Here is a 110630-nt window from a genome sequence, read left to right as displayed (position 1 = left end):
TGGTCACTACCATGAGCGTCTGACCCTGGAAAAGGTCGACGAGCTTCTGGACGGGCTGGAGTAAGGGCATGGCACATCACCACGAATCCAAGGGTCCGGTCGGCCCCGCGCCGCTGCCGCACCAGGTGGTCTACACCACCCTGCATTACGACACCCCGTGGTCGTACGAAAGCTATCTGAAGACCGGTGGCTACGCTGCCCTGCGCAAGATCCTCGAAGAGAAGATCCCGCCGGAGCAGGTCATCGAGATGGTCAAGGCCTCGGGCCTGCGCGGCCGCGGCGGCGCCGGTTTCCCGACGGGCCTGAAGTGGTCCTTCATGCCCAAGGGCAACGTGCAGAAGTACATCCTCTGCAACTCGGATGAATCCGAGCCGGGCACCTGCAAGGATCGCGACATCCTGCGCTACAACCCGCATTCGGTGGTCGAAGGCATGGCGATTGCCTGCTACGCCACCGGTTCGACCGTGGGCTACAACTACCTGCGCGGTGAATTCCACCACGAGCCGTTCGAGCACTTCGAGCAGGCCCTGGCCGATGCCTATGCAAACGGCTGGCTGGGCAAGAACGTGCTGGGCTCGGGCGTGGATATCGACATCTACGGCGCCCTGGGTGCCGGCGCCTACATCTGCGGCGAAGAAACCGCGCTGATGGAATCGCTGGAAGGCAAGAAGGGCCAGCCGCGCTACAAGCCGCCGTTCCCGGCCAATTTCGGCCTGTATGGCAAGCCGTCGACGATCAACAACACCGAAACCTACGGTTCGGTGCCGGCGATCATCCGCAATGGTCCGGAATGGTTCAAGGGCCTGAGCCTGACCGCCAATGGCGGCCCGAAGTGCTTCTCGGTGTCCGGCTGCGTGCAGAAGGGCGGCAACTTCGAAGTGCCGCTCGGTACCACCTTCGACGACCTGCTGGAAATGGCCGGCGGCCTCAAGCCGGGTCGCAAGCTCAAGGGCGCGATCCCGGGCGGCGTGTCCATGCCGGTGCTGACCGCGGCCGAGCTGAAGGGCCTGCCGATGGACTACGACACCATCCGTGCGCTGGGCTCCGGCCTGGGCTCCGGTGCGGTCGTGGTGCTGGATGACAGCGTCTGCTGCGTCAAGTTCGCCTGCCGCATCAGCCAGTTCTTCCACAAGGAATCCTGTGGCCAGTGCACCCCGTGCCGCGAAGGTACCGGCTGGATGCACCGCGTGCTGGAGCGCATCGTCGCCGGCAAGGCCACGATGGAAGACCTGCACCAGTTGAAGACCGTGGCCGGCCAGATCGAAGGCCATACCATCTGTGCGTTCGGCGAAGCGGCGGCATGGCCCATCCAGGGCTTCCTGCGCCAGTTCTGGGACGAATTCGAGTACTACATCGTCAACGGTCATTCGATGGTTGACGGCAAGAAGGTGGAGGCAGCCGCTGCATGAGCGCGCAACCCATAAATCCCAGCGTGCCACCGGACCACGTCACCATCGAGATCGATGGCAAGTCGCTGGTCGTGCCCAAGGGTTCGATGATCATCCAGGCCGCCGACAAGGCGGGCATTTCGATTCCGCGCTTCTGCTACCACGAGAAGCTGCCGATCGCTGCCAACTGCCGCATGTGCCTGGTGGATGTGGAAAAGTCGCCGAAGCCGGCACCGGCCTGCGCCACGCCGGTGATGGAAGGCATGAAGGTCGCCACCCGCAGTGAAAAGGCGCTGAAGTTCCAGCGCTCGGTGATGGAGTTCCTGCTGATCAACCACCCGCTGGATTGCCCGATCTGCGATCAGGGCGGCGAGTGCGAACTGCAGGACGTGTCGCTGGGCTACGGCCGTTCGGTCAGCCGCTTCAACGAGCGCAAGCGCGTGGTGGCCGACGAGGACATGGGCCCGCTGGTCGCCACCGAGATGACCCGCTGCATCCAGTGCACCCGCTGCGTCCGCTTCACCGCCGACGTTGCCGGTACCTATGAACTGGGTGGCATGTACCGCGGTGAAAACCTGCAGATCGGCACCTACGACGGCAAGCCGCTGACCACCGAGCTTTCGGGCAACGTGGTCGACGTGTGCCCGGTCGGCGCGCTGACCAACAAGGTGTTCCAGTTCCGTGCCCGTCCTTGGGAACTGACCGCGCGCGAATCGCTGGGCTACCACGACGCGATGGGCTCGAACCTGTTCCTGCACGTGCGTCGCGGCGAAGTGCTGCGTACCGTGCCGCGCGACAACGAGGCGGTCAACGAGTGCTGGCTGTCCGATCGTGACCGTTATTCGCACCAGGGCCTGTACAGCGAAGACCGTGCGGTCAAGCCGCTGCGCAAGGTCAATGGCGAGTGGAAGGAAGTGAGCTGGGCTGAAGGCCTGGCCGCGGCCGCCGAGATCCTCAAGGCCAACCAGGGCGACAACCTGGGCGTGCTGGTGCATCCGTCGACGTCGAACGAAGAGGGCGCACTGCTGGCCCGCCTGGCCACCGGCCTTGGTTCGGCCAACATCGACCACCGCATCAACAACCGCGACTTCTCCGACGCCGCCACTGCCGACGTGTTCGGCCTGCCGCTGGCCGAGATCGAAGGCGCGGACCGCATCGTCGTGCTGGGCAGCAACATCCGCCACGAGCTGCCGTTGCTGCACGCCCGCCTGCGCAAGGCGCAGACCCAGAACGGCGCGAAGATCCACGTGGTCAACCCGGTCGACTTCGACTTCGCGTTCAGCGTTGCCGGCAAGCAGATCGTGGCGCCGTCGAAGTTCGCCGATGCGCTGGCCAACGCCGAGCTGCGTTCGGCGGTGCAGGGTGGTACCAATACCGTGCTGATCGTCGGTGGCATCGCCGAGAACCATCCGCAGGCTGCCGCGATCCGCGCCGCTGCGCGTGATTTCGCCGCCGCCACCGGTGCCAAGCTGTGCCGTATCCCGCAGGGCGCCAACGCGATCGGCCTGAGCCGCGCCGGCGTGCTGCCGGCCGGCAAGGACGTGGCCGCGATGCTGGCCGATCCGCGCAAGGCCTACGTGGTCTACGGTCTGGAACCGGGCCTGGACTTCGCCGATGCTCCGGCCGCGCGCAAGGCGCTGGTCGGCGCACAGGTGGTGGCCTTCAGCCAGTTCGCCTGCGCCTCGACCCGCGACGTTGCCGACGTGATCCTGCCGATCGGTGCGCTGCCGGAAATCGATGCCACCCTGACCAACCTCGATGGTCGCGAGCAGTCGGCGCGTGCCGGCGGCAAGCTGCCGGGCGAGGCCCGCGAGGGCTGGCGCGTGCTGCGTGCACTTGGCGGTGAGCTGGCCGTGGCCGGTTTCGAGTTCATCGACCTGGCCGGCCTGCGCGCCAGCCTGGCACCGGTGAACGTGCAGGTGTCCGCTTCGGCACAGCCGGTGCAGGCGGGCGAGGGCATGGAAGTGGCCTCGACCGCTGCGATCTACCGCACCGATGCGGTGGTCCGTCGCGCCCCGGCGCTGCAGTCGCATCCGCTCAACAACGCCCCGCGCATCGTGCTCAACGCTGACGATGCCGCCCGCCTGCAGCTGCAGGAAGGGCAGATGGCCAAGGTCGGCACCGATGCCGGCAAGGCCACCCTGCCGGTGGTGGTCGACGCCCGCGTCGCTGCGGGTTCGGTCTGGATTGAATCGGGCCACGGCGCAACCGCGCCGCTGGGTGCCGCTCGTGTTTCGGTGGTGGCTGCATGAACGAATTGCTGATTAACGCGGTCGATCCGCTGCACCAGTGGCTGCTTGGCCTGGGTGACATCGGCGCGCTGATCTGGATCATCCTGAAGATCCTCGTGATCACCGTCCCGGTGATCGTCTCGGTGGCCTTCTACGTGGTCTGGGAACGCAAGCTGATCGGCTGGATGCACGTCCGCCACGGCCCGATGTATGTGGGCATGGGCATCTTCCAGGCCTTCGCCGACGTCTTCAAGCTGCTGTTCAAGGAAGTCCTGCAGCCCAGCAGCGCCAACAAGGCGATCTTCCTGCTGGCGCCGCTGATCACCCTGGCCCCGGCCTTTGCGGCGTGGTCGGTGGTGCCGTTCGACAACCAGCTGGTGCTGTCCAACGCCAACGCAGGTCTGCTGTACCTGCTGGCGATGACCTCGCTGGGCATCTACGGTGTGATCCTGGCCGGTTGGGCCTCCAACTCGAAGTACGCGTTCCTTGGTGCCATGCGCGCCTCGGCACAGATGATCAGCTACGAAATCGCGATGGGCTTTGCCCTGGTCGGCGTGATGATCGCTTCGGGCAGCCTCAACCTCAGCAACATCGTGGCGGCCCAGGCCGGCAGCTCCGGCTTCTTCGACTGGTTCCTGATCCCGCTGTTCCCGCTGTTCATCGTGTACTGGGTGTCCGGCGTCGCCGAAACCAACCGCGCGCCGTTCGACGTGGTGGAAGGCGAGTCGGAAATCGTCGCCGGCCACATGGTCGAGTACTCCGGCGGTGCGTTCGCACTGTTCTTCCTGGCCGAATACGCGAACATGATCCTGATCAGCTTCCTGATCTCGATCTTCTTCCTCGGCGGCTGGCTGAGCCCGATCCAGGGCTGGGTCAACCCGGGCGAGATCTCGCCGTTCATCGACTGGATCTGGAAGGGCGGCTGGCCGTGGCTGTTCGTCAAGGTCTTCTTCTTCGCCAGCGCCTACATCTGGTTCCGAGCAAGCTTCCCGCGCTTCCGCTATGACCAGATCATGCGCCTGGGCTGGAAGGTCTTCATCCCGCTGACCATTTTCTGGATCGCGGTTACCGCCGTCATGGTGTTCTTCGGCGTGATTCAAAAGGGCGTCTAAGTGATGAACAGGATTACCCATTACTTCAAGAGCCTGCTGCTGCTCGAACTGCTGGCCGGTCTCTGGCTGACGCTGAAGTACAGCTTCAAGCCGAAGTACACGATGATGTACCCGATGGAGAAGTTCCCGCAGTCGCCGCGCTTCCGTGGCCTGCACGCCCTGCGCCGTTATCCCAACGGTGAAGAGCGCTGCATCGCCTGCAAGCTGTGCGAAGCGGTGTGCCCGGCATTGGCCATCACCATCGATTCGGCCAAGCGCGAGGACGGCACCCGCCGTACCACCCGCTACGACATCGATCTGTTCAAGTGCATCTTCTGCGGCTTCTGTGAGGAAAGCTGCCCGGTGGACTCGATCGTCGAGACCCACATCCTCGAGTACCACTTCGAGAATCGTGGCGAAAACATCGTTACCAAGCCGCAGCTGCTGGCCCTGGGCGACCGTCTCGAATCCGAGATCGCCGAGCGTCGTGCCGCCGATGCCGCTTACCGCTGAGGTCGAGAGATGGATTGGGTAAATATCGCTTTCTGGGTCTTCGCCATCGCGGCAACGGTTTCGGCCGGTGCGGTGATCAGCGTGCGCAACCCCGTGCACGCCGTCCTGTGCCTGGTGCTGACCTTCTTCTCCATCGCCTGCGTGTGGCTGCTGGTCGGCGCCGAGTTCCTCGGCGTGGCACTGGTGCTGGTTTACGTTGGTGCGGTGATGGTGTTGTTCCTGTTCGTGGTGATGATGCTCGACATCGATCCGGACAAGCTGCGTGAAGGCTGGGTGCGCTACCTGCCGGTCGGCCTGATCGTGGCCGTGGCGATGCTGGTGCAGATGCTGATCCTGATCGGCGTGAAGGGCAGGACGGTCAACCCGTTCCCGGCCGACAACGCCGCCGCGCTCGCCGCCGACAGTTCCAACGTCACCTGGCTGGCACGCAGCCTGTTCACCGAGTACCTGCTGCCGTTCGAGTTCGCCGCCGTCATCCTGACCGTGGCCGTGGTCGCCGCGGTGATGCTGACCCTGCGCCGTCGTGAAGGCCTGAAGACGCAGAACCCGTCGCAGCAGACCATGGTCAAGGCGCACGACCGCCTGCGCGTGGTCAAGATGGACGCCGAGCAGCCGCAGATCCACAGCAACACCAAGCCGGTCGCGGGCGACGAGGAGACCAAGGCATGATCTCGATCACTCTGGGCCACATCCTGGCGCTGGGCGCGGTGCTGTTCTGCATCAGCCTCGCCGGCATCTTCCTCAACCGAAAGAACATCATCGTCCTGCTGATGTCCATTGAGTTGATGCTGCTGTCGGTCAACATCAATTTCGTCGGGTTCTCGCGGGAACTGGGGGACACGGCCGGCCAGCTGTTCGTGTTCTTCATCCTGACCGTGGCTGCTGCCGAGGCCGCCATCGGCCTGGCGATCCTGGTGACCCTGTTCCGTACACGCCGAACGATCAATGTCGGCGAAGTCGATTCGTTGAAGGGCTGATCCACAGATGGAAATCACTCTCTCCAAGAGTCTGTTGATCGCAGTGGTGCTTGCACCGCTGTTCGGCAGCATCATCGCCGGCCTGTTCGGTCGCCAGGTCAAGCGCTTCGGTGCGCAGACCATCACGATCCTCGGTGTCGCGGTTGCCTGCGGCCTGTCGATGCACACGCTCTACCAGCTGTTGTGGGGCGGGGCGCAGCCGTTCAACCAGAACCTGTACACGTTCTTCGAAGTCGGCCAGTACTCGGCCCACGTCGGTTTCATGGTCGACAAGCTGACCGCGATGATGATGGTGGTGGTGACCTTCGTGTCGCTGCTGGTCCACATCTACACGATCGGCTACATGCAGGACGATCCGGGCTACCAGCGGTTCTTCAGCTACATCTCGCTGTTCACCTTCTCGATGCTCACCCTGGTGATGAGCAACAACTTCCTGCAGCTTTTCTTCGGCTGGGAAGCAGTGGGCCTGGTGTCGTACCTGCTGATCGGCTTCTGGTTCAAGCGGCCGACCGCGATCTTCGCCAACATGAAGGCGTTCCTGGTCAACCGCGTCGGTGACTTCGGCTTCCTGCTGGGCATCGCCGGCGTGCTGTGGGTGTTCGGTACCCTGGACTACTCGCAGGTGTTCTCGCAGGCTGGCATGCTCGCCGACCCGCGCGCACAGCTGCAGATCTGGGACGGCACCATGTTCGGCATGCAGCTGCTGAACGAGCCGGTGATCTGGTCGATCGCCACCGTCATCTGCATCGGCCTGTTCATCGGTGCCATGGGCAAGTCGGCCCAGGTTCCGCTGCACGTCTGGCTGCCTGATTCGATGGAAGGCCCGACCCCGATCTCGGCACTGATCCACGCCGCGACGATGGTGACCGCCGGTATCTTCATGGTCACCCGCATGTCGCCGTTGTTCGAGCTGTCGCAGACCGCGTTGAACTTCATCCTGTTCATCGGTGCCACCACCGCGTTCTTCACCGGCCTGATCGGCATCGTGCAGAACGACATCAAGCGCGTCGTCGCGTACTCCACGCTGTCCCAGCTGGGTTACATGACCGTGGCGCTGGGTGTGTCGGCATACTCTGCTGCCGTGTTCCACCTGATGACCCACGCCTTCTTCAAGGCGCTGCTGTTCCTGGGTGCCGGCTCGGTCATCATCGCGATGCACCACGAGCAGGACATGCGCAAGATGGGCGGCCTGCGCAAGTACATGCCGATCACCTTCATCACCATGTGGATCGGTACCCTGGCGCTGGTCGGTACGCCGTTCTTCTCCGGCTTCTACTCGAAGGACACCATCATCGAGGCGGCCGAGATCCATGCTCACATGCAGAACAGCTGGGTGGCCACCTATGGCTACTGGGCGGTGCTGGGTGGCGTGCTGGTGACCAGTTTCTACAGCTTCCGCCTGCTGTTCCTGACCTTCCACGGCAAGGAACGCTTCCGCGACGCGCACGATGACCATGGTCATGGACATGACGATCACCATGCTGCCGACGCCCACCACGCTGATGCGCATGACGACCACGGTCATGGCCACGGTCCGCATGAGCCGCATGAAACCCCGTGGGTGGTGACGCTGCCGCTGATCCTGCTGGCCATCCCGTCCATCGCCATCGGTTTCTTCAGCATCGGTCCGATGCTGCATGGCACCGACTGGGCCGGTCACCACGCCCATGCGGCGATCAAGGGCCAGGTCAACACGTTCTTCACCGGCATCGTCGATTTCTACGATCCGGCCAAGAACACCGTGGCCTTCCTGGGCGAAGAGTTCCATGGTCCGGTGGCGTTCGCGCTGCACGGCATGATGCTGCCGCCGTTCTGGCTGACCCTGGCAGGTTTCCTGCTGGCCGCGTTGTTCTACCTGTGGAAGCCGGACCTGTCGGGCAAGGCACGCAAGACCTTCGCCCCGGTGGTGTCCGTGCTGGAAAACAAGTACGGCTTCGACAAGCTGTGGATCGATGGCTTTGCCGGTGGCAGCGTCAAGCTGGGCAAGGTCTCGCGCTGGATCGACAGCAACATCGTCGACGGCGTGGTCAATCTCTCGGCACGTGTTGTGGACGTCGCAGCCAGCGTGCTGCGCCGTACCCAATCCGGTTTCCTCTATCACTACGCCTTCGCGATGATCATCGGCCTGATTGCCCTCCTGGGCGTGCTGATGCATTACCTGCGTTGATGACCTGTACGGAATAAGAAGACGTGTCGAACTGGCCTCTACTCAGTGTCCTCATCTGGCTGCCGATCCTCGGCGGTGCCCTGATCCTTGCGATCCGTGATGCGCAGACCGCCCGTTGGGCGTCGCTGGGCGTCGCGGTGCTGACCTTCGTTGCGAGTCTCTCGCTGCTGGGCGGCTACAACCCGGGCATCGACGCGCTGCAGTTCGTCGAGACCCACGCCTGGATCCCGACCTACAACATCGGCTACAACCTGGGCGTGGACGGCATCGCCGTAGCGCTGATCCTGCTGACCACGCTGGTCAGCGTGCTCGCCCTGATCGGTGCCTGGAGCGCGATCGACAAGCGCGTGAACCAGTACGTGGCTGCCTTCCTGATCCTGGAAGGTGTCACCGTCGGTATCTTCTCGGCCACGGACGCGATGCTGTTCTACGTGTTCTTCGAGGCGATGCTGATCCCGATGTTCCTGATCATCGGTGTCTGGGGCGGCCCGCGCCGCATCTACGCCGCGCTGAAGTTCTTCCTGTACACCTTCCTCGGCTCGGTGCTGATGCTGGTGGCGCTGATCTACCTGTACATGAAGGGCGGCAGCTTCCAGCTGGCCGACCTTTATGCACTGCAGCTGTCGGGCAAGGAACAGACCTGGATCTTCTTCGCGTTCCTGATCGCTTTCGCTGTCAAGGTGCCGATGTTCCCGGTGCACACCTGGCTGCCGGACGCGCACGTGGAAGCGCCGACCGCCGGTTCGGTGATCCTGGCCGCCATCGCACTGAAGATCGGTGGCTACGGCTTCCTGCGCTTCAACCTGCCGATCGTCCCCGATGCGTCGCAGGAATGGGCATGGCTGGTCATTGCACTGTCGCTGATCGCGGTGATCTACGTCGGCCTGGTCGCCCTGGTGCAGGACGACATGAAGAAGCTGATCGCCTATTCGTCGATCGCGCACATGGGCTTCGTCACCCTGGGCACCTTCATCGCCTTGTGGCTGGTGCGTGAAGCCGGCAACGTCGATGCGGCACGCCTGGGCCTGCAGGGCGCCATGGTGCAGATGATCTCGCACGGCTTCGTGTCCGGCGCCATGTTCTCCTGCGTCGGCGTGTTGTACGACCGCATGCACAGCCGCCGCATCGCCGATTACGGCGGCGTGGTCAACGTGATGCCCTGGTTCGCCACCTTTGCCATGCTGTTCTTCATGGCCAATGCGGGCCTGCCGGGCACCAGCGGTTTCGTCGGTGAATTCATGGTCATCCTGTCGGCGTTCCAGCGGAACCCGTGGATCGCCCTGGGCGCAGCCACCACCCTGATCATCGGTGCGGCCTATACCCTGTGGCTGTACAAGCGCATCTTCTTCGGTGAGGTGGCCAACAGCCACGTCGCCGAACTGAAGGACATCAACGGCCGCGAATGGCTGGTGCTGGGCGTGTTCGCCATTGGCGTACTGGCCCTGGGCGTCTACCCCAAGCCGCTGACCGACCTGATGGAGCCCTCGATCGCAAAGCTGGCGATGCAGATCGCATCCAGCAAGTTGCTGTAATTCCAGGATTTGATGATGACCACCTCGCCGCTGCTGCCACTGACCGCCGCTGACCTGCCACCGCTCGCTCCCGAGCTGGTGCTGATCGGCAGCGCCTTCGCCCTGATGATCCTCGACCTGTTCGTCAGCGAGCGGAACAAGATCGTCACCCACCTGTTCTCGGTCGCCGCACTGGCCGTGGTGCTGTTCATGCTGGCTACCGGCGTGGGCGGGCAGGGGGAGGTCTTCCATGGCATGTTCGTGCGCGATACCGCCGCGGACGTGATGAAGACCGGGATCGTGCTGCTCAGCGGCCTGACCCTGATTTACGGCTGGGGCTACCTGCGCGAGCGCAAGTTGTTCCAGGGTGAGATTCCTGTGCTGATCCTGTTCGGCACCGCCGGCATGATGATCCTGGTGTCCGCCGGCAGCCTGCTGATGGTGTACCTGGGCCTGGAACTGCTGGCCCTGTGCTCCTACGCGCTGGTCGCCAGCAACCGTGAAAGCGGCCTGGCCTCGGAAGCGGCGATGAAATATATCGTCCTCGGCTCGCTGGCTTCTGGCCTGCTGCTGTACGGCATGTCGCTGATCTACGGCGCCACCGGCAGCCTGCACCTGGATGCCATCCAGGCCGCCATCCCGCACTCGGAAGAGCGCGTGCTGCTGATCACCGGCGCGGTATTCATGATTGCCGGTGTTGCCTTCAAGCTGGGTGCCGCACCGTTCCATATGTGGCTGCCCGACGTGTACCAGGGTGCTCCGGCTCCGATCGCGCTGTTCATCAGCTCGGCACCGAAGCTGGCCGCCTTCGGCATGGCCTACCGCCTGCTGGAAATGGGCGTGGGCCCGCTGTCCACCGAACTGCAGCTGCTGATCGCCGGTCTGGCCGCGGTCTCGTTGGTGATCGGCAACCTGATGGCCATTGCGCAGAGCAACCTCAAGCGCATGCTGGCGTTCTCCACGGTCTCGCATATCGGCTTCCTGCTGATGGGCATCGCCGGCGGCGGTTCGCAGGGCTATGCGGCCGCGCTGTTCTACGCCCTGGCCTACGCGATCATGTCGACCGCGGCCTTCGGCGCGATCATCGCGCTGTCGCGCGCCGGTTTCGAGGCCGAGAACATCGAGGACTTCAAGGGCCTGAACGCCCGCAACCCGTGGATGGCCGGCCTGGTGCTGTGCATCATGGCGTCGCTGGCAGGCATCCCGCCGTTCCTCGGTTTCTGGACCAAGCTGGCCGTGCTCGGCGCAGCCATCAACGGCGGCCTGCTGTGGCTGGCGATCCTGGGCGTGCTGTGCGCCGTGGTCGGTTGCTTCTACTACCTGCGCGTCATCAAGGTCATGTACTTCGATGAGCCGGTGGGCGAGGCCATGCCGCGCAGCAAGGACCGCGTGCTGGGTGTCGTGCTGGGCGTGAACGCACTGGCACTGCTGGCGCTTGGCCTGGCCTGGAACCCGATCATGGTCTGGTGCCAGCAGGCATTTGCGCATCTTGCATAAAAGTTGACACAAAGCTGCGCGATTCGTGTAATATACGCAGCTTGAGTTGTCACTGCAGCGGTTCAGCCAGAACATCGTTGCGGAGCGTCCCCTCTCCAGAGTGGGGCAGCAGTTCAAACACTTCCGGTGCGGGGTGGAGCAGTCTGGCAGCTCGTCGGGCTCATAACCCGAAGGTCGCAGGTTCAAATCCTGCCCCCGCTACCAACACATCGAATCGGCGCCAACCCGTTCGATGAATGAGGAAAAGCTTGCAGGTTTTGAAGTTATCCCTCATAATTCCGCTTCTGATGCGGGGTGGAGCAGTCTGGCAGCTCGTCGGGCTCATAACCCGAAGGTCGCAGGTTCAAATCCTGCCCCCGCTACCAAGTAAAGAATGCGCCTTCGAAGCTCTGCTTCGAGGGCGTTTTTCTTTGCGGCTTCCGCCGATCCGCCGGGCCATGCCTGGCGAGCGCAGCGAAGGGTTTCAGGACGGCCGCAGCCTTGCACCAGAGCGGTGCAGGGGCTATCATCAGCGGCCTAGAAGTACCCCTGACGGCGGCGCTCCCCATCGGAGAACCACCCGGAAGGAGGGCCGCAACACGCTTGTTCAGCGCGTTGCAACCGGAATCCAGTCACCGGAGTCTTTCCGGAAAAGGGGCCCAGCGGGCCCTTCGTCGTTTTCGGGGCGTCATGTTTCCATGCTGGCCAAGGCCGGCACCCAACCAAGAGATCAAGGCAGGCTGTGAGCGACAAGGCAACCGACATCGCGAATCTGCTCGCCCCGACCGTTGTGTCGCTGGGCCTGGAGCTGCTGGGCGTTGAGTATCTGCCGGCCCCCGGCGGTGCGACCCTTCGCCTTTACATCGACGTGCCGCTGGCGGAACAGCCGGAGCGCATCATCAATGTGGACGACTGTGAGCGGGTAAGCCGCGAAGTGTCCGCACAGATGGACGTCGAAGACCCGATCAGCGGCAATTACACGCTGGAAGTGTCTTCGCCGGGCGTGGATCGCCCGCTGTTCAACCTGGAGCAGTTCGGTCGTCACCTCGGCGAATCGGCCAAGGTCACCCTGAAGCTGCCGCAGGAAAACCGCCGTCGCCTGCAGGGTCGCATCGAAGCGATCGACGAGGCGCAGGGCAGCATCACCTTCATCGTCGACAACGCCGCACTGGTGGTGTCGGCCGACAACATCGACAAGGCGCGGATCATGCCTGACTGGGTGGCGCTGGGGCTGGCCCCGAGCAAGCCGACCGGTCCGGCGCCGAAGCGTCCGAAGCCGAACAAGAATTCTTCTTCCAACGAGCCGGCGGCAAAGAAGCCGCGCGCGGAGTGAGCCAATGAGCAAGGAACTGTTGCTGGTAGTGGACGCGGTCGCCAACGAGAAGGGCGTGCCGCGTGAAGTGATCTTCGATGCCATCGAGGCCGCCCTGGCCTCGGCAGCGAAGAAGCGCTATCCCGACGAGGAAGTGCTGACCCGCGTGGTCATCGACCACAAGGACGGCAACTACGAAACCTACCGCCGCTGGGAAGTGGTGGCCGATGACGTAGTGATGGAATCGCCGGATCGCCAGATCCGCCTGATGGACGCCATCGACGAAGCCGAAGGCGTGGACGTCGGCGATTACATCGAAGAGCAGATCGAGAACCCCGACTTCGGTCGCATCGCCGCCCAGGCCGCCAAGCAGGTGATCGTGCAGCGCGTGCGCGAAGCCGAGCGCCAGCAGGTTGTCGATGCGTGGGCCGACCGTGTGGGCGAGCTGATCACTGGTGTGGTCAAGCGCGCCGAGCGCGGCAACATCTATGTCGACCTTGGCGGCAACGCCGAAGGTTTCATTCCGAAGGACAAGGGCATTCCGCGTGATGTCCTGCGTGCCGGCGACCGCGTCCGCGGTTACCTGGCCGAAGTGCGTTCGGAGCCGCGTGGCCCGCAGCTGTTCATCAGCCGCGCCGCGCCGGAATTCATGATCGAGCTGTTCAAGCTGGAAGTGCCGGAAGTTGGCCAGGGCCTGGTGGAAATCAAGGCCTGTGCCCGCGATCCGGGCGACCGCGCCAAGATCGCCGTACTCGCCCACGATGCCCGCACCGATCCGATCGGCGCCTGCATCGGCATGCGTGGTTCGCGCGTGCAGGCCGTGTCCAACGAGCTCAATGGCGAGCGCGTGGACATCGTCCTGTGGAACGAGAACCCGGCCAACTTCGTCATCAACGCGATGGCACCGGCCGAGGTGCAGTCGATCATCGTCGATGAAGACAAGCATTCGATGGACCTGGCCGTTGCTGAAGACCGTCTGGCCCAGGCAATCGGCAAGGGCGGCCAGAACGTGCGCCTGGCCAGCCGCCTGACCGGTTGGCAGCTGAACGTGATGACCCAGGACCAGGTGACCGCCAAGTCGGAGGCCGAGCAGGCTTCTGCCCGCCAGCTGTTCATGGACAAGCTGGAAGTGGACGAGGAAATCGCTGGCATCCTGGTCAGCGAAGGCTTCGGCACGGTCGAGGAAATCGCATATGTACCGGTCGGCGAACTGCTGGCCGTGGAAGGTTTCGACGAAGACATCGTCGAAGAGCTGCGCGCACGTGCCCGCGATGCGCTGCTCAATGAGGCCCTGGCAGTCGAGGAAGGCCTGGAGGACGGCCAGCCGGCGCAGGACCTGCTGTCCCTGAAGGGCATGGACGAAGCCACCGCATATGCGTTGGCCGGCCACGGCGTGCGTACCAGCGAGGACTTGTCCGACCTGGCCGCCGACGAGGTCATGGACTTCGGCATCGAAGGGCTGGACCAGGAGCGCGCCGCGGCGCTGATCCTGGCCGCGCGTGCCGAGGAAATCGCCCGACTGGAACGCGGCGAATGAGCCGGCAATGAACAGGGCCCTGAGCCGATCAGGGCGTAGAATCCGCGCCACCTCCAGATGCGGGGGGGCGCCCACAAGATCATAGGATCCGAATGTCGCAGCAAACCACCATCCGCAAGCTTGCTGAACTGGTCAATACACCGGTCGAAAAACTGCTGGAACAGCTGGCTGGTGCCGGCATGAAGTTCAGCGGTCCCGACCAGGTCGTGACCAGCTCCGAGAAAGTGAAGCTCCTGGGCTTCCTACGTCGCTCGCATGGCAAGCCCGAGCAGGCCCCGGAAGAGACTGATCAGTCTGCCAAGAAGATCACGCTCAACCGTCGCAAGCAGCAGGAAGTGACGGTCAATTCCGGTCGCAGCAAGACAACCGTGAACGTGGAAGTGCGCCAGAAGCGCACCTACGTCAAGGCCGATGGTGGTCGCGCGATGACCCCGGACGAAGAGCGTGCCGACATCCTGCGCAAGCTGGAAGAGTCGCGCGCACGCAACCTCGCCGAGCAGCAGGCACTGGCCGAGAAGGACCGCCTGCGTGACGAGGAAATCGTCCGCAAGCGCGAGGAAGAGGTCGCTGCCAAGGAGCGTGCCGAGGCTGAGAAGAAGGCGGCCGAGGAAGCTGCGGTCGCCGCCAAGGCTGCCGAGGCGTTGGCTGCCAGCCAGCCGAAGGTGCGCGCACCGATCGACGAAACCGCGCCGCGCCCGCCGCGCGCTCCGGCTGCAGCCCCGGCTGCTCCGCGTAGTGCGCCGCCGCGCAGCGACGACCGCAACAATCGCAACGCGCCGCGCAACGAGCGTGGCCCGGGTGATCGCTTTGCCGGTCAGATGCACTTGTCCGCCGCCGATCGTGCGCGCCGTGGCAACAGCAACAACAGCAACAACCGTGGTCGCCCGGGCAGCCGTCCGACGTCCGGCCGTCGCGACATGTCGCGCGGCGGTGGCAACTCCGGCCCGCACGCCTTCGAACGTCCGACCGCACCGGTCGTGCGTGAAGTGGCGATCGGCGACACCATCACCGTGGCCGACCTGGCGCAGAAGCTCGCGCTGAAGGGCGGCGAGGTGGTGAAGGCGCTGTTCAAGATGGGCGTGATGGCCACCATCACCCAGTCCATCGATCACGACACCGCCGCACTGGTCACCGAAGAACTGGGTCACAAGGCGATCCGCGCCAGCGACAACGACGCCGAAGACGCGCTGTTGGCATCGGCGGGTGAGAACAAGGGCGAGGCCGTACAGCGTCCGCCGGTGGTCACCATCATGGGCCACGTCGACCACGGCAAGACCTCGCTGCTGGATTACATCCGTCGCACCAAGGTCGCCACCGGCGAAGCCGGCGGCATCACCCAGCACATCGGTGCGTACCACGTTGAAACGCCGAAGGGCGTCATCAGCTTCCTGGATACCCCGGGCCACGCCGCGTTCACCTCGATGCGTGCCCGCGGTGCCAAGCTGACCGATATCGTGGTGCTGGTCGTGGCTGCCGATGACGGCGTCATGCCGCAGACCAAGGAAGCGATCCAGCACGCCCGTTCGGCGGGTGTGCCGCTGATCGTGGCGATCAACAAGATCGACAAGTCCGGTGCCGACCCGATGCGGGTCAAGAACGAGCTGCTCTCCGAGCAGGTCGTGGCCGAAGACTTCGGTGGCGACACCCAGATGGTGGAGATCTCGGCCAAGACCGGCCTGGGCATCGACGATCTGCTGGAAGCTGTTTCGGTCCAGGCTGAACTGCTGGAACTGAAGGCGGTCGACGAGGGTCGTGCCAACGGCGTGGTCATCGAATCCTCGCTGGACAAGGGGCGTGGCCCGATCGCCACGGTGCTGGTGCAGCAGGGCCGCCTGAAGAAGGGCGATTACCTGGTGTGCGGTATCCAGTACGGCCGCGTGCGTGCGCTGTTCGACGAAACCGGCAAGCAGCCGGAGTTCGCTGGACCGTCCATTCCGGTGCAGGTCCTGGGCCTGTCCGGCGTGCCGGAAGCCGGTGACGACTTCGTCGTCGTCGACGACGAGCGTCTGGCCAAGGACGTTGCCCAGCAGCGTGAGACCAAGCGCCGCGAGTCGCGCCTGGTCGCCACCGCTGGCAGCCGCATGGAAGACATCATGGCGACCTTGGGCAAGGGCGAGGGCCAGCAGGTCCTCAACCTGGTCATCAAGGCCGACGTGCAGGGTTCGGTGCAGGCGTTGAGCCAGGCGCTGGTGGCGCTGTCCAATGACGACATCCGCATCAACGTGATCCACTCCGGCGTGGGCGGCATCACCGAGTCGGACGCCAATTCGGCCGCCGCTTCGAAGGCCACCGTCATCGGCTTCAACGTGCGTGCGGATGCTTCGGCCCGTCGCATCATCGAATCCAACGGCGTGGACCTGCGTTACTTCTCGATCATCTATGACGTGATCGATCAGGTGAAGCAGGTGGCCTCCGGTCTGCTGGGCGTGGAGATCCGCGAAGAGATCATCGGTATCGCCGAGGTCCGCGACGTCTTCCGCAGCTCCAAGCTGGGTGCCGTCGCCGGCAGCATGGTCATCGAGGGCGTGGTCAAGCGCAACAAGCCGATCCGCGTCCTGCGCGACAGCGTGGTGATCTTCGAAGGCGAGCTGGAATCGCTGCGCCGCTTCAAGGAAAACGTCGAGGAAGTCCGTAACGGTACCGAATGCGGTATCGCGGTGAAGGCCTACAACGACGTCAAGCCGGGTGATCAGATCGAGTGCTTCGAGCGTATCGAAGTGCCGCGCACCCTGTAATGCTGTGCGGTGGCCCGACCAACGGTCGGGCCCTACCATGTACATGTAGCGCCCGACCGTTGGTCGGGCGACAACTCAATCAAGAGTCCCTCGTGCCCAAGACTTTCCATCGAACCGACCGTGTCTCCGCCCAGCTGCGCCGTGAACTCGGCACCCTGGTGCACAACGCCGTGCGTGAGCACGGGTTGCCCTCGGTGAGCGTGTCCGACGTGGAAATCACCCGCGACATGGCCCACGCCAAGGTGTTCGTCACCGCGCTGATGCCGGAACGTTCGGTTGAAGCCGTGAAGGGCCTGAAGGAACTGGCCTGGGGCCTGCGCATGGAACTGGCGCGCGCGATGAAGCTGCGGCACGTGCCGGAGCTGCATTTCCACTACGACGACTCGGTCGATCGTGGCGAGCGCATCGACAACCTGCTGCGCGACCTGCCCGATACCGTGGCAGCCGAAAAGCGTCGCGAAGGCGACGAAGAATAAGGTAGCGCCGGGCCATGCCCGGCGTCTTTCCATTCCGGCAACGCGAAGCCCATGCGGGCCGCGCTGCGGCAGCCGAGCATGGCTCGGCTCTACCAAATCCTGTCATGACCCGAATTCAGTTCCGCCGCCTGGATGGCATCCTGCTGCTCGACAAGCCGACCGGCATGAGCTCCAACGCCGCGCTGCAGGTCGCCCGTCGCCTGTTCCGTGCGGAGAAGGGCGGCCACACCGGCAGCCTTGATCCGCTGGCCACCGGCCTGTTGCCGCTGTGCTTCGGCGAGGCCACCAAGATCGCCGGCCTGCTGCTGGGCTCGGCCAAGGCCTACGACGCCGAGATCGTGCTGGGCCTGACCACCGATACCGACGACGCCGAGGGCCAGGTGCTGCTCGAGCGGCCGGTGCCCGTGATCAGCGCCGAGGCCCTGCAGGCGGCGATCGCGCCGCTGCTTGGCGACATCCTGCAGCGTGCGCCGATCTATTCCGCGCTCAAGCAGGGCGGGGAGCCGCTGTACGTGAAGGCCCGCCGTGGCGACGTCATCGAGGCGCCCGAGCGCCAGGTCAAGGTCCACGCCATCGAGATTCTGGAGCAGCAACCCGAGCGGCTGCGGCTGCGGGTCACCTGCGGCTCGGGCACCTATATCCGCAGTCTGGCCCGTGACCTTGGTGAAACGCTGGGCTGTGGCGCACACATCAGCGCCCTGCGGCGCCTGTGGGTGGAACCGTTTCACGAACCGGCGATGGTCACTCTGGAGCAGCTGAGGGCCCTGGTGGAAGCCCAGGACGAGGCCGCCATGGACGCGCTGCTGCTGCCGCTGGCGGCGGGTCTGTCCGAGTACCCCCGGGTCGACCTGGACGCCGAGCAGGTCCAGCGCTTCTGCGTAGGCCAGCGCCAGCGCGACCCCTCTTGGCCGCGCGGCCTGGTGGCCGTGTTTGGTCCCGGATCGGCGGTGCAGGGCCTGGGCCAGGTCGATGATGGCGGTCTGCTGGCCCCGCAGCGCCGCTTCAACCTCTGAACGAAGAAGCCCGGTTCAGCCCCGGACCTTGTTCCAAAGCCCCCTGGCCGTTACAATTTCGCGGCCGTTTTACGGCAGCCTGCCGAAGGCGGGTTTCATCCATTTGTTGGTTCACGGCGAGCCAGGCGGTGCGCGAAAGCGCGTTCCTGCCGGCCACGCATCACAGAGAAAAAAAGACATGTCGATCGACACCCAGAAGGTCATTGAAGACAACAAGCGCAGCTCGGCTGATACCGGCTCCCCGGAAGTCCAGGTTGCACTGCTGACCGCCCGCATCGAACTGCTGACCGGCCACTTCAAGACCCACAAGAAGGATCACCACAGCCGCCGTGGTCTGCTGCAGATGGTCAACCGCCGCCGCAGCCTGCTCGACTACCTGAAGAAGAAGGACGTCGAGCGTTACAAGGCCCTGATCGAGAAGCTTGGCCTGCGTCGCTAAGCAACGAATCCCCCGCGGCGCAGCGATGCGCCGCGGTTTTGTTTTGTAGCACCGCAATACCTTTTTCAGATCGGAACGACCGATCATCCGTTGGCGGCAAGGGTCGCCCTCGGTCCATTCGCAGACAGCATCCCCAAGGACACCCTCCGTGGCAAAAATCACCAAAACCTTCCAGTACGGCAAGCACACCGTCACGCTTGAGACCGGCGAAATCGCCCGCCAGGCCGGTGGCGCCGTCATCGTCAAGTTCGACGACACCGTGCTGCTGGTCTCCGCCGTTGCCGCCAAGAGCGCGCGTGAGGGCCAGGACTTCTTCCCCCTGACCTGTGACTACCAGGAGAAGTTCTACGCCGGTGGCCGTATCCCGGGTGGCTTCTTCAAGCGCGAAGGCCGCGCGACCGAGAAGGAAACCCTGATCTCGCGTCTGATCGATCGTCCGATCCGTCCGCTGTTCCCGGAAGACTACAAGAACGAAGTCCAGATCATCGCCACCGTGATGTCGCTGAACCCGGACATCGACGGTGACATCCCGGCCCTGATCGGTGCCTCGGCCGCGCTGTCGCTGGCCGGCACCCCGTTCAAGGGTCCGATCGCCGCCGCCAAGGTGGGTTACAAGAACGGTGAGTACATCCTCAACCCGACCGTGACCGAACTGAAGGATTCGGAGCTGGAGCTGGTCGTTGCCGGTACCGCCAACGCTGTGCTGATGGTGGAATCCGAAGCCGCGCTGCTGTCCGAAGACGTGATGCTGGGCGCCGTGACCTTCGGTCACCGCGAAATGCAGAAGGTCATCAACGCGATCAACGAGCTGACCGTGGAAGCCGGCACCAAGCCGTCGACCTGGGTCGCCCCGGCCAAGAACGACGTGCTGATCAGCGCCCTGCAGGAAGCCATCGGCCCGCGTCTGGGCGAAGCCTTCCAGGTGCGTGACAAGCTGCAGCGCCGCGACGCCATCTCGGCGATCAAGAAGGACGTGGTCGAGTCGCTGGCCGGCCGCGTGGCCGCTGAAGGCTGGAACCCGGCCGAGCTGTCGAAGGAATTCGGCGAGCTGGAATACAGCACCATGCGCAACTCGGTGCTGGACACCAAGGTCCGCATCGACGGCCGTGCGCTGGACACCGTCCGCCCGATCGCAGTGAAGACCGGCATCCTGCCGCGTACCCACGGCTCCTCGCTGTTCACCCGCGGTGAAACGCAGGCCATCGTGACCATCACCCTGGGCACCGCCCGTGATGGCCAGGTCATCGATGCCGTCTCCGGTGAGTACAAAGAGAACTTCCTGTTCCATTACAACTTCCCCCCCTACTCGGTGGGTGAAACCGGCCGCATGATGGGCCCGAAGCGTCGCGAGATCGGCCACGGCCGTCTGGCCAAGCGCGGCGTGCTGGCAGTGATGCCGTCGCTGGAATCCTTCCCGTACACCATCCGCGTCGTCTCGGAAATCACCGAGTCGAACGGTTCCTCGTCGATGGCGTCGGTCTGCGGCTCGTCGCTGGCCCTGATGGACGCCGGCGTGCCGGTGAAGGCACCGGTTGCCGGTATCGCCATGGGCTTGGTCAAGGAAGGCGATCGCTTCGTCGTCCTGTCCGACATCCTGGGTGACGAAGATCACCTGGGCGACATGGACTTCAAGGTTGCCGGTACCGCTGAGGGCATCTCCGCCCTGCAGATGGACATCAAGATCGAAGGCATCACCGAAGAGATCATGAAGCAGGCTCTGCAGCAGGCCAAGGCTGGCCGTCTGCACATCCTGGGCGAAATGGCCCACGGCCTGACCGCCCCGCGTGAGGAGCTGTCGGACTACGCGCCGCGCCTGCTGACCATCAAGATCCACCCGGACAAGATCCGCGAAGTGATCGGCAAGGGTGGTTCGACCATCCAGGCCATCACCAAGGAAACCGGCACCCAGATCGACATCCAGGATGACGGCACCATCGTCATCGCTTCGGTCAATGCCATCGCTGCCCAGGCCGCCAAGGCCCGCATCGAGCAGATCACCTCGGACGTCGAGCCGGGCCGCATCTACGAAGGCAAGGTCGCCAAGATCATGGACTTCGGTGCATTCGTCACCATCCTGCCGGGCAAGGACGGCCTGGTCCACGTGTCGCAGATCTCCAGCGACCGCGTCGAGAAGGTCGGCGACGTGCTGAAGGAAGGCGATGTGGTCAAGGTCAAGGTGCTGGAAGTCGACAAGCAGGGCCGTATCCGCCTGTCGATGAAGGCCGTCGAGGAAGGCGAAGGCGCCACCGCCGAGTAATCGACCGCAGGTCGATTACGGTAGGTGTCAACCTTGGTTGACACGCCAAAATGAAAAAGCGGGCTTCGGCCCGCTTTTTCTTTGCCTGCAACACCCGCCAGGCACGACGCTACGACGACTGTTCCTCTGCTTCGTCTTGTCCCAGCCACCAGACCTGGCCGGGCTCCGGGTCCGGAAGTGGATGCTCGCGTTGTTCAATCGCCTCCAGCACGCGCCCACTGCCTGCTGCTGTCCATACCGCCATCAGCTTCTCCACTGCAGCGCGGCCCTGCGCGGCGATGCCGAGGTTGCGTTCGCTCTCCCAGTGATCATCATCACGGGTTTCGCCATCGCTGTGGTCGTCATCATGCTGGTGCGGTGTGCCATAGCTGCAGCGCAGGCACAGGTGACGTACCGAATGGGTCCAGTCTTCGACCAGGCCGATGCCGGGCAACGTCATTGCGCGCAGCGCGGCAATGTCCTCCGGCCCTTCGCACTGCACGAACACGGCATGGGTCGCCATGTCCGACTGCTGCAGGCGCTGCATGGCATTGAACACCGGTACTTCGCGCTCGCCGTAGGTCCGGTGCCCGGTGGATGCGCCGTCATGCAGCACGATGTCGCCGAAGCGGAACCCACTCTCAGGCAGTGGTACGTTCTCCACCCGTGCACGTACCGGATCCAACCGGCGCATGTACACGGTCTCGCCGCTGGACCAGGGATTCAGACGAACGCAGGCAATGCCGAAATTGCCGTTGATCGGGCCTTCGCCCTCGGGGAGGGTGATGCCGCAGCGGCTCCATTGCCGGCGTGCCTCGGCCCAGTCGCCGGCGCCGGTGGCGGCAATTCCCGCATTCCACGCGGTCGCCTCATCGACTTCATCGCGCAGCTGCTCGGAGCGGAGGTTGTCCTGCAGCGACAACGCCCACTCGCGCAGGTACTTGTGTGCCAGCCCGCGCATGTAGTGCAGGTGGGGGATGTCGGGTGTCCATTCGACGAGCTGGCCGAACAGGATTGCTGCGTCAGCAAGGTCGCCCGCATCAAAGGCCGCATAGGCGCGGGCCTCCAGCGCCTGCAGCCTTTCGAGGGTTTCGTCGTCCAGCAGTTCGCCGTCTGCGTCGTGGTCTGCGGTCATGTCCGTGTGCCAGTGAAGATCCAGCGCCACCTTAGCTCAGGCGGGTCGTGTGTTGTCCTGCAGCGAAGTGCTTTCGACGTTGTGCAGCCACGACCGTGTCAGCTTCCAGCGGCACACCACTGTCCAGCGGACGACATGCACGGACATCCGCACCACGGGCCGATCTGTTTGCTAACGTGGCGGCGCCTTCGACCCGGGAGTTTCCATGTTCCGCCAGACCTTGGCTGTACTTGCAGTGCTGATCGCCGGCACGCTGCCCATTGCCGCGCAGGCGCAACCGGCGCAACCGCCGATCTTCGGTGCGTACTATCCCGGCGGTTCCGCCGAGCGCTATCCGGTATCGAGCATCCCGGCCGAACGACTCACCCATCTGTTCTATGCGTTTTCCACCATCGAGGACGGACGCTGTGCGATCGGTGCCGAGGCGCCAGCCAACTTCGCCGCGTTGGCCGAGCTCAAGCGCAGGCATCCGCATCTGCGCACGTTGATTTCGATCGGGGGCTGGGGCGCGGGCGGATTCTCCGACGCTGCGCTGACCGATGCCAGCCGCAGGCGCCTGGTTGATTCGTGCATGGCGTTGTTCTTCGAGCGTCATGCCGGCAGCTTCGATGGCGTGGACATCGACTGGGAGTTCCCGGTCAGCGGTGGCCCGAAGGAGCTGGAGCACCGCCCGCAGGACCGTGCCAACCTGACCAAGCTTGCGCAGGCCTTCCGGCTGGCGCTGGATGCCCGCGGCAGAAAGGCGGGGCAGCCGATGCTGCTGACCGCCGCGCTGGCCGCTGGCCGTCTGCAGACCGATGGGCCCTACGACCCCGCCGCCAGCTACGATCTGCCCGCGTTGGCCAAGGTGTTCGATTTCATCAACCTGATGAGCTACGACATGGGCACCGGCTTCTCGTCGGTGTCGACCTTCAATGCCCCCCTGCATGAAGTGCCAGCCGACCCGCTGGCGCCGGAGCTGCGGCGCTGGAACAACGTGGCCGGTGCCGTGCAGTACTACCGCGAGCATGGCGTGCCGGCGGGCAAGCTGGTGCTGGGCGTGCCGTTCTACGGGCGCGGCTTCAAGGTCACCGGCGAGTCGGCGGACGGCCTGTACCAGGCCTACAGCGCGCCGGCCGATGCCGGTGACTGGCGGGTGATCAAGGCGCGCTATCTCGACCAGCCGGGTTGGACGAAGCATTGGCAGCCGCAGGCGCAGAGCCCGTGGCTGTACAACCCGGCGCAGAAGATCTTCATCAGCTACGAGGATCCGCGCTCCATCGGCCTGCGTGCGCAGTTCGCGCGCGAGCAGGGCCTGGCCGGTGTCTTCATGTGGGAGCTGACCGGTGACGATGAGCAGGCCAGCCTGCTCAACGCCATGCTCGCTCCATGGCAGAAGGCCCGCGTCGGCGACTGACCGGTTCAACATTTCCGGTCGGGGGCCGGTCCGGCGGTGACGGGCAAACGCTGTGGCCCGAAACCGCACATCGGCGCCACGCACGCAGCGCTAAGCTGCGTGCATGATCATCATCGACCGCCTGGACCACTTGGTTCTTACCGTTGCCGACATCGACCGCAGCTGCGACTTCTACCAGCGCGTGCTGGGCATGGACGTCGTGCGCTTCGGCGCCGGCCGCGTCGCCCTGCAGTTCGGCCAGCAGAAGATCAACCTGCACCCGGCCAGCGCGCCGTTGCAGCCCCACGCGCTGCTGCCGACCCGTGGCAGCGCCGATCTGTGCCTGATCACCCAGCTGGGCGTACAGGCGGTGCTGGCCCACCTGCAGGCCCAGCAGGTAACGATTGAAGAAGGACCGGTGCCGCGTACCGGAGCGCTTGGGCCAATCGAGTCGGTGTACTTCCGTGATCCGGATGGGAATCTGATCGAAGTGGCCCGCTACGTGGAACCCATGTAAACCCGCGTGCTGCGAGCATGCTTGGTCAGTTCGCCCACACGCTGTTGGGGTCACCGTTGCGGGCCCGCCGCTGGCTCGCATACGCCAGACGGGCAAAGCCAAAGGCCATCGCCAGTGCCATCGCATCGATCCAGAACAACGGCCAGTGGCCGCGTGCGGCGGCCAACCACAGCCAGTCACCGTTGAGGGCGCCGTGCGCCACCGGCACCAGCGCGGTGCTGATCGCCGCAGCCCACAGCAGTTCGCGCGCTGCCTGTGCCGGGCGGCGCAGGGCTGCCCACAGCGCACACGCCGCCCAGGTCATGAAGCAGGCCCAGCGGATGCCGTGGTCGACCTGGGCAGGCGCTACCCGCTCCAGCACCAGCGCGGCCACGAAGGCCACCGAGATCGCCACGCACAGGCCGATGCAGACGCCCACCGTGGCCCGCGCCATGTTGACGGCCGCGCGCGACTGCTGCGGCTGACGGCGCTTGCGACGCGACTCGATCCACAGCAGGTTGCCCGAATAGAACAGGAAGGCGCCGCCGAGGCCCAGCAGGAAGTACAGCCAGACCACCACGCCGTTGCCGAATTCGCCGAAATGGAGGGCATAGGCGGCACTGAGCGTGGCGTGGTTGGCATCGCGTTGACCGGGCAGCTGGCTGGCCAGCACGCGGCCGCTTTCGACATCCAGCGCGACGGCGCCGAGCGGGCCAAGCGTGCCGCTGGCCTCGCCGGTGATTTCGATGGTCGCGTTGGCATCACCGCCATTGGCCAGTTTCAGGTAGGCCGGTTCGAAATTTGCCACACCCTGCGCGCGGGCCACTTCCAGCGCCCGTGCGTGCAGTTCGCGCAGGCTGCCCGGCGCGGCAGGGATGCCACTGGCTTCGCGCAGCGGCGCGGTATCCATCGCCGTCGGTACCGCCTGCAGCGCCTTGCCGTCGTAGATCAGGGGATCGAGTACCGCCATCTGCATGAACACCAGGCAGAGCAGGGCGCCGGTCACCGCGAACATCAGGTGGAACGGCAGGCTGAGCACGCCGATCACGTTGTGCGCGTCCTGCCACTGCTGCTTGAGATTGCGGCCCGGGCGCAGCGCGAACAGATCGCCCAGCAGCTTGGGCAGGTGGATCACCAGCCCGCTGAGCAGGGCCATGCCGTACAGCAGGCTGACGATGCCCATCACGTAGATCCCGGCCACCGGCAGGCCCAGGCTGTAATGCAGTTCGTTGACCAGTTCGGCCAGCCCGGTCTGCGGTGGCGTCGGACTGCCGCCGGTCTGTCCCGGCCATGCATAGCGCCAGCTGCCATCTTCGGCCTGCCAGTAGGCCAGCGGCTGGGGATGATCGGCGCCCGGGAAGGTCATGCCGACGTGGCGACGCGCTTCCGCATGCGTGGCCAGAACATCGTCGAGCAGGTACTGGGCGTCATCCAGGCCGGCCGGCAATGCGGTTGCCGCGCCAGGCGTCTGCCACAGCGGGAGGTCGTGGTGGAACAGGGTCAGTGCGCCGGCATAGAACGCCACGAACAGCCCGAAGCCGGCGACCAGGCCGACCCAGGTGTGCAGGGTGGTGAACGTGCGCAAGGTCTGTGAACTGAATTTCATGCGGTCGATCTCATTGCACTGCGCCGGCCAGGCGCAGCAGGCCGAGTACGGCGAAGCCAAGGGCCGCGCAACCGGCCAGGGTCAGCCAGGCGCGCAACGGGCTGCGGAAACTGAAGGCCCACAGCGCGGCCAGCATCCACAACGGGACGAACGCGATCAGGCTCGGCACCAGGGCTTTCTGCCAGGGCCCCGGCGGCAGCCATGCGACCAGGCCGGTCGCCGCAGCGGCAAGGAAGAAGCCGGCGAAGATGCCGGCCAGTGCGCGCGACCACATCAGCGCGGCTCCACATCGGGGCGGTGCCACGCGGCCAGTGCCGGCAGCAGCATGGCGGCCAGCATCCAGGTGCACAGCATCGCCACCAAGCCGGCGGCAAAGCCCAGTTCGGCCATCCACAGCCACAGCGCAGCGACTGCAGCGACCAGGCCGATCTGCCGGCCCAGGCGCCCGGCACGGCGCAGGCGTGGCCAGCGGCAGTGCGGGGAGGCGGCATAGAAGGCCAGCGCGGAGAACATCGCCGACAGCATGCCGAGGCTGCAGAAGCCCAGGGTCGACAGGCCAACGGTAATCATCGGGGGCTCCGGGCCCGGCATACGGCCGGTGAACGCGGGGCACGGGCGGGACCGGCAGGCGCCGGTCGGGGCGGGTGGCGCATTGCAGGATCCTGGGGGGAAGCGGGCAGGCCGGCACGGGGCGGGCTGCGCGGACATGGTAATCATTGCGTTTTCACGCCGCCAGCCAGCGCCATTCAGGCACCGCTTGGGCTTTGTCCGCCGCTGGTTTAAGATCACGGGCAACCACATCCTGGAACCAAGGTGGCCCGCGCACTGCGCCGGCCGAGCGTGCGACATGAGCACTACCACCGCCCACTGTTGACCTGCCCCGAAGGCCCTGCATTCCAGGCGCCCTCGCGGCGCTTTTTTATTGCCCGGACGACAGCCCGGGAGCGCTTTCCAGCCCGCCACGACGGGCCCCGCATGAAGCCATTGCAATGATCACGATTACCCTTCCCGACGGCAGCCGCCGCGAATTCGAAAACCCCGTCAGCGTCATGGACGTCGCCCAGTCGATCGGCGCCGGCCTGGCCAAGGCCACCATCGCCGGTTCGGTGGATGGCGTGCTGGTCGATGCCAGTGATGTCATCGACCACGATGCGTCCCTGCGCATCATCACCGCCAAGGACGAGGAGGGCGTGGAAATCATCCGCCACTCCAGCRCCCACCTGGTCGGCCACGCGGTCAAGCAGCTCTATCCGGACGTGAAGATGGTGATCGGCCCGGTGATCGCCGAGGGCTTCTATTACGACATCTACTCCGAGCGTCCGTTCACCCCCGAAGACATGGCGGCGATCGAAAAGCGCATGGGCGAGCTGATCGCGCAGGACTACGACGTCATCAAGAAAGTGACGCCGCGCGCGGAAGTCATCGAGATCTTCAAGGCCCGTGGCGAGGACTACAAGCTGCGCCTGATCGAAGACATGTCGCCTGACATCCAGGCGATGGGCATGTACTACCACCAGGAATACGTGGACATGTGCCGCGGCCCGCACGTGCCCAACACGCGCTTCCTGAAGGCCTTCAAGCTGACCCGCATTTCCGGCGCCTATTGGCGCGGCGACGCGCAGAACGAGCAGCTGCAGCGCGTCTACGGCACCGCCTGGGCCGACAAGAAGCAGCTCGATGCGTACATCAAGCGCATCGAAGAAGCGGAGATGCGCGACCACCGTCGCATCGGCAAGCAGCAGGACCTGTTCCACCTGCAGGAAGAGGCCCCGGGCCTGGTGTTCTGGCACCCGAAGGGCTGGGCGCTGTGGCAGGTGGTCGAGCAGTACATGCGCAAGGTGTACCGCAGCACCGGCTACGGCGAAGTGCGCTGCCCGCAGATCCTGGACGTGTCGCTGTGGCAGAAATCGGGCCACTGGGACAACTACCAGGACGCGATGTTCTTCACCGAGTCGGAGAAGCGTACTTACGCGCTGAAGCCGATGAACTGCCCGGGTCACGTGCAGGTGTTCAACCAGGGGCTGCACAGCTACCGCGATCTGCCGATCCGCTACGGTGAGTTTGGCGCCTGCCACCGCAACGAGCCCTCCGGCGCGCTGCACGGCATCCTGCGCGTACGTGGCTTCACCCAGGACGACGGTCACGTGTTCTGCACCGAAGACCAGGTCGAGGCGGAAGTGACCGCGTTCCACCAGCAGGCGCTGGCGGTGTACCAGCACTTCGGCTTCGAGGAGATCCAGGTCAAGATTGCGCTGCGCCCCGAATCGCGCCTGGGCGATGACGCCACCTGGGACAAGGCAGAGGGCGCGCTGCGCTCGGCGCTGTCCAGCTGCGGGGTGGAATGGCAGGAGCTGCCGGGCGAGGGCGCCTTCTACGGCCCGAAGATCGAGTACCACCTGAAGGACGCCATCGGCCGCACCTGGCAGCTGGGCACCATGCAGGTCGATTTCATGATGCCCGGCCGTCTGGGCGCTGAATACGTGGACGAAAACAGCCAGAAGAAGCATCCGGTGATGCTGCACCGGGCCATCGTCGGCTCGATGGAGCGTTTCTTGGGCATCCTGATCGAGCACCACGCCGGCCAGTTCCCGGCCTGGCTGGCGCCGACCCAGGTGGTGGTGGCCAATATCACCGATGCGCAGGCTGAATACGTCTCTGCGGTGACCAAAAGCCTTGCGGATCAAGGCTTCCGCGTCAGCGCCGATTTGCGTAACGAGAAGATCGGCTATAAGATTCGCGAGCACACGCTGCAGCGCGTGCCGTACCTGCTGGTCATTGGTGACCGCGAGAAGGAAAACGGCGCTGTGGCGGTGCGTACGCGTTCTGGCGAAGATCTCGGCAGCATGAGCCTTCAGGCCTTCACCGAGCGGCTCCAGGCCGAGGGCGCGTAAACAAAGGTCCGGCCCGTGCGCATTGGCGCCCGGGCCGGGTTCGACACCCTTGGGAGATCGCAATATCAGTACCCCTGACAACAAACAGAACCGCAAGAATCAGGAAATCCGTGTGCCGCGCGTCCGCGTGATCGGCAGTGACGGAGAAATGATCGGCGTGTTGACGCGAGACGAAGCGTTGTCCATGGCCGAAGATGAAGGTCTGGACCTGGTCGAGATCCAGCCGCAGGCAGACCCGCCGGTGTGCAAGATCATGGACTTCGGCAAGTTCAAGTTCGAAGCCCAGAAGAAGGCCAGCGAGGCCAAGAAGAAGACCAAGCAGGTCGAGATCAAGGAAGTGAAGTTCCGTCCGGTCACGGACGAGGGCGACTACCAGATCAAGCTGCGCAAGATGCGCGGTTTCCTTGAAGAAGGCGACAAGATCAAGGTCAACATCCGTTTCCGTGGCCGTGAAATGAGCCACCAGGAACTGGGTCGCGAGATGGCCAGCCGGATCGAGGGTGATCTGGGCGAGGACATCGTCATCGAATCCCGTCCGCGCCTGGAAGGGCGTCAGATGGTGATGATGATCGCGCCGAAGAAGAAGACCTGAGGCCTGACGGGCTGCCTCGCGGGGCGCCTGGCGGCTGAATGGATCAAGGTGAAGGGGCGCCGCTGGCGTCCTTTTGCTTTTCCGGGGCGGGCAGGGCCGGTCTCGGTGTGAAAACGGTGTGGGGGCTGGTTACAGGGCGGATTTGCCTGTATCATGCCCGGCTCGACCCACCCAGGACGGGTCGTACGCCGATCATGGCAGGACGGAAAGAGCGGCCCAGGCCGCCGCCAGATCAGTCAGAAACCAGGGTCATATCCCATCAAGGACATTGCAATGCCCAAGATCAAGACCAACCGGGCAGCGGCCAAGCGTTTCCGCAAGACCGCCTCGGGCAAGTACAAGTGCGGCCACGCCAACCGTAGCCACATCCTCACGAAGAAAGCGACCAAGCGTAAGCGTAACCTGCGTCAGACGAATCACGTCCGCGCAGAAGACGCAGGCCGTCTGGACCGCATGCTTCCCTACCTCTGAGGACTGATACATGGCACGAGTAAAGCGTGGCGTACAGGCGCGTCGCCGCCACAAGAAAATCCTTGATCTGGCGAAGGGCTACTACAATGCCCGTCGCAAGGTCTTCCGCGTCGCCAAGCAGGCGGTCATCAAGGCACAGCAGTACGCCTACATCGGCCGTAAGCAGAAGAAGCGCAACTTCCGTTCGCTGTGGATCACCCGCATCAACGCGGCTGCCCGCATCAACGGCCTGAGCTACAGCCGTTTCATGAACGGCCTGCTGAAGGCTGGCATCACCCTGGACCGCAAGGTTCTGGCTGACATCGCCGTGCACGACGCAGCTGGCTTTGCTGCACTGGCCGAAAAGGCCAAGGGCGCACTGGCGGCATAAGTCCTTCCCGATGCCGTTGCCGTTCACGGAGAACGGTGTCAGGTTGAGGCAATGCATGGGGAAGGGCGCAAGTCCTTCCCCATTCTTTTTTGTGCCGGGCGCAGCCGTGCAGATGGCGGGCGACCGGCAAGCGGTTGCGACGGCGCGGCCCTTCGCGCATCGCGATGGCAGACCGACTGGAGTTCCGGCTACCCATGAGCGACATCCAATCCCTCACTTCCCAGGCGCTGGCCGACGTGGCCGCCGCGCAGAGCCCGGACGCGCTGGAACAGCTGCGCGTGGCCCTGCTTGGCAAGAGCGGCAGCATCACCTCGCAGCTCAAGCAGCTCGGTGCGCTGCCGGCCGACGAACGCAAGGCGGCCGGTGAGGCCATCAACCAGGCCCGCGACGCGCTGAGCAGCGCGCTGGGCGAACGCAAGGCGGTGCTGGAAGATGCTGCGCTCGATGCGCGCCTGGCTGCCGAGGCGATCGACATCACGCTGCCGGGCCGCAGTGGCGAACGCGCCGGCCTGCACCCGATCACCCGTACCCTCGAGCGCATCACCGGCATCTTCGGCCGGCTGGGCTACGAGTTGTCCGAAGGGCCGGAGATCGAGGACGACTGGCACAACTTCGAGGCGCTGAACTTCCCGCCGCACCATCCGGCGCGCGCCATGCATGACACCTTCTACTTCGGTGACGGCCGGCTGCTGCGCACGCATACCTCCGGTGTGCAGGTGCGCTACATGGGCGAACACCAGCCGCCGCTGCGCATGATCGCCGCCGGCAAGGTCTACCGCAGCGACAGCGACCAGACCCATTCGCCGATGTTCCACCAGGTCGAAGGCCTGCTGGTGGATGAGCACTCCACGTTCGCCGATCTGAAGGGCACGCTGTCCGAGTTCGTGCGTGCGTTCTTCGAGCGYGATTTCGAGATGCGTTTCCGCCCCAGCTACTTCCCGTTCGTCGAACCCGGCGCGGAAGTGGACATCGCCTGGCAGCAACCCGATGGCAGCACCCGCTGGCTGGAAGTGCTCGGCTGCGGCATGGTCCACCCGAACGTGCTGCGCAACGTTGGCATCGATCCGGAGCGCTACACCGGTTTTGCCTTCGGCCTGGGCGTGGAGCGTTTTGCGATGCTGCGCTACGGCGTCAACGACCTGCGCGCGTTCTTCGAGAACGACGTGCGCTTCCTGAAGCAGTTCGCGTAAGCCACAACCAGTAGAGCCGGGCCATGCCCGGCTGCACTTGAATCCGAAGCCCAGGCGCATGCGCCGGGCCCACCAGGGTGACCCCATGAAATTCTCCGAAAACTGGCTGCGCAGCCACGTCCCGACCACTGCCTCGCGCGATGAGCTCAGCGCGGTGCTGACCGCCATCGGCCTGGAGGTGGAAGACGTGACCGCGCTTGGCGATGGCCTGCAGCACGTGGTCGTCGCGCGTATCGTCGAAGCCGAGCGCCATCCCGAAGCCGACCGCCTGCAGGTGTGCAAGGTTGATGCGGGGCAGGCTGAGCTGCTGCAGATCGTCTGTGGTGCGCCGAATGCTCGCCCAGGCCTGGTCGCGCCGCTGGCGATGGTCGGTGCGCAGATCGGTGAGTTGAAGATCAAGCCGGCCAAGCTGCGCGGCGTCGAATCCAACGGCATGCTCTGCTCGGCCAAGGAGCTGGGCCTGGACAACGATGCCTCCGGTCTGCTGGAACTGCCGGACGACGCGCCGGTCGGCCAGTCTCTGGTGGAGTACCTCGGCCTGCCGGACGCCAGCATCGAGATCAAGCTGACTCCCAACCGCGCCGACTGCTTCAGCATCCGCGGCATCGCTTATGACGTTGCTGCAGCGACGCGCAGCGAAGTACTGGATTTCATCGCAGAGCCGATCGCCGCCCGTGGCAGCCGTGAGCTGGCGATCCAGCTCGACGCCGGTGCCGAAGCGCCGCGCTATCTTGGTCGTGTCATCGAAGGTGTCAACGCCGCGGCGAAGACCCCGTTGTGGATGGCCGAGCGCCTGCGCCGCAGTGGTGTGCGCCCGGTATCGCTGCTGGTCGATATCACCCAGTACGTGATGCTTGAGCTGGGCCAGCCGATGCACGCCTACGATCTCGGCACCCTGCAGGGCACGATCGGTGTGCGTCGTTCGCGCGCCGATGAAAGCCTGAAGCTGCTGGATGGCCGTGACGCTGCGCTGGACGACAGCTTCCTGGTGGTTACCGATGCTGACCGCGCGGTCGGCCTGGCCGGCCTGATGGGCGGCTTCGATACGCGCGTCACCGATGCCACCACCGCTGTATTCCTGGAAGCGGCGCACTTCGCGCCGGCCGCGATCATGGGCCGCGGCCGCAAGCTGGGCCTGCACACCGATGCGGGCCACCGCTTCGAGCGTGGCGTCGACCCGGCGCTGCCGCGTACTGCCATCGAATACGCCACCCGCCTGGTGCTGGACCTGGCCGGCGGTGCCCCGGCGCCGGTGACCGAGGCGGTACATGCGGCCGACCTGCCGCAGCCGGCCACGATCCTGCTGCGCCGCGCACGCATCACCCGCGTGCTGGGCATCACCATCGAAGACGCCGAAGTCGAGCGCATCCTGCGCGCGCTGGGCATGCAGGTGGTGGACGCTGACGAAGGCTGGCAGGTCACCGCGCCGAGCCGCCGCTTCGACATCGCCATCGAAGAAGACCTGATCGAGGAGCTGGCCCGGATCCACGGTTACGAGCAGATCCCGACCACGCTGCCGGGTGGTGCTTCGCGTGTGGCGATGCCGACCGAGACCCAGCTGGACACGCTCAGCGTTCGCCGCCAGCTGGTTGCCCGCGACCTGCAGGAAACCGTCAATTTCGCCTTCGTCGACGACGCACTGCTGAGCCAGTGGCAGCTGCGCGACAACCTGGTGCCGCTGGCCAACCCGCTGTCGGCCGAGCTGGCGGTGATGCGCCCGTCGCTGCTGCCGGGCCTGGTCGCCACGCTGGGCCGCAACGCCGCCCGCCAGCTCGGCCGGGTGCGCCTGTTCGAGATCGGCCGGGTGTTCGCCCGGCAGGCCGGAGATGGCCAGCCGGCGCCGCTGGAAACCTCGCGCGTGGCTGCTGCGGTCTGCGGTGAAGCGCAGGCGGTGCAGTGGGGCCTGCCGACCCGCAAGGTCGATTTCCATGACCTGAAGGGCGACCTGGAATCGCTGGCTGCGGCCAGTGGCGCGGTCCTGGAGTTCCGCCCGTCCGCCCGCGGCTACGGTCATCCGGTGCGTTCGGCCGAGGTGTTCCGCGACGGCGTGGCGATCGGCTGGATCGGCCAGATCCACCCGCGCCTGGCCAAGGCGATGGACATCGACGTGGACGTGTACGCCTTCGAGCTGGATCTTGAGGCCCTGTCGGCCCGTGCGCTGCCGCGCGCCGGTGAACTGTCGCGCTACCCGGCAGTGCGCCGCGACCTGGCCTTCCTGGTGCCTGAACAGGTGGCCTGGAGTGACCTGGCTGCGACCATCCGCCAGGCTGCCGGTCCGCTGCTGCGCGAGCTGAACCTGTTCGATCGCTATGTCGGCCAGGGCGTCGAGCCGGGATTCAAGAGTCTCGCTATGGGCTTGATTTTGCAGGACAAGTCGCGCACTCTGACGGACCGCGACGTGGAAGCGGTAGTGGCCGAGGCGGTCACTGCCATCGAGCGTGAACACCACGCCCGGATCCGCGGCTGAGCGGGCAGCACTCGGGGGTAGCAGGCAATGGCATTGACCAAGGCGGAGATGGCGGAAAAGCTGTTCGACGAAGTCGGTCTGAACAAGCGGGAAGCCAAGGAATTCGTCGACGCGTTCTTCGATGTGCTGCGTGAAGCATTGGAACAGGGACGTCAGGTGAAGCTGTCGGGCTTTGGCAATTTCGACCTGCGGCGCAAGAACCAGCGCCCGGGTCGCAACCCCAAGACCGGCGAGGAAATTCCGATTTCCGCCCGTACGGTGGTTACCTTCCGTCCGGGCCAGAAGCTCAAGGAGAGGGTGGAAGCTTATGCTGGATCCGGGCAGTAACCGCGAACTTCCGCCGATTCCGGCCAAGCGCTACTTCACCATTGGTGAAGTCAGCGAACTGTGCGACGTCAAGCCGCACGTGCTGCGCTACTGGGAAACCGAGTTTCCCAGCCTCGAGCCGGCCAAGCGCCGTGGCAACCGTCGTTACTACCAGCGCCACGACGTGCTGATGGTGCGGCAGATCCGCAGCCTGCTGTACGAACAGGGCTACACCATCGGTGGCGCGCGCCTGCGCCTGGATGGTCCGGATGCGCGCGAGGAATCGGCCTTGAGCAACCAGATCATCAAGCAGGTGCGGATGGAACTGGAAGAAGTGCTGCAACTGCTGCGTCGCTGACCCATTTCCGCCGTAATCCGCTATACTTCACGGCCCGCCGCACTGGCGGGCACATCGCAGCATCAGTCGGGGCGTAGCGCAGCCTGGTAGCGCATCTGCCTGGGGGGCAGAGGGTCGTCGGTTCGAATCCGGCCGTCCCGACCACTGTGATGTAACAGACAAGCCTGCGCAGCGATGCGTGGGCTTTTTTGTTGCGGCGTTGTATCCTGCGCGCACTCGTACTACCGCGGCTGCTGAACCCGGTACTCACGAGAACACGATCATGGAAACGCAAAGGAACCGCGCCTGGAGGCGCTCGCAGTCGCGCCACCACGGTGGCGACCACACGGCAGCACCGTCGATCTTCAAGCCGGAAAAGAACTGGAAGCTGATGTATACGCGCGGCGACAAGCTGCTGCGGGCGCGCCAGCTGGGTTTCACCTATCCAGTCCTCAGCCCGCGGCAACTGCTGGACCAGGAATGTTGAACCTGTTGTTTGTCTGCAGTCGCAACCAGCTGCGCAGCCCCACCGCTGAAGCGATGTGGCAGCGCCGGCCAGGTATCAGTGCGCGCTCGGCAGGCACCAGCCCGCATGCGCGCCGGCCCATCAGCCCAGCGGATATCCGCTGGGCTGATGTCATCTTCGTGATGGAGCCCAAGCACCAGCATCGGCTGCAGGCGAATTTTGCCCGCCTGCTTCAACACACGCCGCTGCACTGCCTGGATATCCCCGACGACTATCGCTGCATGGATCCGGCGCTGATGGCGCTGCTTGAAGCGAWGGTCGCGCCTTACCTCACATCGTCAGTGGCGAAGCGGTAGATCAACTCCGGATCGCCTTCGTCGAGGCCGTGCACGATGCCGCACTGATGGAAACCAGCGGCTGCCAGCAGCCGCTGCATGTTGGCGTTGGATTGATTGGTGGAGGTGAAAAGCCTGGCGCCTGCGCTGCACGACGTAGCATGCAGAAGCATCGCGCTGCCGACGCCGTGTCCGCGCAGTGGCGCGGCGACCATCAGCATCTCGATGAAGGCTTCACCGAAGAAGTGCCGGTGCTGGACCCGGTAGCCGGCCAGCGTGTCGTCGAGTTCGGCGACGTGCATGTGGCCGTCCGCCAGCCACTGGCCGATCTGCACGGCACGCCGTGGGTCGCCGGCCGCAACACTGTCCAGGGCGATCAGTGCCGAAAGATCCGTGCACACGGCCGCGCGTATCCGAACTGCTGGAGCCCGCACGTTCATCGCCGACGGCTGCGCAGCAAACCGCTGCCGCTGACCAGGCAGGCCAGAAGCGTGAGCAGCGACAGCGGCAGGTGGAATTCATCGCGACCGGCCGCAGCGAAGCCTGCATGGATGAGGGCTGTGCCGATACCCAGCGCACCGCATAGCAGTGCGTAGCGGCGCGCAGAGCCCAGGCCGAGCACGACCTGACGGTAACCGTGCAGCAGTAGGCCGATGGCAAGCAGATTGAACAGCAGGAATCCCTGGATGCCGCCGGGCACCTGGAACATCCGCCACTCCTGCCAGAACGCGGCATCGATCTGATGCAGCAGCAAGGACATCATCGTTGCCAAGTACCAGCGTTCCATGCGGTGTTTCCTGCTGCGGGAGCTTCATTCTAGCGATGATGGGCCCGCAGCCATCGCACTCAGTAGACGCGGAATTCGGCGCGGCAGCCGTCGCTGACCCATACACCGCGTCGGTCCCAGCCCCAGTTGCGGTCCTCGGTGCAGGTGGTGACCGATTTCTGCTTGACCAGCCGCACGTCATGACGGACGCGGATGCGGCACTGTTTCTCCTTGTTCTCGTAGGATTCGCAGACCAGGCGCTCGCCATCCCGATCACGGTCACGCCCACGCCCGGGCCAGCGGCCACGCCCGCGCTCTTCGGCGACGAATTCGGCGCGGCAGCCGTCGGTAACCCACAGCATGCCGCGGCGCTGTCCCCAGTTGTCATCTTCCACGCATCGCGTCACTGACAGCTGCCGGGCCAGTCGCGCGCGTCCTTCGAACGGGCATTGTTGGGTCTTGTTGAAGTGTGATTCGCAGGTCGTGCGCGGTGACGATTCGCTGTCGTAATCCTGGGCCGAGACGGTGGTTGCGGCCAGCAGCAGGGCAAGCGCAGAACCGCCCAGGGGCAGCAGCAGACGAAGGCTCATTGAAACCTCGGATTGGGAATGGGACGCAAGAATGGCGCACGTGCGGCGCTCTGCGACGACCGGGGTCTGCGCTGGCTCAGGACGGATTTATAAGTGTCCGGCGGCGCATGCAGGGCGTTACATCCCGTATCATCCCGGGCACATCCGATTGCATCGGTTTACAGTTTTTTACACGTTCCAGCGCTTTCGGACGCGGCTTTCGGGCCTCGCCCGTGGCTGCTGGCACGGGTGCGGACAAGGATGTGCGGACCACGACGACCACAGGGGGTTGCGTTGATCAGCAGTATCGTCATTCATCGGTCGGCCGGCACGGGCGCGGTCGAAGTGCAGGTCCTGGACACGACGTTCAAGGGCAAGCGTGTTTTTGTTGCCTGGGGCCTGCGTGGCCTGGAATTGACCCGCGAAGCCGAGCCGGAAGATACGGTTGCGGCTCGCCATGCCTTACGGCTGGTTTCCCGCCAGGCCGATGGGCCGCGCAGCAGCGAGATTTTCATCGCCAGCCAATCGGGCGTGGCGATCAGCGTCTACCGGATGCTGACCGAAGCACGCAGCGGCGACGCCGTGTTCTTCCTGTGCGATTCGCCACCGGTGGTGGAATGGTTGGTCACTTCGTTGGAAGTGCAGCCCGAATCGCCTGCGTGACCGGATGCCTGACGTGTAGTCGAGCCTGCTCGACTGCACCCCGCCGTGGGTTACGCCAACGCTGCGTCCACTGCCGCGCGCGCATGCAGGGTCGTGGTGTCGAACAGCGGCACCGGGCTGTCTTCGGCGCGTACCAGCAGCATGATCTCGGTACAGCCGAGGATGATCGCCTGGGCACCGCGGGCAACCAGGCGTTCAATCACTTCGACGTACATCTGCCGTGATCGCTCGTTGACCACCCCGGCGATCAACTCCTCGTAGATGATCGCGTGTACATCGCGGCGGTCATCGGCCTCCGGAACCAGTACGTCCAGGCCGAAGCGCTCGCCCAGGCGGCCACGGTAGAAGTCTTCCTCCATGGTGAAGGCGGTGCCGAGCAGGCCGATGCGCTGCAGACCGGCCTGCACGATCGCCGTGGCGGTCGGGTCGGCGATATGCAGCAAGGGCAGCGGGCAGGCCGCTTCGATCTCAGCAACGAGCTTGTGCATGGTGTTGGTGCAGATCAGCAGCAGTTCGGCGCCACCGGCCTGCAGCCGCTGTGCGGCATCGACCATTTCGTTGCCCAGGGCATCCCAGTCGCCGTCGTGCTGCAGCTGCTTGATGCGGGCGAAATCCACCGACCACATCAGCAACTGCGCCGAATGCGCGCCGCCCAACCGCGCGCGTACCTCTTCGTTGATGAGGCGGTAGTACTGCGCCGAACTCTCCCAGCTCATGCCACCGATCAGGCCAAGCGTCTTCATGCGTGTCTCCGTGCCGGGGAAGGGCCATTGCAGCACATCAGAGGCCGGGATGCTGCGTGCCGGCTTGGCCCGGCGCACGCAATCGTTGGTTGGCCCGTCGCAACCGCTGCCGACGCGCCTGATCGGCGCGATAATGGGCCAAGACAGGCAGAGGGCAGGGCGATGGGCGAATGCTGTGGCTGCGGCAAGACGCTGGATGTGGCGGCCATGCAGGCGCGCCACCGGCGCGTGCTGTGGATCGTCCTGCTGATCAACCTGGCGACCTTCCTGATGATGGTCGGCGCGTCCTGGTACAGCCATTCGTCCTCGTTGCTCTCCGGTGCGCTGGACAACCTGGGCGATGCGGCGACCTATCTGCTGAGCCTGCTGGTGGTGGGGGCCGGCGTGGCGGCCAAGGCGCGGGTTGCCTTGTTCAAGGGCGTGCTGATCCTGGCAGCGGCGGTGGCAGTTGCGGTGCAGATCGGATGGCGGCTGGCGCATCCGCAGGTTCCGCTGTTCGAAAGCATGGGCCTGGCTGCGCTGCTGAACCTGGCCGCGAATGGCTTCTGCCTGTGGCTGCTGACGCCGTATCGCAATGACGACGTGAACCTGGCATCGGCCTGGGAATGCGCGCGCAACGATATCTTCGAGGGCGTTTCGGTGGTGCTGGCGGCGGGGCTGGTGGCGCTGTTCGGTGCCGGTTGGCCGGACCTGCTGGTCGCGGTCGCGCTGTTGGTCGTGTTCCTGCGCTCGGCGCTGCGGGTGCTGCGCATCGCGATGGCCGAACTGCGTGCGTCGCGCGTTGCCAGCGGCTGAGCCGCAGCCGCTGTATCCGTCGAATCGACCCGGGACTGTGCATGGTGGTAACAGCCGCTGCGCACTATCCTTGCAGGGATTATTCCGGTGGACGAAGTGATGGCCCTGCATACCTGGTGGTGGTTCCTGGCGACAGTCTTCGTGCTATGTGGCACGCCGGGGCCGAACATGCTGCACATCCTGGGGCGCAGCGTCGGCCTGGGCTTTCGTCGCAGCGTGCCGGCCATGGCCGGTTGCCTGCTGGCGATGCTGCTGGTGCTTGCGGCGTCCGCAGCCGGCCTGAGCGCGGTGCTGCGATCATCGCCGATGCTGTTCGATGTGCTGCGTTACCTGGGTGTGGCCTATCTGGCCTGGCTGGGCATCAAGGCGTGGCGGGACAGCTACCGGCAGGCGCCGGTGGCGACAGACGTCGATGCAGCAGCGCTGGCGCCGGTGCACGGTGCCTGGGCAGTGTTCCGTGGTGGCCTGCTGGTGGGGTTGAGCAATCCCAAGCTGCTGCTGTTCGCCGCCGCGTTCCTGCCGCAGTTCGTCGACCCCGCGCGTGGCCAGGCCGTGCAGTACACGGTGCTGGTGGCGACCTTCGCCACCTGCGAACTGTTCTGGTACGTGATGTATGCCGCAGGCGGACATGGGCTGCGCCGTTGGCTGGCAAAGCCATTTGCGCAACGCTGGTTCGAACGCCTGGTCGGCAGCGTGTTCCTCGCTTTCGCAGTGGCGCTGCTGCGCTTCCGGCCGCGCTGAGCGGGTTCGTTTCACGCCGCGCCTGCGACCTGTTCACGCGTGTGGCATCGCGGCGTACCTAACCTGATCCCACCTTCAGTATTCCCGCCAGGGAGAGGATCGACATGATCAAGTGGGCCATCATTTTCGCCATCATCGGCCTGATCGCCGGTGCGCTGGGTTTCGGCGGCATCGCCGGCGCTGCCGTGGGCATCGCGAAGTTCCTGTTCTGGGCCGGCATCATCATTGCCGTTGTGCTGTTCGTGCTTGGCATGACCGTCGCCAAGAAGGTCGCCTAGCCCGGGTGTTCGTGCAGCAGCGCGTTCAATGCGCGCTGCTGTGCGAGAACAGGTTGATGACCAGCACGCCGGCACAGATCAGGCCGATACCGATCAGCGCCGGAGCGTCCAGGCGCTGCTTGAACACCAGCAGGCCGATCAGCGAAATCAGCACGATGCCGACGCCGGACCAGATCGCATAGGCAATGCCGGTGGGAATCGACTTCATCGTCAGCGACAGCAGGTAGAAGCACACGCCGTAACCGGCGAGCGCGCCCAGCGTGGGACCGAGCCGGGTCATGCCTTCGGATGCCTTGAGCAGGGACGTGGCGATCACCTCCAGCACGATCGCACCGGCCAGGTAGACATACGGGTTCATCAAATTCCTCCTCATGCCGGTTCGCACAGCTTCAGTGCCTCAAGGGCCATGGCCTGGGCATTCTGGCGCTCGTTTTCGTCCAGCGGCCGCCCATAGGCGGTGGCCCAGTAACCATCGGCAACGCAACGCGCGGCGTACAGGCGCGGATCGCTGGCTTCATCCGGGAACTCGGCGAGCATGCCGCGCAGCCACGTGCGCCAGTAGACCAGAAGCGCCGGCTCCAGCATGTTGCCCATGGTGAGCCCGATGTCGTTGATCTGCTCCTGCTGCAGCAGATGCTCGAAATTCACCTGCACATAGGCACGGCTGAAGCCGCCATGGCGGCGCGGGGACTGTCGCAGCACCGCACGCACTCTGTCCTCGAAGTCGGCGATGAGCGAGGTCAGCGTCGCCTCGATCAGGTCCTGCTTGCTGCTGAAGTGATGGAACAGCGCGCCCTTGCTGACACCGGCGGCATCGGCGACATCCTGCACGGTGAGGGCCGCCAGCCCATTCTGGCCAAGGGTATGGGCGGTCGCGTGCAGCAGTGCCTGGCGCACGCTGTCGGGCGCCTTGCGGCGGGAGCGGGGAGGGGATTCTGTCATGGGGGGAACGAAACCGACTGGACGGTATGATTGTAGCGCGGGGGCGATGCGCCCGGCGCGCACGATCAGGTCTTGAGCTCACTGCAGATAGAACGCGATGCCGGTGCCGAGCTGCAGGTCGGGGCTGTTTCCATTGAGGCCCAGGTCGAACGAGGCGTCCAGCTGCACGTTCGGCCGCAGCATCCAGGTCAGCCCTGCGCCGGCAATGGCCTCGTCGGGTTGCTGGTTGGCGTGGGTGAAACCGGCTTCGAGATAGGTGCCAAGCCGCTCGGTCACGCTCAACGAGAGGCTGGGCGACCAGGTGGTGCTGCGCTGGCCGGCGCCACGCTGATGACTGCCATACAGCGCGCCGCTCCAGCGGTCGTTGAAGCTGTGCTCGACGCTGGCGGCCAGCGCGTACTGGCGGCCGTCGCTGAAGGCTGCATCGCCACGCGCGATCACCCCGCTGGCCAGCAGCGCCCACGCCGTGCGCTCGGTACTGCCGGGACCTGCCCATTTCAGTCCGACGGTGCTGTCGCCGGCGCCGCGCTGCTGCGTGCGCGGCAGGTCGGGGCCACGTTCTCGCTGACGCTGCCATGGCGTGGACGCCAACTGCAGTTCCCAGCCCGGAGCCAGTCCGGTGCGCAGCAGCAGGTCGCTGGACAGCGTCGTCGTGCGCAGGCCGTCGCGATCACGCTCACGTTGATAGCTGGGCAGGCCCAGTTCGACGGCAAGGTCGCCACGCGGCACCGTGTCGGTGCCGAAGCCGATGCCGGGACGATCGAAGCTGGGAGGTTCCGCGCCCAGCACCGGGGTACTGGCCAACGACAGGGCGATCAACAGGGTGTGGCGCATGCGGGTTCCGTCTCGCAGGGGGTCTTCAGCATGCCCGGCGATACCGTGCGCGCGGCGTGAGCCGCACCGCTCAGTCGATGATGCGGGCGAAACGCGCCTGCGGGCCGTGCTCGCCGGGCACCTGCTCAATGAACATCGCATAGGGCCGTACCCACAGACCGCCCTCGCCATACAGAGCGCGGTAGAGAACCATCGGCTGCAGCGTCTCACTGCTGCGGACGATGTCGATCACTTCGTACTCGCCACCTTTGAAGTGGCGGTAGCGGCCAGGTGCCAGCGCGGGCAGCGGGGTCAGGTCGGTCATTGGTGGGCCCGTTACCTGCGTGCCGGCGACGCCGGGGTGGCGCAGTAGGCATCGATGGCTTCGGCGGTGTTGGCCAGGCCCTGCGCCTGTGCCAGTTCCCACGGGCGCTCGCAGCGCTGGCTGCGTTCGCACCACTGATAGCCGGCCGAACCGATGCAACCGTGCGCATCGCGATCGCCACCGACCACGGGTGTGGCGGCGTCATGGGTGACTGGTTTTTCCGGGCTGGCACACGCGGCCAGAGCCAGCAGCGGGATCAGCATCAGGACTTTCATGGGCGCGGCTCCGTGCCGTAAACCGACAGTCTGTTCGGTCCCGGCAGCAGCGGCAAGCATCGCTGGCCGATCCTCAACTCAGCGATGCGCGGACCAGTTCCTCGATCAATACCACGTAGCTGGCGGCGAAATAGAACTTCAGCAGCGTCGAACGCTGCAGTGGAAGCGAGGTGCGCATGTGGAAGGGGCCCCTGTTGATGACGATAGTGTGAAGCGCAGCTGACTTCGTGACAAGGGTCACGGAACGGGTTTCCTAAATGGCCTCAGGGATGTGATGGGGGGCGCTTTCTGAGGCGATGGTGGGGAGTTTTCGGATAAATCCGATAGGTCTTCTCCGGGGCGCTGGCTAGGCTGGTCGGGCATCGGAGATCGGCCTTGCGCCGGTCCCCGATTTCCCAGAACCGCAGGAGCCCATCATGGTCATCACTGTCCAATGCAACGCCCAGCGCTGGTCCGTGCTGGATCCGCAGACACGCTCCACCCAAATGTTCAGTAGCGGCGCGGCTGCCTTCGATGCCGCTGCCTCGCGGGCCAGCGAGCACCACCGCCGTACCGGCCAGCACAGCACCGTGCGCGTGGAAGCACTGGGCACCGCGGTGGACGCGCTGCACTTCGGCCTCTGAGCCGCCGCAGCCGCAGTCAGTTGCGGTTGGGTTGGTTGAATGGGGGAAAAACCGCCGTCGCAGCTCCCTCTGTGCGCCACGCCCGGAATCCCCGATGCTTGCCTCCACCGTATTCACCTGGAGACGAGGGATGGGCAAGGGACTCACTTGGCGCACCGTGGCGTGCACCCTGTTGCCGATGATGGCTGCCGCTGGCGGCGTGCAGGCGCAGAACTATGGCTACGATGATCGCTACGATGATCGTGGCGGGAATGGCATCGTGCGCTGCGAATCGATCAAGAACCGCAGCAACGAGTGCCGGCTGGAAGGGCGCGCGCGCATGATCCGTCAGCTGTCCGGCTCCCCCTGTGTGGAAGGTGAGACCTGGGGTCAGTCCCGTTACGGTGTCTGGGTTACCCAAGGCTGCCGTGCCGAATTCGTCGGGGAATACCGGCGACCGGGCGGTGGCGGCGGTGGTTGGGGCGGCGGTGGTGGCAACGGCTGGGGCGGAAGCCAGTGGGGCGGCGGCGGCCAGGTGATTGCCTGCCATTCCAATGATCGGCGCCAGCAGTACTGCGATGCGCAGGTTCGTCGCGGCGTGCGTCTGGTGCGGCAGGAATCGCGCAGTGCCTGCATTGAAGGCGAGAGCTGGGGCTGGGACCGCCGTGGCATCTGGGTCAGCAACGGCTGCAGGGCCCAGTTCCAGGTGAACTGAGCGGCCGCCGCAATCGGCTCAAGATCAGAGAAATCTGATAGCGATCACACTTCTTTCCTCGTATTGTCGACCCCCGGGACGCCTGGAGCGTCCCGGTTCGCACTGGCCATCCGTCGCGCCTGGTGCGGTCATTCTCTCGTCGTCGATACGCTGTTCAAGGAGTGAGCAACGCATGTTGATCCGACTGCAATGTGAGCAGCGCCAATGGCGCGTGCTGCACCCGGACAAGCCGGAGCCGATCGAGTTCCGCGATGGCGTCCGTGCCTTCGATTTCGCCGAAACCCTGGCCCGCCTGCATTTCACCGATACCGGCCAGCGCGCCTCGGTGCGGGTGGAGTCCAGCGGTGCATTTGTCGAGGCGATCAGCTACGGCTGAGCGCGCCGTTCGCCCGCAGGGACTGCGGCATCCACGCATGGCGTGGATCTACTTTTACCCTGGTAGATCCACGCCATGCGTGGATGAGGAACCTAGGGAGCCACGCATGGCCTGGCCCCACCAGACCCCTGCAACGCTCTCAGCCCGCCGCGCTCAACGGCGGGTTGCCGGCGGCCAGCTGCGGCCAGCGCTTGAGCAGGGCCGCACGGATGCCGGCCGCATCGATGCCGGCCTCGGCCAGCAGGTCCTCGCGGCTGGCGTGATGCTGGAAGGCATCGGGCAGGCCCAGGTGCAGGATCGGACGCAGCACGTTCTCGGCATTGAGCAGTTCGGCCACGGCCGAGCCGGCGCCGCCCGCCACCACGTTGTCTTCGACCGTCACCAGTGCGTCGTGCTGGTTGGCCATGGCCAGTACCAGTTCGCGATCCAGTGGCTTGATGAAACGCATGTTGACCACGCTCAAACCCAGGTCGCGGCCCACCTGTTCGGCGGCGGCGACGGTGCTGCCGAAGGCGAGCAGGGCGACGCGGCTGCCCTGCAGGCGCAGCTCGCCCTTGCCGATCGGCAGGGTCGACAGATCGCTGCCGGCATCCACGCCGGTACCGCTGCCGCGCGGGTAGCGCACCGCAGCCGGGCCGGGGTGCTGCAGACCGGTGCTGAGCATCTGCCGGCACTCGGCCTCGTTGGAGGGTGCCATCACCACCATGTTCGGCACGCAGCGCAGGAAGCTGAGGTCGAGGTTGCCGGCGTGGGTTGCACCATCCGGGCCGACGACGCCGGCGCGATCGATCGCGAACAGCACATCCAGGTCCTGGATGGCCACGTCATGCACCAACTGGTCGTACGCGCGCTGCAGGAAGGTGGAATAGATCGCCACTACCGGTTTGCCGCCCTGGGTGGCCATGCCTGCGGCGAGGGTCACCGCGTGCTGCTCTGCGATGGCTACGTCGAAGTAGCGCTGCGGATATTCCCTGCTGAAGCGCACCAGGCCCGAGCCTTCGCGCATTGCCGGAGTGATGCCATACAGACGCGGCTCGGCCGCGGCGGCGTCACACAGCCAGTCGCCAAACACATCGGTATAGGTTGGCTTCTTCGCGCCGGTCTTGGCCACCAGGCCCTTGTCCGGATCGAACGGGCCCACCGCGTGGTAACCGATCTGGTCGCCTTCGGCCGGCTCGTAACCCTTGCCCTTGGTGGTCATCACATGCAGCAGCTTCGGGCCCTTGGAGGCACGCAGCGTCTTCAGCGCGGACAGCAGCGCCGGCAGGTCATGGCCATCGATCGGGCCGGTGTAATGGAAGCCCATTTCCTCGAACATCGTGGACGGCACGAACATGCCCTTCCAGTGTTCTTCCCAGCGCTTCACGAAACGCGCGGGATTGTTCTTCTTGTCGCCGAGGATCTTCTTGCCGCCTTCGCGCAGCGCATTGAGCGTGCGGCTGCCGGTGGCGCGGCCGAGCATCTTGGTCAGCCCGCCCACTGCCTCGGAAATCGACATGTTGTTGTCGTTGAGGATCACCAGCAGGTTCGGTTCCGGTTCCATGCCGCCGGCGTGCATCAGCGCTTCGAAGGCCATGCCGGCGGTCATTGCACCGTCGCCGATCACGGCCACGACCTTGCGATCATCACCTTCGGTCTGGCGCGCGATGGCCATGCCCAGTGCCGCCGAGATCGAGGTCGAGGAGTGGCCGACGCCAAAGGTGTCGTATTCGCTCTCTTCGCGCTTCGGGAACGGCGCGACGCCGTCCTTCTGCTTGACGGTGTGGATCTCGTCGCGGCGACCGGTGAGGATCTTGTGCGGATAGGTCTGGTGGCCGACGTCCCAGACGAGCTGGTCGACCGGGGTCTGGTACAGGTAGTGCAGGGCCACGGTGAGCTCGATCACGCCCAGGCCGGCGGCGAAGTGGCCGCCGCTTTTGCCAACCGATTCGATCAGGTAGGCACGCAGTTCATCGGCAACCGCCGTCAGTTCGGATTCGTCGAACGTGCGCAGGTCATCCGGTGTCTGGATGCGCGCGAGGCGGGGATAGCGGGCAGAGTCGATCATCATGTTCGCACTTGTTCTGAACGCCCATTTTCGCCCTCAAACGGGGGTGGGGCAAGCAAACGCCGCCGTCCGTGACAGGACGGTGAGGGTTGCATTCCCGGGAGTTCAGGTGCAGAGCTTGGAACGCTTGGGCAGCTGGGCTCTCAGGAACGCCATCTGGTCGGCCAGGATGTTGCGGTTGGACAGGATCAGGTGCTCGATCCAGCTCGGCCGGTACGGCACCGCCAGCAGTGGCATGCCGGCCTGTTGCGGGGTGCGGTCGCTCTTGCGCGAATTGCAGTGGAAGCACGCGGTGACTACGTTTTCCCAGGTATCCAGGCCGCCTTTGGACAAGGGCATGACATGGTCGCGGGTCAGGGTCGGGCGTCCAAACTGCTGGCCGCAGTAAAGGCAGAGGTGGGCGTCGCGGGCGAACAGGGCCGGGTTGGTCAGGTTCGGTGTCGGGTCCAGCGCGCGTGAGCGGGCATGGCCGCGCGCGGCGATGATCGGGTGCAGGTCCATCCCGCTCTGCATGCCACTGCGACGATTTGTCCCACCGTGGATGTGCAGGCAGGGGTCGCCGAGTGTCCAGGCGACCGCGTCGCGGGCATAGAGGCAGGCTGCGTCCTGCCAGGTGATCCAATCCAGGACCCGCCCGTGACCATCCAGTGAGAGCAACCGGACCGTGCCGGGGCGATGCAGCGTCGTGGCGTTGGGCGATGCTTCGGCGCCCGGAGCAGAAAACGGAGCTCCGGCTTCGATCAGACCCAAGCGTGTAGTGTCTGTCTCCATCGGGAAAACAGCTTATACCTGAATGTTGACGATTTGTGTATCGCCCAGCGGGCGATACGCAAATCGTCAACATTCAGGTCCACGCATTCCTCCTATTCCCCGCGCCTTTGGCGCGCCCCCTTTAACAAAAGGGGGCTTTTCTCCAGATGGATTCCGGGGGTTTCTGGATCTACGTGTCGACCAAGGTCGACACCTACCAACAGCCGCGGGGAGTTGTCGAAGGCGGGGTGGGTCCGGTTGCGGGGGCGTGAGCGCCATGGATGGCGCGACCGAGGCTACAGGGACGTACTTGCGCCGTCCCCCGCAATTTGACCCACCCCGCCATCCCGCAGGAAACCAGCTGTTGCTGTTGCTCCAGCTGTTGCGGTTGCCGGCCAGCGGCCGGCACTACCGTGGGTGCCGGCCGCGGCCCGGCTCAGGCGCCGAAGCGTTCGTCGTCCATTGCCATCAGCGGTGCGGCACCCGCCTGGATGGCGGCGGCGTGGCTGAGGGTGCGCGGCAGAACGCGGGCGAAGTAGAAACGTGYGGTCTCGCGCTTGCCCTGGGCGAATGCTGCGCCGTGTGCGCTGGCATCGGCGGCGGCAACGCTGCGGGCCCACCAGTAGGCCAGCACCACATAACCCGAATAGAACAGGTAGTCGTAGCTGGCTGCGCCCAGTTCGTCCGGATTGGCGGCCGAACGCTGCAGCACGTCCATCGTCAGCTTGCCCCATTCGGCGGCCTTGGCGCGCAGCGGGCCGATGAACTCGGCCAAGCTCTCGTTGCCTTCATTCGCCTTGGCGAACGCCTCGATCTCGGCCAGCATCAGCTTCAGGCCAGCGCCCTGGCTGGACGCGGTTTTGCGGCCGATCAGGTCCAGCGCCTGGATGCCGGTGGTGCCTTCATACAAGGTGGTGATGCGGGCATCGCGGGCCAGCTGTTCCATGCCGTGTTCGCGGATGTAGCCGTGGCCGCCGAAGCACTGCAGGGCGTTGTAGGTGTTCTCGATGCCCCATTCGGTCTGGCAGGCCTTGGAGATCGGGGTCAGGAAGCTCACCAAGGTGTCAGCGCGCTCGCGTTCACCGGCATCGTCTGCATGGTGGGCGACGTCGATCAGGGTGGCGGCGTGCAGCGCCAGCAGGCGGCTGCCTTCCACCAGCGACTTGATGGTCAGCAGCATGCGACGCACGTCCGGATGCACCAGGATCGGGTCGGCCGGCTTGTCCGGGAACTTGGCGCCGCTGAGCGAACGCGACTGCAGGCGCTCGCGGCTGTACTTCAGCGCGTTCTGGTAGGCGCGCTCGGACAGGCCGATGCCCTGCAGGCCGACACCCAGGCGAGCAGTGTTCATCATGGTGAACATCGCCTGCAGGCCCTTGTGCGGCTGGCCGACCAGGTAGCCCTGCGCGCCATCGAAATTCATCACGCAGGTGACCGAGCCCTTGATGCCCATCTTGTGCTCGATCGAGCCGCAGCGCAGCGCGTTGCGCTCACCGACGTTGCCGTCGCGGTCGACCTTGAACTTCGGGGTGACGAACAGCGAGATGCCCTTGGCGCCTGGGGGAGCATCGGGCAGCTTGGCCAGCACCAGATGCACGATGTTGCCGGTCAGGTCGTGCTCGCCGGCGGTGATGAAGATCTTGGTGCCGGTGATCGAATAGCTGCCATCGGCGTTCGGCTCGGCCTTGGTCTTGAGCAGGCCCAGGTCGGTGCCGCAATGCGGCTCGGTCAGGCACATGGTGCCGGTCCAGCGGCCTTCGATCAGCGGCTTCAGGAAGGCCTCGTGCTGCCAGGCTTCGCCGTGCTGCTTCAGCGCTTCGATGGCGCCGTGCGACAGCAGCGGGAAGTTGCCCCAGGCCAGGTTGGCGGCGTTGATCATTTCATTGAGCGGCACGCCCAGCGTGTGCGGCAGGCCCTGGCCGCCCAGTTCCGGCGCCGCGGTCAGGCCGGTCCAGCCGCCGTCGACGAACTGGTCGTAGGCCTGCTTGAAGCCGGGTGGCGTGGTCACTTCGCCGCTGGCCTGGTCGAGCACGCAGCCGATCTCGTCGCCCACGCTGTTGAGCGGGGCCAGCACGCTGGCGCTGAAGCGGCCGGCTTCTTCCAGCACGGCATCGACGACATCGGCGGTGGCGTCGGTGAAGCCCAGGCGGGCGAACAGCGGTTCGACCTTCAGCACATCGTGCAGGCCGAAACGAAGGTCGGAAAGCGGGGCGGTGTAGCTGCTCATCGGTGCGTCTCGATTTGATCAGTAACAGGGGGAGCGGCGCGATGCGTCGCGGCGGAAAGCGGAGATCAGCGCAGCACGCCCGGCAGGCCCGGGGCCTGGTTGAGCGTGCTGCGGCTGCTGATATCGAAGGTGCGTTGCTTCTTTTCCTGCGGCGTGGCCGACACCGTGCCCTTCAGCCCATAGGCGAGGGTGCGGTTGCTGGCCAGTGCGTCGGCGATCACCAGGCGTGCGGCCGGGCTGGGCTTGAAGTTCACGTTGATGACATCGGCGGAGACGCCGCCGATGGAGATGCCCGGCTTGGCTGACAGGGGGCCTGCTTCGGTGTCGCCGATGGTCAAGACCAGTGCGACATCGTCGAAGCTCATCGGCATCGAACTGTAGTTCTGCAGGCGCAGGGCGACAGTCCAGTCGCCATTGGCCTGCACGGTCAGCTGCTGCAGGCTCGCGGCCGGTTCCGAAACACGCTTGACGATGCCATCGCCGCAAGCGACCAGGGCCAGGGTGCACAGGACGATCAAGACGGTACGGAAGCGGTGGAGCATGGGCGCAGGTCCTCTGAGGGCAGTGCGTGGGATAAGCATACTACGGCGTATGGTGGAATGGAGCGCCTGCGGCGACCCGCCACAGAGGGTAGCGCGTGAAGATGCACGCGAGGCGTGCGTGATGCCGGATTGCGAGCGTGGCGTGCGCCGGTTGGGCAGCGCCTCAATCGGCGGAGGTGTCGCGCAGGGGCGCCATCATGCGCAGCGGTGCGAGGTCGTAGCCCATCGCTTCGGCCTTTGCCTTGAGCCGGTCGAACAGGGTGCGGTCCATCTCCGGCAGGCGCGCGAGGATCCACAGATACTTGTGGCCGGGCTCACCGACCATCGCCCACTGGTAGTCCGGGTCCAGCGCGATCACCCAGTAGTCGGCCCAGACCAGGGGCACCCAGCTCAGCCAGTCGGGAACGAAGCGCACCTGCAGCTGGCCGGGCTGTCCCGCAACGGGCCGCGCCACGCCTTCGGCGACAACCCGCTCGCCATCCACCTTGCGGCAGGCATTGGTGACGCTGATGCGGCCATCGCGACGCAGCCCGTAGTTGGCGGTGATCTCGCCCACGCACTGCTTCTGGAACGACACCGGCAGATGGGCGATCTCGTGCCACTGGCCGGCATAGCGATCAATGTCCAGTTCGCTGACGGCGCGCACGGGCTCGGCAGCGAGTGCCGGTGCGGCGAAAAGCAGCAGGCAGGCGAGCAGGGCGGGGCGCAGGTGCATGGGGCGGCTCCGGGCAGGACTCTGGAGCGTAGGGTGCACGGCACGCGGAGGTGTGAATGTTTCGTCAACCCGCGTGCCCGCGTCCGCGCACAATCGATGCGGCGTGAGCCACGCCATGCGTGGACGGAAAAGTCGCAGACAAAAAAAAGACCTGCATTTCTGCAGGTCTTCGAACATGGTGGCCGAGGACGGAATCGAACCGCCGACACGGGGATTTTCAATCCCCTGCTCTACCAACTGAGCTACTCGGCCATGTAGAAAAAAAAGACCCGCATTTCTGCAGGTCTTCGAAAGTGGTGGCCGAGGACGGAATCGAACCGCCGACACGGGGATTTTCAATCCCCTGCTCTACCAACTGAGCTACTCGGCCACTTGTTTCGTTGCAGCGATGTCGCTGCTGAGGACGCGCATATTACGGACGTAGGACAGGTTCGGCAAGCGTTTTGGAAAAAAACCTTCACATTGGTGTCTGTGGCCGGCGGAAGGTCCTGCAAGTGATTGATCCTGCGTTGAGCCGGCTCGACCTGAATTGTCGGACGCGGAAAACAGCGGCCCGCCGCTGACGCCAAAGTTGACGGAGCAAGCGATGCAGGGGCGGAGTGGGGACGGCGCCGATGGAACGCTGTTTTCATGGCGCGCACGCGGGCAGGGCACGGCGTACTGTCGCGGTTCCCCTCCCCGAAGCTGCCCGCAGCAGAGCCATTGGACATGTCCGATTCAACCACCCGTATCGTGCTTGCCTCGCGTCCGCAAGGTGCGCCGGTCGCCACCAATTTCCGCCTCGAACAGGCGGCCCTGCCGGCGCTGGCACCCGGCCAGGTGCTGCTGCGCAACCGTTACCTGTCGCTGGATCCGTACATGCGCGGACGCATGGACGATGGCCCGTCATACGCCCCGCCCGTGGCCGTGGATGCGGTGATGGAAGGCCAGACCGTCGCCGAAGTACTGCAGTCGCAGGCGCCTGGCCTGGCGGTGGGCGACCTGGTGCTGGCCCCCGGTGGTTGGCAGACCCATGCCGTGGTGGCGGGCGATGCGATCAGCCGGCGGCTGGATCCGGCCGGGTTGCCGCTGAGCACGGCATTGGGCGTGTACGGCATGCCAGGGTTCACCGCGTACTCCAGCCTGATAGAAATCGGCAGGCTGCAACCCGGTGAGACCCTGGTGGTGGCTGCTGCCAGTGGACCGGTCGGGGCCACCGTGGCGCAGCTGGCCAAGCTGCAGGGCGCGCGCGTGGTCGCCATCGCCGGTGGTGAGACCAAGCGTGCGTACCTGGAGACATTGGGCGTGGACGTGGCGCTGGACCATCGCGCCTCCGATTTTGCAGCGCAACTGCGTGCTGCCGTACCGGATGGCATCGACGTGTATTTCGAGAACGTGGGGGGGCATGTGCTCGATGCGGTATTGCCGCTGCTCAATGATTTCGCGCGCATTCCGGTGTGCGGCACCATCGCCACCTACAACGCCCGCGGCGTCGCGCAGCCTGGACCGGATCGGCTGCCGGCGCTGTTCAGCCAGATCCTGCGCCAGCGACTGACCGTGCGTGGCTTCATCGTCCATGACTTCAAGCATCTATGGCCGGATTTCGAGCGCGACATGCCGCAGTGGCTGCGCGATGGGCGCATCCAGTACCGCGAAGACGTCGTGCAGGGTCTGCAGAATGCGCCGGAAGCCTTCTTTGGCCTGCTGCAGGGGCGCAACTTCGGCAAGCTGGTGGTGAAGCTGGATTGAGTGATCGCTTCATTGAGGGCACCGGAACGGGTCCGGTGCCCTCCATCCACGACGCGCGCCGTTCGTTGGCTTACGGGGCGAAACGAAGCTGATTGGCGTCGCGGATCTGGATCTGGGTCTGGTAGTAGTACTTTTCGCTCTGCCGGCCGTTCGAATCGATGAAGGCGATGCGTACCCGACGCGCGGTGCCGCGCACCAGCATGCGCCGGTTCTGCAGCTGTTCGAGCTTCATGCCGAACGCCTTCTCCAGTTCCGGGCGCAGCGCGGCATCGATGTTGAGCGTGATGTTGAGCGGGTGGCGGTAATCGCGCTCGCTGTTCAGGTAGATGCGCTCGCCTTCGGTACGGGTGGCCTGCACGGTCAGCACGAAAACGCCGGAGATGCCGCGCTCGGGGTCATCCTGCGCGGCACGCACCGCCTCGTAGGTGCCGATGTAGCCTGCTGGCGGCGCTGGTTGCCGGTCAAGGCGATGCGCGCAGCCAGTGGCGAGCAGCAGTGGGATCAACAGGGCAGACATCAGGGCAGGGCGATACATGGCGCATCCTTGTGCGAGGTGACCGCCGATTGTGACCACGCGCCGATGACGATCACAAGCATTGAAGGGGCGTGATGGCTGCACGCGCTGTTCGCAGGCAACCGACCGCCGCATCACGCAGGCGCGGCTAGCGTTGTCCGCGTCACGTCGGCCTGTTGCCGGCGCCTTGGGAGCAATTCATGACCGAACACGACAAGAAGACCTCGAACGCACACGAAGGCGTGCAGGAAAGTCGCCAGGACCGGCAGCAGGAGGAAGTGGCCAAGCAGCGCCCTGGTCAGCAGGACCAGAAGGTACGTGATGCGCATTCGCGTGCACCCGTGCGCAAGGACGGCGGGCAGGACCCGGCCTGAGCGGTTGGCCAAAACAAAAAGCCCCGGCAGTGCCGGGGCTTTTTGTTCTTCATATGGTGGAGCCAAGGAGGATCGAACTCCTGACCTCGTCATTGCGAACGACGCGCTCTCCCAGCTGAGCTATGGCCCCATGGGTGGTGTTGCATCCCGTGGGCAGCGGAGCTGACGCCACGTGACGACCCTAGCATAGCGCTGGCCGGTGCCGGCTGCAAAGGGGCGGGCCGGACACAGCGGCGCAGGTGATCCGCGCCGCTGCAGGCCGGGCTCAGGGCAGCAAGGCCGCCGCGCGCTGGATCGCGATGTCGGTCGCAGCCGACACGCCATGCAGGTGGATGCAGGCGTGGATCATCCCCGGCAGGCGCTCCAGCGTGCAGTCCACACCCGCTTCCCGCAGGTGCGCGGCGTATTGTTCAGCTTCATCGCGCAGCGGATCGAACTCACAGCTCAGCACCGTGGCTGCTGGCAGCCCGCGTAGATCTGGGGCGTGCAGGGGTGAAGCAAGCGCCTGTCGGCGGTCACCGTCGCCGAGGTAGGCCTGCCAGCAGCGCTGCATCAGTTCGGCGCTGAGGTAGTAACCGTCGGCGAACTCACGATAGGTGCTGCTGGCCATGGTGGCATCCAATGCCGGGTACAGCAGCAGCTGATGCGATGGCAGCGGCAGTCCCTGATCGCGCAGCAGCAGGCAGCACGCGGCGGCGAGATTGCCGCCAGCGCTGTCTCCACCGATGAGCAGGCGCGCGGGATCAAGACCCAGGTCTGCGGCATTGGCCTGCAGCCACAGCCAGGCGTCGGCGACGTCGTGCAGCGGCGTCGGGAACGGATGCTCCGGGGCCAGCCGATAACCGACGGCAGCGATGACATGGCCGCTGGCATTGGCCAGGGCTCGGCAGGGGCCGTCATAGACCGCCAGCGAGCACTGGAACCAGCCACCGCCGTGGGCGAACAACAGGGCGGGGCGGGGTTCGGCGCTGTTGGTAGCGGGCGTGTACAGGCGCACGACCAGCGCATGGCCGTCGCGCGCGCTGACGACGTGCTCCACGACATGCGATACCGCCTCGGTGGCGCCCTGCAATGTGGGCAGCGCCTGCTCGCTGAGTGCGCGCAGTTCCAGCAGATCGTCCGGCAGCGGGTGCGCCGCCACCGCATCGACGAACGACTGCAGCGCAGGTTCAAGCGGCATGACCAGCCTCCTGCAGGAACGGCAGCAGCTGGGCGAGGAACGCCTGCGGTGCTTCTTCCATGATGAAGTGGCCACAGCCCGGAACAACGCTGCCGCGCAGGTCATCGGCATGCGGCTGCAGGGTCAGCATCGGGGCGTTGCCGGTGGCGTGCTCGGCACCGATGGCCAGCACCGGCATCGTCAACCGGCGTTGTGCGCGGAGCTGGTTCTGGCGGATCGTTTCCGGAATCGCGCGGTACCAGGCAAACCCTGCACGCAACGCGCCGGGGCGGCTGTAGGCGGCAATGTAGGTTTCGCTGGCCACCGCATCGCGCCGGTACGACCAGCGGTCGAACATGAAGTCCAGGTAGGCGCGTTCGCGACCGGTGATGAGTGCCTCGGGCAGATCGGCCACCTGGTTGAACATGAAGTGCCACAGGAAGATGTTGTCGGCCGGTGCGGCGAAAATGCCCGGCTCAGGTGCCAGCCCGGGAATCACCGCTTCGGTCACGGCCAGACGCTGTACCGCCTGCGGCTGGTCGCTGGCCAATGCATAGGCGATCCACATGCCGATGTCATGGCCGACCACCTGGTAGCGCTCGTGGCCCAGGGCCTGCATGGTCTGATGCAGTACCGCGGCGGCACTGCCGGTGTCGTAACCGTGCGCGGGACGATCGGATTCGCCGATGCCGGGCGGGTCGACCGCGATCGCCTCGAAGCCGGCCTCGGCCAACGCATGCAGCACGTGGCGCCAGGCGTACCAGGTCTGCGGCCAGCCGGGAATCAACAGCACCGGTTGACCGCTGCCGGCGGAGACGCAATGCACGCGCTGGCCGTCGATGCGCAGGTAGTGGTGGCGCAGGGTGTCGTCGCCGGGGGTACCAGCGGTGGGGAAATTGGTCATGGGGATGTTCCTGTGGGGGCTCAGGCGATGCCGAGCATGTGCTGCATCTGGGCGGCGCTGATCGGCGCGCCGGCGAAGTCGTCGAAGATCTTGTCGGTGACCGGGATGATGTGGTCGCGGATGAAGGCGGCACCTTCGCGCGCGCCGGCTTCCTGGTCCTTCAGGCAGCACTCCCATTCCAGCGTTGCCCAGCCGGCGTAGTCGTACTGCGCCAGCTTGGAGAAGATCGACTTGAAATCGACCTGGCCATCGCCCAGCGAGCGGAAGCGGCCCGCGCGTTCGGTCCAGTCGGCGTAGCCACCGTAAATGCCCTGGCGGCCATTGGGACGGAACTCCGCGTCCTTGACATGGAACATGCGGATCAACGGATGGTAGATGTCCAGGAACTGCAGGTAATCCAGCTGCTGCAGCACGAAGTGGCTGGGATCGAACAGGATGCGGCAGCGCTCGTGCTGGCCCACACGCTCGAAGAAGCGTTCGAAGCTGGTGCCATCGTGCAGGTCTTCGCTGGGATGGATTTCGTAGCAGAGGTTGATGCCGTTGTCCTCGCAGGTATCGAGGATCGGCCGCCAGCGGCGCGCCAGCTCATCGAATGCGGCATCGATCAGGCCCGGCGGACGCTGCGGGAAGGGGAACAGGTAGGGCCAGGCGAACGAGCCGGAGAAGGTGCCCATGTCCTGCAGGCCGAGCCGGCGCGAGGCGCGGGCGGCCAGATGCAGCTGCTGCTGTGCCCATTCGCTGCGTGCCTGCGGGTTGCCGCGAAGTGCTTCCGGTGCGAAGCCATCGCACAGTTCATCGTAGGCCGGATGCACCGCCACCAGCTGGCCCAGGATGTGGGTGGTCAGCTCGCTGACCTGCAGGCCATGCTCGGCCAGGGTGCCACGCAGGTCATCGCAGTAGTCCTGGCTGTCCGCGGCGGTGGCCAGGTCGAACAGGCGCGCGTCCCATGCCGGAATCTGCAGGGCCTTGAAGCCATGGCCGGCGGCCCAGGCGGCGATGCCGGACAGGCTGTCGAACGGCGCCTGGTCGCCAGCGAACTGCGCCAGATGCAGGCTGGGTCCTTTGAGGGTTTGCATGTGTTGCTCCAATTGTTTGTCGGTCGACAAAGAATAGGCGCGTGCATCGGGATGGTCAACACCCGCGTTACACTGCGCGCCTCAGAACGGCAGGCAGGCAGATGGCAGGGCGACCGCGCGAATTCGACAGGGACCAGGCATTGCGCAAGGCGATGCTGCTGTTCTGGCAGCACGGCTATGAGGGCACCTCGATGTCGGCCCTGGTCGAGGCGCTTGGCATTGCCTCGGCGCGCATCTACGCCGCGTTCGGCAGCAAGGAGCAGCTGTTCCGCGAAGCGGTGGCGCTGTACGAGGAAGGCGAGGGCGGCTTCGCGCCGCGCGCGCTGGAGCAGGCGTCACTGCGCGATGCGATCGGCAGCATGCTGCGGGATGCAGTGTTGACCTACACCCGTCGCGGTCGTCCGCATGGCTGCCTGGTGGTGTCCTCGGCCAGCAGCGTGTCACCGGATGGCGAGGGCGTACGCGACTGGCTGGCCAGCCACCGCCGCCAGCGCACGGCGGCGATCATCGCGCGGCTGCAGCAGGCGCAGGCGGCTGGCGAGCTGGCGGCCGATCTATCCGTGCAGGCGCTGGGTGATCATTTCGCCACGGTGCTGCATGGCATCTCGGTGCAGGCGCGAGACGGCATCAGCCGCGAACGCCTGCTGGCGATGGTCGAGGTCGCGCTCGCGCCTCTACCGAAGGACGGCTGAGGCCGGACTGTGCCGAAAGCGGCTTGATGCCCCTGCTGCCTGCCGGCGCAACGAAATTGTAACAATTTGGAGGATAATGGCCGCTTGCGCAGTTTTCCTCCTATTTGCCGCCCGGCCAGCGCAGGCCGCACGGACGCCTCCTCAGAGCTTTCGATGCCTTCCCATTCCGATTCCCGCCGTTCGTCGGGCACGTCGTCCTCCTTCGTTTCCTTCCGTCGCCATCCGCTGGCCCTGGCCTGCGCAGGCCTGGCGCTGGCTGCCAGCTTCGGTGCTGTCGCGCAGGACAGTGCACCGACCCCGACCGGGCTGGACACCATCACCGTGACCGCCGAGCACCGCGAGCAGAACCTGCAGGAAGTGCCGGTGTCGGTAGGCGTGGTGCAGGGCGAGCGCATGCGCGACTTCACCGCCGGCGGCGACGACACCCTGCTGGCGTTGTCCGGCCGCGTGCCGAGCCTGTATGCGGAAACCACCACCGGCCGCATCTTCCCGCGCTTCTACATCCGCGGCCTGGGCAACATCGATTTCTACCTGGGTGCCTCGCAGCCGGTGTCGATCATCCAGGACGACGTCGTGCTGGAGCACGTGGTGCTGAAGTCCAACCCGGTCTATGACGTGGACCAGGTTGAAGTGCTGCGCGGTCCGCAGGGTTCGCTGTTCGGTCGCAACACCACCGCCGGCATCGTCAAGTTCGACACCCTCAAGCCGACCCAGGACTACAGCGGTCGCGTCAGCGCCAGCTATGCCTCCTACAACAGCGTGTCGATCGACGGTGGCTTCGGCGGCCCGATCAACGACATCGCTTCGTTCCGCGTGTCGGCGCTGTACCAGCACCGCGACGACTACGTCGACAACACCTACACCGGCCCCAGCGCCGACGGCACGGTCAGCCCGAAGAAGAACGCCATGGGCGGCTTCGACGACCGCAACGTGCGCGCGCAGCTGCTGCTGACCCCGAGCGACCAGTTCTCGATCCTCGCCTCGGCCCACGCCCGCGACTACGAAGGCACCTCGACCCTGTTCCTGCGCAACGCACTGACCAAGGGCTCGAACAAGACCGACGTGCCGCGTGACCAGGTCGCCTACGACGAGGCCGACAACAACCCGCAGGCGTACAAGACCTACGGCGGTTCGGTGAAGGCGCGTTATGACTTCGGCGCGATCGACTTCACCTCGATCACCGCTTACGAGACCACTTCCGGCTACAGCCGCGGTGACACCGACGGCGGCGCTGCGGTCAACTTCCCGGTCAATGGCGTGCCGAACGGCTACGGCCAGTCGATGGGCCAGATCCGTGACCTGGACCAGTGGACCCAGGAGTTCCGCCTGGCCAGCCATGACGACAGCGCCCTGCAGTGGCAGGCCGGTGCGTTCTACTTCAATGGCAGCGACACCACCGACTTCTACCAGCGCGCCTGGTTCCTGAAGGGCGCTGCGCGCAACCCGAACAACTGGGTGCGCCTGCGCAACAAGAACACCTCCTGGGCCGGTTTCGGCCAGCTGAGCTACGCCTTCACCGACAAGTTCACCGTCACCGCCGGCCTGCGCCAGACCCGCGATGAGAAGCACACCCGTCTGTTGAAGACCGCCGACACCGCCGCTGGCGCAGTCACCTACAAAGGCCGCACCGACGTCAAGATGACCGACACCACCCCGAGCTGGGATCTGAGCGCGATGTATCAGATCACCCCGGACGTGAGCGTCTATGCGAAGGTCGCCCGCGGCTTCCGTGGCCCGACCATCCAGGGCCGTTCGGCGGTGTTCAATGCCGACTTCACCACCGCCGATTCGGAGACGATCCTGTCCTGGGAAGCGGGCGTGAAGAGCAGCCTGTGGGACAACCGCCTGCGCCTGAACGCCACCGCGTTCACCTACACCGTCAACGACATCCAGCTCAACGGCAACGATTCGGACGGCAACGGCGTGCTGTTCAACGCCGACAAGGCCAAGGCCTACGGCTTCGAAGCGGACATGGAGCTGCGCCCGATCCAGAACCTGACCCTGAGCGCCGGCCTGAGCCTGCTGCACAGCGAGATCAAGGACAAGCGCGTCTACGCGCAGGTCTGCGGCCTGAACGGCCAAGTGGTGTGCACGGTGAACGATCCGACCATCAAGGTCGGTGCCAACACCTTCGCGCAGATCGATGGCAACCCGTTGCCGAACGCACCGAAGTACAACATCAACCTGGCAGCGCGTTACGACTTCCCGGTCAGCGACGCGGCCACGATGTTCGTGTCCACCGACTGGAACAAGCAGGGCTACACCAGCTTCGTGCTGTACGACAGCAAGGAATTCAACTCCAAGGGTGATTTCGAGGGTGGCCTGAAGATCGGCTACTCGGGCAACTACGGTGCCTACGAAGTGGCGCTGTTCGCGCGCAACATCACCAACGAGAAGAACCTCAAGGGCGTGATCGAGAACTACATGGCCGCGGTCTACAACGAACCGCGCACCGTGGGTGTTTCGCTGAACATGAACTGGTAAGCCGCATCGGCCGGTATCGCAAGCGATACCGGCACCCTTGCACTTTCCTGCAGACGCCCTGCCTGTGCAGGGCGTCTGTCGTTGGCCTGCCGCTGGTTCAGACCGGCTGCACGTCGTGCCGGTCCGGTACTGCATCCAGGCCGAAGGTCAGCTGCCAGCTGCGCAGGTCCACTTTGTCGCGGTCGCGGGCTTGCTGACGCGCCGCACGGCTGGCACCAAACAACTTGCCCTGCCCATCGATCAACGGGCGCATGCGCAGCACCTCCGCGTTGTCCGGCTCCGCATCGGCGGCCCGGTCAAGCCAGACCTTGGCCAGGAAGGCATTGGCAGGCACACCGTTGCCGAAGTGGAACACATCGGCCAGGAAACCGGCCGCCCATGCCTGGGTCGCGCTGTCGCCACGCCACCACAGCGGCCCCAGCAGGTCGAACACCGCTTCGCGCTTGTCGATGTCGTCCTCACCTTGGTACAGCAGCACCGCAAGGTTCTTGTGCGCCGGGCGCCATACCCGGTCATGCGGCTCAGCCTCGTCCACGCAGCGCCGATACAACACGCGCGACTGCTGCTGCAGCGCGGGGTCGGGCGTCTGCCTGAAGATCTCGCCCAGCTGCCAGGCGCGGTTGTAGATCACCACCAAGTCGCCGGCAGCAATCGCACGCTCGGTCCACAGCGCCTCCTGCACGGGGTCGGCGTAAGCGGGGAAGTCCTTGCCGGCCACACGCCCGCGGTACAGATCCACCAGCGATGCCATCGACCTCGGGTCGCCGGCGTGCGCGAGCTGCAGCAGCATCTGCAGACCGGCCGGCGCGGAAACCGAGCAGAACAGGTTGGCAGCCACCGTGGACAACTCCACGCCATCTTCGTCGGCCGTCGCCAGCGCTCCCTGCAGGTGCTGCGCGGCCAGGGCGCTGTCCGCGCTGAAGCCGAACAGGCCGGACTGACGACCGGCTGCCAACCACGCAAGGGCATGCGCGCTGTCGGTCCAGTCTTCGACACTGGCGAGCACCTGTGCGAACAGCGCGTCGGCGCCGTCGACGCGTGCAAAATGCGCACAGGCTTCCAGTGCGTTCATGCCCTCATCGACCACACAGCCGGGATCCAACGCGAACGCCTCTGCCAGGCAGTCACGGGCATGCGTCATCCGCATCGGGTCCCAGTTCACCTGGTTTTCCTGCGGTTCGTCGCGGCCGAGGTGGTAGTCCAGCATCGCCCGCCAGCACAGCACCTGTGCCCGCGTTGATGCATCCAGGTGCAGGTCGAGCAGGGCGCGATAGGCCTGCTCCTGTTCGGCGATGGCCTCGGCATCGTCGGCATCCGGGGCGAGCCACAGCCAGTCGCGCTCCTTGACCACACGCAGTCGATTACGCTGCGGAAGCATCAATCGTGCTGCTTCGGGACCGTCGATGAAGTCCTGAATCAGCGCGTGGCTGCCGCCCCAGCGCGGATACAGGTAGTACAGATAGATCTCGAGCACGTCGGCATCATCGGCACGGAACGACAGCGCCAGCTGCAGCCAGTAGTCGGCGGCATACTCGAATGCTTCTTCGCTGCGATGCGCCAGCACAGCGGGCAGGGCGGGAAGTTCATCCAAGGGGGCACCGTAGGGCGCAAGCAATGCGACCGCGGCGGCGAATGCTTCCGGGTCCTGGCGCTGCTGCGCGGTGTACAGATCGGCGCGTCCACCGCGTTGCAACTGCTGCAACCAGCGCGGCTCGCCCAGGTAGCAGGCCATCCGCAGCATCCGCCCCAGTACGAAGGCGGGACGTGGATGGCGTGCGATGGTATGCAGCCATGCGGCCAGAGCGTGGTCGCGTGCCAGCGCAGCACCGTCCCATTGCGCCTGGCGGATCTTCTCGATGGTGTCGGTGGAACGGATGCGGCCGGCAACGCGGTCCCACAGCGTGCCCAGTACGGCCCACGCATGCGGGCTGTGTGGCTGCCGTGCACACCACTGCCGCGCCCGTTCAAGGCGGGCAGGCAGGTCCTGCGCAGGCTCAAGCAGGGTGGCGAGCAGCCAGCCATATCCGAAGCGCGGGGTGCCACCGTCGAGCCACTGTTGCTCCATCGCCCCGAGCATGCGGTCGACATCATCGAATCGCTCCTGCTGCAACGCGTCGCGTGCTTCGCGGCGCAAGGCCATCGCTTCGTGGGGGGAATGCGGCATGGGCAACAGCGTCCTTGCAGATGATCGGACGCGCATTCTAGGCAATCCGGTGYATGCCTGTTATCGCCTGCAGTGGTGCGGCAGGACGACGCCCCGCAGGGGCAGGGCGTCGCGAGGAGTCTACCTGGCGGCAGGCGCGACAGCAGGGGCCAGTTCGGCGAACAGACCGCCGAGCACGCCCATGGTGGCTGTGTCGGCCCCCATGTCTTCGGCGGCGTTGGCAATGGCGATCACGCCACTGTTCTGTGCGGGGAACAGCACCACCCAGGCCAGCCAGTTGCCATCAGAGCCGCCGTGTACCAGCACCGGGCCCTGGCGGCCGGCGATCGCCGGCTGCACGCCCCAGTCCAGACCGGATGGGCTGCCCGGTTGCGCGCTCTGCATCAGTGTGTAGGACGCCGGCGTCAACAGCGTGCCCCTGCCGTGGCTGCCGGCGAGCTGGTCTATGGCGAACAGTGCCAGGTCCTGCAGGCGCATGTGCAGGTTGCCGGCGGCGGTGTAGATCGGCGGTACACCATCATCGGCTTTCTGCGGCGCGCGGGTGACGGGCTTGCCGCCGCGGTGGCCCAACGGCTGCCCTGCCGTGGTCGGCCCGAAGCCGGCGCCGGTCATCTGCAGCGGTTGGAACACCTCACGTTGGATCAGCGTTTCCACGTCCTTGCCGGTGGCGCGCTCGGCGATCACCGCTGCGATCAGGAAGCCGCTGTTGCTGTAGGCGAATTCCGTTCCCGGAGGGTGGACCGGCGCCTCTGACAGCGCGGCCTTGATGTAGGCCTCGCGTTGTACGGGCAGGGCACGCGTGTCGGTGAAGAACGCATCCAGTGCGGCGCCATCGGTGAGGTTCTCCGGCAGGCCGGCGCGGTGCGACAGCAGCTGCACCAGCGTGACGTTGCGGTAGGCCGGCTGCATCTGTGCCACCAGGTCGGGCAGCATCGTCAACAGTGGCGCATCCCACTTCAGCACGCCCTGTTCGACCAGACGCGCGATCATCGCCACGGTGATCGGTTTACCGGTCGAGCCGATCATCCAGGCATCGCCGCTGCTGGCAGCCACCTTTTCATCATTGCGGCGTACGCCGCTGACAGCCTGTTCGGCGATCCTGCCGTCGCGGATCACCAGCACTCCCATCGCTGGCGTCGCAGTGCCCTGCAATGCCTGTGCGATGCGTGCCTGCAGGTCATCGGCGGCGCTGGCACTGGTGGCGATGCACAGCAATGAAGCGCCCAGCCATCGGCGCAGGTGGCGCATGGCCCGGGAGGAGGGAGCTGCGGTCCGTTCGGAGATGATCGTGTGCATGGGAGTCCTTTGCGCAGCAGCGTGGGCAGGACCTGCGCCGACGGTATCGGCCCTGCGGGATGCGTCGTCCACCAGTGCCCTGAGCAGGCGAACGAGGTGACGTGCGATTCACTCTTGCATGCTGCCGATGCGGGCGTATGTGTCTGCAGTCATGTAGGTAAACGGCGCGGCGCGATCACGTTGGCGTGCGTACAGGATCGCGGCGGGCACTGCCCCATGCGGCGATAGGCGCTGGATGGGATTCGAGGGGAAGCAGCGCGAAGTGTCGCGCGTTGCAGGCACGCACCAGATCTCAAGGCGATACCGGTGTCGGCCGTCGCCGCGCTGCATGCGCGACGACGGCAGGGGCCTCAAGCAGCGGGCAACAGCGGTGCCAGCACCGGCTCCAGCTCCTGCTGGCGCCAGCCGGCCAGCGCAGCCGGCCACTGCTGATGCTCCAGATAGCTTTCCAGATGCTTGCGTGAGGCCAGTACGCCATCGGCCAGACCGAGCTCGCGGCTGCGTTCGGCTACTGCATCCTGCAGCTTCTTCAACAGCTGCTTGCTGGCATCGCTGGCCTGCATCGCCAACGGCGCATCGGCTTCGTCGGCCAGCGGCGTATCCAGCGCCTGCCACACCGCAGCGGCAAGCTTGCGCGGCGCCTTTGGGAACTGTTCGAAAAGCTTGCTCAATGCGGCCGCGTCGGTTGGCGGGGTGCGTGCCAGGGTGGCGGCCAGTTCGTTGTCCAGGATCCAGCTGCGCGGACGGTCGCTGGCGCGCGCCTGCACGTCGCGCCAACGCAGCAGGCGCAGCAGGCGGCGCTGCGCGGGCGCGTCCAGGAACTGCGCCGAGCGCATGCCCAGGTGGGGCCAGCGGTCTTCGTCATTTGCCACGCTGGCCAGCAGGCGCTCGCCATCGTCGTGCAGCCACTGCTGGCGCCCCAGCGTTTCCAGCTTGGCGGAGATGGCGTCGTGCATCGCGAACAGATGCTCGACGTCGTCGGCGGCGTACTTCAGCTGGGAGTCCGACAACGGCCTGCGCATCCAGTCAGAGCGGGTTTCGCCCTTTTCCAGGGCCACGCCGGTGATCTCCTGCACCAGCTTCTGGTAGCCCATGCCAGCACCGATGCCGGCCAGCGCGGCGCCGATCTGGGTGTCGAACAACGGACGCGGCAGCACGCCACAGGTCCACTTGAACGCCACCAGGTCTTCGCTGGCGCTGTGCATCACCTTGGTGATGGATTCATCGGCCAGCCACGGCGCCAAGGCCTCGGGCATGCCGGGAATCAACGGGTCGATCAGCAGGATGTCCTCGCCGACGGCCATCTGCACCAGCGCCAGCTGTGGCCAGAAGGTGCGTTCACGGATGAATTCGGTATCCAGGCCGATGCGGGTCGGCCGCTGCTGGCGGTATGTGTCCAGCTCGGCGGGGGTGGTGATCCAGGTTGCCACGTGTCAGGGCCTACTACTCGGGTTTGCTCAGGCAGGGGAGAATAGCCTAACGTCGGTCCGCATCCGTGCCGAAGGAGGCCCTGCTTGCGTTTTCTGCTGTCGCCCGCGCTGTTTACCGCCTTGGCCGTGAGCCTGGCCGGTTGCACGCCGTCGCCCCCTGCGCAGACCGCCGGTGCCACCGCAGCCCCGCCGGCCGATCCCGCACCAGAGGCCGGTCCGGCGCGTGGTACCGGGCGGGGCACGGTGACCATTGCCGGTGACGACGCGGCCGAGGACATCCAGCAGTGGACGCCGCCGCGGGTCGATCGCCAGGGACGTACGCTGGCACAGCTGCGCCGGGCTGCCGACCAGGCATTCGCGCGGGGGCATCTGTATGAAGACGGCGATGCGGCAGTGCCCCTGTGGCTGGCAGTGCAGGAGGAGGAACCCGATGATCGGCAGGCGCGCCTGGGCCTGCAACGCGCGAAACAGAAGCTGCAGCAGCAGGCCGATGCGTTGCTGCAGCGGCCATTGCAGCAGCGTGAAGCGCTGGCTGAAGCCGGGCGCCAGGCGCTGGTGCTGCTGACCCTGGCGCCGAAGGATGAGAAGGTGCGCGCGCTGCAGGGGCGGGTCGAGACTGCGCAGCGCGTGGTCGCCTACAACCGCGCGGGCGAAGACGATCTGCGTGCCGACCGGATAGGTGAAGCCGGTGATGGTGCGATTGGCAACTTCCGTGAGGCACTTGCGCTGGACCCGGCAAATCGTCGCGCGCGGGAGGGTCTGGCAGCTGCGGAAAGTGGGCTGATCCGGCGTGCCGAGGATGCCGCGCGCATCCGCGATTTCGCCAGTGCCGGCGCGTGGTTGGCAGAGGCCAGCAAGGTGCGGGACTCGTCACCGACGATCGCCGATGCGTTCGAGCGCATCGAGCAGATCCGTGCAGCGGCACTGGTACAACTGCGCGATGGCGGCCTGCATGATCTGACCACCCCGCAGGGGTTGAAGCCTGCGCGCGAGAAGCTGGCCGAAGCGCTGCGCATCGCTTTGCCGGGCGACGCGGTGGTGGCGCAGCTGCGCGAGCGCATCGAACTGGCCACCCATTACGGCAGCTTCCGGCCGGGGCAGGTGTTCAGCGATGCGCTGCGTGATGGCGGCCGTGGACCGCAGATGATCGTGGTTCCGCATGGCGGATTCCAGATGGGCGCCAGTGATACCGAGCCGGGCGCAACCGACGCAGAGCGGCCATCGCACTATGTGCGTTTCGAGCGTGGGTACGCGATGGCGATCACCGAGATCACCGTGGGTGATTTCGAGCGCTATGTGAAGGCGACCAATGCCCGCCCACGTGCGACCCGGCGTGGACATTCGGTGGTCTATGACGAGCGCAGCGGCAATTTCATCCGTCGCAGCGGCGTGGACTGGCGGTCCGACTATGACGGCGGGCGGGCACTGGGCAATTCGCCGGTGATGCACGTGAGCGTGCGTGATGCGGAGAACTACGCGAACTGGCTGTCCGAACAGACCGGCCGCAGCTACCGCCTGCCCAGCGAGGCCGAGTTCGAGTACGCGATGCGTGCCGGCAGCAGTGGCCGCTACCCGTGGGGCGATGCCGGGCTGCCACCGGAAGGCAGTGGCAATTACACCGGCAGCAAGGATGTTTCGCCTTCCGGCAGGCATTGGCACAACGCCTTCGTCGGCTATGGTGATGGGTGGTGGGGGCCTGCACCGGTCGCCAGTTTCCAGGCAAACGGCTTCGGGCTGCACGACATGGGCGGCAACCTGAGCGAGTGGGTGGCCGACTGCTGGCATGCCAGCTATCGGCGTGCTCCGGCCGATGGTGTGGCGTGGTTCAACCCGGGCTGCCGTGCACGGGTGATCCGTGGTGGCAACTGGGCCAATGCGCCGGAGCAGACCCGGGCGGCCTGGCGGCAATCGCAGGATTCGGATACCACCAACGCGCGCATCGGCTTCCGGCTGGTGCGAGGGATCTGACGGGCACGGCTGGATCGGCGCCGGTTTCACTCGCCGCAGGCAGCGCCGCACTAAGATTGCGCCGTACCCGCCGGCCGGCGGGGTCAGCCGGAAGACCAGCCGATGCGCAACGATCCTTTTTCCCGCTCGCCGCAGCAGCGGCGTGGCCTGTTCGGCAACATCCGCTGGTGGGTGCTGCTGCTGGCCGCCGGCTACGCGGCGTTCTACTGGTTCTCCAACCGTGCAGTCGACCCCTATACCGGCGAGAAGGTGCTGATCGACAGCAGCCTGGACGCCAGCCAGGAGAAGGCACTGGGCCTGCAGGCCTACCAGCAGATCCTGTCGCAGGAACGCCCTTTGGGCCCGAATGAACAAGTCTCGCGTGACGTCCGCGCGATTGCCGAGCGACTTATCGCCAAAGTGGATGTTGTCGAAACCGCGTTGGCGCAGGAACACGGGTTGCAGCCGGCACACTTCGCACGCGACTTCGAGTGGGAGGTGAACGTGATTCCGTCCGAGCAGGCCAATGCGTTCTGCCTGCCCGGTGGCAAAATGGCGGTCTACACGGGGCTGATCCCGGTGGCGCGCACCCGCGATGCGATGGCGGTGGTGATGGGCCATGAGATCGCCCATGCGCTGCTGCGCCATGGTGCACAGCGGATGGCCCAGCAGAAGCTGACCCAGATCGGCCAGGTGGCCGGCGCCGCCAGTGGCATGGATGCGCAGCAGCAGCAGATGATGATGTCGGCGATGGGCTACGGTTATCTGTTGCCGTATGCGCGCAGCCACGAGACGCAGGCTGACGAAGTGGGCCTGATGCTGGCGGCGGCGGCGTGTTTCGACCCGCGCGAGGCGGTGCCGTTGTGGCAGCGCATGGGCCAGGCCGGTGGTGGCCAGTCGCCGCCGGAGTTCGCCTCGACCCACCCCAATCCGGGCACCCGTATCCAGAACCTGCAGGCGTTGATGCCGAAGGCACTGGAGTATCGGCAGAAGTTCTGCGAGCAGGCCAGGTAAAGGGGAGTTCGGCAGGGCTGCGCCCTGCACCCGCAGAAGCGGTAGTGCCGGCCGCTGGCCGGCAACCTCAACAGCAAAAGCTGGCTTCCTGTGGGATGGCGGGTGGGTCCGGTTGCGGGGGACGCCGTGAACCCGTCCATGGGGGCTTGGCAGCCGCATCCATGCGGCTGACACCCCCGCAACCGGACCCACCCCGCCTTCGACAGATTTCGCGATCTGTCGGAACGGCATGGCCTGCCCTTGGTGGGTGTCGACCTTGGTCGTCACGGTAGATCCACGCCATGCGTGGATGCATTTCGATCAATTGTCGAAATATTCGATCCCGATGGAGATTCATCCACGCATGGCATGGATGTACCAACCGCCACCGGGAAACTCTCGAAGGCGGGGTGGGTCCGGTTGCGGGGGCGTGAGCGCCATGGATGGCGCGACCGAGCTTACATGGACGTACTTGCAGCGTCCCCCGCAACCGGGCCCACCCCGCCATCCCACAGGAAGCCAGCTTCTGCCGTTGCTTCGGCCGTTGCCATTGCTTCTGCGGGTGCAGGGCGCAGCCCTGCCGAACACCCCTTACTTGACCGCAGTCACCTGTACGTCGATCACGCCGTCGCCGACCCGGGCCTGCAGTGCGTCACCCGGTTGTACCTGCTCGATCCGGCGCACCAGCGCGCCATCGTCTGCACGGGTCACGATGCTGTAGCCACGCGCGACGGTCGCCAGCGGACTGACCGCTTCCAGCGAACGTGCAAGGCCGCGCAGGCGCAGCGCATCACGCTGCATCAGGCGCTGCAGCGCCGCTTGCGGGCGACCGCCCAACGCGGCAAGGCGACGTCGCAGCGCCTCCATCTGCTGCTGCGGATGATGGCCCCGCAACACTGCAGCGGCGTGGCGCAAACGGGCTGCGCGACGCTCCTGCTGCTGGTTGTGCGCCGCATGCAAGCGACGTCCGAGGTCCAGCTGACGACGGCGCAGCAGATCCAGTCGTGCCTGCGGACTCTGTGCGTTCAAGCGCAGCAGGGCGCGATCAGCGCGCTGCATGGCCTGCTGCATGGCGTGGCGTTGCAGCTGCACCATGCGAGCCGCGTTGCGGCGCAGGCGCAGGGCCAGGTCGCGCTGATCGGGTACCAGCAGTTCCGCGGCCACCGATGGCGTAGGCGCGCGCAGGTCAGCAGCGAAATCGCTGAGACTGAAGTCGGTTTCGTGACCCACCGCCGAGACCACCGGCGTGCCGCTGGCGGCGATTGYACGGGCCAGGGCTTCATCGTTGAACGCCCACAGGTCTTCCAGCGAGCCACCACCACGGGTCAGCAGGATCACGTTGTAGCGGCCGCTGGCATCGGCGGCCTGCAGCAGGCGGGTGATCTGCGCGGCAGCGGTTGCGCCCTGTACCAGCGTCGGCAGCAGATCCACTTCCAGCAACGGGAAGCGGCGGCCGAGCACGCTCAGCACATCGCGCACGGCGGCACCGGTGGGCGAGGTGATCACCGCCAGGCGCTGCACGTGGGCCGGCATCGACCGCTTGCGGGCCGGGTCGAACAGTCCCTCGGCTTCCAGTCGCGCCTTCAGTTCTTCGAACGCGCGACGCAGTGCGCCTTCGCCGGCTTCCTCCATGTGGTCCAGCACCATCTGGTACTCGCCACGGGCGTCGTACAGAGTCACCTTGCCGCGCACCAGCACGCGCATGCCCTCGCGCGGCACGAACTTCAGGTATTGCGCCTTCATCCTGAACATCGCAGCGCGCAACTGCGCACGCGCGTCCTTCAGGGTGAAATACAGATGGCCGGACGCCGGCCGCGCCACGCTGCCCAGTTCGGCTTCCACCCAGATCGCCGGGAAGCTGCCTTCCAGCAGGTCGCGCGCCAGGGTGTTGAGCTGGCTGGGGGTGAGGACGTCGTTGTTGCGTGGCTGCATGGTTACGGCGTGGGGCAGATGGAGCAGGGGGTTCAGGATCGCACGTCAGCGCTGGCCGTGCTGGGCCAGTGCCCATTGCACGTGTTCGCGGACTACGGGCGAAGCATCCTCGGCGCGCGTCTGCAGCGCCGACAGCGTCTCTGCCGTGGTTGGCGCATTGCCCAGCGCCACGGCGATGTTGCGCAGCCAGCGCTCATGGCCACTGCGGCGGATCGGGCTGCCTTCGGTACGGCGCAGGAATTCAGCTTCGTCCCATGCGAACAACTGGTCCAGGCGTGCGGTGTCCAGGTTGTTGCGGGCGCGGAAGTCAGCCTCGTCGGTGCGCTTGGCGAACTTGTTCCAGGGGCAGACCAGCTGGCAGTCGTCGCAGCCATAGATGCGGTTGCCGATCAGCGGTCGCATCTCCACTGGAATCGCACCGTCATGCTCGATGGTCAGGTAGGAGATGCAGCGGCGCGCATCCAGCCGCTGCGGGGCGGTGATGGCCTGGGTCGGGCAGACGTCGATGCAGCGGGTACAGGTGCCGCAGTGCGCGCTGGCCGGCGTGTCGATCGGCAGCGGCAGGTCGATGTAGATCTCGCCGATGAAGAACCACGAGCCGCCGTGGCGGTCGATCAGGCAGGTGTGCTTGCCGATCCAGCCCAGCCCCGCGTTGCGTGCCAGCGCGCGTTCCAGCACTGGCGCCGAATCGACGAAGACGCGGTAGCCCAGCGGCGCCACCTCATCGTTGATCTGCGTGGCCAGCTTCTGCAGGCGGTTGCGCATCAGCTTGTGGTAATCGCGGCCGAGCGCGTAGCGGGCGACGTAGGCGCGCCCCGGATCGGCCAGGGTCGCCCACGCTTCGGTGTCGTCCCTGTGGCTGTAGTCCATGCCTACCGAGATCACCCGCACGGTGCCGGGAAGCAGTTCTGCCGGGCGCGCGCGCAGGGTGCCGTGGCGTGCCATCCAGTCCATAGTGCCGTACAGGCCCTGGCCCAGCCAGTCGGCCAGGTGCGCCTCGTCCTCGCCCAGTTCGATGCCGGCGATACCGCAGCGCTGGAAGCCATGCGCGCGCGCCAGATCGCGGATGCGCTGTACGGCCAGGGCCGGATCGAGGGGGGCAGGGACGGGGGACATGTGCACCAGTATAAAATCCCCGCATGGCCAACCTCGCCGATCTGTTCGATTCCCGTGCCGCACGCACACTCGATGCCCAGGCCTCCGCGCTGGCGGGTGATGGTGGCTGGGGCCTGATGGCCCAGGCGGGCCAGGCGGCCTGGCAGAGCCTGCTGCAGCACTGGCCGCAGGCGCGGCGGATCGGCGTGGTGGTTGGCAGCGGCAACAATGGCGGCGATGGCTATGTGCTGGCCTGTCATGCGCTGCAGGCCGGGCGGCAGGTGCAGCTGATCGCGCTGCCGGGCAGCCCACCTTCCACGGCGTTGGCGCAGCGCGCCGCAGCGGATTTCAAGTCCGCAGGCGGCACCGTCACTGATTTCAACGGCGAACTGGCCCAGGCCGATATATGGGTCGATGCCCTGTTCGGCCTTGGCTTCTCCCGGGCACCAGAGGGTGCGGCACTGGCCTTGATCGAGGCGCTGAACGCGCAGCAGGCGCAGGTGTTGGCGTTGGACGTACCCAGCGGTGTCGACGCCGACCATGGCTGCGTGCCGGGCGCAGCCGTACGCGCGGCCCTGACAGTGCAGTTCATCGTCGCCCACCGCGGCCTGTACACCGGCGACGCACTGGAATACACCGGGCGCAGGCACCTGGCACCACTGACGCTGGCCGATGCGGCCTGGCAGGGTGTCGTCGCTGCTGCAGAATGCTGGACGCAGCCGCGCCTGCCGGATCTGCTGCCGCCGCGCCGTGCCAACAGCCACAAGGGTGAATCCGGCCATGTGCTGTGCGTGGGCGGCAACCATGGCAGCGGCGGTGCCATCGCGATGGCCGCCGAAGCCGCGCTGCGCGCTGGTGCAGGCCTGTTGAGCATCGGCACCCGCCGGGACCATGTCGGCCCGCTGCTGGCGAGGTTGCCTGAAGCGATGACGCACGCGCTGGAAGATGGCTCAGCGCTGCCCGCGTTGCTGGCAATGGCCAGAGTCGTGGCGATCGGTCCGGGCCTGGGCCAGGACGAATGGGCGCGCGCGCTGTATGCACGCGTCCTGCAGTCAGGCCTGCCGCTGGTGATCGACGCCGATGCGTTGAACCTGCTGGCGCAGGATGCACATGCGCTGCCCGATGCGATCCTGACCCCGCACCCCGGCGAAGCCGCGCGCCTGCTGGAAACCACCACGGCGGCAGTCCAGGCCGATCGCTATGCCAGCGCGCAGGCGCTGGCCGAGCGCTATCACGCAGTGGTGGTGCTGAAGGGGGCGGGCAGCATCGTCGCCGCGCCCGGCCACGCACCGCGACTGATTGCGGCCGGCAACCCGGGAATGGCGGTGGGTGGCATGGGTGACCTGTTGACCGGCATCATCGCCAGCCTGCGCGCGCAGGGCCTGCCTGCGTTCGATGCGGCGGCAGGCGGTGCGCTGCTGCATGCCCTGGCCGGCGATGTCGCCGCCGCCGACGGTGCCCGCGGCCTGCTTCCCACTGATCTGCTGGCGCCCCTGCGGCGGCTGGCCAACCCGGAACGTTCCCGATGACCGAATTCTTCCTTGCTGACAGCAACGCCACCGAACTGCTGGGGCAATGGCTGGCAGCCACCCGTCCGCCGCAGGCGCTGGTCGAGCTGCGCGGTGATCTTGGCGCCGGCAAATCGACCACGGCGCGCGCGCTGTTGCGGGCGCTGGGCGTGCAGGGGGCGATCCGCAGCCCCACCTATACCCTGGTCGAGCGCTATCCGTTGTCCAGTGGCGGCGAGGCTTGGCACATGGACCTGTATCGCATCGGCCAGGCCGGCGAGCTGGATTTCCTCGGGCTGGACGAGGGCAGTGCCGTGCTGTGGCTGGTCGAATGGCCAGAGCGCGGTGCCGGTGCGCTGCCGCCAACCGATCTGGTGGTCGCACTGGAGATCGAGGGTCAGGGGCGTCGCGTGCGTCTCACTGGCATCAGCGACACGGGACGTGAATGGCTGCAGCGGCTTCCCGAAGGTGGCGACTTGCAGGCCCTTTCTGTCGGCTGACGAGAACAAACACCGGCAGGTTACGGATTATTAAGGAAAAAGGTGTTGCATTCCGTTCAGTGCGGTGATTGAATCCTGAGTCATGCGCCCGGGGAATCGACTCATTACCATCTGTGCCGCCGTCGGACTTGGTCTGGCGAGCGTCAGTGCGTGGGCCGGTGAGGTCCGCCAAGTGCTGCTCAATACCGGTGCGACCGGAACCCGTGCGGAAATCGCGCTGGTCGGCAGTGGTGGCTACAAGACCCTGTCGCTGGCCGGCCCGAACCGGCTGGTGGTCGATTTCCCCGATTCCAGCGCGGTGCGCAACCTGAAGATGCCTTCGCCGCAGGGCGTGGTGACTGCGGTGCGGACCGGGCAGCCGGTGCCGGGCACTTTCCGTGTCGTATTCGACCTGGCCGAGACGGTCGCCCCCTTCCGCCCGCAGATGCAGCGCGAAGGCAATGAATCCAAGCTGGTGATCGAGTGGCCGGGCGATGGCCCGGCCGTGGCCGCCAGTCGCCCCGCAGTGACGCCTGCACCGACGCAGCCGCCAGCGGCATCTTCGGTGAGTCCGGCTGCGGTCCCGGGCCCGACCCCGGCACAAACCGCACAGTCCCGTGGTGATGCCGCGCGAGCCACTGCGCTGTTGACCGCGCAGGTCCAGCAGCAGGCCAGTGCCAGCGCTGCGGCACCCGCCGCGCCGACCCCGGCGCCGAGCACCACCCCGGTGCAGATGGCGGCAGCGGGCACCACCGCCAGCAGCACCCCGACGTCGTCGCCGGCAGCCATCCTGGCTGGTCAGGCCACCACTGCAGTTGTGGCCACCCAGCCGAAGCCGGTGCCGACACCTGTTGCGCCGACCGAGTCGCCGCGTCCGACCATGCCCAGCGATGCCTCGCGCATCCGCATGCAGCCGGGCATGCGTCACCTGGTGGTGGCGATCGATCCGGGCCACGGCGGTCAGGATCCGGGCGCCATCGGCCCGACCGGCAAGCGCGAGAAGGATGTCACCCTGGCGGTGGCGCGTGAACTGGCTCGCCAGGTCAACGCCACGCCTGGCCTGAAAGCCTTCCTCACCCGCGACAGCGATGTGTTCATCCCGCTGCCGATGCGTGCGCAGAAGGCGCGTGCGAACAAGGCCGACATCTTTATTTCGATCCATGCCGACGCAGCCGAGAACCGCTCGGCCACCGGTTCGTCGGTGTACGTGCTGTCGACCAAGGGCGCGTCTTCGCAGCGTGCGCGCTGGCTGGCGGACAAGGAAAACGCGGCCGATCTGGTCGGTGGCGTGCGCCTGCAGCAGACCGAAGGCACGCTGGCCAACGTCCTGCTGGACCTGGCCCAGAGCGGTTACATGAAATCCTCCGAGGACGCAGCCGGGCACGTGCTGGGCGGCCTGAAGCGGATCGGCAACAACCACAAGCCGAACATCGAGCGCGCCAACTTCGCGGTGCTGCGCACCTCGGACATGCCGGCGATGCTGGTGGAAACCGCGTTCATCTCCAACCCGGATGAAGAGCGCCGCCTGATCGACCCGGCCTACCAGCGCAAGGTCGCCGGCGCGGTGCTGGACGGCGTGCACACGTTCTTCAGCCGCCAACCGCCGCCGGGGACGTTGTACGCCGCACGCGCGCAGGCCGAGATCGACGCCGCAAGCACCGTGGCGGGCGGCAGCAAGTAAGGCGCTGGATCGCCCGCTTCCGCTAGAGCCAGGCCACGCCTGGTTGGCGCCGCGTACGGTGGATCTCGACTCTACCTGGCGCCGCTCCGCTATCATCGTGGCATGACGTCTGCCTGCCTTGCCTGCCCATGAACGCGCCCGATCCGCGTCCGATCCGGCCGTTGCCGGAAATCCTGATCAACCAGATTGCCGCCGGTGAAGTGGTCGAACGACCCGCATCGGTGGTCAAGGAACTGGTTGAGAACGCGATCGATGCCGGCGCCAGCCGCGTCGATATCGAGCTGGAAGAAGGCGGTGTGCGCCTGATCCGCATCCGCGACAACGGCAGCGGCATTGCCGCAGAGCAGTTGCCGCTGGCGGTTTCGCGGCACGCCACCAGCAAGATCGCCAACCTGGATGAACTGGAAGCGGTGGCCACGCTGGGTTTCCGTGGCGAAGCGCTGCCGTCGATCGCTTCGGTCAGCCGTTTCACCCTGTCCTCGCGCCGTGCCCATGATGAGCACGGTTCGGCACTGCAGATCGAAGGTGGGAAGATCGGCGAGGTGACCCCGCGCGCGCATGCGCCGGGCACCACGGTGGAAGTGCGCGAGTTGTTCTACAACGTGCCGGCGCGGCGCAAATTCCTGCGCGCCGAGCGCACCGAACTGGGGCATATCGAAGAGTGGCTGCGTTCGTTGGCGCTGGCCCGTCCCGATGTCGAGCTGCGTGTCTCGCACAACGGCAAGGCCTCGCGTCGCTACAAGCCGGGCGACCTGTATTCGGACGTGCGCCTGGCCGAGACCCTGGGCGAAGACTTCGCCAGCCAGGCCGTGCGCGTGGACCACAGCAGTGCCGGCCTGCGCCTGCATGGCTGGATCGCGCAGCCGCATTATTCGCGCGCCAGCACCGATCAGCAGTACCTGTACGTCAACGGACGTTCGGTACGTGACCGCAGTGTCGCCCATGCAGTGAAGATGGCCTACGGCGACGTGCTGTATCACGGCCGCCAGCCAGCGTATGTGCTGTTCCTGGAGCTGGACCCGACGCGCGTCGATGTGAACGTGCATCCGGCCAAGCATGAGGTGCGCTTCCGTGACTCGCGATTGGTGCATGACTTCGTCTACCGCACCTTGAAGGATGCGCTGGCAGACACCCGTGCCGGCATGAGCGCGCAGGAGATCGGTGCAGGCGCGGTGCCTCCGGCCGAGGGCGGCAGCGCATCTGCGATGCCGGGGGCCACGGCCTCCAGCTTCGGCTACGTGCGCGGTCCGGCACCCGGCGCGGGGCAGGGCGGAAGTGGTGGCTTTTCCGGTTGGCGACCCCAGCAGCCGCTGGGCCTGCAGGTGGCCGACGCACCCGCTGCCTATGCTGCGTTGTATGCATCGCCTGCGGGTGCCGAGCGCGGTGCGGCACTACCGCCGATGCCGATGGAGAACGGACTGCCGGTCACCAGTGCCGACGCCGGGGTGCCGCCGCTGGGCTACGCCGTTGCCCAGCTGCATGGCATCTACATCCTGGCCGAGAACGCTGAAGGCCTGATCGTGGTCGACATGCATGCGGCGCACGAACGCATCGGCTACGAGCGGTTGAAGAATGCGCACGATGGCATCGGCCTGCAGTCGCAGCCGTTGCTGGTGCCGATCACCCTGGCGGTGGGCGAGCGCGAAGCCGACACCGCTGAAGCGGAGGCCGATACGCTGGCCGCCCTCGGGTTCGAGATCACCCGCGCCGGACCGGGCGCGCTGCACGTGCGCAGCATCCCGGCGCTGCTGGCCCATGCCGAACCCGAAGGCCTGCTGCGCGATGTGTTGACCGACCTGCGCGAGCACGGCCAGAGCCGTCGCATCGCTACTGCGCGCGATGAGCTGCTGTCGACCATGGCCTGCCATGGTGCAGTGCGTGCCAACCGGCGCCTGACCGTGCCGGAAATGAACGCGCTGCTGCGCGACATGGAAATCACTGAAAGGTCCGGCCAGTGCAACCATGGCCGACCGACCTGGGCCCGTTTTTCGCTGGCGGAAATCGACCGCTGGTTCCTGCGCGGACGTTGAGGGGAGCACCGATGCGATTTTGGGGAATGGGCGGCCTGATGGCGGCCCTGTTGCTGGCGGCCTGCAGCCCGGCATCGACGCCGGCGCCAGCCGTCGTTGAGGATCCGGCATTCGCCGCGCAGCAACAGCAATGGCGGGTACTGCGTTACCAGGACCTGACCCGGGCCGATGGGTGGACCGCATTGGTCGGCCTGCACTGGTTGCAGAACCGATCGCACTTTGTCGGCAGTGGCGCCACCAGCGGCATCCGCCTGGCGGTGGGGCCGGCCAGGCTGGGGCTGCTGCGCCGTGAAGGTGACCAGTGGTGGTTCACGCCGGAGTCCGGCACGGATGTCACCCTCGACGGACAGCCTGTGCGCGGGCGTGTCCGCATGGATACCGACAAGGATCCGCAGCCGACCCTGCTGGCCTTCGATGGTGGCAAAGGCCAGCTCAGCCTGATCCGTCGCGGCCCGCGCGATGCGCTGCGGGTCAAGCATGCCGATGCACCCGCGCGCCGCGATTTCGCCGGCCTGCAGTACTGGCCCGGTGGCCCGCAATGGCAGGTGCAGGCGCGCTTCATCGCCCATCCACCAGGCAAGACCCTGCCGATCGTGGACATCACCGGCCTGACCACCGAGATGCCCAACGCCGGTGCCGTGGAATTCGATCGTGACGGCCGCAGCTGGCGGCTGGAAGCGATCGGCGAGCCGGGGCAGCCGCTGTTCCTGATCTTTGCCGACCGTACCAGTGGCCACGGCAGCTATCCTGCCGGCCGCTATCTGGATACCGATGCGCCCACCGCCGACGGCCACGTGGCGATCGACTTCAACCACGCCCACAACCCACCGTGCGCGTTCACCGCTTATGCGACCTGCCCGTTGGCGCCGCCGGAGAACCGCCTGGATCTGCGCGTGGAAGCGGGTGAGAAGGCGTATCACCTGCCTGAAGGAGAGGGCTGAACATGTTGATGAAACTGTTGTTGCGCAGTGCCGTTTTTCTCGCTGCCTGCGCCGCCGGTCCGTTGGCCGTCGCGCGGGATGCGCCGGCCGAAGCCACGGCCGGCAAGCCGCCGGTGCCGCTGCTGTGGAAGGTCACCGGGCAGGGAGATGCACGCCTGTACCTGCTGGGCTCCTTCCATCTGTTGAAGCCGCAGGACTATCCGCTGTCGACCGACGTCGAGCAGGCCTTTGAAGCCTCGCAGCGCGTGCTGTTCGAGGTGACGCCAGAGGAACTGCAATCGCCGCAGATGGCCAGCCAGATGATGCAGGTCGCTATCCGCAAGGATGGCAGCGAGCTGAAGCGTGACCTGGATGCGCCGACCTGGCAGAAGCTGCAGACCTATGCGACGCAGAACAAACTGCCGTTGGCCCAGTTGCAGGGCATGAAAGCGTGGTTTGTCGGTTTGACCATCACCGTGGCGCAGATGCAGAAGCTGGGCCTGGACCCTGAGCTGGGACTGGACCGGCATTTCATGCAGCGGGCGCAGAAGGCGGGCAAGAAGACCGCAGGCCTGGAAGACATGTCCAGTCAGATCAACCTGCTGGATGGCATGAGCGTGCAGGAGCAGCGGCAGATGCTGTCCGAGGCGCTGGACGAAGCGGGCAAGGGCGATGGCCAGGCGCAGATGCTGCATGAGGCCTGGCGCCGCGGCGACGATCGCCTGCTGTGGAACCGGATGGGCGTGGAGATGCGCCAGAAGTATCCGCAGCTGTACCAGCGCATCAATACCGATCGCAACGACGCGTGGGTGCCCAAGCTGCTGCCGTACCTGCAGGCCGGGCAGGGCGGCACGCTGGTGGTGGTGGGCGGCCTGCACCTGCTGGGCGGCGACGGCGTGGTCGAGAAGCTGCGCGCGAAGGGCTACAAGGTCGAGCGGGTGTGCTCGGCATGCAAGGCGAAACGTCCGTAGATCCACGCCACGCATGGCGGCGTTGAAAACAAAACGGCGCGCCCATGGCGCGCCGTTTTTGTATCAGCCGGGCCGATCGCCTCAGCGGCGGGTCTTGCCGCCGGTCCCCGCGCCACTGGTGGGGTCGCTCGGCTTGCCGGCCGCGCCGGTGCCGGTGCCCGTTCCGGTGCCACCCGGACGCGGGCCACCGAAACCGCTGCCCATGTTGCGCTGGAACTCCTGCCACAACTCCAGGTTGCGCTCGGTCAGCTGGTTCATCATCGCCCACGGCGTCTGCCCCAGCAGGTTGCCCATCTGCTGGCGGAACTGCTGCTGCTGGTCGAGGAAGACCTGCATGCTGCGCTCCAGGTAGTTGCCCATGAAGCCCTGCAGGGAATCGCCGTAGAAGCGGATCAGCTGGCTCAGCAGCTGGGTGGAGAGCATCGGTTCACCGTCCTGCTCCTGGTCGGCGATGATCTGCAGCAGGACCGATCGGGTCAGGTCGTCGCCGCTCTTGGCGTCGCGGACTTCGAAGTCTTCGCCGTCGAGGATCAGCTGACGCACGTCCTCGATGGTGATGTAGCTGGAGATCTCGGTGTCGTACAGACGGCGGTTCGGATACTTCTTGATGATGCGGGTCGCAGCCATGAAGCGGTACTCGTCACAGTAGACGCGCAGCATGGCGCAGTGCAGCAGCGGTTGCAACCGCCCCAGCCCCCGCCAGGCTTGGCTTTCCGTCGCCGGAATGTTGCGCAGCAAGGCTTTGCGTGCTGCGCAGCATGACCAACGGCAGGGTGCAGCACGGGCTTTCAGGCCCTGGCGCCGTTTACCACCCCATATGGTGGCCGCCGTTGATGTCCAGGTTGCTGCCGGTGATCCACGCGGCCTCTTCGGCTACCAGGAAGGACACGCCATAGGCGATTTCTTCCGGCTTGCCCAGGCGCCCCGTCGGGATGTCGGCGATGATCTTGGCGCGCACTTCCTCGGGCACTGCCATCACCATGTCGGTGGCCACATAGCCGGGCGAGATCGTGTTCACGGTGATGCCGAAGCCTGCATTCTCGCGGGCCAGCGAGATGGTGAAGCCATGCATGCCGGCCTTGGCGGCGGCGTAGTTGGCCTGTCCGTATTGGCCCTTCAGGCCGTTGATCGAACTGATCTGGATGACCCGGCCCCAGCCGCGTCGACGCATGCCTTCGATGACCGGGCGGGTGACGTTGAATACCGAATTGAGGTTGGTGTTGATCACATCGTGCCACTGTTCCGCGCGCATGCGGTGGAAGGTGGTGTCGCGGGTGATGCCGGCGTTGTTGACCAGAATCTCGACCGGGCCCAGTTCGGCCTCGACCGCGCGGATCAGGCCTTCGGCGCTGGCAGAGTCGGAGACATCGCCCGGGAAGATCGCCACGTGGTAGCCGCGTTCGCTCATGGTCTGCTGCCAGGCGCGGGCCTTGGCCTCATCGCGGTAGTTGGTGGCGACGCGGTGGCCCTGGTCGGCCAGGCGTTGGCAGATGGCGGTACCGATGCCGCCGGTTCCGCCGGTGACCAGTGCGACGCGAGATGTCATGGAAAGCTGTCCGGATATCAGGTGGGGGAAGGGGGATTCTGCAACATCGGCGCGGAAAGTGCGCCCGCCGGCAGCAGGATGTCCGCGCGCGGCAACAGGCTGGGGTTGAAGCTGCGCCGGGTGGCGGCCAACAGCGCGTCGCGGTCGTCGATGCCTTCCAGAGCGCTGGTCGGCTGGCCCAGCAGTTCCCATAATCGGCGCAGCACCGGTACCGGCTCGCCGGCATCAACCGGCATCGCCGCCAGTGATTTGGACAGTTTGTGGCCCGGTGCATCCAGCAGCAGCGGCAGGTGCCAGTAGCGCGGCGTCGGCAGGTCCAGCGCCTGCTGCAGCAGGATCTGCCGGGCGGTGGAATCGAGCAGGTCGGCGCCGCGTACCACTTCGGTGACCCCCTGCGCGGCGTCATCGACCACCACCGCCAACTGGTAGGCCCAGCAGCCATCGGCGCGGCGCAGTACGAAGTCACCGACCTCGGCATGGACATCCTGTTGCTGCGGGCCGCGCAGGCCATCCTCGAAGCGCACGATGCTGCCGGGCGGCACGCGGAAGCGGACGGCCGGGTCCGGTCGTGCCTGCCGCGCGACGCAGCGCTGGTGGATGCCGCCATTGGCGGCCAGGTCGCTCCGACTGCAGTGGCAGACGAACGCGTTGCCATCGGCCAACAGGCGGTCCAGCGCCGTCTGGTAGGCGTCGCTACGCGCGCTCTGCCAGATCACCGGCCCGTCATGAAGCAGGCCGAAGGCGGCCAGCGCCTGCAGTTGCGCCTGTGCGGCGCCGGCCACCGTGCGGGGTGGATCGACGTCTTCGATGCGCAACCGCCACAGGCCGCCATGGTGGCGCGCAAGCAGCCAGCTGCCGAAGGCGGCAAGCAGCGAGCCGGGATGCAGCAGGCCGGTGGGCGAGGGCGCGAAGCGGCCGCAGGAGAGGGAGGAGGTCATGCAGCTGAATCGTCGGTCAGGTTGGCGCTTGAATTCAAGCTGACTGCACCGCAGATTGACGGATATCGACCCCTTCCGAGCCGGAATTTCCCATGTTCACCCGTATTGCCCTCTTTCTAGCGACCAACCTCGCGGTGCTGATCCTCGCGAGCATCGTGATGTCAATCCTGGGCGTGGACTCCCGTTCGATGAGCGGCCTGCTGGTCATGGCGGCCATCTTCGGTTTTGGTGGTTCGCTCATCTCGCTGCTGCTGTCCAAGTGGATGGCCAAGCGCTCCACCGGTGCGGTGGTGATCACCGAGCCGCGCAACCAGACCGAGCGCTGGCTGCTGGCCACCGTCGAGCGCCAGGCCAAGGCAGCCGGTATCGGCATGCCGGAAGTGGCGGTGTATGACGGCCCGGAGATCAACGCGTTCGCCACCGGTGCCAACCGCAACAACGCGCTGGTGGCGGTGTCCACCGGGCTGCTGCACAACATGAGCGAGGATGAAGCCGAAGCCGTGCTCGGCCATGAGATCGCCCACGTCGCCAACGGAGACATGATCACCATGGCACTGCTGCAGGGCGTGCTGAACACCTTCGTGATCGTGCTGGCCCGCGTAGTCGGCGGGGTGATCGACAGCGCGCTGTCGGGCAACCGCGAAGGTGGTGGCCGTGGCTTTGCGTATTACATCATCGTGTTCGTGCTGGAGATGGTGTTCGGCCTGTTCGCCACGATGATCTCGATGTGGTTCTCGCGCCACCGCGAATTCCGTGCCGATGCCGGCGGTGCATCGCTGGCCGGCCGTCAGAAGATGATCTCGGCGCTGGAGCGGCTGCAGCTCAACCACGGCCAGAGCACCCTGCCGACGCAGATCGCCGCGTTCGGTATTGCCGGGTCGACGGCGAAGAAGCTGTTCATGAGCCACCCGCCGCTGGAAGAGCGCATCGCCGCGCTGCGGGCGTCGACGGTGGCATAAGCCTCCGCTTGTAGAGCAGTGCAGGAACGCCTGGCCTCGCGCCGGGCGTTTTTGTTTGTGCACCCACGCGTCGGTAGCGCCGGGCCATGCCCGGCGGATCGTTTCCGCGCCTGCGGAGGGGCGTCACTTTTCTTTTCGCGCGAAAAGAAAAGTAACCAAAAGAAACGCGCCGCCGGCCGCGAGCCGACGTGCTGTGCACGCCGGTACCCTGCGCTCCTCGGTCCGCCGAGGGACGGCGCGGGAACTMGCTACGCTCGGACACCCGCGCCTCTTCGCCCTCGCCGGACCTGCGGTGCTCGGCTTGCTATAAGGCGGGCCGGAAGATCAAGATCAACGGCAAGAGCATCCACGCATGGCGTGGATCTACTGGGTGCAGCTGTGGCGTTTGATCTTGGGTCCGCCTTGCAGCGAGCCGAGCATCGCAGGGGAATCAGGGGCACAGAGGCGCCGATGTCTGAGCGCAGCGAGTTCGGCGCCGTCCCCTGGTTCGCCGAGAAGCGCAGGGGACCGGTGCGTAGCACCGGCTTGCGTACTGGCGGCGTGTTTCTTTGGTTACTTTCTTGATGGCGCACATCCCTGTGCGCCACCCCGCGGGCCGGCTCCGCCGTTCCGCGCTGCTCGTGCAGCACGGTGCACACGCAAAGAAAGTGACACCCCTCCGCGCTGGCGGAAATGATCCGCCGGGCATGGCCCGGCGCTACCGACGCGTGGGTGCGCAAACGAAAACGGCACCTTCGCAGGTGCCGTCTCCATGAACCGCTTTACGCGCGAACTCAGAACTTCGCGTCGAACTCGGCAGCGTAACCCGTGTTGACCAGCACCTTCTGCAGCGACTCGGCTACCTTCAGGTTGCCGGCCACGATCTGCTGGGTGTCCGGGCCACGGTTGTCCATGCGGGCCGGGGTCGCGCCCTTGAAGTCGCAGACCTTGCCACCGGCTTCGCGCACCAGCAGCACGCCGGCAGCGATGTCCCAGGCCTTCACGCCGGCCTCGAAGTAGGCGTCGGCGCGGCCACAGGCCACGTAGGCCAGGTCCAGCGCGGCCGAACCCGAGCGGCGGATGTCCTCGGCGTGCACCAGCAGGGCGTCCACCGACTTCAGCTGCGCACTGGCGCGGGCACGCTCGCGCGGGGCAAAACCGGTGTGGATCATGGTGCCTTCCAGATCCTTGCGGTCGGCCACGCGGATGCGGCGGTCGTTGAGCACGGCGCCGGCACCACGGCTGGCGGTGAACAGTTCATTGCGCAGCGGGTCGAAGATCACCGCGTCGGTCGGCTCGCCGTTCTCGACCAGGGCGATCGACACGCAGTAGTGCGGCACGCCGCGCAGGTAGTTGCTGGTGCCGTCCAGCGGGTCGATGACCCACATGTGGCGACGCTCGCTCTGCACGCCACCTTCTTCACCGAAGATGCCGTACTCGGGGTAAGCGCGCTTGAGTTCCTTGACGATCACCTTTTCCGCGTCCGCGTCGACTTCGCTGGCGTAGTCCATGCGGCCCTTCTGGACTACATTCAGTGCCTCGAGCTTGTTGATGTTGCGCAAGAGGACGTTGCCGGCGAGGCGGGCGGCCTTGACCATGACGGTTACGGCGGGTTTCTGCATGGCATGGGCTCCCGGAAGGGCAGAAGAGAAGGGCTGGCGGGGGAAAAGAGCGGGTCCGGCGCAGTGGCCGGCCGCACAGTTTACCATTGGTCTTCGTCCAGCTCGACATTTTCCCTGTTCATGTCCCAGTTTCCTGTCGCCACCCGCCTCCGATTCGTCCTGGTCGGGACCCAACACCCCGGCAACATGGGGGCCGCCGCCCGTGCCCTGAAGACCATGGGCCTGGCCCGCCTGGTCCTGGTGGCGCCGGAGAAGCCGCTTGATGAAGAGGCCTTCCGGCGCTCGGCCGGCGCCGAGGACGTGCTCGGCGACGCGCCGGTGGTGGCCACCTTGGCCGAAGCCGTGGCCGACTGCCGCTTCGTGCTGGGGTGCACAGCGCGTGCGCGCCGGATCCAGCTGGAGGAGTTCCTGCCGGCAGATGCCGCCGCCCGCGCAGTGGCCAAGGCCAGCGAGGGTGCCGAGGTGGCGCTGGTGTTCGGTCGCGAGCGTACCGGCCTGACCAACGAGGAACTGCAGCTGTGCCATGCCGCCGTGCACATTCCGTCCGACCCGGAGTTCAGCTCGCTCAACCTGGCCGCCGCAGTGCAGGTGCTGGCCTATGAAGTGCGCATGCAGCTGCTGGGCGCACAGCCGGTGGCCGCGACCGAGCCGGACAACCGCGAGCAGGCTGCCAGCCACGATCAGATGGAGAGCTTCTTCGCCCAACTTGGCGAGACTCTGGACGAGATCGATTTCCACAAGGGGCGCGCGCCCGAGTCGGCGATGCGCAAGCTGCGCCGTCTGTTCCTGCGCAGTGAGCCAAGCGAGCAGGAAGTGCGTCTGCTGCGCGGCATCCTGGCCGATACCCAGCGCATGGCGCGGCTGGCGCAGAAGATCGGCAAGGACAGCTGACGACGGTCTCATTTTTTCGGGTAGTCTGTCCGGATACCCTGGGGGATGATGCTTGTGTCGGGTCTGCGTAGGGCAATGCAGGGGGAACTGCTGAGCCTGGCCTTGGCCCTGCTGGCCGGGACGGCGCGTGCTGCGCCGGTTCCGCGATGGGGCCGTTGGGCAGCGAAGAGGGGCGACTCGCAATGACGCAGGATCATGCGCTTGGCAGTGAGCACCGGGAGAATGCTGGACCGGCGCCGAAGGTGTCCGGCCGCGCGTCCGGCGTGCTGCCGCGTGTTGTCTGTCTTCGGCGGGTGCAGCGTGCGTTGCAGAAGGTGTTGGGGGCTTCCGGTTTCCGCCGCGTCGATGCGCATGCGCAACCGTGGCTGGATGATTTGAAACAAGGGTCGACGCGCGTGCGGATGGAAGTGGAATGAAGTTGCTCGGCTCGGGGATGCAGGCCCGGTTCCTGCTTGCGATGGGCGGGGCGATGCTGGTGGTGGTTGCGATCCTGGCCGTGCTGCTGGGGCGGCAGGCGGCGATGCAGGGCGAGGTGAGGTCGCTCAGCAACGGCGTCATCCACGAACTGTTCGACCGCAGCGTGCGCAGCCGTGGCGAGGCCATGGTGCGCGAGCTGTCCGATGCGCTTGCCGGTCCGCTCCACAACAACGACCTGGACCAGGTCGGGGCGCTTGTGCGCAGCATTTCGCGGCAGCCGGTGGTGCGCTACGTACTGGTGTTCGACGACCGCGGGCGGCTGGTCCACGACGGCTCGGCCGGGGTGCCCGGCTCCGGGCGGCCGATGACCGATCCGCTGGCGGCCGGGGCGGTTGCCGCGCAGTCGCTGGTGGTGCAGCAGTCGCCCACGGTGCTCGACAACGCGATGCCGATCAGGATGGGCAAACAGCGCATCGGTGGTGTCCGCGTCGGCATGGCGCTGGATGAAGTGCTGCAGCGTGAGCAGGCGGCCAACGCGACCCTCGGTGCGCGGCTGCAGCAGATGGGAAGCCGGCATCTGGGCTGGCTGCTGCTGATGCTTGGCCTGCTGGTGGTGATCGGCGTGGTGGTGATCCTGTACGTGCAGCGCACGCTGGTGGCACCGATCCGCGAGCTGGCCGCAGCCGCCCGGCGCATTGAAGCAGGCGACTACCAGGCGCCGCTGCGGGAAAACACCCGCGACGATGAGGTGGGGGAGCTCGTGCGCGGCTTTGCCCGCATGCGTGATGCGATCGCCCGCCACGACCGCGAAGTGCGGCGCATGGCCTACACCGACGCCTTGACCGGGCTCACCAACCGCCTGGCGTTCCGCGAGGCGCTGGACCATCGGTTGATGGCCGCACGTGCGTCCCATCACCGGTTGGGTCTGCTGTTTGCCGATATCGATGATTTCAAGCGGGTCAATGACACGCTGGGCCATGAGGCCGGCGACGAGGCGTTGCTGCAGTTCGCCCAGCGCATCGGCCGTGCCGTGACCGAGGCCGGCGGCGACGATGCCGTGCTGGCGCGGTTCGGCGGCGACGAATTCGTGATCCTCGTCGGTGATGGCGATGTTGCGGCCAATGCGCGGTTGCTGGCCGAAGTGCTGGTGCGCGAGCTGGGCAAGCCGCTGGTGGTGCAGGGCAGGGAACTGTTCCTGGGCACCTCGATCGGCGTGACCCTGTTCCCCGACGATGCCGCGGATGCGACGACGCTGCTGAAGAACGGCGACATCGCGATGTACCAGGCAAAGATGGCCGGCAAGAACTGCTATCGCTACTACAGCCGGGCCATGGATCACGCGGTCGAGCGCCGCGTGCACATGGAGCAGGAGCTGCGCGGTGCCTGGGAGCGCGGCGAGCTGCGGCTGGCCTACCAGCCAATCTTCCGCATGCGCGACCGTCGCATGGTCGGTGTCGAAGTGCTGCTGCGCTGGCAGCACCCGACGCTGGGCACGATTCCGCCATCGGTGTTCATCGAGGTGGCCGAGCAGAGTGGCCTGATCGAGATCATCGGTCCGAAGGTGCTGCGTGCTGCCTGCATGGAGGCGGTGCAGTGGCCGCGCGGTGTGGCCGGTGACGAGCTGTTCGTCTCGGTCAATGTGTCGCCACGGCAGCTGCGTGGCGGTGAGCTGCCGGCGTTGGTTGCGCAGTGCCTGCAGGAGTCGGGCCTGCCGGCCTCGCGCCTGCACCTGGAGTTGACCGAGACCGCAGTGATCGGCGATGAAATGCTGGCCGCGCAGCTGCTGGACCGCCTGCACCGGGCAGGGGTGAAGGTATGGCTGGACGACTTCGGTACCGGCTTCTCCGGTCTCAGCCACCTGCGGCAGGTGCCGGTGGACGGCGTCAAGATCGACAAGAGTTTCGTCGCCGACATGCAGCGCGACCCGGACGATCTGGCCTTGACCACGGCGATCATCGCCATGGCCCACGCACTGGGCATCACGGTGGTGGCCGAGGGTATCGAACAGGAGGCACAGTTCGAGCTGCTGGCCCAGCGTGGCTGCGACCTCGGCCAGGGCTACCGGTTGAGCCACCCGGTCACCGCCACCGAGGTGGTGCGGATGATCGAGTCGGGCGTGTGAGGCGCTACAGCGGGCGCTTGCTCGGGTCGCCGGGCAGCTCGCGGACCAGCTTGGGCACCAGGTAGCCGGACAGCCGGGCAGTGAGGCTGGCAATCAGGGCCTTGGCCTGGACGTCATCCACTTCGAAATGGGCCACGCCCTCAACCCGATCCAACTGATGTAGGTAATACGGCAGCACGCCGGCGGCGAAGCTGCGTTCGCTCAGGTCCTGCAGCGCCTGCACGCTGTCGTTGACCCCGCGCAGCAGCACTGCCTGGTTCAGCAGCTGGGCGCCGATGCCACGCAGGCGGGCCATCGCCGCATCGACGCTGGCATCGAATTCATTGGCGTGGTTGGCGTGGACCACGATCGCCAGTGGCCACGGCAGGCTGCCCAGCCAGGCCAGCAGTTCCTCGTCCACGCGCTCGGGCAGCACGATCGGCAGGCGCGTGTGGATGCGCAACCGGCGGATGTGCGGGATCTGGCGCAGCGCATCGGTCAGCTCGGCCAGCTTGTGGGTGGCCAGCGACAACGGGTCGCCGCCGGACAGGATCACCTCATCGATGTCCGGGTCTGCGGCGATGGCCTCCACGGCCTCCTGCCAGCCCCCCTTGGCGGCGTTTTCGGCGCCATAGTCGAAATGCCGGCGGAAGCAGTAGCGGCAGTTGATGGCACAGCTGCCGGTGGCCACCAGCAGGGCGCGGCCACGGTACTTCTGGATGACCCCGGTGGCCTTCTTTGCTGCGCCGTCGCCCACTGCGTCAAAGCTGAACCCGGGCGCCGGGCGCATCTCGGCGTCGATCGGCAACACCTGCCGCAGCAGCGGATCGTGGGCGTCGCCACGGCGCATGCGGGCGACGAAACCCTCCGGCACGCGCAGCGCGAACTGGGCGATGGCCGCCTCCGATACGCCCAGCGCCGCGGCATCCAGATCCAGGCGGGCCAGCAGCGTCTGCGGGTCGCGCAGGGCCTGCCGCCACAGCTGCTGCCAGCGCGCGGGCGTGCTTGGCGACTGGGTCCGGGGGAAGGCGGAAAGCTGCATGGAGAGGGGGCCTGCGGTTATCATGGACACATAAACAGTTGCCCGCCGGGGTTCCGGTGGGCTTTCCATTCTATCCGGCTCGCCGCACGCGCGGCGGTTTCGCCATTTGAGGAGCTTGAGCATGGCCACTGCGGGCATGAACGATGTCAAGAACGGGATGAAGATCCTGGTCAACAATGAACCGGCCGTCATCTCCGAGACCGAGTTCATCAAGCCGGGCAAGGGCCAGGCCTTCACCCGCGTGCGCTATCGCTTCATCAAGTCGGGCCGCACGGTCGAAATGACCATGAAGGCGACCGACGACGTGGAAGTGGCCGATGTGGTCGATACCAACATGGACTACATGTACAGCGACGGCGAGTACTGGCATTTCATGGACCCGGAAACCTTCGAGCAGGTGCAGGCCGACAAGGCCGGCATGGGCGGCGCCGAGAAGTGGCTGAAGGGCGAGGAGTCCTGCATCGTGACCCTGTTCAACGGTTCGCCGATCTTCGTGCAGCCGCCGAATTTCGTTGAACTGAAGATCACCGAGACCGATCCGGGCGTCCGCGGTGACACCTCGGGCGGCGGCGGCAAGCCGGCCACCCTGGAAACCGGCGCCGTCGTGCGCGTGCCGCTGTTCGTCAACCAGGATGAAATCATCAAGGTCGACACCCGTTCGGGCGAGTACTCCTCGCGCGTCAAGTAATCCGGGTAGGCGCCGGCGCATTCGCGCTGGCGCTCCCACGATCCGCCATGGCGGATCGTGGGCCCCCACTCACCAGCATCCACACCCCGCCGCTTCGCGGCCGCCCCTGACTCAGGGGCTTGCCTTCCAGAAGCCCAGCGGTAGCCGTTTGACCGGTGATCAGTCGCCAGGTCGGAGCCAAGGCTACGTACGGTCCTTCCCCCAGCCAGTGAGCCCGCATGAGCGATAGCCCGCACCTCCCCGAAGCCTGCGACCTGCTCATCGAAGCCGGTTATGTCGTTCCGATCGAGCCGCATGCGGTGGTGCTGGAAGACCATGCCGTGGCCATCCGTGGCAGCGAGATCGTGGCCGTCCTGCCGCGCGCCGAAGCGCGTGCGCGGTTCCGCGCCACCCAGGTTGTCAGCCGCCCAGAGGCGGCGCTGATGCCGGGCCTGGTCAATGCACATACGCACAACCCGATGACCCTGCTGCGCGGCGTCGCTGACGACCTGCCGCTGATGACCTGGCTGCAGCAGCACATCTGGCCGGTGGAAGCGGCGGTGATCGGGCCCGAATTCGTGGCCGACGGCACCACCCTTGCCATCGCCGAGATGCTGCGTGGCGGCACCACCTGCGCCAACGAGAACTATTTCTTCGGTGACGTGCAGGCCGCCGTCTACAAGAAGCACGGTTTCCGCGCGCTGGTCGGCGCGGTCATCATCGACTTCCCCACCGCCTGGGCCAAGACCGACGACGAGTACTTCGCCAAGGCCGGTGAACTGCATGACCAGTGGCGCACCGACCCGCTGATCGGCACCGCATTCGCGCCGCATGCGCCGTACACGGTCAACGATGCCAATTTCGAGCGGGTGCGGATGCTGTCCGACCAGCTGGACATGCAGGTGCATCTGCATACCCATGAAACCGCGCAGGAAATCACCGATTCGATCAAGCTGCACGGCCAGCGTCCGCTGGCGCGGCTGGATCGCCTCGGCCTGGTCAACGACCGCCTGATCGCGGTGCATATGACCCAGCTGACCGAAGCCGAGATCCACCTGTGCGCCGAGCGTGGCGTCAGCGTGGTGCATTGCCCGGAATCGAACCTGAAACTGGCCTCTGGTTTCTGCCCGGCCTGCGCCCTGCAGCGCGCCGGTGTGAACCTGGCCATCGGCACCGACGGCTGCGCCAGCAACAACGACCTGGACATGTTCAGCGAGAACCGCACCGCGGCGATCCTGGCCAAGGCTGTGGCCGACGATGCCACCGCGCTGGACGCGGCGACCACGTTGCGCGCGTCCACGCTGGGTGGCGCCCGCGCATTGGGCTTCGGCGAGCACATCGGCTCGATCGAGGTCGGCAAGCAGGCCGACCTGGTCTGCGTTGATCTGTCCGCGCTGGAGACCCAGCCGTTGCACAACGTGCTGTCGCAGCTGGTGTACGCCACCGGCCGGCAGCAGGTCAGCGACGTCTGGATCGCCGGCAAGCCCAAGCTGGTGCAGCGCGAGCTGGTCGGCATGGACCTGCCGGGCATCATCGCCAACGCGCGCCAGTGGCGCGAGCGCATCCGTCATATCCGCGCCTGAGTGCAGGCGCCGCAAGGACAACCGTCATGACTGCCCCCCACGCTTCTTCCAATTTCGATCAGGCCGAGCTGGACAAGTTCGCTGCGCTGGCCAACCGCTGGTGGGACGCCGACGGCCCGCAGAAGCCGCTGCACGCACTGAATCCGGTGCGCCTGCAGTACGTTGCCGACCGCGCGCCGCTGCGAGGTGCGCGTGTGCTCGACATCGGTTGCGGTGGCGGGCTGCTGAGTGAAGCGCTGGCCCAGGCCGGTGCCGAAGTGACCGCCATCGATCTGGCGCCGGAGCTGGTCAAGGTTGCGCGTCTGCATGCCCTGGAAAGCGGCGTCAGCGTCGACTACCGGGTGCAGGCCGCCGAGGACCTGGCCGCCGAACAACCGGGCAGCTTCGATGTGGTGACCTGCATGGAAATGCTCGAGCACGTGCCCGATCCGGGCGCGATCATCGAGGCCTGCAAGCGTTTGCTGAAGCCGGGTGGCCATCTGTTCCTGTCCACCATCAACCGCACCGCAGCCGCATTCGCCGTGGCCATCGTCGGTGCCGAGTACGTGGCACGCCTGCTGCCCAGGGGCACCCACCACTACCAGGAATTCATCAAGCCGGCCGAGCTGGCACGTTGGCTGCGCGAGGCCGACCTGCAGTTGGCCGATGTCAGCGGCATGGCCTATGAGCCGTGGCGCAACCGCGCCCGCCTGAGCAGCCGCACCGACATCAACTACCTGGCCCACGCGGTCAAGGCCCCGTGACCGCCGCCGTGTTCCCGCGTGCGGTGCTGTTCGACCTGGACGGTACGCTGCTGGACAGCGCCCCGGATTTCGTCGCCACCCTTGATGCGATGCTGGCCGAGCGCGGCCGCGCACCGATCGATCCGGCGCAGTTGCGGCCGGTGGTGTCCAAGGGCTCACGGGCGATGGTGTCGGCCGCGTTTCCAGAGCTGGAAGCGGCCGAGCGCGACGCACTGATTCCCGAGTTCCTGCAGCGCTACGAAGCCTCGATCGGCCAGCACGCCGTGCTGTTCGACGGCGTCGCCGGCATGCTCGATGCGCTGGACGCTGCTGGTACGGTGTGGGGCATCGTCACCAACAAGCCTGAATACCTGGCGCGGCTGATCGTGCCCCAGTACGGCTGGCAGCAGCGCTGCGCCGTGCTGGTCGGTGGTGACACCCTGGCCGAGCGCAAGCCGCATCCGTTGCCGCTGCTGCACGCCGCGCAGCTGATCGGCATCGCAGCGGAAGACTGCGTGTACGTCGGCGACGATGAGCGCGACATCATCGCCGCGCGTGCTGCCGCCATGCCGTCGGTGGCGGCGCTGTGGGGCTACCGCCTGCACAGTGATGACCCGTTGGCCTGGCAGGCCGATGTGCTGGTCGAGAACGCCGGACTTCTGCAACTGGCCAGTCTCTGGCCGACCCGGCCGGCGACCCCGGCCCAGCCGTAAGGAACAACGTAGTGAGCAGTACCGCGCTGGATAGTTTCCTCGACAAGTGGCGCAGCCGCTGGCCGGAATGGTCGGTGGCCGAGCCGTTCGTGGCCGAACCGCAGCGCCATGTGGCGCTGGCGTGGTTCGCGCTGCTGCAGGAATTCGACGACATGCTCAACACCACTGGCGACCCGCTGCCGGCGGACGCCAAGCTGGCATGGTGGGGCGAGGAACTGCGCAGCTGGGCCGCGCAGCGTTCGCGGCATCCGCTGGGACGCGTGCTGGAGCCGGTACGGGCACCGTGGGTGCAGCTGGCCGAGGCGCTGCCGGATCTGGTCGAGGCGCGCACCGTAGCGCTGGACGCTGCCGGAGCCGAACGCGCACTGGGCAACTATGCCGACGCGGTGGCTGCGGTCGAGGTCGTGGTGTTTGCCGACAAGCCGCGCAAGGGGGCTGGCCATGCCGTGCTGCTGCAGACCCTGGCCCAGCGCCTGCAGGACGCTGGCGTGGCCGGAGTTCCGCGCAGCCTGCTGGACGAAGATGCCGGCAACGCTGCACAGCGTTGGGCGCAGCAGTTGCTGAAAGGGTGGGGCACCCGCGTGCCCGGTCCACGCGCACGCCGGGTGTGGGCGAGCCTGGCGCGTGCACGTCTGGCGGCGCAGGCCGCCGGCAAACCGATTGAAGCCACGCCCGTGCGCACGTTGCTGCGCGTGTGGTGGGCCGCGCGCGGCTGAACCCTCACCTGGTAGTGCCGGCCGCTGGCCGGCAATCCGGGTAGGTTGGTGAACACCATGAGGTTGCCGGCCAGCGGCCGGCACTACCGTTACTTGCGCTCCAGCACCAGCAGCGGATCGATGCGGGTGTCGAACCAGTTCATGCCCCAGTGCAGGTGCGGCCCGGTGGCACGGCCGGTGGCGCCGACGGCGGCGATCACCTGGCCCTGTTCGACGCGATCACCGACCTTCACGTCGATGCGCGACAGGTGCAGGAAGTTCGAACTGACGCCGAAGCCGTGGTCGAGCAGCAGGGTGCCACCGGTCAGGTACAGATCCGGCCCGGCGAACGTCACCACACCAGCCGCCGGTGCCTTCACCGGGGTGCCGGTCGGCACTGCGATGTCCATGCCGGAGTGGCCGGCGCCGGGCTGGCCGTTGTACACGCGGGCGTTGCCGAAGCGGCCGCTGATGCGGCCCTGCACCGGCCAGATGAAGGTCTGGGTGAAATCGGTGCGGTTGTCGTCGCGCGCACGCGCAGCGGTGACCTGCGCCTGTTCGCGCTTGATCCGCTCGGCGATGGCCGGCGGCGGATTGACCGTCTTCGGCGGTACGCCGTTCACCCGCTCGGTCGGCCAGTCGCGTGGGGTCACGGCGATGGCGGCCGTCTCGCTGCTGCCATCCGGTCGGCGGATCTGCACCTGCAGCGGGCCCTTCTCATCGCGACCGATGCCGAGCACCACGCTGCCGTAGCTGCTCACGCGCAGGTCGCGACCTGCATAGCGCACGCTGCTGCCGGCAGGAACCTTGCCGATCACCAGCGCGCCCTGCGACGCGCTGGCCGGGAACACCACGCGGCTGTCGATCAGGTCGCCGATGCCGTCCTGTGCCTGGGCTGCGGGTGCGGAGAGCAGGGGCGCTGCCAGCAGCAGCGCCGCGAACATGAGTGCCGGACGCATCAGCGGTCGTAGGTCATGCGCTGGCCGGCGGGCTTGCCCACCAGCGTGCTGCCGTCCCAGACCAGCTGGCCGTTGACCCAGGTGGAGGCGATGCGCGAACGGAACGTGGTGCCTTCGAACGGCGACCAGCCGCACTTGGACAGCACGTCCTCGCGCTTGACCGTGAACGGCACATCCTCCACCAGCACCAGATCGGCAAAGTAACCTTCGCGCAGGAAGCCACGCTCTTCCACATCGAACAACTGGGCCGGGGCATGGGCGAATTTCTGCACGACCTGCTCGCGGGTCAGCTTGCCTTCGTGCACGCGTTCCAGTGCGGCGACCAGCGCGTACTGCACCAGCGGCAGGCCGGACGGCGCCTGCGCATAGGGCTTCTGCTTCTCTTCCCAGGTATGCGGGGCGTGGTCGGTGGCCAGCACGTCCAGCACGTCGTCAGCCAACGCGGCCGTGATCGCCTCGCGATCGGCCACGTCCTTGATCGCCGGATTGCACTTGATCAGGTTGCCCTTGGTCGCGTAATCCGGGCGGGCGAAGTGCAGGAAGTGCACGCAGGTTTCGGCGGTGATCTGCTTGCGGCTGCCGTCGGCGCGGATCAGCGGGCCCTTCTCGAACAGCGCCAGTTCGTCGGCGGTGGAGATGTGCAGCACGTGCAGGCGGGTGCCGTGCTTGCGCGCCAGCGACATGGCCAGCCGCGTTGATTTGATGCAGGCTTCGCGCGAACGGATGTCCGGGTGCATCTCCGGGGTCAGTGCGTCGCCGTACTTCTCCTGGAACGCTTTCAGGTTGGCATCGATCATCGGCGTGTCTTCGCAGTGCGTGATGATCGGGGTCGGGCACTCGCGGAAAATCGCGTCCAGGGTTTCCGGGTTGTCGACCAGCATGTTGCCGGTGGAGGCGCCCATGAATACCTTCACACCCGGCGCCTTCTTCGGATCGAGCGCGCGGATGGCGTCCAGGTTGTCGTTGCTGGCACCGTGGTAGAAACCGTAGTTGGCCCAGGCCCGGCCGCGTGCCAGCTCGTACTTGGCTTCCAGGATGGTCGAATCCAGGGTCGGCGGGTTGGTGTTGGGCATGTCCATGAAGCTGGTCAGGCCACCGGCCACGGCTGCAGCCGATTCGCTGGCGATGTCACCCTTGTGGGTCAGGCCGGGTTCGCGAAAATGCACCTGGTCGTCGATCATCCCGGGCAGCAGCCAGCGCCCGGCCGCATCCACCACCTGTTCGCCATCACGCGGGGTCAAACCCTTGCCGATCTGCGCGATGCGGTCGTTCTCGATGCGCAGGTCGCCTTCGAAGGTGCGGCCTTCATTGACCAGGCGGGCGTTGGTGATGAGCGTGGAGGACATGTCAGTGTTTTCCTGTGCAACGGCAAGAAGGGGCGTTGGGAGATTCGGGCACTGGATCGAAGCCGCCGGGATGGAACGGATGGCAGCGGCCCAGCCGTCGCGCCGCCAGCCAGCTGCCGCGCAGCGGGCCGTGCCGGGAGATGGCATCCATGGCGTATTCAGAGCAGCTCGGCACGAAACGGCAGCGAGGCCCCAGCAGGGGGCTGATGAAGCGCTTGTAGAAGCGCAGCAGGGCGATGAGCAGGCGCGAGATCACGCAGTCATCTTAAGCCAGTTGGCATGAAGGCCGCATTTGTGCAGGATGGGCCGTTGGTCGCATGTCGTAGATGGCCTGCGACCGCTAGCGGCACCCCTCCAGGTGCCGGACAGGTTCCGTACCGCGCAAGGCGGTCCGTGTTCGTCGGACCGCACCTTGGACCCGTTGACTCCTGGACTGAATGGAGCGGGCCCCCAAGGTTGCTGCTGCGGGTCGGGTAGGCTATAAAGGCCCGCTTTCCCGGGCCCCGGGGAATCCAAGGAAGAGCGTTTCGTGGCTGCTAAAAAAACTGCAAAGAAGGCCGTCAAGGCCGCCAAGAAAACCGCCAAGCCTGTTGTGAAGAAGTTGGCGGCCAAGCCCGTTGCCAAGAAGCCGGCCAGCAAGCCGGCGACCAAGGCGGCATCCTCACAGCCGGCGGCCAGGAAGGCCACCGCAAAGAAAGCGCCGGTGAAATCCGGCAAGCCGGCAGTGGCGAAGAAACCCGCTGCGCCGGTCAAGGCCAAACCTGTCGCTGCCAGCAAGAAGGCGCCGGCGGTGAAGAAGGTTGCCAGCAAGGCTGCGCCGGTGAAGAAGGCCGCTGCCAAGCCGGCACCGAAGAAGGCAGCAGCCAAGCCGGCGCCGAAGGCGGTGGTGAAGAAGGTTGCCGCCGCGCCTGCTGCCAAGCCGGCAGCAAAGAAGGTGGCGCCTGCCAAGCCGGCACCGGCCAAGAAGGTTGCCAAGAATGTCGCCCCGCCGGCCGCCAAGCCGACGCCGGCCCCTGTAGTGAAGTCCGCACCGAAGCCAGCTGCGAAGCCGGCCCCGGCCAAGTCTGTCCCGGCCAAGACCGCGGCAGTGGCAGCAGCCAAACCGGCCCCCAAGCCGGCCACGGCCGCCGCTTCTGCAGCATCGACCGCCCCGCAATCCAAGAATCCCGTGCCCGTTTCGAAATCGCCTGCTAAAACCGCCGTGAAATCCGATTCCGCTCCGAAGACCGTGACCCGCCCCGTGGGCAAGGTTGCCGTGGCCGTCGCTGCCCGTTCGGCAGCGCCTGCGCCGCGTAGCAAGTACAAGGTCGTCGAATACAAGACCGATGAGGCCACCGGCCGCCCGATCCTGCCCGCAGGCTACAAGCCGGCCTCGGACGAGGAGTACATGAGCCCGCTGCAGCAGGAGTACTTCCGCCAGCGCCTGCAGAACTGGCGCGCCGACCTGGTGGAAGAGTCCAAGCAGACCATCGAGAACCTGCGTGAGGAAGTGCGTGACATCGGCGATGAAGCCGAGCGCGCGACCCGCGAAACCGAGAACTCGCTGGAGCTGCGCACCCGTGACCGTTACCGCAAGCTGATCGGCAAGATCGACAGCACCCTCAAGCGCCTGGAAGCAGGCGATTACGGGTACTGCGTGGACACTGGTGAAGAGATCGGCCTGGAGCGCCTTGAAGCGCGCTTGACCGCCGAGCGCACCATCGACGCCCAGGAGCGTTGGGAGCACCTGCAGAAGCAGCAGGGCGACTGATTCCGGTTCGTTGTGATGTCATGCAAAAAGCCCGGCTTCGGCCGGGTTTTTTGTTGGGTTCGAGTTGGCTGTGTAGAGCGGCGCCTTGGTTGTTCCGTGAGCGAGCGGGCGGGTCACCCGGACCAGGACACGCCGTAAACCCATCCTTGGGGGCTCGGTCGCGCCATCCATGGCGCGAACGGTCCTGGCCCGGGTGACCCGCCCGCTCCAGACGGTTCCCGAGTGCGGCCGCTGTAGAGCCGAACCACGCTCGGCTCAGGCCGAAGCCGGAGGCTGGAGGGTGGGAGAGCAAAAGCAGGAGCAGCCAAGCATGGCTTGGCTCTAGCAGGGGCGACCATGCGTGCGCTCGCGACTGATGGGTCCGCCTAGTAGCGAGCCGAGCACCGCATCGAGGAAGAGTGACGGGGGCAATCAAATGCCCGGCGCCGCCGAACCCGCTCTCCGCGGGATCACTGCAGATCGCGCAGATTCAATTTGCGCAGCGTCGGGTTCTTCCATGCGGTGACCCCGGCCACGCTCAGCACCGCGAACCCGCCCAGCACCACCGCCGGCACCAGCCCCAGCACCCTGGCCATCGTGCCGGCATAGAACGCGCCCAGTTCGTTGGACGAACTGATGAAGATGCCATTGATCGACGATACCCGGCCGCGCATCTCTTCCGGCGTGGCCAACTGCAGGATGGTGGAGCGGATCACCACCGACACGCCGTCGAAGGCGCCGTAGAACAGCAGGATCAACGCCGACAGCCAGAAGTGCTGGGACAGGCCGAAGCCGATCACGCACAAGCCGAAGCCGGCGACCGCGAACAGCAGCACCCGACCGGCATTGCGGTGCAGGGGGTGGCGCGCCAGCCACAGGCCCACGCACACTGAACCCAGTGCCGGGGCCGCGCGCAGGATGCCCAGGCCCTCCGGGCCGTGATGCAGGATCTCGTGCAGGAACGCCGGTAGCATCGCCACCACACCGCCCAGCAGTACCGAGAACATGTCCAGCGCCATGGCGCCGACCATGATCCGGTTGCCGACCACGAAGCGCGCGCCTTCGGCAATGCTCTTGAAGATCGGGGCGGCTGGACCGGCATGCACCGGCTCTTCCACCTTCAGCGTGGCCAGGCAGCCCATCGCCACCAGCGCGAAGGCCGTGGCCACCGCATAGGACAGGCCCTTGCCACCGAAGCCGACCAGCACGCCACCCAGTGCCGGGCCGGCGATCATGCCGGTCTGGAACACCACGGCGCCGAGGCCGGCGCCACGGGCGAAATGTTCACGTGGCAACACGCGGGCGAACAGGGCGTTGTAGATCGGCGACAGGAAGGCGCGGACCATGCCGGTCAGGGCGATGGCTGCATAGATCGGCCACACGCCTTCAACCGGCAGCCAGCCCTTGGCTACGCTGGTCAGCACCAGCGCGGTGGCGACCAGGCCGGAACAGGCGACCATGCCCAACTTGCGGCGCGGCAGATGATCCACCAGGTAACCGGCAAACGGGGCCACGCAGAAGAACGGCAGCACCTCGGCCAGGCCGATCAGGCCCAGCGAGAACGGATTGCGGGTGACTTCGTAGATGTGCCAACCGACGGTGACCGCGACCACCTGGTAGGACAGCATCGCGAAGATGCGATACGCCAGCAGCCTGGCGAAACCGGGCCGGGACAGCAGGCCCAGCGCGGTGTCTTCGGCCGTGGCGGGCTCGCTCACGACGGATCGCGCTGCAGCTGAGCCTGCGCGGTCTCACGGATGAACGCCAGCATTGCCGCCACGCCGTTGCTGCGGGTCGGCGACAGGTGGCGGGCCAGGCCGATATCCTGGATGTAGCTGGGTTCGGTGGTCAGGATCTCCTGCGCGCTGCGCCCGGAGTACACGCGCAGCGCCAGGAAGATCAGGCCGGAAACGATGGCCGAATCGCTGATGGCGTGGAAGCGCAGCGACTGCGCGTTGCCTTCCGGCACGATCCAGACCATTGACTGGCAACCGAGCAGGCGGTGCTCTTCGGTCTTCCACGCGTCCGGGAAGGCGGGCAGCTTGCGGCCGAGGTCGATCAGGTACTGGTAGCGCTCGGACCAGTCGCCGAAGAAACCGAATTCCTCGGCGATGGCCGTCTGTGCCTCGGCGGCGGTGGGTTCAAGCGGGAACGGGGAGTCGATCACAACAGTCTCTACAGTAGGGAGCGTGGCCGGCGGACCGGCCACGGGGCAGGGCAGGTCAGCCGCGCTTGCGCGACCAGCGCACGCCCTGCGGGGTGTCTTCCAGCACGATGCCTTCGGCGGCCAGCTGGTCGCGGATGGCGTCGGAACGGGCGAAGTCGCGCGCCTGCTTGGCCGCCGCACGTTCGTCGATCAAGCCCTGGATGCGCGCGTCGTCGTCGCTGTCGCCAGCGGCGTTGCCGAACCACTGCGCCGGATCGGCCTGCAGCAGGCCCAGGGCGAGGCCGGCGCCGAGCAGTTCACTCTTCAAGCGTGCGCGTTCGGCAGGATCGGTGGCGCGGCGCGCTTCACCGGCAATACGGGCCACTTCGGCCAACGCCTGCGGCGTATTGAGATCGTCATCCAATGCCGCTTCGATCTCTGCCGGGATCACCGCGGCGGCGGCCACATCGGCCAGCTCGCGCAGGGTGCCATACAGGCGGTCGAGGGTGCGGCCGGACTGTTCGATCAGCGCGTCGGACCAGTCCAGCGGCTGCCGGTAGTGGGCCGACAGCAACGCCAGGCGCAGCGCCTCGGGGGCATGCCTGCGCACCAGGTCGTGGACGCGCTCGATGTTGCCGATCGACTTGCTCATCTTGGCGCCGCCGAAGTTGAGCATGCCGTTGTGCAGCCAGAAGCGCGCGAACACCTTGCCGCCGTGCGCGCACTCGCTCTGTGCGATCTCGTTTTCGTGGTGCGGGAACTGCAGGTCGACGCCGCCGGCATGGATGTCGATGGTCTCGCCAAGGTGCGCGGCGGCCATCGCCGAGCATTCGATATGCCAGCCGGGACGGCCGCGGCCCCAGGGCGACTCCCAGCCCGGCAGGTCGTCGCCGGACGGCTTCCACAGCACGAAGTCGCCAGGCGCGCGCTTGTAGGGAGCGACCTCGACACGGGCACCGGCCAGCATCTCTTCCGGGTCGCGGCGCGACAGCTTGCCGTAGCCCTCGAAACTGCCGACGGCGAACAGCACGTGCCCCTCGGCGGCGTACGCATGCCCGCTGCTGACCAGCTGCTCGATCATGGTGATGATCTGCGCCATGTGTGCGGTCACTTCCGGCTCGATGTCCGGCGGCACCACGCCCAGCGCGGCCATGTCTTCACGGTAGGCCGCTGCGAAGCGGTCGGTGATGGTGCTGATCGGCACCCCCTGCTCGCGCGCGGCGGTGTTGATCTTGTCGTCCACGTCGGTGATGTTGCGGGCGTAGCGCAGGGCACCGAAGCGCCGCCGCAGCAGGTCGGCCAGCACCCCGAACACCACAGGCCCACGGGCGTTGCCGATGTGCACGTAGTTGTAGACCGTCGGGCCGCACACATACAGGGTCGGACAGGCCGGATCGAGCGGGGTGAACGGTTCGAGCTGGCGAGTCAGGTTGTTGTGCAGGCGCAGGGTCATGGGTCTGTGACTGGGGGACAAGCCTGTGATTTTAGAACGTGTCGGGGCCCTTTGGGGGGACCGTTGCCACCGGTGGACGTCACCGGCGGCCGGGATGGGGTGGGCAGGAACGGCGCGGACGGGTAATGTTCAGCCCCTTGCGGTCACCACTGCCTACACTATTGCCGTGTCCCTGCTCCCTTCGCCAATGAAAACCACCGCGTTGCTGACCCTGGCCTGCCTGTCGGCGCTGCCCGCCGTGGTCCAGGCCCAGGAGGCCGAGCCCCGCAACCGGGTGGTGATCGTGGAGAACGTGAAGTTCGACTACGCCCAGGTGCTCAACGTGGAGCCGGTGTTCCAGACCCTGCGTGCAACCCGCACCGAGGAGCACTGCGAGCCGGTCTCGACCCGTACCCTGGCGCCGGTCAACGTCACCGGCGAGGAGCCGGTGGAGGACAAGGGCCGCATCGGCCGCCTCTGGGATTCGGTTCGCTCGATGTTCAAGCGCAGCGACGAGGAGGTGCTGGAGGAACTGCCGGCGGAAGCCCCCGCCCCAGCGCCGGCCAACACGGGCCCGATGCTGACCCGGGACTGTCGTATCGTGCCTGTCGGACGCGAGTTCCGCCGCCCCATCGCCTATGACGTGGACTATGTCTACAAGGGCACCAAGTACCGTTCACGGCTGCCGGAAGACCCAGGCAACCGGCTGAAGATCCGGGTTTCGATCACCCCCTGGGTGGGCCCGGAGCAGGCTGCCGCCGGCACCCCCTGATTCTGCGACGCCGGCCTCTTGCGCCGGCCCCGGCCGCATGTAAAGATTGCCGACCAATGAAGCTCACCGACTTCCAGCACGACAGCAGCGCCGCCCGCCAGGCCACTGGCATGACGTCGCGTGCCCGTCGACCGGAACCCCACATTCTCGCTGGGTAATCCGGAGCTTTCTGCTGTTCGTCCGAAAAAAACCCAGCCCGCCGGCTGGGTTTTTTCGTTTCCGCGTTCTGAAAGCTTCATCTGCAACCTTTTCGTACCACCCTGGTTCCCGGTTTTCCCTTCCACCTTCCACCGCGTCGACCCTCGGCGCCGCTCATGCAAGGAATGATGATGTCCCCCAAGCACTTCCTGAACACCCAGGACTGGAGCCGCAGCGAACTTGACGCGCTGCTGACCCAGGCTGCGCTGTTCAAGCGCAACAAGCTCGGCGACCAGCTCAAGGGCAAGTCGATCGCGCTGGTGTTCTTCAATCCGTCCATGCGCACCCGCACCAGTTTCGAGCTGGGCGCGTTCCAGCTCGGTGCCCACGCAGTGGTGCTGCAGCCGGGCAAGGATGCATGGCCGATCGAGTTCAACCTCGGCACGGTGATGGACGGCGATACCGAAGAGCACATCGCTGAAGTAGCCAAGGTGCTCGGCCGCTACTGCGACATCATCGCCGTGCGCGCGTTCCCGAAGTTCGTCGACTGGGCCTACGACCGCCAGGACGTCGTGCTCGAGAGTTTCGCCAGATACTCGCCGGTGCCGGTGATCAACATGGAGACCATCACCCATCCGTGCCAGGAACTGGCGCACGTGATGGCCCTGCAGGAGCATTTCGGTACCCAGGACCTGCGCGGCAAGAAGTACGTGCTGACCTGGACCTATCACCCGAAGCCGCTGAACACCGCGGTGGCCAACTCGGCGCTGACCATCGCCACCCGCATGGGCATGGACGTGACGCTGCTGTGCCCGACCGCTGACTACATCCTCGACGAGCGCTACATGGGCTGGGCCGAGCAGAACGTGGCCGAGAGCGGCGGTTCGCTGAAGATCAGCCATGACATCGACAGTGCCTATGCCGGTGCCGACGTGGTCTACGCCAAGAGCTGGGGCGCGCTGCCGTTCTTCGGCAACTGGGAGCCGGAGAAGCCGATTCGCGACCAGTTCAAGCACTTCATCGTCGACGAGCGGAAGATGGCCCTGACCAACAACGGCGTGTTCAGCCACTGCCTGCCGCTGCGCCRCAACGTGAAGGCAACCGACGGCGTGATGGACTCGCCGCAGTGCATCGCCATCAACGAAGCCGAGAATCGCCTGCATGTGCAGAAGGCGATCATGGCTGCTGTTGCCGGCCGCTGATTTTCGTACGTCGTTCGAGCATTCCAGACAATCCGCCGGGCATGGCCCGGCGCTACCAGGACATACCCCCCATGAGCAACAAAGACGTCGTTCTCGCCTTCTCCGGCGGCCTTGATACCAGCTTCTGCGTGCCGTACCTGCAGGAGCGCGGCTACAACGTGCATACCGTGTTCGCCGATACCGGCGGCGTGGATGACGAAGAGCGCGATTTCATCGAGAAGCGTGCCGCCGAGCTGGGTGTCACCAGCCACCAGACCGTCGATGGCGGTCCGGCCATCTGGTCCGGCTTCGTCAAGCCGTTCGTGTGGGCCGGCGAGGGCTACCAGGGCCAGTACCCGCTGCTGGTGTCGGACCGTTACCTGATCGTCGATGCCGCGCTCAAGCGCGCTGCCGAACTGGGCACCAACATCATCGCCCACGGCTGCACCGGCATGGGCAACGACCAGGTGCGCTTCGACCTGGCAGTGAAGGCCCTGGGTGACTACCAGATCATTGCGCCGATCCGCGAGATCCAGAAGGAACACACCCAGACCCGCGCCTACGAGCAGAAGTACCTGGAAGAGCGTGGCTTCGGCGTGCGCGCCAAGCAGCAGGCCTACACCATCAACGAGAACCTGCTGGGCCTGACCATGTCCGGCGGCGAGATCGATCGTTGGGAAGCACCGGGCGAGGGCGCCCGTGGCTGGTGCGCACCGCGCGCCGAGTGGCCGGAACAGGCGCTGACCGTCACCCTGAAGTTCGTCGAAGGCGAAGCCGTCGAGCTCAATGGCAAGGCACTGCCGGGTGAGCAGATCCTGGCCCAGCTCAACAAGCTGTTCGCCCCCTACGGCGTCGGCCGTGGCGTGTACACCGGCGACACCGTGATCGGCCTGAAGGGCCGCATCGTGTTCGAGGCACCGGGCCTGGTCTCGCTGCTGGCCGCACACCGCGCGCTGGAAGATGCGGTGCTGACCAAGCAGCAGAACCGCTTCAAGCCGGACGTGGCGCGCAAGTGGGTGGAGCTGGTGTACGAAGGCTTCTACCACGACCCGCTGAAGACCGACATCGAAGCCTTCCTGAAGTCCTCGCAGGCCAAGGTCAACGGCGAAGTGGTGCTGGAAACCCGTGGCGGCCGCGTCGACGCCGTTGCGGTGAAGTCGCCGCACCTTCTCAACACCAAGGGCGCCACCTATGCGCAGTCGGCCGACTGGGGCGTGGAAGAAGCCGAGGGCTTCATCAAGCTGTTCGGCATGAGCTCGACGCTATACGCGCAAGTCAATCGCTGAGCGATTGACTTGCGCGTGCGTCTCCCGCGCATTCCACCTAATCCCCGCGCCGTTGGCGCGCCCCCTTGAACATCAAGGGGGCTCTCCTCCAGCCGGTACACGTTGTACTGAAGGATCTTTGATTCATGCTTGAACAGACGATCTCGCATCTGCAGGCCCTGGTGTCCTTCGACACCCGCAACCCGCCGCGTGCGATCACCACCGGTGGCATCTTCGATTACCTGCGCGACAACCTGCCCGGGTTCAATGTGGAGGTGATCGACCATGGCGCCGGCGCGGTCAGCCTGTATGCCGTGCGCGGCACGCCGAAGTACCTGTTCAACGTGCATCTGGACACCGTGCCGGACTCGCCGCACTGGAGTGCCGACCCGCACGTGATGCGCCGCCTGGACGACCGCGTGGTCGGCCTTGGCGTGTGTGACATCAAGGGCGCGGCTGCGGCGCTGGTGGCGGCCGCCAATGCCAGTGATGGCGACGCGGCCTTCCTGTTCTCCAGCGATGAAGAAGCCAACGATCCGCGCTGCATCGCGGCGTTCCTGGCCCGGGGCATTGCGTACGAAGCGGTGCTGGTGGCCGAACCGACCATGAGCGAGGCGGTGCTCGCGCATCGTGGCATCAGCTCGGTGCTGATGCAGTTCGCCGGCCGTGCCGGCCATGCGTCGGGCAAGCAGGATGCAGCCGCCAGCGCGCTGCACCAGGCGATGCGCTGGGGCAACCGCGCGCTGGACCATGTCCAATCGCTGGCCTCGGCACGCTTCGGTGGATTGACCGGCCTGCGCTTCAACATCGGGCGTGTGGAAGGTGGCATCAAGGCCAACATGATCGCACCGGCGGCGGAAGTGCGTTTTGGTTTCCGGCCGCTGCCGTCGATGGACATCGACGGGCTGCTGGCGACCTTCGCTGGTTTTGCCGAACCGGAAGCCGCGCTGTTCACCGAGACCTTCCGCGGCCCCAGCCTGCCGGCCGGTGACATCGCCGAAGCCGAACACCGCCGCCTGCTGGCGCGCGACGTGGCCGATGCGCTGGAGCTGCCGATCGGCAACGCGGTGGACTTCTGGACCGAGGCGTCGCTGTTCTCGGCCGGTGGCTACACCACGATGGTGTTCGGCCCGGGTGACATCGCCCAGGCCCACACCGCCGATGAGTTCGTGACGCTGGAGCAGCTGCAGCGCTACACCGACGCCGTACACCGGATCATCGCCGCCGGCGCCTGATCGACCCACAACGCCGCTGCGCTTCTGCGCGGCGGAACTGCAACGCGGCGACCGCCGCCTGTGACGAAACCGAAATGTCTCCTGCCCTCCAGCCCCACCGCCAGACCCGCCAGACCATCGTGCGCCTGCTCTCGAGCATGGCCAGCGCGAAGGAGATCAGCCAGTACCTCAAGCGCTTTTCGCAGCTGGACGCCAAGCGCTTCGCCGTGGTCAAGGTCGGCGGCGCGGTGCTGCGCGACGATCTCGACGCGCTGACCTCCTCGCTGTCGTTCCTGCAGGAAGTCGGCCTGACCCCGATCGTGCTGCACGGCGCCGGCCCGCAGCTGGATGCGGAACTGTCGGCAGCCGGTATTGAAAAGCAGACGGTCAACGGCCTGCGGGTGACCTCGCCGGAAGCGCTGGCGATCGTGCGCCGGGTGTTCCAGCAGTCCAACCTGCGCCTGGTCGAAGCACTGCAGCAGAATGGCGCGCGCGCCACCTCCATCACCGGCGGCGTGTTCGAGGCGGAGTACCTGGACCTGGATACCTACGGCCTGGTCGGCGAGGTGAAGAAGGTCAACCTGGCGCCGATCGAGGCCAGCCTGCGTGCCGGCTCGATCCCGGTCATCACCAGCCTGGGCGAGACCGCCGGTGGGCAGATCCTCAACGTCAATGCCGACTTCGCCGCCAACGAACTGGTGCAGGAGCTGCAACCGTACAAGATCATTTTCCTGACCGGCACCGGCGGCCTGCTGGACGAGCAGGGCAGCGTGATTGATTCGATCAACCTGTCCACCGAGTACGACCACCTGATCGCACAACCGTGGATCCACGGTGGCATGAAGGTGAAGATCGAACAGATCAAGTCCCTGCTGGACCGGTTGCCGCTGGAATCGTCGGTGTCGATCACCCGGCCGGCCGACCTGGCCAAGGAACTGTTCACCCACAAGGGCTCGGGAACGCTGGTGCGCAAGGGCGAGAAGGTGCTGCGTGCAACTGCCTGGAGCGAGCTGGACCTGCCGCGCCTGAAGGGCCTGATCGAATCCAGTTTCGGCCGCACCCTGGTGCCGGACTATTTCGAGAGGACCACGCTGCTGCGCGCGTACGTCAGCGAGAACTACCGCACGGCGGTGATCCTCACCGATGAGACCGAGGGCGTGTACCTGGACAAGTTCGCCGTGCTCGATGATGCGCAGGGCGAAGGGCTTGGCCGCGCGGTCTGGAACGTGATGCGCGAGGAAACCCCGCAGCTGTTCTGGCGCTCGCGCAACGGCAACCCGATCAACCACTTCTACTACGCCGAGTCCGATGGCTGCTACAAGCAGGGTCATTGGAAGGTGTTCTGGTACGGCGCCGATGGCATCGACCGGATCAGGACCTATGTCGACCACTGCGCGGTGCGTGCACCGAGCCTCGAGGGCTGAGCGCGATGAACCACGCAGACTGGACCCGGGTACCCACGTTGACCGGCACGCATGCGCGGCTGGAACCGCTGCAGATGAGCCACATCGACGGCCTGCGCGGCGCGTTGGGCGAAGGCGCGCTGTCCAGGCTCTGGTACACCCAGGTGCCCGATGCGAAGGCCATGACCGGCTATGTGCAGGCCGCGCTGCAGGCACAGGCCGAAGGCAAGGTGTTGCCGTTCGTGGTGTTCGATGCCAACGACCAGATCGTCGGCACGACCCGTTACTACGATCTGCAACCGGACGTACCGCGGCTGAGCATCGGCTACACCTGGTATGGCGAGTCGGTGCAGCGCACCGGGGTCAACTCCGAAACCAAGCTGATGCTGCTCAGCCATGCCTTCGAGCGGCTGGAATGCCTGAGCGTGGTGTTTGAAACCAGCTGGTTCAACTTCACCTCGCGCACCGCGATCGCACGCCTGGGCGCCAAGCAGGATGGCGTGCTGCGCAATCACCGCCGGCATCCCGACGGCACGCCGCGCGACACCGTCATCTTCTCCATCATCGATGCGGAATGGCAGGGCGTGAAACGCCACCTGCAGCACCGCCTCGATTCGCACGCATGAGCACGCACGCATGAGCACTTCCTCCTCGTTCACCGTCGGCATCGTCGGCGCCCGCGGCCATACCGGCGCCGAGCTGATCCGCCTGGTGGCAGCGCATCCGAACCTGCAGCTGGGCTTCGTGTCCTCGCGTGAACTGGCCGGGCAGCGCGTGTCCGACCACTACCCGCAATGGCAGGGTGAACTGCAGTTCGAGAATCTCGACGCCGACGCCGTTGCCGCCAAGGGCGTGGATGCGGTGATCCTGGCCCTGCCCAACGGCCTGGCCGCACCGTTCGTGGCGGCGCTGGAAACGGCGAAGCCGGACACGGTGATCGTCGACCTGTCGGCCGACTACCGTTTCGACAACACCTGGTACTACGGCCTGCCCGAGCTTACCCGCAGCCGTTACAGCGGGCAGAAGCACATCAGCAACCCCGGCTGCTACGCCACCGCGATGCAGCTGGCGATCCATCCGCTGCTGGATCTGCTGGCTGGCCCGCCGCAGTGCTTCGGCGTGTCCGGCTACTCGGGTGCGGGCACCTCGCCGTCGGACAAGAACAACGTTGAACTGCTGGCCGACAACCTGATGCCCTACGCGCTGACCAACCACGTGCATGAGCGCGAGGTGTCCGTGCAGCTGGGCGTGGCGGTCGAATTCATGCCGCACGTCGCGCCGCATTTCCGTGGCATCACCCTCACCGCCAACCTGTGGTTGAACCGCGTGCAGACCCGCGAGCAGATCGTCGAGCGCTTCCAGCAAGCCTACGCCGGTGAAGCCCTCATCGAGGTCGTGGACGAGGCACCGTGGGTAAGCCGCATCGCTGGCCGCCACGGTGCCCAGGTCGGCGGCTTCACGCTCGCCCCGGGCGGCAAGCGGGTGGTGGTGGTGGCGACCCTGGACAACCTGCTCAAGGGCGCGGCCACCCAGGCCATGCAGAACCTCAATCTTGCGCTGGGCATCGACGAACTGACGTCGATCCCGCACTGAAACCGTACAGGAGCTCCCCATGGCAGACCTTCTTTGGCAGAAGCCAGGCGTCGCTGTCGATGCCCAGATCCAGACCTTCCTCGCCGGCGACGATGTGATCCTCGATCGCGAGTTCTTCCTGCATGACATTGCTGCCAGCGCAGCGCATGCGCAGGGCCTGCAGCACATCGGCATCCTCAGCGCCGACGAACTGGCCGGGTTGCTGCGTGAACTCGAGGTGCTGGCGCAGGACTTCCGCGAAGGCCGCTTCGTGCTGGATACGCAGTATGAGGATGGCCATTCGGCGATCGAGGCACGGTTGACCGAGCGCCTGGGCGATGCCGGCCGCAAGATCCACACCGGCCGCAGCCGCAATGACCAGATCCTGGTCGCCACCCGGTTGTGGTTGAAGGAGAAGCTGCAGCGCGTGGCGCAGGTCAGCGCCGAGGTGGCCAAGGTGGCGCTTGACCGTGCGCAGGCCGAGCAGCATCTGCCGATTCCCGGTTACACCCACATCCAGCGTGCCGTGGTGTCCTCGGCCGGCATGTGGTGGGCCGGTTGGGCCGAAGCCTTCATCGACAACGCCGTGCGCGCCCGCGATACCCATGCGCTGGTCGATGCCAATCCGCTTGGCACCGCCGCCGGTTACGGCGTAAACCTGCCGCTGGATCGCGAGCACACCACCGCCGCGCTCGGCTTTGCGCGCATGCAGATTTCGCCGATCTACGCTCAGCTGTCGCGTGGAAAGTTCGAACTGGCCGCGCTGGAAGCGCTGGGCGGTGCCACCCTGGACCTGCGCCGCATTGCCTGGGACCTGTCGCTGTTCACCAGCGCCGAATTCGGTTTCGTCGCGTTGCCGGCGCAGTACACCACCGGCAGTTCGATCATGCCCAACAAGCGCAATCCGGACGTGATCGAGCTGATGCGGGCGACCCATGCCAGCGTCGCCGCTGCACGCACCGAAATCGAGCAGCTGCTGTCGCTGCCGTCGGGCTACCACCGCGACCTGCAGTCGTCCAAGGGTGCGATCTTCCACGGTTTCGGGCGCGGCCTGGCCGCGCTTGAACTGCTGCCGGCGCTGCTGGCCAACCTGGAATGGCGCGATGACAAGCTGCGTGCAGCGATCGATTCGGGCATGTATGCCACCGATGTCGCGGTGGAAGCTGCGGTAGCGGGCGTGCCGTTCCGCGAGGCCTACAAGGCCGCTGCTGCCGGTGCCGACAGTGCAGGGCAGGGGCGAACGCCAGAAGGCAGCCTGGCGGCGCGCGTATCGCCGGGTTCGGCGTCGGACCTGCGCCTGGATGAACTGCGCGCGCGCTGGCAGGCGCTGTCCTGATGGCCGGCACCGTCTACCTGGTGCTGGCGATGCGCCTGCCGGGCTTCAACGACGCCGTGGTGCAGCCGCACCGCGACTTCCTCGATGCGTTGCAGGCCGAGGGCCGGCTGCAGCTGACCGGCGGCTTTGCCGACGGCAGCGGTGGCGCCTATGTGCTGTGCAACCTCGACAGCCTCGCGCAGGCGCAGGCCATCGTCGCCACCGATCCGCTGGTGACGATGCAGGCATCGGCGCTGAGCGTCCATGAATGGAATACCCGCTGAGGCGCCCCTGATGACTGTCCACGCCGCCCACGTTGCATCGCCGTTCCCCGAACAAGCGCTGCCGTCGTGGCGGCGTGCCGTGCTCAAGGTCGGCAGCAGCCTGCTGGCCGCCGACGGTGGTGGCCTGTCGCCGCGCCACGCGCTGGGCCTGGCCCAGTTCGTTTCGGCCAACGTGCTGGCCGGGCGCGAGGTCGTCATCGTGTCCTCCGGCGCGGTCGCTGCCGGCCGCGCGATCCTGCCCCGGGCCGATGAACCCGGTGCCGCGATGGCGGCGCGGCAGGCGTTGGCGGCTCTGGGCCAGGCGCAGCTGATCGGTCTGTGGCAGCGCTTCTTCGAGCGCCCGGTGGCGCAGGTGCTGCTGACCCATGACGATCTGCGCAACCGCCGCCGCTATCTCAATGCGCGGGCAACGCTCAACGAGCTGCTGCGGCTGGGCGCGCTGCCGGTGGTCAACGAGAACGACACCGTTTCGGTGGATGAGCTCAAACTCGGTGACAACGACAACCTGGCCGCGACGGTGGCGGCGCTGGTCGATGCCGATGCACTGTTCATCGCTACCGACATCGACGGTCTCTACAGTGCCGACCCGCGCACGCATGCCAATGCCCGGCCACTGCATGAAGTAGTCGAGTTGAATGACGCCGTGCTGGCGATGGCTGGCGGCGCCGGTTCGGTCGCCGGCACCGGCGGCATGCGCACCAAGCTGGAGGCCGCAGCCAAGGCCGGCCGTGTCGGCATCGAAACCTATCTATTCAATGGCCGCAGCGGCGAGGTGGTACGCGCGCTGGCGCAGGATCGCCTGCACGGCACCCGCATCCATGCCGCGCGCAGCCGCGAGGCGGCCCGCAAGCACTGGCTGCGCCACGCTCCGCTCGCCGAAGGCGCGATCCTGATCGATGCCGGCGCCGCCCAGGCGATGCGCGAGAAGGGGGCATCGCTGTTGCCCGGTGGCATCACCGGTGCCGACGGCGCGTTCCGGCGCGGTGACATGGTGCAGGTATGCTGGAACACCGACGCCGGCCGGGTGTGCGTGGCCCGTGGTGTGAGCCAGTACGCCGCCGATGACGTGCGCCGCATTGCCGGCCGCCACACCCGCGACATCCAGACCGTGCTCGGCTACAACTACGGCGGTACCGTCGTCCATCGCGACGATCTGGTGCTGCCATGAACCCACTGCAGGATATGCCGATGAGTGAGATCGAATCGCAGGCCCGTGCCTGCCGCGAGGCGGCGCAGGTGGTTGCCGGCCTGGACAGCGATGCGCGCAGGGCACTGCTGCAGGCGATGGCGCAGGCGCTGGAGGTCAATGCCGGACAGATTCTTGCAGGCAATGCACGCGACCTGGCCGCCGCCCGCGACAAAGGCGTGGGCAACGCGATGCTCGACCGTCTGGCACTGGACCCGGCGCGCCTGCTGGCGATGGCCGACGCCGTGCGCGAGGTGGCCGGCCTTCCGGACCCGGTCGGGCAGGTGACCCGCGACGACGTGCGTCCGAACGGCATCCGCGTGCAGAAGGTGCGCGTGCCGCTGGGAGTGATCGCGATGATCTACGAAGCACGCCCGAACGTGACCGCCGAAGCCGCCGCGCTGTGCCTGAAGGCGGGCAACGGCGTGATCCTGCGTGGCGGCTCGGAGGCGATCCATTCCAATACCGCCATCGCCCAGGCGTTGGCGGGGGCATTGAAGGCCAACGGCGTGCCCCCTGCCGCTGTGACGGTGCTGACCGACCTGCGCCGCGAAGCGATGCTGGAACTGCTGCAACTGCACGAATTGATCGACCTGGCCATCCCGCGCGGTGGCGAAGGCCTGATCCGCTTCGTCGCCGAGCACGCGCGCGTGCCGGTCATCAAGCACTACAAGGGTGTCTGCCACCTGTTCGTCGATGCCAGCGCCGATGCAGCCAAAGCGCTCGATCTGCTGGTGGACGGCAAGTGCAGTCGCCCCTCCGCGTGCAATTCACTGGAGACCCTGCTGGTGCACCGGGACATTGCCGCAGCGTTCCTGCCGCGTGCTGCACTGGCGCTGGCCGAAGGTGGCGTGCAGCTGCGTGCAGACGAGCGCGCGCGGCCGTTGCTGCCGGGAAGCACCGCGGCCAGCGAGGACGACTATGCCGCCGAATTCCTCGATCTGATACTGGCGGTCCGCGTGGTCGACGATCTTGATGCAGCGATCGCGCACATCCGTACCTACACCTCCGACCACACCGAAGTGATCGCCACTGAAGACGTGGCCAGTGCCGCGCGTTTCGTCAGCGCATTGCGCTCGGCGGTGGTGATGGTCAACGCGTCTTCGCGTTTTTCCGATGGTGGCCAGCTTGGCCTCGGCAGCGAGATCGGCATCTCCACCACGCGCCTGCACGCCTATGGCCCGATGGGGCTGGAAGCGCTGACAGTCGAACGGTTCGTGGTACGGGGCGAAGGCCAGGTCCGAAGGTAGGGTCACAGCCGGGCTGCGCCCGGCACCCGCAGAGGCCACGGCAACAGCCGAAGCAACCGCCGAAGCAACCGCAAATGCAACGGCAACGGCAACAGCGGGGTTSCTGYGGGATGGCGGGGTGGGTCCGGTTGCGGGGGACGCTGCAAGTACGTCCCTGTAAGCT

The 110630-nt window shown here is 66.2% G+C and carries 107 protein-coding genes and 6 tRNA genes (1 of these 113 running past the window's edge); 72 read left to right on the top strand and 41 right to left on the bottom strand.

Annotation, left to right across the window (positions count from 1 at the left end):
• The 19 genes from nuoE to pnp form a co-directional block, all read left to right on the top strand.
• Positions 1-64, top strand: partial view of an NADH-quinone oxidoreductase subunit NuoE gene (gene nuoE / locus AB4Y98_RS07405; RefSeq protein ID WP_025876204.1) — the 3' end only. The gene continues 464 nt to the left of window position 1, outside the view; 64 of the gene's 528 nt are visible here — the last part of the coding sequence; the start codon falls outside the window, past its left edge; the stop codon is at positions 62-64.
• Positions 65-68: 4 nt separating this feature from the next.
• Entirely contained in the window at positions 69-1409 is a 1341-nt protein-coding gene (nuoF, locus tag AB4Y98_RS07400) for an NADH-quinone oxidoreductase subunit NuoF (protein ID WP_025876206.1), read from the top strand.
• Positions 1406-3640: an NADH-quinone oxidoreductase subunit NuoG gene (nuoG, locus tag AB4Y98_RS07395; protein ID WP_442244074.1), complete on the top strand. Its 2235-nt coding sequence runs from the start codon at positions 1406-1408 to the stop codon at positions 3638-3640. Before nuoF ends, nuoG begins: the two co-directional genes overlap by 4 nt.
• Entirely contained in the window at positions 3637-4731 is a 1095-nt protein-coding gene (gene nuoH, locus AB4Y98_RS07390; protein WP_089236297.1) for an NADH-quinone oxidoreductase subunit NuoH, read from the top strand. The genes nuoG and nuoH overlap by 4 nt, the downstream gene beginning before the upstream one ends.
• Before the next feature lie 3 nt (positions 4732-4734).
• Complete coding sequence (gene nuoI, locus AB4Y98_RS07385) at positions 4735-5223, top strand: NADH-quinone oxidoreductase subunit NuoI (RefSeq protein WP_005417924.1); 489 nt, start codon at positions 4735-4737, stop codon at positions 5221-5223.
• A gap of 9 nt (positions 5224-5232) precedes the next feature.
• Positions 5233-5892 (top strand): NADH-quinone oxidoreductase subunit J, encoded by a 660-nt coding sequence (locus AB4Y98_RS07380; protein WP_312786570.1) that lies wholly within the window; start codon positions 5233-5235, stop codon positions 5890-5892.
• Positions 5889-6200: an NADH-quinone oxidoreductase subunit NuoK gene (nuoK, locus tag AB4Y98_RS07375; RefSeq protein ID WP_032951897.1), complete on the top strand. Its 312-nt coding sequence runs from the start codon at positions 5889-5891 to the stop codon at positions 6198-6200. The genes AB4Y98_RS07380 and nuoK overlap by 4 nt, the downstream gene beginning before the upstream one ends.
• A gap of 7 nt (positions 6201-6207) precedes the next feature.
• Positions 6208-8367, top strand: a complete 2160-nt coding sequence (gene nuoL, locus AB4Y98_RS07370) for an NADH-quinone oxidoreductase subunit L (protein ID WP_140226410.1) — start codon at positions 6208-6210, stop codon at positions 8365-8367.
• A gap of 23 nt (positions 8368-8390) precedes the next feature.
• A complete protein-coding gene (locus AB4Y98_RS07365; protein WP_442244073.1) occupies positions 8391-9899 on the top strand; it encodes an NADH-quinone oxidoreductase subunit M in 1509 nt (502 codons plus the stop codon).
• Positions 9900-9914: 15 nt separating this feature from the next.
• Complete coding sequence (gene nuoN / locus AB4Y98_RS07360) at positions 9915-11375, top strand: NADH-quinone oxidoreductase subunit NuoN (protein WP_312108565.1); 1461 nt, start codon at positions 9915-9917, stop codon at positions 11373-11375.
• A 127-nt stretch (positions 11376-11502) separates the two neighbouring features.
• A tRNA-Met gene (locus AB4Y98_RS07355) sits at positions 11503-11579 on the top strand.
• An 84-nt stretch (positions 11580-11663) separates the two neighbouring features.
• Positions 11664-11740, top strand: a tRNA-Met gene (locus tag AB4Y98_RS07350).
• A gap of 356 nt (positions 11741-12096) precedes the next feature.
• Positions 12097-12687 carry a ribosome maturation factor RimP gene (gene rimP / locus AB4Y98_RS07345; protein WP_025876223.1) on the top strand — a complete coding sequence of 197 codons (591 nt, stop codon included), beginning with the start codon at positions 12097-12099 and terminating at the stop codon, positions 12685-12687.
• Positions 12688-12691: 4 nt separating this feature from the next.
• Positions 12692-14203 (top strand): transcription termination factor NusA, encoded by a 1512-nt coding sequence (nusA, locus tag AB4Y98_RS07340; protein ID WP_099819062.1) that lies wholly within the window; start codon positions 12692-12694, stop codon positions 14201-14203.
• A gap of 92 nt (positions 14204-14295) precedes the next feature.
• The gene (gene infB / locus AB4Y98_RS07335; protein WP_313250519.1) at positions 14296-16938 is read left to right on the top strand and encodes a translation initiation factor IF-2; all 2643 of its coding nucleotides are present in this window, start codon (positions 14296-14298) and stop codon (positions 16936-16938) included.
• Positions 16939-17030: 92 nt separating this feature from the next.
• The gene (rbfA, locus tag AB4Y98_RS07330) at positions 17031-17414 is read left to right on the top strand and encodes a 30S ribosome-binding factor RbfA (protein ID WP_025876229.1); all 384 of its coding nucleotides are present in this window, start codon (positions 17031-17033) and stop codon (positions 17412-17414) included.
• Positions 17415-17518: 104 nt separating this feature from the next.
• Complete coding sequence (gene truB, locus AB4Y98_RS07325; protein ID WP_312786852.1) at positions 17519-18427, top strand: tRNA pseudouridine(55) synthase TruB; 909 nt, start codon at positions 17519-17521, stop codon at positions 18425-18427.
• 178 nt (positions 18428-18605) lie between these two features.
• Positions 18606-18866, top strand: a complete 261-nt coding sequence (gene rpsO / locus AB4Y98_RS07320; protein ID WP_005410445.1) for a 30S ribosomal protein S15 — start codon at positions 18606-18608, stop codon at positions 18864-18866.
• 148 nt (positions 18867-19014) lie between these two features.
• Entirely contained in the window at positions 19015-21123 is a 2109-nt protein-coding gene (pnp, locus tag AB4Y98_RS07315; RefSeq protein ID WP_025876239.1) for a polyribonucleotide nucleotidyltransferase, read from the top strand.
• A gap of 109 nt (positions 21124-21232) precedes the next feature.
• On the opposite strand, the gene AB4Y98_RS07310 is transcribed toward pnp, so the two are convergent.
• Positions 21233-22237: a hypothetical protein gene (locus AB4Y98_RS07310; protein WP_394196641.1), complete on the bottom strand. Its 1005-nt coding sequence runs from the start codon at positions 22235-22237 to the stop codon at positions 21233-21235.
• A 205-nt stretch (positions 22238-22442) separates the two neighbouring features.
• Here AB4Y98_RS07310 and AB4Y98_RS07305 point away from each other — a divergent pair, with 205 nt between their 5' ends.
• Positions 22443-23633: a glycoside hydrolase family 18 protein gene (locus AB4Y98_RS07305; RefSeq protein ID WP_312111594.1), complete on the top strand. Its 1191-nt coding sequence runs from the start codon at positions 22443-22445 to the stop codon at positions 23631-23633.
• A gap of 103 nt (positions 23634-23736) precedes the next feature.
• On the top strand, positions 23737-24129 hold the full coding sequence (locus AB4Y98_RS07300) for a VOC family protein (protein WP_223495901.1): 393 nt from the start codon (positions 23737-23739) through the stop codon (positions 24127-24129).
• Positions 24130-24154: 25 nt separating this feature from the next.
• Here the strand turns inward: AB4Y98_RS07300 and AB4Y98_RS07295 are convergent, their stop codons facing one another.
• From AB4Y98_RS07295 to AB4Y98_RS07285, 3 genes are read right to left on the bottom strand one after another with little or no spacing between them, the layout of a single operon-like run.
• Entirely contained in the window at positions 24155-25714 is a 1560-nt protein-coding gene (locus AB4Y98_RS07295; protein WP_223495899.1) for a PepSY-associated TM helix domain-containing protein, read from the bottom strand.
• A gap of 10 nt (positions 25715-25724) precedes the next feature.
• Entirely contained in the window at positions 25725-25988 is a 264-nt protein-coding gene (locus AB4Y98_RS07290) for a hypothetical protein (RefSeq protein ID WP_025876252.1), read from the bottom strand.
• The gene (locus AB4Y98_RS07285; RefSeq protein WP_025876254.1) at positions 25988-26284 is read right to left on the bottom strand and encodes a hypothetical protein; all 297 of its coding nucleotides are present in this window, start codon (positions 26282-26284) and stop codon (positions 25988-25990) included. Before AB4Y98_RS07285 ends, AB4Y98_RS07290 begins: the two co-directional genes overlap by 1 nt.
• 419 nt (positions 26285-26703) lie before the next feature.
• Between AB4Y98_RS07285 and thrS the strand changes: the two genes are divergently transcribed.
• From thrS to AB4Y98_RS07230, 11 genes are all read left to right on the top strand, one after another.
• Entirely contained in the window at positions 26704-28605 is a 1902-nt protein-coding gene (gene thrS, locus AB4Y98_RS07280) for a threonine--tRNA ligase (RefSeq protein ID WP_442244072.1), read from the top strand.
• A gap of 49 nt (positions 28606-28654) precedes the next feature.
• On the top strand, positions 28655-29197 hold the full coding sequence (infC, locus tag AB4Y98_RS07275; RefSeq protein WP_089236282.1) for a translation initiation factor IF-3: 543 nt from the start codon (positions 28655-28657) through the stop codon (positions 29195-29197).
• 273 nt (positions 29198-29470) lie between these two features.
• Entirely contained in the window at positions 29471-29668 is a 198-nt protein-coding gene (gene rpmI / locus AB4Y98_RS07270; protein ID WP_002811096.1) for a 50S ribosomal protein L35, read from the top strand.
• A gap of 10 nt (positions 29669-29678) precedes the next feature.
• Positions 29679-30038, top strand: coding sequence for a 50S ribosomal protein L20 (gene rplT / locus AB4Y98_RS07265; RefSeq protein WP_005410435.1), 360 nt, complete (start codon positions 29679-29681; stop codon positions 30036-30038).
• Positions 30039-30232: 194 nt separating this feature from the next.
• A complete protein-coding gene (gene pheS / locus AB4Y98_RS07260; RefSeq protein WP_089236281.1) occupies positions 30233-31228 on the top strand; it encodes a phenylalanine--tRNA ligase subunit alpha in 996 nt (331 codons plus the stop codon).
• An 85-nt stretch (positions 31229-31313) separates the two neighbouring features.
• The gene (gene pheT / locus AB4Y98_RS07255; protein WP_428705125.1) at positions 31314-33695 is read left to right on the top strand and encodes a phenylalanine--tRNA ligase subunit beta; all 2382 of its coding nucleotides are present in this window, start codon (positions 31314-31316) and stop codon (positions 33693-33695) included.
• Positions 33696-33722: 27 nt separating this feature from the next.
• Positions 33723-34022: an integration host factor subunit alpha gene (locus tag AB4Y98_RS07250; RefSeq protein ID WP_005410432.1), complete on the top strand. Its 300-nt coding sequence runs from the start codon at positions 33723-33725 to the stop codon at positions 34020-34022.
• Positions 34003-34359: a MerR family transcriptional regulator gene (locus tag AB4Y98_RS07245; protein WP_005410431.1), complete on the top strand. Its 357-nt coding sequence runs from the start codon at positions 34003-34005 to the stop codon at positions 34357-34359. Before AB4Y98_RS07250 ends, AB4Y98_RS07245 begins: the two co-directional genes overlap by 20 nt.
• Before the next feature lie 67 nt (positions 34360-34426).
• Positions 34427-34503 (top strand) — tRNA-Pro (locus tag AB4Y98_RS07240).
• Between the two features lie 118 nt (positions 34504-34621).
• A complete protein-coding gene (locus tag AB4Y98_RS07235) occupies positions 34622-34825 on the top strand; it encodes a hypothetical protein (protein WP_312786683.1) in 204 nt (67 codons plus the stop codon).
• Complete coding sequence (locus AB4Y98_RS07230) at positions 34819-35160, top strand: low molecular weight protein tyrosine phosphatase family protein (RefSeq protein WP_442244071.1); 342 nt, start codon at positions 34819-34821, stop codon at positions 35158-35160. Before AB4Y98_RS07235 ends, AB4Y98_RS07230 begins: the two co-directional genes overlap by 7 nt.
• On the opposite strand, the gene AB4Y98_RS07225 is transcribed toward AB4Y98_RS07230, so the two are convergent.
• Genes AB4Y98_RS07225 through AB4Y98_RS07215 form a run of 3 tightly spaced genes read right to left on the bottom strand, consistent with a single transcriptional unit; the run spans position 35130 to position 36495 of the window.
• Positions 35130-35579, bottom strand: a complete 450-nt coding sequence (locus tag AB4Y98_RS07225; RefSeq protein WP_442244070.1) for a GNAT family N-acetyltransferase — start codon at positions 35577-35579, stop codon at positions 35130-35132. The two genes, AB4Y98_RS07230 and AB4Y98_RS07225, sit on opposite strands and share 31 nt — an antisense overlap.
• On the bottom strand, positions 35576-35926 hold the full coding sequence (locus AB4Y98_RS07220) for a DUF6713 family protein (protein WP_442244069.1): 351 nt from the start codon (positions 35924-35926) through the stop codon (positions 35576-35578). The genes AB4Y98_RS07225 and AB4Y98_RS07220 overlap by 4 nt, the downstream gene beginning before the upstream one ends.
• Before the next feature lie 59 nt (positions 35927-35985).
• The gene (locus tag AB4Y98_RS07215) at positions 35986-36495 is read right to left on the bottom strand and encodes a DUF3011 domain-containing protein (protein WP_059064696.1); all 510 of its coding nucleotides are present in this window, start codon (positions 36493-36495) and stop codon (positions 35986-35988) included.
• Positions 36496-36768: 273 nt separating this feature from the next.
• Between AB4Y98_RS07215 and AB4Y98_RS07210 the strand changes: the two genes are divergently transcribed.
• Positions 36769-37137 carry a hypothetical protein gene (locus AB4Y98_RS07210; RefSeq protein WP_312786687.1) on the top strand — a complete coding sequence of 123 codons (369 nt, stop codon included), beginning with the start codon at positions 36769-36771 and terminating at the stop codon, positions 37135-37137.
• A gap of 50 nt (positions 37138-37187) precedes the next feature.
• Here AB4Y98_RS07210 and AB4Y98_RS07205 read toward each other — a convergent pair whose 3' ends face one another.
• Positions 37188-37880: an aspartate/glutamate racemase family protein gene (locus tag AB4Y98_RS07205; protein ID WP_312786688.1), complete on the bottom strand. Its 693-nt coding sequence runs from the start codon at positions 37878-37880 to the stop codon at positions 37188-37190.
• Between the two features lie 162 nt (positions 37881-38042).
• Between AB4Y98_RS07205 and AB4Y98_RS07200 the strand changes: the two genes are divergently transcribed.
• The 3 genes from AB4Y98_RS07200 to AB4Y98_RS07190 all read left to right on the top strand — a co-directional run bounded on the left by AB4Y98_RS07200 (position 38043) and on the right by AB4Y98_RS07190 (position 39694).
• On the top strand, positions 38043-38675 hold the full coding sequence (locus AB4Y98_RS07200) for a cation transporter (protein WP_363732489.1): 633 nt from the start codon (positions 38043-38045) through the stop codon (positions 38673-38675).
• A 99-nt stretch (positions 38676-38774) separates the two neighbouring features.
• The gene (locus tag AB4Y98_RS07195) at positions 38775-39416 is read left to right on the top strand and encodes a LysE family translocator (RefSeq protein ID WP_032978625.1); all 642 of its coding nucleotides are present in this window, start codon (positions 38775-38777) and stop codon (positions 39414-39416) included.
• 104 nt (positions 39417-39520) lie between these two features.
• Positions 39521-39694: a DUF1328 domain-containing protein gene (locus AB4Y98_RS07190; protein ID WP_025876319.1), complete on the top strand. Its 174-nt coding sequence runs from the start codon at positions 39521-39523 to the stop codon at positions 39692-39694.
• A 25-nt stretch (positions 39695-39719) separates the two neighbouring features.
• Here the strand turns inward: AB4Y98_RS07190 and AB4Y98_RS07185 are convergent, their stop codons facing one another.
• The 5 genes from AB4Y98_RS07185 to AB4Y98_RS07165 all read right to left on the bottom strand — a co-directional run bounded on the left by AB4Y98_RS07185 (position 39720) and on the right by AB4Y98_RS07165 (position 42049).
• Positions 39720-40052, bottom strand: a complete 333-nt coding sequence (locus AB4Y98_RS07185) for an SMR family transporter (protein WP_025876322.1) — start codon at positions 40050-40052, stop codon at positions 39720-39722.
• Between the two features lie 11 nt (positions 40053-40063).
• A complete protein-coding gene (locus AB4Y98_RS07180) occupies positions 40064-40636 on the bottom strand; it encodes a TetR/AcrR family transcriptional regulator (RefSeq protein WP_134832865.1) in 573 nt (190 codons plus the stop codon).
• Positions 40637-40714: 78 nt separating this feature from the next.
• Entirely contained in the window at positions 40715-41470 is a 756-nt protein-coding gene (locus AB4Y98_RS07175; RefSeq protein WP_312786690.1) for a transporter, read from the bottom strand.
• 70 nt (positions 41471-41540) lie between these two features.
• Complete coding sequence (locus AB4Y98_RS07170; protein WP_442244068.1) at positions 41541-41774, bottom strand: DUF1653 domain-containing protein; 234 nt, start codon at positions 41772-41774, stop codon at positions 41541-41543.
• 11 nt (positions 41775-41785) lie between these two features.
• Complete coding sequence (locus AB4Y98_RS07165) at positions 41786-42049, bottom strand: hypothetical protein (RefSeq protein ID WP_033831612.1); 264 nt, start codon at positions 42047-42049, stop codon at positions 41786-41788.
• Positions 42050-42465: 416 nt separating this feature from the next.
• Between AB4Y98_RS07165 and AB4Y98_RS07160 the strand changes: the two genes are divergently transcribed.
• The 3 genes from AB4Y98_RS07160 (at position 42466) to AB4Y98_RS07150 (ending at position 43742) form a co-directional block, all read left to right on the top strand.
• Positions 42466-42672, top strand: coding sequence for a hypothetical protein (locus tag AB4Y98_RS07160; RefSeq protein ID WP_223495851.1), 207 nt, complete (start codon positions 42466-42468; stop codon positions 42670-42672).
• A 130-nt stretch (positions 42673-42802) separates the two neighbouring features.
• Complete coding sequence (locus tag AB4Y98_RS07155; protein ID WP_442244128.1) at positions 42803-43366, top strand: DUF3011 domain-containing protein; 564 nt, start codon at positions 42803-42805, stop codon at positions 43364-43366.
• Between the two features lie 172 nt (positions 43367-43538).
• Positions 43539-43742 (top strand): hypothetical protein, encoded by a 204-nt coding sequence (locus tag AB4Y98_RS07150; protein WP_032978640.1) that lies wholly within the window; start codon positions 43539-43541, stop codon positions 43740-43742.
• 139 nt (positions 43743-43881) lie between these two features.
• Here the strand turns inward: AB4Y98_RS07150 and dxs are convergent, their stop codons facing one another.
• The 7 genes from dxs to AB4Y98_RS07115 form a co-directional block, all read right to left on the bottom strand.
• Positions 43882-45789, bottom strand: a complete 1908-nt coding sequence (gene dxs, locus AB4Y98_RS07145; RefSeq protein ID WP_363732921.1) for a 1-deoxy-D-xylulose-5-phosphate synthase — start codon at positions 45787-45789, stop codon at positions 43882-43884.
• Between the two features lie 105 nt (positions 45790-45894).
• Positions 45895-46560 (bottom strand): HNH endonuclease, encoded by a 666-nt coding sequence (locus AB4Y98_RS07140; protein ID WP_025876340.1) that lies wholly within the window; start codon positions 46558-46560, stop codon positions 45895-45897.
• Between the two features lie 415 nt (positions 46561-46975).
• Entirely contained in the window at positions 46976-48766 is a 1791-nt protein-coding gene (locus AB4Y98_RS07135; protein ID WP_442244067.1) for an acyl-CoA dehydrogenase C-terminal domain-containing protein, read from the bottom strand.
• A gap of 65 nt (positions 48767-48831) precedes the next feature.
• Positions 48832-49308: an LEA type 2 family protein gene (locus AB4Y98_RS07130; protein ID WP_223495842.1), complete on the bottom strand. Its 477-nt coding sequence runs from the start codon at positions 49306-49308 to the stop codon at positions 48832-48834.
• Positions 49309-49471: 163 nt separating this feature from the next.
• Entirely contained in the window at positions 49472-50023 is a 552-nt protein-coding gene (locus AB4Y98_RS07125; protein ID WP_442244066.1) for a lipocalin family protein, read from the bottom strand.
• A 176-nt stretch (positions 50024-50199) separates the two neighbouring features.
• Positions 50200-50275, bottom strand: a tRNA-Phe gene (locus tag AB4Y98_RS07120).
• A 42-nt stretch (positions 50276-50317) separates the two neighbouring features.
• Positions 50318-50393: transfer RNA gene (locus tag AB4Y98_RS07115), tRNA-Phe, on the bottom strand.
• Between the two features lie 338 nt (positions 50394-50731).
• Between AB4Y98_RS07115 and AB4Y98_RS07110 the strand changes: the two genes are divergently transcribed.
• Positions 50732-51751, top strand: a complete 1020-nt coding sequence (locus tag AB4Y98_RS07110; RefSeq protein WP_442244065.1) for an NADP-dependent oxidoreductase — start codon at positions 50732-50734, stop codon at positions 51749-51751.
• A 70-nt stretch (positions 51752-51821) separates the two neighbouring features.
• On the opposite strand, the gene AB4Y98_RS07105 is transcribed toward AB4Y98_RS07110, so the two are convergent.
• A complete protein-coding gene (locus tag AB4Y98_RS07105; RefSeq protein WP_442244064.1) occupies positions 51822-52286 on the bottom strand; it encodes a hypothetical protein in 465 nt (154 codons plus the stop codon).
• Positions 52287-52465: 179 nt separating this feature from the next.
• Between AB4Y98_RS07105 and AB4Y98_RS07100 the strand changes: the two genes are divergently transcribed.
• Positions 52466-52639 carry a hypothetical protein gene (locus AB4Y98_RS07100; protein WP_181393036.1) on the top strand — a complete coding sequence of 58 codons (174 nt, stop codon included), beginning with the start codon at positions 52466-52468 and terminating at the stop codon, positions 52637-52639.
• 54 nt (positions 52640-52693) lie between these two features.
• Here AB4Y98_RS07100 and AB4Y98_RS07095 read toward each other — a convergent pair.
• The 4 genes from AB4Y98_RS07095 to AB4Y98_RS07080 form a co-directional block, all read right to left on the bottom strand.
• Positions 52694-52769 (bottom strand) — tRNA-Ala (locus AB4Y98_RS07095).
• A 135-nt stretch (positions 52770-52904) separates the two neighbouring features.
• Positions 52905-53819 carry an alpha/beta hydrolase gene (locus AB4Y98_RS07090; RefSeq protein ID WP_394196615.1) on the bottom strand — a complete coding sequence of 305 codons (915 nt, stop codon included), beginning with the start codon at positions 53817-53819 and terminating at the stop codon, positions 52905-52907.
• Positions 53809-54702, bottom strand: a complete 894-nt coding sequence (locus AB4Y98_RS07085; protein WP_442244063.1) for an alpha/beta fold hydrolase — start codon at positions 54700-54702, stop codon at positions 53809-53811. The genes AB4Y98_RS07090 and AB4Y98_RS07085 overlap by 11 nt, the downstream gene beginning before the upstream one ends.
• 20 nt (positions 54703-54722) lie before the next feature.
• A complete protein-coding gene (locus AB4Y98_RS07080; protein ID WP_134832855.1) occupies positions 54723-55778 on the bottom strand; it encodes a sugar phosphate isomerase/epimerase family protein in 1056 nt (351 codons plus the stop codon).
• Between the two features lie 101 nt (positions 55779-55879).
• Between AB4Y98_RS07080 and AB4Y98_RS07075 the strand changes: the two genes are divergently transcribed.
• Positions 55880-56470: a TetR/AcrR family transcriptional regulator gene (locus tag AB4Y98_RS07075; RefSeq protein WP_312786097.1), complete on the top strand. Its 591-nt coding sequence runs from the start codon at positions 55880-55882 to the stop codon at positions 56468-56470.
• 153 nt (positions 56471-56623) lie between these two features.
• Complete coding sequence (locus AB4Y98_RS07070; protein WP_312108673.1) at positions 56624-58954, top strand: TonB-dependent receptor; 2331 nt, start codon at positions 56624-56626, stop codon at positions 58952-58954.
• A gap of 97 nt (positions 58955-59051) precedes the next feature.
• Here the strand turns inward: AB4Y98_RS07070 and AB4Y98_RS07065 are convergent, their stop codons facing one another.
• The 3 genes from AB4Y98_RS07065 to rnd form a co-directional block, all read right to left on the bottom strand.
• Entirely contained in the window at positions 59052-61118 is a 2067-nt protein-coding gene (locus AB4Y98_RS07065; RefSeq protein ID WP_442244062.1) for a DUF4034 domain-containing protein, read from the bottom strand.
• 120 nt (positions 61119-61238) lie between these two features.
• Positions 61239-62414: a serine hydrolase domain-containing protein gene (locus tag AB4Y98_RS07060; protein WP_442244061.1), complete on the bottom strand. Its 1176-nt coding sequence runs from the start codon at positions 62412-62414 to the stop codon at positions 61239-61241.
• A gap of 350 nt (positions 62415-62764) precedes the next feature.
• Positions 62765-63844: a ribonuclease D gene (gene rnd, locus AB4Y98_RS07055; protein WP_442244060.1), complete on the bottom strand. Its 1080-nt coding sequence runs from the start codon at positions 63842-63844 to the stop codon at positions 62765-62767.
• 84 nt (positions 63845-63928) lie between these two features.
• Here rnd and AB4Y98_RS07050 point away from each other — a divergent pair, with 84 nt between their 5' ends.
• Both AB4Y98_RS07050 and AB4Y98_RS07045 read left to right on the top strand, forming a co-directional pair.
• Positions 63929-65812, top strand: coding sequence for a formylglycine-generating enzyme family protein (locus tag AB4Y98_RS07050; RefSeq protein WP_442244059.1), 1884 nt, complete (start codon positions 63929-63931; stop codon positions 65810-65812).
• 102 nt (positions 65813-65914) lie between these two features.
• A complete protein-coding gene (locus tag AB4Y98_RS07045) occupies positions 65915-66805 on the top strand; it encodes a M48 family metallopeptidase (RefSeq protein ID WP_025876363.1) in 891 nt (296 codons plus the stop codon).
• A 570-nt stretch (positions 66806-67375) separates the two neighbouring features.
• Here the strand turns inward: AB4Y98_RS07045 and xseA are convergent.
• Positions 67376-68716, bottom strand: a complete 1341-nt coding sequence (gene xseA / locus AB4Y98_RS07040) for an exodeoxyribonuclease VII large subunit (protein ID WP_442244058.1) — start codon at positions 68714-68716, stop codon at positions 67376-67378.
• Between the two features lie 45 nt (positions 68717-68761).
• Positions 68762-69832, bottom strand: a complete 1071-nt coding sequence (gene queG, locus AB4Y98_RS07035; protein WP_312110664.1) for a tRNA epoxyqueuosine(34) reductase QueG — start codon at positions 69830-69832, stop codon at positions 68762-68764.
• Between the two features lie 23 nt (positions 69833-69855).
• Here queG and AB4Y98_RS07030 point away from each other — a divergent pair, with 23 nt between their 5' ends.
• From AB4Y98_RS07030 to AB4Y98_RS07005, 6 genes are all read left to right on the top strand, one after another.
• Positions 69856-71340 (top strand): NAD(P)H-hydrate dehydratase, encoded by a 1485-nt coding sequence (locus AB4Y98_RS07030; RefSeq protein ID WP_442244057.1) that lies wholly within the window; start codon positions 69856-69858, stop codon positions 71338-71340.
• Positions 71337-71819, top strand: coding sequence for a tRNA (adenosine(37)-N6)-threonylcarbamoyltransferase complex ATPase subunit type 1 TsaE (tsaE, locus tag AB4Y98_RS07025; RefSeq protein WP_025876369.1), 483 nt, complete (start codon positions 71337-71339; stop codon positions 71817-71819). The genes AB4Y98_RS07030 and tsaE overlap by 4 nt, the downstream gene beginning before the upstream one ends.
• 82 nt (positions 71820-71901) lie before the next feature.
• Entirely contained in the window at positions 71902-73479 is a 1578-nt protein-coding gene (locus AB4Y98_RS07020; RefSeq protein WP_442244056.1) for an N-acetylmuramoyl-L-alanine amidase, read from the top strand.
• A gap of 128 nt (positions 73480-73607) precedes the next feature.
• The gene (gene mutL, locus AB4Y98_RS07015; RefSeq protein ID WP_394196596.1) at positions 73608-75509 is read left to right on the top strand and encodes a DNA mismatch repair endonuclease MutL; all 1902 of its coding nucleotides are present in this window, start codon (positions 73608-73610) and stop codon (positions 75507-75509) included.
• Between the two features lie 11 nt (positions 75510-75520).
• Positions 75521-76450, top strand: a complete 930-nt coding sequence (locus tag AB4Y98_RS07010) for a DUF1684 domain-containing protein (protein ID WP_442244055.1) — start codon at positions 75521-75523, stop codon at positions 76448-76450.
• Between the two features lie 2 nt (positions 76451-76452).
• Positions 76453-77400 carry a TraB/GumN family protein gene (locus AB4Y98_RS07005; protein WP_442244054.1) on the top strand — a complete coding sequence of 316 codons (948 nt, stop codon included), beginning with the start codon at positions 76453-76455 and terminating at the stop codon, positions 77398-77400.
• Positions 77401-77481: 81 nt separating this feature from the next.
• On the opposite strand, the gene phaR is transcribed toward AB4Y98_RS07005, so the two are convergent.
• The 3 genes from phaR to gluQRS form a co-directional block, all read right to left on the bottom strand.
• Positions 77482-78027, bottom strand: a complete 546-nt coding sequence (gene phaR, locus AB4Y98_RS07000; RefSeq protein WP_223497283.1) for a polyhydroxyalkanoate synthesis repressor PhaR — start codon at positions 78025-78027, stop codon at positions 77482-77484.
• A gap of 178 nt (positions 78028-78205) precedes the next feature.
• Entirely contained in the window at positions 78206-78946 is a 741-nt protein-coding gene (gene phbB / locus AB4Y98_RS06995; protein ID WP_223495807.1) for an acetoacetyl-CoA reductase, read from the bottom strand.
• Between the two features lie 17 nt (positions 78947-78963).
• Positions 78964-79884 carry a glutamyl-Q tRNA(Asp) synthetase gene (gene gluQRS / locus AB4Y98_RS06990; RefSeq protein WP_442244053.1) on the bottom strand — a complete coding sequence of 307 codons (921 nt, stop codon included), beginning with the start codon at positions 79882-79884 and terminating at the stop codon, positions 78964-78966.
• A gap of 92 nt (positions 79885-79976) precedes the next feature.
• On the opposite strand from gluQRS, the gene htpX reads away from it, so the two are divergent.
• Positions 79977-80843: a protease HtpX gene (gene htpX / locus AB4Y98_RS06985; protein WP_025876385.1), complete on the top strand. Its 867-nt coding sequence runs from the start codon at positions 79977-79979 to the stop codon at positions 80841-80843.
• A 773-nt stretch (positions 80844-81616) separates the two neighbouring features.
• Here the strand turns inward: htpX and AB4Y98_RS06980 are convergent.
• The gene (locus AB4Y98_RS06980) at positions 81617-82444 is read right to left on the bottom strand and encodes an inositol monophosphatase family protein (protein WP_089236240.1); all 828 of its coding nucleotides are present in this window, start codon (positions 82442-82444) and stop codon (positions 81617-81619) included.
• A gap of 120 nt (positions 82445-82564) precedes the next feature.
• Between AB4Y98_RS06980 and AB4Y98_RS06975 the strand changes: the two genes are divergently transcribed.
• The 3 genes from AB4Y98_RS06975 to AB4Y98_RS06965 all read left to right on the top strand — a co-directional run bounded on the left by AB4Y98_RS06975 (position 82565) and on the right by AB4Y98_RS06965 (position 85874).
• On the top strand, positions 82565-83335 hold the full coding sequence (locus tag AB4Y98_RS06975; protein WP_442244052.1) for an RNA methyltransferase: 771 nt from the start codon (positions 82565-82567) through the stop codon (positions 83333-83335).
• 155 nt (positions 83336-83490) lie between these two features.
• Positions 83491-83751 (top strand): hypothetical protein, encoded by a 261-nt coding sequence (locus tag AB4Y98_RS06970; RefSeq protein WP_442244051.1) that lies wholly within the window; start codon positions 83491-83493, stop codon positions 83749-83751.
• Positions 83748-85874, top strand: a complete 2127-nt coding sequence (locus AB4Y98_RS06965) for a putative bifunctional diguanylate cyclase/phosphodiesterase (protein WP_442244050.1) — start codon at positions 83748-83750, stop codon at positions 85872-85874. Before AB4Y98_RS06970 ends, AB4Y98_RS06965 begins: the two co-directional genes overlap by 4 nt.
• 4 nt (positions 85875-85878) lie before the next feature.
• On the opposite strand, the gene epmB is transcribed toward AB4Y98_RS06965, so the two are convergent.
• On the bottom strand, positions 85879-86919 hold the full coding sequence (epmB, locus tag AB4Y98_RS06960; RefSeq protein ID WP_363732557.1) for an EF-P beta-lysylation protein EpmB: 1041 nt from the start codon (positions 86917-86919) through the stop codon (positions 85879-85881).
• 97 nt (positions 86920-87016) lie between these two features.
• Between epmB and efp the strand changes: the two genes are divergently transcribed.
• The 5 genes from efp (at position 87017) to AB4Y98_RS06935 (ending at position 91296) form a co-directional block, all read left to right on the top strand.
• Entirely contained in the window at positions 87017-87583 is a 567-nt protein-coding gene (gene efp / locus AB4Y98_RS06955; protein ID WP_006379771.1) for an elongation factor P, read from the top strand.
• 218 nt (positions 87584-87801) lie between these two features.
• Positions 87802-89145: a TRZ/ATZ family hydrolase gene (locus AB4Y98_RS06950; protein WP_442244049.1), complete on the top strand. Its 1344-nt coding sequence runs from the start codon at positions 87802-87804 to the stop codon at positions 89143-89145.
• Positions 89146-89171: 26 nt separating this feature from the next.
• The gene (gene ubiG, locus AB4Y98_RS06945) at positions 89172-89888 is read left to right on the top strand and encodes a bifunctional 2-polyprenyl-6-hydroxyphenol methylase/3-demethylubiquinol 3-O-methyltransferase UbiG (RefSeq protein ID WP_312787523.1); all 717 of its coding nucleotides are present in this window, start codon (positions 89172-89174) and stop codon (positions 89886-89888) included.
• Positions 89885-90580, top strand: coding sequence for a phosphoglycolate phosphatase (locus AB4Y98_RS06940; protein ID WP_312787521.1), 696 nt, complete (start codon positions 89885-89887; stop codon positions 90578-90580). Before ubiG ends, AB4Y98_RS06940 begins: the two co-directional genes overlap by 4 nt.
• Before the next feature lie 11 nt (positions 90581-90591).
• On the top strand, positions 90592-91296 hold the full coding sequence (locus tag AB4Y98_RS06935; protein ID WP_442244048.1) for a squalene/phytoene synthase family protein: 705 nt from the start codon (positions 90592-90594) through the stop codon (positions 91294-91296).
• Positions 91297-91385: 89 nt separating this feature from the next.
• Here the strand turns inward: AB4Y98_RS06935 and AB4Y98_RS06930 are convergent, their stop codons facing one another.
• From AB4Y98_RS06930 to yidD, 3 genes are read right to left on the bottom strand one after another with little or no spacing between them, the layout of a single operon-like run.
• A complete protein-coding gene (locus tag AB4Y98_RS06930; protein ID WP_312786244.1) occupies positions 91386-92234 on the bottom strand; it encodes a M23 family metallopeptidase in 849 nt (282 codons plus the stop codon).
• On the bottom strand, positions 92234-93580 hold the full coding sequence (locus AB4Y98_RS06925) for a dihydroorotase (RefSeq protein WP_223495790.1): 1347 nt from the start codon (positions 93578-93580) through the stop codon (positions 92234-92236). Before AB4Y98_RS06925 ends, AB4Y98_RS06930 begins: the two co-directional genes overlap by 1 nt.
• Position 93581: 1 nt before the next feature.
• Complete coding sequence (gene yidD / locus AB4Y98_RS06920) at positions 93582-93836, bottom strand: membrane protein insertion efficiency factor YidD (RefSeq protein WP_014037867.1); 255 nt, start codon at positions 93834-93836, stop codon at positions 93582-93584.
• A gap of 273 nt (positions 93837-94109) precedes the next feature.
• On the opposite strand from yidD, the gene dksA reads away from it, so the two are divergent.
• On the top strand, positions 94110-95330 hold the full coding sequence (dksA, locus tag AB4Y98_RS06915; protein WP_312107817.1) for an RNA polymerase-binding protein DksA: 1221 nt from the start codon (positions 94110-94112) through the stop codon (positions 95328-95330).
• Positions 95331-95779: 449 nt separating this feature from the next.
• On the opposite strand, the gene AB4Y98_RS06910 is transcribed toward dksA, so the two are convergent.
• Genes AB4Y98_RS06910 through cysS form a run of 3 tightly spaced genes read right to left on the bottom strand, consistent with a single transcriptional unit; the run spans position 95780 to position 98908 of the window.
• Positions 95780-97027 carry an MFS transporter gene (locus AB4Y98_RS06910; RefSeq protein WP_336030027.1) on the bottom strand — a complete coding sequence of 416 codons (1248 nt, stop codon included), beginning with the start codon at positions 97025-97027 and terminating at the stop codon, positions 95780-95782.
• Positions 97024-97476, bottom strand: coding sequence for a SufE family protein (locus AB4Y98_RS06905; protein ID WP_442244047.1), 453 nt, complete (start codon positions 97474-97476; stop codon positions 97024-97026). Before AB4Y98_RS06905 ends, AB4Y98_RS06910 begins: the two co-directional genes overlap by 4 nt.
• Positions 97477-97531: 55 nt before the next feature.
• Positions 97532-98908, bottom strand: coding sequence for a cysteine--tRNA ligase (gene cysS / locus AB4Y98_RS06900; RefSeq protein WP_312786247.1), 1377 nt, complete (start codon positions 98906-98908; stop codon positions 97532-97534).
• A gap of 187 nt (positions 98909-99095) precedes the next feature.
• On the opposite strand from cysS, the gene AB4Y98_RS06895 reads away from it, so the two are divergent.
• The 11 genes from AB4Y98_RS06895 to AB4Y98_RS06845 all read left to right on the top strand — a co-directional run bounded on the left by AB4Y98_RS06895 (position 99096) and on the right by AB4Y98_RS06845 (position 110467).
• Entirely contained in the window at positions 99096-99659 is a 564-nt protein-coding gene (locus AB4Y98_RS06895) for a hypothetical protein (protein ID WP_223497282.1), read from the top strand.
• Positions 99660-99988: 329 nt separating this feature from the next.
• The gene (locus AB4Y98_RS06890) at positions 99989-100999 is read left to right on the top strand and encodes an N-acetylornithine carbamoyltransferase (protein WP_442244046.1); all 1011 of its coding nucleotides are present in this window, start codon (positions 99989-99991) and stop codon (positions 100997-100999) included.
• Between the two features lie 71 nt (positions 101000-101070).
• On the top strand, positions 101071-102264 hold the full coding sequence (locus tag AB4Y98_RS06885) for an argininosuccinate synthase (protein ID WP_093820483.1): 1194 nt from the start codon (positions 101071-101073) through the stop codon (positions 102262-102264).
• Between the two features lie 125 nt (positions 102265-102389).
• A complete protein-coding gene (locus tag AB4Y98_RS06880; protein WP_442244045.1) occupies positions 102390-103478 on the top strand; it encodes an acetylornithine deacetylase in 1089 nt (362 codons plus the stop codon).
• A gap of 74 nt (positions 103479-103552) precedes the next feature.
• Complete coding sequence (locus AB4Y98_RS06875) at positions 103553-104881, top strand: acetylglutamate kinase (protein ID WP_223495771.1); 1329 nt, start codon at positions 103553-103555, stop codon at positions 104879-104881.
• A 5-nt stretch (positions 104882-104886) separates the two neighbouring features.
• Positions 104887-105486 (top strand): GNAT family N-acetyltransferase, encoded by a 600-nt coding sequence (locus AB4Y98_RS06870; RefSeq protein WP_025876429.1) that lies wholly within the window; start codon positions 104887-104889, stop codon positions 105484-105486.
• Between the two features lie 10 nt (positions 105487-105496).
• Positions 105497-106453 (top strand): N-acetyl-gamma-glutamyl-phosphate reductase, encoded by a 957-nt coding sequence (gene argC, locus AB4Y98_RS06865; protein WP_025876432.1) that lies wholly within the window; start codon positions 105497-105499, stop codon positions 106451-106453.
• A gap of 19 nt (positions 106454-106472) precedes the next feature.
• Positions 106473-107768: an argininosuccinate lyase gene (gene argH, locus AB4Y98_RS06860; RefSeq protein WP_033831569.1), complete on the top strand. Its 1296-nt coding sequence runs from the start codon at positions 106473-106475 to the stop codon at positions 107766-107768.
• Positions 107768-108031, top strand: coding sequence for a YciI family protein (locus AB4Y98_RS06855; RefSeq protein ID WP_033831568.1), 264 nt, complete (start codon positions 107768-107770; stop codon positions 108029-108031). The genes argH and AB4Y98_RS06855 overlap by 1 nt, the downstream gene beginning before the upstream one ends.
• Positions 108032-108041: 10 nt before the next feature.
• Positions 108042-109199 carry a glutamate 5-kinase gene (gene proB / locus AB4Y98_RS06850; protein ID WP_442244044.1) on the top strand — a complete coding sequence of 386 codons (1158 nt, stop codon included), beginning with the start codon at positions 108042-108044 and terminating at the stop codon, positions 109197-109199.
• A complete protein-coding gene (locus AB4Y98_RS06845; RefSeq protein ID WP_312788001.1) occupies positions 109196-110467 on the top strand; it encodes a glutamate-5-semialdehyde dehydrogenase in 1272 nt (423 codons plus the stop codon). Before proB ends, AB4Y98_RS06845 begins: the two co-directional genes overlap by 4 nt.
• The last annotated feature ends 163 nt before the right edge of the window (positions 110468-110630 follow it).

Source organism: Stenotrophomonas sp. 2YAF26, assembly GCF_052114625.1.
Lineage (GTDB): Bacteria > Pseudomonadota > Gammaproteobacteria > Xanthomonadales > Xanthomonadaceae > Stenotrophomonas > Stenotrophomonas indicatrix.
The sequence above is the reverse complement of the archived record's forward strand: the minus strand, read 5'-3'. Positions and strand labels throughout refer to the sequence as shown.

Excerpts from the sequence above, each read along its gene's own strand:
- nuoF (WP_025876206.1), top strand. The coding sequence starts at position 69 with ATGGCACATCACCACGAATCCAAGGGTCCGGTCGGCCCCGCGCCGCTG.
- nuoG (WP_442244074.1), top strand. The coding sequence starts at position 1,406 with ATGAGCGCGCAACCCATAAATCCCAGCGTGCCACCGGACCACGTCACC.
- nuoH (WP_089236297.1), top strand. The coding sequence starts at position 3,637 with ATGAACGAATTGCTGATTAACGCGGTCGATCCGCTGCACCAGTGGCTG.
- nuoI (WP_005417924.1), top strand. The coding sequence starts at position 4,735 with ATGAACAGGATTACCCATTACTTCAAGAGCCTGCTGCTGCTCGAACTG.
- AB4Y98_RS07380 (WP_312786570.1), top strand. The coding sequence starts at position 5,233 with ATGGATTGGGTAAATATCGCTTTCTGGGTCTTCGCCATCGCGGCAACG.
- nuoK (WP_032951897.1), top strand. The coding sequence starts at position 5,889 with ATGATCTCGATCACTCTGGGCCACATCCTGGCGCTGGGCGCGGTGCTG.
- nuoL (WP_140226410.1), top strand. The coding sequence starts at position 6,208 with ATGGAAATCACTCTCTCCAAGAGTCTGTTGATCGCAGTGGTGCTTGCA.
- nuoN (WP_312108565.1), top strand. The coding sequence starts at position 9,915 with ATGACCACCTCGCCGCTGCTGCCACTGACCGCCGCTGACCTGCCACCG.
- nusA (WP_099819062.1), top strand. The coding sequence starts at position 12,692 with ATGAGCAAGGAACTGTTGCTGGTAGTGGACGCGGTCGCCAACGAGAAG.
- infB (WP_313250519.1), top strand. The coding sequence starts at position 14,296 with ATGTCGCAGCAAACCACCATCCGCAAGCTTGCTGAACTGGTCAATACA.
- truB (WP_312786852.1), top strand. The coding sequence starts at position 17,519 with ATGACCCGAATTCAGTTCCGCCGCCTGGATGGCATCCTGCTGCTCGAC.
- rpsO (WP_005410445.1), top strand. The coding sequence starts at position 18,606 with ATGTCGATCGACACCCAGAAGGTCATTGAAGACAACAAGCGCAGCTCG.
- AB4Y98_RS07310 (WP_394196641.1), bottom strand. The coding sequence starts at position 22,237 with ATGACCGCAGACCACGACGCAGACGGCGAACTGCTGGACGACGAAACC.
- AB4Y98_RS07305 (WP_312111594.1), top strand. The coding sequence starts at position 22,443 with ATGTTCCGCCAGACCTTGGCTGTACTTGCAGTGCTGATCGCCGGCACG.
- AB4Y98_RS07300 (WP_223495901.1), top strand. The coding sequence starts at position 23,737 with ATGATCATCATCGACCGCCTGGACCACTTGGTTCTTACCGTTGCCGAC.
- AB4Y98_RS07295 (WP_223495899.1), bottom strand. The coding sequence starts at position 25,714 with ATGAAATTCAGTTCACAGACCTTGCGCACGTTCACCACCCTGCACACC.
- AB4Y98_RS07290 (WP_025876252.1), bottom strand. The coding sequence starts at position 25,988 with ATGTGGTCGCGCGCACTGGCCGGCATCTTCGCCGGCTTCTTCCTTGCC.
- AB4Y98_RS07285 (WP_025876254.1), bottom strand. The coding sequence starts at position 26,284 with ATGATTACCGTTGGCCTGTCGACCCTGGGCTTCTGCAGCCTCGGCATG.
- rpmI (WP_002811096.1), top strand. The coding sequence starts at position 29,471 with ATGCCCAAGATCAAGACCAACCGGGCAGCGGCCAAGCGTTTCCGCAAG.
- rplT (WP_005410435.1), top strand. The coding sequence starts at position 29,679 with ATGGCACGAGTAAAGCGTGGCGTACAGGCGCGTCGCCGCCACAAGAAA.
- pheT (WP_428705125.1), top strand. The coding sequence starts at position 31,314 with ATGAAATTCTCCGAAAACTGGCTGCGCAGCCACGTCCCGACCACTGCC.
- AB4Y98_RS07250 (WP_005410432.1), top strand. The coding sequence starts at position 33,723 with ATGGCATTGACCAAGGCGGAGATGGCGGAAAAGCTGTTCGACGAAGTC.
- AB4Y98_RS07245 (WP_005410431.1), top strand. The coding sequence starts at position 34,003 with ATGCTGGATCCGGGCAGTAACCGCGAACTTCCGCCGATTCCGGCCAAG.
- AB4Y98_RS07235 (WP_312786683.1), top strand. The coding sequence starts at position 34,622 with ATGGAAACGCAAAGGAACCGCGCCTGGAGGCGCTCGCAGTCGCGCCAC.
- AB4Y98_RS07225 (WP_442244070.1), bottom strand. The coding sequence starts at position 35,579 with ATGAACGTGCGGGCTCCAGCAGTTCGGATACGCGCGGCCGTGTGCACG.
- AB4Y98_RS07220 (WP_442244069.1), bottom strand. The coding sequence starts at position 35,926 with ATGGAACGCTGGTACTTGGCAACGATGATGTCCTTGCTGCTGCATCAG.
- AB4Y98_RS07215 (WP_059064696.1), bottom strand. The coding sequence starts at position 36,495 with ATGAGCCTTCGTCTGCTGCTGCCCCTGGGCGGTTCTGCGCTTGCCCTG.
- AB4Y98_RS07205 (WP_312786688.1), bottom strand. The coding sequence starts at position 37,880 with ATGAAGACGCTTGGCCTGATCGGTGGCATGAGCTGGGAGAGTTCGGCG.
- AB4Y98_RS07200 (WP_363732489.1), top strand. The coding sequence starts at position 38,043 with ATGGGCGAATGCTGTGGCTGCGGCAAGACGCTGGATGTGGCGGCCATG.
- AB4Y98_RS07195 (WP_032978625.1), top strand. The coding sequence starts at position 38,775 with ATGGCCCTGCATACCTGGTGGTGGTTCCTGGCGACAGTCTTCGTGCTA.
- AB4Y98_RS07190 (WP_025876319.1), top strand. The coding sequence starts at position 39,521 with ATGATCAAGTGGGCCATCATTTTCGCCATCATCGGCCTGATCGCCGGT.
- AB4Y98_RS07185 (WP_025876322.1), bottom strand. The coding sequence starts at position 40,052 with ATGAACCCGTATGTCTACCTGGCCGGTGCGATCGTGCTGGAGGTGATC.
- AB4Y98_RS07180 (WP_134832865.1), bottom strand. The coding sequence starts at position 40,636 with ATGACAGAATCCCCTCCCCGCTCCCGCCGCAAGGCGCCCGACAGCGTG.
- AB4Y98_RS07175 (WP_312786690.1), bottom strand. The coding sequence starts at position 41,470 with ATGCGCCACACCCTGTTGATCGCCCTGTCGTTGGCCAGTACCCCGGTG.
- AB4Y98_RS07170 (WP_442244068.1), bottom strand. The coding sequence starts at position 41,774 with ATGACCGACCTGACCCCGCTGCCCGCGCTGGCACCTGGCCGCTACCGC.
- AB4Y98_RS07165 (WP_033831612.1), bottom strand. The coding sequence starts at position 42,049 with ATGAAAGTCCTGATGCTGATCCCGCTGCTGGCTCTGGCCGCGTGTGCC.
- AB4Y98_RS07160 (WP_223495851.1), top strand. The coding sequence starts at position 42,466 with ATGGTCATCACTGTCCAATGCAACGCCCAGCGCTGGTCCGTGCTGGAT.
- AB4Y98_RS07155 (WP_442244128.1), top strand. The coding sequence starts at position 42,803 with ATGGGCAAGGGACTCACTTGGCGCACCGTGGCGTGCACCCTGTTGCCG.
- AB4Y98_RS07150 (WP_032978640.1), top strand. The coding sequence starts at position 43,539 with ATGTTGATCCGACTGCAATGTGAGCAGCGCCAATGGCGCGTGCTGCAC.
- dxs (WP_363732921.1), bottom strand. The coding sequence starts at position 45,789 with ATGATCGACTCTGCCCGCTATCCCCGCCTCGCGCGCATCCAGACACCG.
- AB4Y98_RS07140 (WP_025876340.1), bottom strand. The coding sequence starts at position 46,560 with ATGGAGACAGACACTACACGCTTGGGTCTGATCGAAGCCGGAGCTCCG.
- AB4Y98_RS07130 (WP_223495842.1), bottom strand. The coding sequence starts at position 49,308 with ATGCTCCACCGCTTCCGTACCGTCTTGATCGTCCTGTGCACCCTGGCC.
- AB4Y98_RS07125 (WP_442244066.1), bottom strand. The coding sequence starts at position 50,023 with ATGCACCTGCGCCCCGCCCTGCTCGCCTGCCTGCTGCTTTTCGCCGCA.
- AB4Y98_RS07110 (WP_442244065.1), top strand. The coding sequence starts at position 50,732 with ATGTCCGATTCAACCACCCGTATCGTGCTTGCCTCGCGTCCGCAAGGT.
- AB4Y98_RS07105 (WP_442244064.1), bottom strand. The coding sequence starts at position 52,286 with ATGTATCGCCCTGCCCTGATGTCTGCCCTGTTGATCCCACTGCTGCTC.
- AB4Y98_RS07100 (WP_181393036.1), top strand. The coding sequence starts at position 52,466 with ATGACCGAACACGACAAGAAGACCTCGAACGCACACGAAGGCGTGCAG.
- AB4Y98_RS07090 (WP_394196615.1), bottom strand. The coding sequence starts at position 53,819 with ATGCCGCTTGAACCTGCGCTGCAGTCGTTCGTCGATGCGGTGGCGGCG.
- AB4Y98_RS07085 (WP_442244063.1), bottom strand. The coding sequence starts at position 54,702 with ATGACCAATTTCCCCACCGCTGGTACCCCCGGCGACGACACCCTGCGC.
- AB4Y98_RS07080 (WP_134832855.1), bottom strand. The coding sequence starts at position 55,778 with ATGCAAACCCTCAAAGGACCCAGCCTGCATCTGGCGCAGTTCGCTGGC.
- AB4Y98_RS07075 (WP_312786097.1), top strand. The coding sequence starts at position 55,880 with ATGGCAGGGCGACCGCGCGAATTCGACAGGGACCAGGCATTGCGCAAG.
- AB4Y98_RS07070 (WP_312108673.1), top strand. The coding sequence starts at position 56,624 with ATGCCTTCCCATTCCGATTCCCGCCGTTCGTCGGGCACGTCGTCCTCC.
- AB4Y98_RS07065 (WP_442244062.1), bottom strand. The coding sequence starts at position 61,118 with ATGCCGCATTCCCCCCACGAAGCGATGGCCTTGCGCCGCGAAGCACGC.
- AB4Y98_RS07060 (WP_442244061.1), bottom strand. The coding sequence starts at position 62,414 with ATGCACACGATCATCTCCGAACGGACCGCAGCTCCCTCCTCCCGGGCC.
- AB4Y98_RS07045 (WP_025876363.1), top strand. The coding sequence starts at position 65,915 with ATGCGCAACGATCCTTTTTCCCGCTCGCCGCAGCAGCGGCGTGGCCTG.
- queG (WP_312110664.1), bottom strand. The coding sequence starts at position 69,832 with ATGTCCCCCGTCCCTGCCCCCCTCGATCCGGCCCTGGCCGTACAGCGC.
- AB4Y98_RS07030 (WP_442244057.1), top strand. The coding sequence starts at position 69,856 with ATGGCCAACCTCGCCGATCTGTTCGATTCCCGTGCCGCACGCACACTC.
- tsaE (WP_025876369.1), top strand. The coding sequence starts at position 71,337 with ATGACCGAATTCTTCCTTGCTGACAGCAACGCCACCGAACTGCTGGGG.
- AB4Y98_RS07020 (WP_442244056.1), top strand. The coding sequence starts at position 71,902 with ATGCGCCCGGGGAATCGACTCATTACCATCTGTGCCGCCGTCGGACTT.
- mutL (WP_394196596.1), top strand. The coding sequence starts at position 73,608 with ATGAACGCGCCCGATCCGCGTCCGATCCGGCCGTTGCCGGAAATCCTG.
- AB4Y98_RS07010 (WP_442244055.1), top strand. The coding sequence starts at position 75,521 with ATGCGATTTTGGGGAATGGGCGGCCTGATGGCGGCCCTGTTGCTGGCG.
- AB4Y98_RS07005 (WP_442244054.1), top strand. The coding sequence starts at position 76,453 with ATGTTGATGAAACTGTTGTTGCGCAGTGCCGTTTTTCTCGCTGCCTGC.
- phaR (WP_223497283.1), bottom strand. The coding sequence starts at position 78,027 with ATGGCTGCGACCCGCATCATCAAGAAGTATCCGAACCGCCGTCTGTAC.
- phbB (WP_223495807.1), bottom strand. The coding sequence starts at position 78,946 with ATGACATCTCGCGTCGCACTGGTCACCGGCGGAACCGGCGGCATCGGT.
- gluQRS (WP_442244053.1), bottom strand. The coding sequence starts at position 79,884 with ATGACCTCCTCCCTCTCCTGCGGCCGCTTCGCGCCCTCGCCCACCGGC.
- htpX (WP_025876385.1), top strand. The coding sequence starts at position 79,977 with ATGTTCACCCGTATTGCCCTCTTTCTAGCGACCAACCTCGCGGTGCTG.
- AB4Y98_RS06980 (WP_089236240.1), bottom strand. The coding sequence starts at position 82,444 with ATGCAGAAACCCGCCGTAACCGTCATGGTCAAGGCCGCCCGCCTCGCC.
- AB4Y98_RS06975 (WP_442244052.1), top strand. The coding sequence starts at position 82,565 with ATGTCCCAGTTTCCTGTCGCCACCCGCCTCCGATTCGTCCTGGTCGGG.
- AB4Y98_RS06965 (WP_442244050.1), top strand. The coding sequence starts at position 83,748 with ATGAAGTTGCTCGGCTCGGGGATGCAGGCCCGGTTCCTGCTTGCGATG.
- epmB (WP_363732557.1), bottom strand. The coding sequence starts at position 86,919 with ATGATAACCGCAGGCCCCCTCTCCATGCAGCTTTCCGCCTTCCCCCGG.
- efp (WP_006379771.1), top strand. The coding sequence starts at position 87,017 with ATGGCCACTGCGGGCATGAACGATGTCAAGAACGGGATGAAGATCCTG.
- AB4Y98_RS06950 (WP_442244049.1), top strand. The coding sequence starts at position 87,802 with ATGAGCGATAGCCCGCACCTCCCCGAAGCCTGCGACCTGCTCATCGAA.
- ubiG (WP_312787523.1), top strand. The coding sequence starts at position 89,172 with ATGACTGCCCCCCACGCTTCTTCCAATTTCGATCAGGCCGAGCTGGAC.
- AB4Y98_RS06930 (WP_312786244.1), bottom strand. The coding sequence starts at position 92,234 with ATGCGTCCGGCACTCATGTTCGCGGCGCTGCTGCTGGCAGCGCCCCTG.
- AB4Y98_RS06925 (WP_223495790.1), bottom strand. The coding sequence starts at position 93,580 with ATGTCCTCCACGCTCATCACCAACGCCCGCCTGGTCAATGAAGGCCGC.
- cysS (WP_312786247.1), bottom strand. The coding sequence starts at position 98,908 with ATGACCCTGCGCCTGCACAACAACCTGACTCGCCAGCTCGAACCGTTC.
- AB4Y98_RS06895 (WP_223497282.1), top strand. The coding sequence starts at position 99,096 with ATGAAAACCACCGCGTTGCTGACCCTGGCCTGCCTGTCGGCGCTGCCC.
- AB4Y98_RS06885 (WP_093820483.1), top strand. The coding sequence starts at position 101,071 with ATGAGCAACAAAGACGTCGTTCTCGCCTTCTCCGGCGGCCTTGATACC.
- AB4Y98_RS06880 (WP_442244045.1), top strand. The coding sequence starts at position 102,390 with ATGCTTGAACAGACGATCTCGCATCTGCAGGCCCTGGTGTCCTTCGAC.
- AB4Y98_RS06875 (WP_223495771.1), top strand. The coding sequence starts at position 103,553 with ATGTCTCCTGCCCTCCAGCCCCACCGCCAGACCCGCCAGACCATCGTG.
- AB4Y98_RS06870 (WP_025876429.1), top strand. The coding sequence starts at position 104,887 with ATGAACCACGCAGACTGGACCCGGGTACCCACGTTGACCGGCACGCAT.
- argC (WP_025876432.1), top strand. The coding sequence starts at position 105,497 with ATGAGCACTTCCTCCTCGTTCACCGTCGGCATCGTCGGCGCCCGCGGC.
- argH (WP_033831569.1), top strand. The coding sequence starts at position 106,473 with ATGGCAGACCTTCTTTGGCAGAAGCCAGGCGTCGCTGTCGATGCCCAG.
- AB4Y98_RS06855 (WP_033831568.1), top strand. The coding sequence starts at position 107,768 with ATGGCCGGCACCGTCTACCTGGTGCTGGCGATGCGCCTGCCGGGCTTC.
- proB (WP_442244044.1), top strand. The coding sequence starts at position 108,042 with ATGACTGTCCACGCCGCCCACGTTGCATCGCCGTTCCCCGAACAAGCG.
- AB4Y98_RS06845 (WP_312788001.1), top strand. The coding sequence starts at position 109,196 with ATGAACCCACTGCAGGATATGCCGATGAGTGAGATCGAATCGCAGGCC.